General features: G+C 70.7%; 103 protein-coding genes and 2 tRNA genes (1 of these 105 running past the window's edge). 56 read left to right on the top strand and 49 right to left on the bottom strand.

The annotated features are described in order from the left end of the window. Positions 1 to 126, bottom strand: a 126-nt coding sequence (locus AC069R_RS08705; protein WP_478766135.1) for a transposase, incomplete at its 3' end; no start/stop codon positions are given. A 144-nt stretch (positions 127 to 270) separates the two neighbouring features. Between AC069R_RS08705 and AC069R_RS08710 the strand changes: the two genes are divergently transcribed. Beyond that, on the top strand, positions 271 to 1,665 hold the full coding sequence (locus tag AC069R_RS08710) for a tyrosine-type recombinase/integrase (RefSeq protein ID WP_478765733.1): 1,395 nt from the start codon (positions 271 to 273) through the stop codon (positions 1,663 to 1,665). A 243-nt stretch (positions 1,666 to 1,908) separates the two neighbouring features. Beyond that, on the top strand, positions 1,909 to 2,553 hold the full coding sequence (locus AC069R_RS08715) for an HNH endonuclease (protein WP_478765735.1): 645 nt from the start codon (positions 1,909 to 1,911) through the stop codon (positions 2,551 to 2,553). A 186-nt stretch (positions 2,554 to 2,739) separates the two neighbouring features. Here the strand turns inward: AC069R_RS08715 and AC069R_RS08720 are convergent. Next, a tRNA-Ser gene (locus AC069R_RS08720) sits at positions 2,740 to 2,828 on the bottom strand. A gap of 95 nt (positions 2,829 to 2,923) precedes the next feature. Beyond that, complete coding sequence (locus AC069R_RS08725; RefSeq protein ID WP_478765737.1) at positions 2,924 to 4,495, bottom strand: trypsin-like peptidase domain-containing protein; 1,572 nt, start codon at positions 4,493 to 4,495, stop codon at positions 2,924 to 2,926. Between the two features lie 323 nt (positions 4,496 to 4,818). Here AC069R_RS08725 and AC069R_RS08730 point away from each other — a divergent pair, with 323 nt between their 5' ends. From AC069R_RS08730 to AC069R_RS08740, 3 genes are all read left to right on the top strand, one after another. Beyond that, positions 4,819 to 5,649: a glycerophosphodiester phosphodiesterase family protein gene (locus AC069R_RS08730; protein WP_478765739.1), complete on the top strand. Its 831-nt coding sequence runs from the start codon at positions 4,819 to 4,821 to the stop codon at positions 5,647 to 5,649. Between the two features lie 96 nt (positions 5,650 to 5,745). Continuing rightward, positions 5,746 to 6,402, top strand: a complete 657-nt coding sequence (locus tag AC069R_RS08735) for an ATP-binding protein (RefSeq protein WP_478765741.1) — start codon at positions 5,746 to 5,748, stop codon at positions 6,400 to 6,402. Positions 6,403 to 7,099: 697 nt separating this feature from the next. Further along, positions 7,100 to 8,074 carry a DUF5926 family protein gene (locus AC069R_RS08740; RefSeq protein WP_478765743.1) on the top strand — a complete coding sequence of 325 codons (975 nt, stop codon included), beginning with the start codon at positions 7,100 to 7,102 and terminating at the stop codon, positions 8,072 to 8,074. A 253-nt stretch (positions 8,075 to 8,327) separates the two neighbouring features. On the opposite strand, the gene AC069R_RS08745 is transcribed toward AC069R_RS08740, so the two are convergent. Next, positions 8,328 to 8,858 carry a hypothetical protein gene (locus AC069R_RS08745; protein ID WP_478765745.1) on the bottom strand — a complete coding sequence of 177 codons (531 nt, stop codon included), beginning with the start codon at positions 8,856 to 8,858 and terminating at the stop codon, positions 8,328 to 8,330. Positions 8,859 to 9,408: 550 nt separating this feature from the next. Beyond that, positions 9,409 to 10,077 (bottom strand): bifunctional DNA primase/polymerase, encoded by a 669-nt coding sequence (locus tag AC069R_RS08750; RefSeq protein ID WP_478765747.1) that lies wholly within the window; start codon positions 10,075 to 10,077, stop codon positions 9,409 to 9,411. Positions 10,078 to 10,685: 608 nt separating this feature from the next. Here AC069R_RS08750 and AC069R_RS08755 point away from each other — a divergent pair. Beyond that, on the top strand, positions 10,686 to 12,098 hold the full coding sequence (locus AC069R_RS08755; RefSeq protein ID WP_478765749.1) for a PP2C family protein-serine/threonine phosphatase: 1,413 nt from the start codon (positions 10,686 to 10,688) through the stop codon (positions 12,096 to 12,098). 201 nt (positions 12,099 to 12,299) lie between these two features. Next, positions 12,300 to 13,760, top strand: a complete 1,461-nt coding sequence (locus AC069R_RS08760; protein WP_478765751.1) for an aminopeptidase P family protein — start codon at positions 12,300 to 12,302, stop codon at positions 13,758 to 13,760. A gap of 84 nt (positions 13,761 to 13,844) precedes the next feature. Here the strand turns inward: AC069R_RS08760 and AC069R_RS08765 are convergent, their stop codons facing one another. Then, on the bottom strand, positions 13,845 to 14,282 hold the full coding sequence (locus tag AC069R_RS08765) for an ATP-binding protein (protein ID WP_478765753.1): 438 nt from the start codon (positions 14,280 to 14,282) through the stop codon (positions 13,845 to 13,847). Positions 14,283 to 14,495: 213 nt separating this feature from the next. On the opposite strand from AC069R_RS08765, the gene AC069R_RS08770 reads away from it, so the two are divergent. The 9 genes from AC069R_RS08770 (at position 14,496) to AC069R_RS08810 (ending at position 24,575) form a co-directional block, all read left to right on the top strand. Further along, entirely contained in the window at positions 14,496 to 15,353 is an 858-nt protein-coding gene (locus AC069R_RS08770) for a hypothetical protein (RefSeq protein ID WP_478765755.1), read from the top strand. A 127-nt stretch (positions 15,354 to 15,480) separates the two neighbouring features. Next, entirely contained in the window at positions 15,481 to 16,251 is a 771-nt protein-coding gene (locus AC069R_RS08775; RefSeq protein ID WP_478765757.1) for a YcnI family copper-binding membrane protein, read from the top strand. A 96-nt stretch (positions 16,252 to 16,347) separates the two neighbouring features. Further along, positions 16,348 to 17,007, top strand: a complete 660-nt coding sequence (locus AC069R_RS08780; protein WP_478765758.1) for an SCO family protein — start codon at positions 16,348 to 16,350, stop codon at positions 17,005 to 17,007. Beyond that, positions 17,004 to 17,462: a copper chaperone PCu(A)C gene (locus tag AC069R_RS08785; protein ID WP_478765760.1), complete on the top strand. Its 459-nt coding sequence runs from the start codon at positions 17,004 to 17,006 to the stop codon at positions 17,460 to 17,462. Before AC069R_RS08780 ends, AC069R_RS08785 begins: the two co-directional genes overlap by 4 nt. Before the next feature lie 14 nt (positions 17,463 to 17,476). Continuing rightward, a complete protein-coding gene (locus tag AC069R_RS08790) occupies positions 17,477 to 19,597 on the top strand; it encodes a copper resistance CopC/CopD family protein (protein WP_478765762.1) in 2,121 nt (706 codons plus the stop codon). An 8-nt stretch (positions 19,598 to 19,605) separates the two neighbouring features. After that, positions 19,606 to 20,880 (top strand): iron uptake transporter deferrochelatase/peroxidase subunit, encoded by a 1,275-nt coding sequence (gene efeB / locus AC069R_RS08795; protein WP_478765764.1) that lies wholly within the window; start codon positions 19,606 to 19,608, stop codon positions 20,878 to 20,880. A gap of 132 nt (positions 20,881 to 21,012) precedes the next feature. Continuing rightward, positions 21,013 to 21,945 (top strand): prephenate dehydratase, encoded by a 933-nt coding sequence (gene pheA / locus AC069R_RS08800; protein ID WP_478765766.1) that lies wholly within the window; start codon positions 21,013 to 21,015, stop codon positions 21,943 to 21,945. Positions 21,946 to 22,452: 507 nt separating this feature from the next. Then, complete coding sequence (serS, locus tag AC069R_RS08805) at positions 22,453 to 23,781, top strand: serine--tRNA ligase (protein ID WP_478765768.1); 1,329 nt, start codon at positions 22,453 to 22,455, stop codon at positions 23,779 to 23,781. Further along, positions 23,778 to 24,575 carry an HAD family hydrolase gene (locus AC069R_RS08810; protein WP_478765770.1) on the top strand — a complete coding sequence of 266 codons (798 nt, stop codon included), beginning with the start codon at positions 23,778 to 23,780 and terminating at the stop codon, positions 24,573 to 24,575. The genes serS and AC069R_RS08810 overlap by 4 nt, the downstream gene beginning before the upstream one ends. A gap of 72 nt (positions 24,576 to 24,647) precedes the next feature. Here the strand turns inward: AC069R_RS08810 and AC069R_RS08815 are convergent, their stop codons facing one another. The 5 genes from AC069R_RS08815 to AC069R_RS08835 form a co-directional block, all read right to left on the bottom strand. Further along, positions 24,648 to 24,887 carry an SGM_3592 family protein gene (locus tag AC069R_RS08815; protein WP_478765772.1) on the bottom strand — a complete coding sequence of 80 codons (240 nt, stop codon included), beginning with the start codon at positions 24,885 to 24,887 and terminating at the stop codon, positions 24,648 to 24,650. 90 nt (positions 24,888 to 24,977) lie between these two features. Then, positions 24,978 to 25,697 carry an ABC transporter permease subunit gene (locus AC069R_RS08820; protein WP_478765774.1) on the bottom strand — a complete coding sequence of 240 codons (720 nt, stop codon included), beginning with the start codon at positions 25,695 to 25,697 and terminating at the stop codon, positions 24,978 to 24,980. Positions 25,698 to 25,707: 10 nt separating this feature from the next. Next, on the bottom strand, positions 25,708 to 26,619 hold the full coding sequence (locus tag AC069R_RS08825) for an ABC transporter ATP-binding protein (RefSeq protein ID WP_397985103.1): 912 nt from the start codon (positions 26,617 to 26,619) through the stop codon (positions 25,708 to 25,710). Then, positions 26,616 to 27,524: an ABC transporter permease gene (locus tag AC069R_RS08830; RefSeq protein WP_478765777.1), complete on the bottom strand. Its 909-nt coding sequence runs from the start codon at positions 27,522 to 27,524 to the stop codon at positions 26,616 to 26,618. Before AC069R_RS08830 ends, AC069R_RS08825 begins: the two co-directional genes overlap by 4 nt. Beyond that, positions 27,514 to 28,497: an ABC transporter ATP-binding protein gene (locus AC069R_RS08835; RefSeq protein WP_478766137.1), complete on the bottom strand. Its 984-nt coding sequence runs from the start codon at positions 28,495 to 28,497 to the stop codon at positions 27,514 to 27,516. Before AC069R_RS08835 ends, AC069R_RS08830 begins: the two co-directional genes overlap by 11 nt. Before the next feature lie 244 nt (positions 28,498 to 28,741). Between AC069R_RS08835 and AC069R_RS08840 the strand changes: the two genes are divergently transcribed. The 5 genes from AC069R_RS08840 to AC069R_RS08860 all read left to right on the top strand — a co-directional run bounded on the left by AC069R_RS08840 (position 28,742) and on the right by AC069R_RS08860 (position 34,030). Further along, positions 28,742 to 29,584, top strand: a complete 843-nt coding sequence (locus AC069R_RS08840; RefSeq protein WP_478765779.1) for a M24 family metallopeptidase — start codon at positions 28,742 to 28,744, stop codon at positions 29,582 to 29,584. 26 nt (positions 29,585 to 29,610) lie between these two features. Further along, complete coding sequence (locus AC069R_RS08845) at positions 29,611 to 31,338, top strand: SDR family oxidoreductase (protein WP_478766139.1); 1,728 nt, start codon at positions 29,611 to 29,613, stop codon at positions 31,336 to 31,338. Between the two features lie 221 nt (positions 31,339 to 31,559). Next, positions 31,560 to 32,108 carry an RNA 2'-phosphotransferase gene (locus AC069R_RS08850; protein WP_478765781.1) on the top strand — a complete coding sequence of 183 codons (549 nt, stop codon included), beginning with the start codon at positions 31,560 to 31,562 and terminating at the stop codon, positions 32,106 to 32,108. Positions 32,109 to 32,149: 41 nt separating this feature from the next. Next, entirely contained in the window at positions 32,150 to 33,052 is a 903-nt protein-coding gene (locus AC069R_RS08855; protein ID WP_478765783.1) for an LLM class flavin-dependent oxidoreductase, read from the top strand. A 90-nt stretch (positions 33,053 to 33,142) separates the two neighbouring features. Then, positions 33,143 to 34,030: an HAD family hydrolase gene (locus AC069R_RS08860; protein WP_397985097.1), complete on the top strand. Its 888-nt coding sequence runs from the start codon at positions 33,143 to 33,145 to the stop codon at positions 34,028 to 34,030. A gap of 79 nt (positions 34,031 to 34,109) precedes the next feature. On the opposite strand, the gene cydD is transcribed toward AC069R_RS08860, so the two are convergent. The 4 genes from cydD to hisC form a co-directional block, all read right to left on the bottom strand. Further along, positions 34,110 to 37,670 (bottom strand): thiol reductant ABC exporter subunit CydD, encoded by a 3,561-nt coding sequence (cydD, locus tag AC069R_RS08865; protein ID WP_478765785.1) that lies wholly within the window; start codon positions 37,668 to 37,670, stop codon positions 34,110 to 34,112. A 59-nt stretch (positions 37,671 to 37,729) separates the two neighbouring features. After that, on the bottom strand, positions 37,730 to 38,734 hold the full coding sequence (gene cydB / locus AC069R_RS08870) for a cytochrome d ubiquinol oxidase subunit II (RefSeq protein WP_478765787.1): 1,005 nt from the start codon (positions 38,732 to 38,734) through the stop codon (positions 37,730 to 37,732). A gap of 15 nt (positions 38,735 to 38,749) precedes the next feature. After that, complete coding sequence (locus tag AC069R_RS08875; protein WP_397985094.1) at positions 38,750 to 40,258, bottom strand: cytochrome ubiquinol oxidase subunit I; 1,509 nt, start codon at positions 40,256 to 40,258, stop codon at positions 38,750 to 38,752. Between the two features lie 387 nt (positions 40,259 to 40,645). Then, positions 40,646 to 41,725, bottom strand: a complete 1,080-nt coding sequence (gene hisC / locus AC069R_RS08880; RefSeq protein WP_397985093.1) for a histidinol-phosphate transaminase — start codon at positions 41,723 to 41,725, stop codon at positions 40,646 to 40,648. Between the two features lie 429 nt (positions 41,726 to 42,154). Between hisC and AC069R_RS08885 the strand changes: the two genes are divergently transcribed. From AC069R_RS08885 to AC069R_RS08895, 3 genes are all read left to right on the top strand, one after another. Next, on the top strand, positions 42,155 to 43,267 hold the full coding sequence (locus AC069R_RS08885) for a LacI family DNA-binding transcriptional regulator (protein WP_397985092.1): 1,113 nt from the start codon (positions 42,155 to 42,157) through the stop codon (positions 43,265 to 43,267). A gap of 262 nt (positions 43,268 to 43,529) precedes the next feature. Next, the gene (locus tag AC069R_RS08890) at positions 43,530 to 44,609 is read left to right on the top strand and encodes a metallophosphoesterase (RefSeq protein WP_478765790.1); all 1,080 of its coding nucleotides are present in this window, start codon (positions 43,530 to 43,532) and stop codon (positions 44,607 to 44,609) included. A 188-nt stretch (positions 44,610 to 44,797) separates the two neighbouring features. After that, positions 44,798 to 45,499, top strand: a complete 702-nt coding sequence (locus AC069R_RS08895) for a hypothetical protein (RefSeq protein ID WP_478765792.1) — start codon at positions 44,798 to 44,800, stop codon at positions 45,497 to 45,499. A gap of 81 nt (positions 45,500 to 45,580) precedes the next feature. On the opposite strand, the gene thiC is transcribed toward AC069R_RS08895, so the two are convergent. Then, on the bottom strand, positions 45,581 to 47,365 hold the full coding sequence (gene thiC / locus AC069R_RS08900; protein ID WP_478765794.1) for a phosphomethylpyrimidine synthase ThiC: 1,785 nt from the start codon (positions 47,363 to 47,365) through the stop codon (positions 45,581 to 45,583). Positions 47,366 to 47,605: 240 nt separating this feature from the next. On the opposite strand from thiC, the gene AC069R_RS08905 reads away from it, so the two are divergent. Next, entirely contained in the window at positions 47,606 to 49,126 is a 1,521-nt protein-coding gene (locus tag AC069R_RS08905; RefSeq protein ID WP_478765796.1) for a YibE/F family protein, read from the top strand. Between the two features lie 135 nt (positions 49,127 to 49,261). On the opposite strand, the gene AC069R_RS08910 is transcribed toward AC069R_RS08905, so the two are convergent. The 4 genes from AC069R_RS08910 to AC069R_RS08925 form a co-directional block, all read right to left on the bottom strand. Beyond that, positions 49,262 to 49,699: an SsgA family sporulation/cell division regulator gene (locus tag AC069R_RS08910; RefSeq protein WP_397985087.1), complete on the bottom strand. Its 438-nt coding sequence runs from the start codon at positions 49,697 to 49,699 to the stop codon at positions 49,262 to 49,264. A 98-nt stretch (positions 49,700 to 49,797) separates the two neighbouring features. Next, on the bottom strand, positions 49,798 to 50,661 hold the full coding sequence (locus AC069R_RS08915) for an IclR family transcriptional regulator (RefSeq protein WP_478765798.1): 864 nt from the start codon (positions 50,659 to 50,661) through the stop codon (positions 49,798 to 49,800). A 199-nt stretch (positions 50,662 to 50,860) separates the two neighbouring features. Then, positions 50,861 to 51,073, bottom strand: a complete 213-nt coding sequence (locus AC069R_RS08920; RefSeq protein WP_397985085.1) for a DUF5326 family protein — start codon at positions 51,071 to 51,073, stop codon at positions 50,861 to 50,863. Positions 51,074 to 51,225: 152 nt separating this feature from the next. After that, the gene (locus AC069R_RS08925) at positions 51,226 to 51,543 is read right to left on the bottom strand and encodes a cupin domain-containing protein (protein ID WP_159703016.1); all 318 of its coding nucleotides are present in this window, start codon (positions 51,541 to 51,543) and stop codon (positions 51,226 to 51,228) included. A gap of 59 nt (positions 51,544 to 51,602) precedes the next feature. Here AC069R_RS08925 and AC069R_RS08930 point away from each other — a divergent pair, with 59 nt between their 5' ends. From AC069R_RS08930 to AC069R_RS08955, 6 genes are all read left to right on the top strand, one after another. After that, the gene (locus tag AC069R_RS08930) at positions 51,603 to 51,980 is read left to right on the top strand and encodes a phage holin family protein (RefSeq protein WP_478765801.1); all 378 of its coding nucleotides are present in this window, start codon (positions 51,603 to 51,605) and stop codon (positions 51,978 to 51,980) included. 6 nt (positions 51,981 to 51,986) lie between these two features. Beyond that, positions 51,987 to 52,508, top strand: coding sequence for a low molecular weight protein-tyrosine-phosphatase (locus AC069R_RS08935; protein WP_478765803.1), 522 nt, complete (start codon positions 51,987 to 51,989; stop codon positions 52,506 to 52,508). Next, on the top strand, positions 52,505 to 53,671 hold the full coding sequence (locus tag AC069R_RS08940; RefSeq protein ID WP_478765805.1) for a cystathionine gamma-lyase: 1,167 nt from the start codon (positions 52,505 to 52,507) through the stop codon (positions 53,669 to 53,671). Before AC069R_RS08935 ends, AC069R_RS08940 begins: the two co-directional genes overlap by 4 nt. 230 nt (positions 53,672 to 53,901) lie before the next feature. Next, positions 53,902 to 54,807: a LysR family transcriptional regulator gene (locus AC069R_RS08945; RefSeq protein ID WP_478765807.1), complete on the top strand. Its 906-nt coding sequence runs from the start codon at positions 53,902 to 53,904 to the stop codon at positions 54,805 to 54,807. Between the two features lie 81 nt (positions 54,808 to 54,888). Then, positions 54,889 to 55,371, top strand: a complete 483-nt coding sequence (locus tag AC069R_RS08950) for an NUDIX domain-containing protein (RefSeq protein WP_397985079.1) — start codon at positions 54,889 to 54,891, stop codon at positions 55,369 to 55,371. A gap of 88 nt (positions 55,372 to 55,459) precedes the next feature. Further along, positions 55,460 to 56,326, top strand: a complete 867-nt coding sequence (locus AC069R_RS08955) for a GNAT family N-acetyltransferase (protein WP_478765809.1) — start codon at positions 55,460 to 55,462, stop codon at positions 56,324 to 56,326. Positions 56,327 to 56,394: 68 nt separating this feature from the next. Here the strand turns inward: AC069R_RS08955 and AC069R_RS08960 are convergent, their stop codons facing one another. Together AC069R_RS08960 and AC069R_RS08965 are read right to left on the bottom strand one after the other, a co-directional pair. Beyond that, positions 56,395 to 56,814 (bottom strand): GlcG/HbpS family heme-binding protein, encoded by a 420-nt coding sequence (locus AC069R_RS08960; RefSeq protein ID WP_478765811.1) that lies wholly within the window; start codon positions 56,812 to 56,814, stop codon positions 56,395 to 56,397. Positions 56,815 to 56,998: 184 nt separating this feature from the next. Then, positions 56,999 to 58,210, bottom strand: coding sequence for an MFS transporter (locus AC069R_RS08965; RefSeq protein WP_478765813.1), 1,212 nt, complete (start codon positions 58,208 to 58,210; stop codon positions 56,999 to 57,001). Positions 58,211 to 58,352: 142 nt separating this feature from the next. Here AC069R_RS08965 and AC069R_RS08970 point away from each other — a divergent pair, with 142 nt between their 5' ends. Both AC069R_RS08970 and AC069R_RS08975 read left to right on the top strand, forming a co-directional pair. Next, entirely contained in the window at positions 58,353 to 58,811 is a 459-nt protein-coding gene (locus AC069R_RS08970) for a MarR family winged helix-turn-helix transcriptional regulator (RefSeq protein ID WP_478765815.1), read from the top strand. Between the two features lie 9 nt (positions 58,812 to 58,820). After that, positions 58,821 to 59,273, top strand: coding sequence for a GNAT family N-acetyltransferase (locus AC069R_RS08975; RefSeq protein ID WP_478765817.1), 453 nt, complete (start codon positions 58,821 to 58,823; stop codon positions 59,271 to 59,273). A 101-nt stretch (positions 59,274 to 59,374) separates the two neighbouring features. Here AC069R_RS08975 and AC069R_RS08980 read toward each other — a convergent pair whose 3' ends face one another. The 3 genes from AC069R_RS08980 to dnaB all read right to left on the bottom strand — a co-directional run bounded on the left by AC069R_RS08980 (position 59,375) and on the right by dnaB (position 63,381). Further along, positions 59,375 to 60,760 (bottom strand): serine hydrolase domain-containing protein, encoded by a 1,386-nt coding sequence (locus tag AC069R_RS08980; protein ID WP_478765819.1) that lies wholly within the window; start codon positions 60,758 to 60,760, stop codon positions 59,375 to 59,377. Between the two features lie 390 nt (positions 60,761 to 61,150). Then, positions 61,151 to 61,540, bottom strand: coding sequence for a hypothetical protein (locus AC069R_RS08985; protein WP_478765821.1), 390 nt, complete (start codon positions 61,538 to 61,540; stop codon positions 61,151 to 61,153). Positions 61,541 to 61,902: 362 nt separating this feature from the next. Then, positions 61,903 to 63,381 carry a replicative DNA helicase gene (gene dnaB / locus AC069R_RS08990; RefSeq protein ID WP_397985071.1) on the bottom strand — a complete coding sequence of 493 codons (1,479 nt, stop codon included), beginning with the start codon at positions 63,379 to 63,381 and terminating at the stop codon, positions 61,903 to 61,905. A 482-nt stretch (positions 63,382 to 63,863) separates the two neighbouring features. On the opposite strand from dnaB, the gene AC069R_RS08995 reads away from it, so the two are divergent. Beyond that, positions 63,864 to 65,201, top strand: coding sequence for an MATE family efflux transporter (locus tag AC069R_RS08995; protein WP_478765824.1), 1,338 nt, complete (start codon positions 63,864 to 63,866; stop codon positions 65,199 to 65,201). A gap of 165 nt (positions 65,202 to 65,366) precedes the next feature. On the opposite strand, the gene rplI is transcribed toward AC069R_RS08995, so the two are convergent. The 4 genes from rplI to rpsF all read right to left on the bottom strand — a co-directional run bounded on the left by rplI (position 65,367) and on the right by rpsF (position 67,061). Continuing rightward, complete coding sequence (rplI, locus tag AC069R_RS09000; protein ID WP_397985069.1) at positions 65,367 to 65,813, bottom strand: 50S ribosomal protein L9; 447 nt, start codon at positions 65,811 to 65,813, stop codon at positions 65,367 to 65,369. Between the two features lie 18 nt (positions 65,814 to 65,831). Further along, on the bottom strand, positions 65,832 to 66,068 hold the full coding sequence (gene rpsR / locus AC069R_RS09005) for a 30S ribosomal protein S18 (protein ID WP_003949403.1): 237 nt from the start codon (positions 66,066 to 66,068) through the stop codon (positions 65,832 to 65,834). 41 nt (positions 66,069 to 66,109) lie between these two features. Beyond that, a complete protein-coding gene (locus AC069R_RS09010; protein WP_478765828.1) occupies positions 66,110 to 66,697 on the bottom strand; it encodes a single-stranded DNA-binding protein in 588 nt (195 codons plus the stop codon). Positions 66,698 to 66,770: 73 nt separating this feature from the next. Next, the gene (rpsF, locus tag AC069R_RS09015) at positions 66,771 to 67,061 is read right to left on the bottom strand and encodes a 30S ribosomal protein S6 (RefSeq protein WP_037650441.1); all 291 of its coding nucleotides are present in this window, start codon (positions 67,059 to 67,061) and stop codon (positions 66,771 to 66,773) included. A 282-nt stretch (positions 67,062 to 67,343) separates the two neighbouring features. Here rpsF and AC069R_RS09020 point away from each other — a divergent pair, with 282 nt between their 5' ends. The 3 genes from AC069R_RS09020 to AC069R_RS09030 all read left to right on the top strand — a co-directional run bounded on the left by AC069R_RS09020 (position 67,344) and on the right by AC069R_RS09030 (position 70,081). Continuing rightward, on the top strand, positions 67,344 to 67,655 hold the full coding sequence (locus tag AC069R_RS09020) for a hypothetical protein (RefSeq protein WP_397985067.1): 312 nt from the start codon (positions 67,344 to 67,346) through the stop codon (positions 67,653 to 67,655). A 189-nt stretch (positions 67,656 to 67,844) separates the two neighbouring features. Continuing rightward, positions 67,845 to 68,966, top strand: coding sequence for a peptidoglycan bridge formation glycyltransferase FemX (femX, locus tag AC069R_RS09025; protein WP_471062351.1), 1,122 nt, complete (start codon positions 67,845 to 67,847; stop codon positions 68,964 to 68,966). A gap of 83 nt (positions 68,967 to 69,049) precedes the next feature. After that, positions 69,050 to 70,081 (top strand): alanine racemase, encoded by a 1,032-nt coding sequence (locus AC069R_RS09030; protein ID WP_397985065.1) that lies wholly within the window; start codon positions 69,050 to 69,052, stop codon positions 70,079 to 70,081. Between the two features lie 143 nt (positions 70,082 to 70,224). Here AC069R_RS09030 and AC069R_RS09035 read toward each other — a convergent pair whose 3' ends face one another. Both AC069R_RS09035 and AC069R_RS09040 read right to left on the bottom strand, forming a co-directional pair. Continuing rightward, positions 70,225 to 71,769: a glycosyltransferase family 87 protein gene (locus AC069R_RS09035; RefSeq protein ID WP_478765832.1), complete on the bottom strand. Its 1,545-nt coding sequence runs from the start codon at positions 71,767 to 71,769 to the stop codon at positions 70,225 to 70,227. Positions 71,770 to 71,899: 130 nt separating this feature from the next. Continuing rightward, a complete protein-coding gene (locus AC069R_RS09040; protein WP_478765834.1) occupies positions 71,900 to 74,608 on the bottom strand; it encodes a transglycosylase domain-containing protein in 2,709 nt (902 codons plus the stop codon). Positions 74,609 to 75,004: 396 nt separating this feature from the next. Here AC069R_RS09040 and AC069R_RS09045 point away from each other — a divergent pair, with 396 nt between their 5' ends. From AC069R_RS09045 to AC069R_RS09055, 3 genes are all read left to right on the top strand, one after another. After that, positions 75,005 to 75,688, top strand: coding sequence for a PadR family transcriptional regulator (locus AC069R_RS09045; RefSeq protein WP_397987243.1), 684 nt, complete (start codon positions 75,005 to 75,007; stop codon positions 75,686 to 75,688). 43 nt (positions 75,689 to 75,731) lie between these two features. After that, complete coding sequence (locus AC069R_RS09050) at positions 75,732 to 76,814, top strand: inositol-3-phosphate synthase (RefSeq protein WP_397985062.1); 1,083 nt, start codon at positions 75,732 to 75,734, stop codon at positions 76,812 to 76,814. Positions 76,815 to 77,011: 197 nt separating this feature from the next. After that, on the top strand, positions 77,012 to 78,316 hold the full coding sequence (locus AC069R_RS09055; RefSeq protein ID WP_478765837.1) for an MFS transporter: 1,305 nt from the start codon (positions 77,012 to 77,014) through the stop codon (positions 78,314 to 78,316). 67 nt (positions 78,317 to 78,383) lie between these two features. Here AC069R_RS09055 and AC069R_RS09060 read toward each other — a convergent pair whose 3' ends face one another. After that, entirely contained in the window at positions 78,384 to 79,850 is a 1,467-nt protein-coding gene (locus tag AC069R_RS09060) for a CCA tRNA nucleotidyltransferase (RefSeq protein WP_478765838.1), read from the bottom strand. A 276-nt stretch (positions 79,851 to 80,126) separates the two neighbouring features. On the opposite strand from AC069R_RS09060, the gene AC069R_RS09065 reads away from it, so the two are divergent. From AC069R_RS09065 to trxA, 7 genes are all read left to right on the top strand, one after another. Further along, the gene (locus AC069R_RS09065) at positions 80,127 to 82,499 is read left to right on the top strand and encodes a DUF6049 family protein (RefSeq protein ID WP_478765839.1); all 2,373 of its coding nucleotides are present in this window, start codon (positions 80,127 to 80,129) and stop codon (positions 82,497 to 82,499) included. 46 nt (positions 82,500 to 82,545) lie between these two features. Then, on the top strand, positions 82,546 to 84,936 hold the full coding sequence (gene murJ / locus AC069R_RS09070; RefSeq protein ID WP_478765841.1) for a murein biosynthesis integral membrane protein MurJ: 2,391 nt from the start codon (positions 82,546 to 82,548) through the stop codon (positions 84,934 to 84,936). A gap of 118 nt (positions 84,937 to 85,054) precedes the next feature. Continuing rightward, entirely contained in the window at positions 85,055 to 86,770 is a 1,716-nt protein-coding gene (locus AC069R_RS09075) for a protein kinase family protein (protein ID WP_478765843.1), read from the top strand. Between the two features lie 25 nt (positions 86,771 to 86,795). Next, positions 86,796 to 87,488 carry an RNA polymerase sigma factor SigM gene (gene sigM, locus AC069R_RS09080; protein WP_478765844.1) on the top strand — a complete coding sequence of 231 codons (693 nt, stop codon included), beginning with the start codon at positions 86,796 to 86,798 and terminating at the stop codon, positions 87,486 to 87,488. Then, positions 87,485 to 88,432 carry an anti-sigma factor family protein gene (locus AC069R_RS09085; RefSeq protein WP_478765846.1) on the top strand — a complete coding sequence of 316 codons (948 nt, stop codon included), beginning with the start codon at positions 87,485 to 87,487 and terminating at the stop codon, positions 88,430 to 88,432. Before sigM ends, AC069R_RS09085 begins: the two co-directional genes overlap by 4 nt. Positions 88,433 to 88,578: 146 nt before the next feature. After that, the gene (trxB, locus tag AC069R_RS09090) at positions 88,579 to 89,550 is read left to right on the top strand and encodes a thioredoxin-disulfide reductase (protein WP_471062370.1); all 972 of its coding nucleotides are present in this window, start codon (positions 88,579 to 88,581) and stop codon (positions 89,548 to 89,550) included. 56 nt (positions 89,551 to 89,606) lie between these two features. Continuing rightward, positions 89,607 to 89,936: a thioredoxin gene (gene trxA, locus AC069R_RS09095; RefSeq protein ID WP_037650402.1), complete on the top strand. Its 330-nt coding sequence runs from the start codon at positions 89,607 to 89,609 to the stop codon at positions 89,934 to 89,936. A gap of 75 nt (positions 89,937 to 90,011) precedes the next feature. Here the strand turns inward: trxA and AC069R_RS09100 are convergent, their stop codons facing one another. The 9 genes from AC069R_RS09100 to rpmH all read right to left on the bottom strand — a co-directional run bounded on the left by AC069R_RS09100 (position 90,012) and on the right by rpmH (position 96,870). Further along, complete coding sequence (locus tag AC069R_RS09100) at positions 90,012 to 90,629, bottom strand: GNAT family N-acetyltransferase (RefSeq protein ID WP_478765848.1); 618 nt, start codon at positions 90,627 to 90,629, stop codon at positions 90,012 to 90,014. 197 nt (positions 90,630 to 90,826) lie between these two features. After that, the gene (locus AC069R_RS09105) at positions 90,827 to 91,927 is read right to left on the bottom strand and encodes a ParB/RepB/Spo0J family partition protein (RefSeq protein WP_478765850.1); all 1,101 of its coding nucleotides are present in this window, start codon (positions 91,925 to 91,927) and stop codon (positions 90,827 to 90,829) included. Continuing rightward, entirely contained in the window at positions 91,924 to 92,997 is a 1,074-nt protein-coding gene (locus tag AC069R_RS09110; RefSeq protein WP_478766141.1) for a ParA family protein, read from the bottom strand. The genes AC069R_RS09105 and AC069R_RS09110 overlap by 4 nt, the downstream gene beginning before the upstream one ends. 297 nt (positions 92,998 to 93,294) lie before the next feature. Continuing rightward, positions 93,295 to 94,011 carry a 16S rRNA (guanine(527)-N(7))-methyltransferase RsmG gene (rsmG, locus tag AC069R_RS09115; protein ID WP_397985051.1) on the bottom strand — a complete coding sequence of 239 codons (717 nt, stop codon included), beginning with the start codon at positions 94,009 to 94,011 and terminating at the stop codon, positions 93,295 to 93,297. 118 nt (positions 94,012 to 94,129) lie between these two features. Next, complete coding sequence (locus AC069R_RS09120; RefSeq protein ID WP_478765852.1) at positions 94,130 to 94,642, bottom strand: Jag family protein; 513 nt, start codon at positions 94,640 to 94,642, stop codon at positions 94,130 to 94,132. A gap of 15 nt (positions 94,643 to 94,657) precedes the next feature. Then, on the bottom strand, positions 94,658 to 95,965 hold the full coding sequence (yidC, locus tag AC069R_RS09125) for a membrane protein insertase YidC (protein WP_478765854.1): 1,308 nt from the start codon (positions 95,963 to 95,965) through the stop codon (positions 94,658 to 94,660). A gap of 3 nt (positions 95,966 to 95,968) precedes the next feature. Continuing rightward, entirely contained in the window at positions 95,969 to 96,343 is a 375-nt protein-coding gene (gene yidD / locus AC069R_RS09130) for a membrane protein insertion efficiency factor YidD (protein WP_145488813.1), read from the bottom strand. Then, positions 96,340 to 96,711: a ribonuclease P protein component gene (gene rnpA, locus AC069R_RS09135; protein ID WP_078967093.1), complete on the bottom strand. Its 372-nt coding sequence runs from the start codon at positions 96,709 to 96,711 to the stop codon at positions 96,340 to 96,342. The genes yidD and rnpA overlap by 4 nt, the downstream gene beginning before the upstream one ends. Positions 96,712 to 96,732: 21 nt before the next feature. Next, positions 96,733 to 96,870: a 50S ribosomal protein L34 gene (gene rpmH, locus AC069R_RS09140; RefSeq protein ID WP_003956500.1), complete on the bottom strand. Its 138-nt coding sequence runs from the start codon at positions 96,868 to 96,870 to the stop codon at positions 96,733 to 96,735. A 362-nt stretch (positions 96,871 to 97,232) separates the two neighbouring features. Here rpmH and dnaA point away from each other — a divergent pair, with 362 nt between their 5' ends. After that, positions 97,233 to 99,209 carry a chromosomal replication initiator protein DnaA gene (gene dnaA, locus AC069R_RS09145; protein WP_478765856.1) on the top strand — a complete coding sequence of 659 codons (1,977 nt, stop codon included), beginning with the start codon at positions 97,233 to 97,235 and terminating at the stop codon, positions 99,207 to 99,209. Positions 99,210 to 99,323: 114 nt separating this feature from the next. Here dnaA and AC069R_RS09150 read toward each other — a convergent pair whose 3' ends face one another. Further along, the gene (locus AC069R_RS09150) at positions 99,324 to 99,926 is read right to left on the bottom strand and encodes a hypothetical protein (RefSeq protein WP_478765858.1); all 603 of its coding nucleotides are present in this window, start codon (positions 99,924 to 99,926) and stop codon (positions 99,324 to 99,326) included. Between the two features lie 904 nt (positions 99,927 to 100,830). On the opposite strand from AC069R_RS09150, the gene dnaN reads away from it, so the two are divergent. From dnaN to AC069R_RS09190, 8 genes are all read left to right on the top strand, one after another. Continuing rightward, on the top strand, positions 100,831 to 101,961 hold the full coding sequence (dnaN, locus tag AC069R_RS09155) for a DNA polymerase III subunit beta (protein ID WP_397985045.1): 1,131 nt from the start codon (positions 100,831 to 100,833) through the stop codon (positions 101,959 to 101,961). A 183-nt stretch (positions 101,962 to 102,144) separates the two neighbouring features. Beyond that, complete coding sequence (gnd, locus tag AC069R_RS09160) at positions 102,145 to 103,020, top strand: phosphogluconate dehydrogenase (NAD(+)-dependent, decarboxylating) (protein ID WP_478765860.1); 876 nt, start codon at positions 102,145 to 102,147, stop codon at positions 103,018 to 103,020. Positions 103,021 to 103,125: 105 nt separating this feature from the next. After that, on the top strand, positions 103,126 to 104,283 hold the full coding sequence (gene recF / locus AC069R_RS09165) for a DNA replication/repair protein RecF (RefSeq protein WP_478765862.1): 1,158 nt from the start codon (positions 103,126 to 103,128) through the stop codon (positions 104,281 to 104,283). Further along, the gene (locus AC069R_RS09170; protein WP_478765864.1) at positions 104,280 to 104,816 is read left to right on the top strand and encodes a DciA family protein; all 537 of its coding nucleotides are present in this window, start codon (positions 104,280 to 104,282) and stop codon (positions 104,814 to 104,816) included. The genes recF and AC069R_RS09170 overlap by 4 nt, the downstream gene beginning before the upstream one ends. Before the next feature lie 421 nt (positions 104,817 to 105,237). Further along, positions 105,238 to 107,280 carry a DNA topoisomerase (ATP-hydrolyzing) subunit B gene (gene gyrB, locus AC069R_RS09175; RefSeq protein WP_471062386.1) on the top strand — a complete coding sequence of 681 codons (2,043 nt, stop codon included), beginning with the start codon at positions 105,238 to 105,240 and terminating at the stop codon, positions 107,278 to 107,280. A gap of 42 nt (positions 107,281 to 107,322) precedes the next feature. Further along, a complete protein-coding gene (gyrA, locus tag AC069R_RS09180) occupies positions 107,323 to 109,917 on the top strand; it encodes a DNA gyrase subunit A (RefSeq protein ID WP_397985040.1) in 2,595 nt (864 codons plus the stop codon). A gap of 18 nt (positions 109,918 to 109,935) precedes the next feature. Continuing rightward, on the top strand, positions 109,936 to 110,661 hold the full coding sequence (locus tag AC069R_RS09185; RefSeq protein WP_478765866.1) for a DUF3566 domain-containing protein: 726 nt from the start codon (positions 109,936 to 109,938) through the stop codon (positions 110,659 to 110,661). Between the two features lie 88 nt (positions 110,662 to 110,749). Further along, positions 110,750 to 110,826: transfer RNA gene (locus AC069R_RS09190), tRNA-Ile, on the top strand. 55 nt (positions 110,827 to 110,881) lie between these two features. Here the strand turns inward: AC069R_RS09190 and AC069R_RS09195 are convergent. The 7 genes from AC069R_RS09195 to AC069R_RS09225 all read right to left on the bottom strand — a co-directional run. Continuing rightward, entirely contained in the window at positions 110,882 to 112,039 is a 1,158-nt protein-coding gene (locus tag AC069R_RS09195; RefSeq protein ID WP_478765868.1) for a tyrosine-type recombinase/integrase, read from the bottom strand. After that, the gene (locus AC069R_RS09200; protein WP_070028864.1) at positions 112,039 to 112,227 is read right to left on the bottom strand and encodes a helix-turn-helix domain-containing protein; all 189 of its coding nucleotides are present in this window, start codon (positions 112,225 to 112,227) and stop codon (positions 112,039 to 112,041) included. The genes AC069R_RS09195 and AC069R_RS09200 overlap by 1 nt, the downstream gene beginning before the upstream one ends. Further along, positions 112,224 to 113,615, bottom strand: coding sequence for a replication initiator protein RepSA (repSA, locus tag AC069R_RS09205; protein WP_478765870.1), 1,392 nt, complete (start codon positions 113,613 to 113,615; stop codon positions 112,224 to 112,226). Before repSA ends, AC069R_RS09200 begins: the two co-directional genes overlap by 4 nt. Then, complete coding sequence (locus AC069R_RS09210; protein ID WP_478765872.1) at positions 113,612 to 114,814, bottom strand: DNA cytosine methyltransferase; 1,203 nt, start codon at positions 114,812 to 114,814, stop codon at positions 113,612 to 113,614. The genes repSA and AC069R_RS09210 overlap by 4 nt, the downstream gene beginning before the upstream one ends. Then, positions 114,811 to 114,981: a hypothetical protein gene (locus tag AC069R_RS09215; protein WP_478765873.1), complete on the bottom strand. Its 171-nt coding sequence runs from the start codon at positions 114,979 to 114,981 to the stop codon at positions 114,811 to 114,813. The genes AC069R_RS09210 and AC069R_RS09215 overlap by 4 nt, the downstream gene beginning before the upstream one ends. Positions 114,982 to 114,986: 5 nt before the next feature. After that, positions 114,987 to 115,169 (bottom strand): hypothetical protein, encoded by a 183-nt coding sequence (locus AC069R_RS09220; RefSeq protein WP_478765874.1) that lies wholly within the window; start codon positions 115,167 to 115,169, stop codon positions 114,987 to 114,989. Positions 115,170 to 115,260: 91 nt separating this feature from the next. Then, on the bottom strand, positions 115,261 to 115,343 hold the end of the coding sequence (locus tag AC069R_RS09225) for a hypothetical protein (RefSeq protein ID WP_388312525.1). It continues 151 nt past the right edge of the window; the window shows 83 of its 234 coding nt (coding positions 152–234); its start codon lies beyond the right edge, outside the window; its stop codon occupies positions 115,261 to 115,263.

Here is a 115,343-nt window from a genome sequence, read left to right on the forward strand (position 1 = left end):
GAACTTCCACACGATCCCGTTCAGGACCCTGCGGTCATCCAGCCGCTTGCGCCCCCGCAACGACTCGGGCAGCAGCGGCCGGACGAACTCCCACTCGGCATCCGACAGTTCATGGCGACGTATCACGACACCATGATCTACCAGCAATGATCATTTGAAGACACCGCCTAGGGGCCAGGCTCCGAGGCACCTGAAGCTCCCCAACGGGCAGATCCGCATACGCCGGACCGACCTCGACGCCTGGTTCGACTCGTGCGAGGTGCAGGAAGCGTGCTGACCTACGACGTGCAGATCTGGGGTATCCGCAAGCGGCCCAACCGCGTGGCGGCCTATCAGCTCCGTTGGCGGGTCGGCCCGCGCCCCTTCTCCAAGAGCTACAAGATCAAGGCTCAGGCCGACGGTCGGCGCTCGGAGCTGTTGGCCGCACTGCGCAACCGCGAGCAGTTCGACACGGAAACCGGCCTGCCCGCCTCGGAGGTCCAGGCGCTCAACTCCACCACGTGGTACGCCCACACACGCGCATATGCGGAGATGAAGTGGCCCGGTGCCTCGGCCAAGCACCGCGCAAGCATCGCTGACACGCTGGCCACCATCACGCCCAAGCTGGTCAAGGACAACGGAGGGGCCCCGGCTCCCAAGGTGCTCCGCATCGCCCTCTACTCGTGGGTGTACCGCTTCGTCCTCGGCGACGACGGGACGCTGAAGCCCCGTATCGACGTTGAGGCACCTCCCGCCGACATCGTGGCGGCGCTGGACTGGATCAGCCGAAAGTCCGTCGACATCATCGCGCTCAATACGCCCTCGGTGGTCCGTACGGCGCTCGATGCCCTGAAGCTGAAGCAGGACGGCACGGCCGCTGCCGAGAACACGGTGAATCGCAAGCGGACAGTCTTCAGCAACTGCCTCCGGTACGCAGTCGAACGGGAGCTGCTTGCGACCCTGCCCCTCGACAAGGTCGACTGGACTCCGCCCGAGACTGACGACGAGATCGACTTCCGATTCGTACCCGGCCCCAAGCTGGCGAAAGCACTGATCGACGCCGTAGGCGAGCAAGGGACACGCGGACGTCACCTGATGGCGTTCTTCGGCTGCCTCTACTACGCGGCCAACCGGCCTGGGGAGGCTGCCAATCTCCGGGAAGAAGACTTCACCCTGCCCGAAGAGGGCTGGGGAGAAGTGGTCCTGTCCACGAGTACGCCCCGCGTCGGCTCTGGCTGGACCGACACGGGCGAGTCGTTCGACACGCGCGGCCTGAAGAAGCGGGCTCGCAAGGCAACCCGGCCTGTGCCGATTCCCCCCGTCCTCGTGCGCCTGGTCCGCGAGCACATCAAGGAGTTCGGCACCGCTGAAGACGGCCGGCTGTTCCGTGCGGCTCAAGGCGGTGGCCTGCTGTCCAAGGAGTACGGGGAGGTTTGGAAGGCGGCTCGGCTCGCAGTGCTGACCGATGGGGAAGCGGCCTCGCCGCTGGCTGACGTGCCGTACTCCCTGCGCCATGCGGGCGTCTCGCTCTGGCTTGAGTCCGGCGTTTCCCCGGCAGAAGTCGCACGCCGCGCGGGCCACAGCATCGCCGTCCTCTTCCGCTTCTACGCCAAGGCAATTCACCGGAATCAGCAGCGCTCGAACGAACAGATTGAGCGCGCCCTTGACGCTGGCGACGAGCAGTAACCACGCTTCCTACCGAAGCAACGACGGCGCCGCTCTGCCCACTCCGGCAGGGCGGCGTCCGGGCATGCACACCACGGATGTCAGACCCTCGTGGCACAGTCACTGCGAGGTGATGATCCGGTGATCGACGATTTCCACCGTCCACAGGGCCTACCGGCATGGGCCAGAGGTAGCTCTCACCACCACGTTCGAGACGACCCGCTTCCGCCAAACGCCGGTCAGCCAGCACTCCCGAGTCGTGCAGTGATCCACATGGCCACGGGCGCCGGTAAGACACGTACCACTCTTGCGATGTACGACCGCTGGCTACGCGAAGAGCAGAGCACGTTTCTCGTTCTGGTGGATGAGGCCCACCGTCTGGTGATCCGAGACGGCAACACCAGATCAGCAGCAGCTTTTCGACAGCTGGTGCAGCCGCCGTCGACTCCGCAGCCAGTGGCTCCGCCCAAGTTAGTAACCTTGCCGTTCCAGCCGCGCCGGCTCCGTGTCCTGAGCGATGCCGAGCAGTACGCGAAGTGGATGACGCAGGCTGAGGAATGGGAGCGTACGGGACGCGATCAGAGGCGTGCCGAAAACACCACCGTTCACAGAGTCCGCAATCCTCTTGTACGCAAAGCTGTGCTGAGGCGGTCCAAAGGGCGCTGCGAGAACCCGCGATGCAGGAATCCTGAACCCGTCGGCTACACCGACAACGGTGATCCCATCCTGGAGGTTGATCACGTCGTCGAGCATGCGAAGGGCGGCCGGGATCACGGCAGCAACACAATCGCCCTGTGTCCCAATTGTCATGCGCTCAAGACCCGAGGCAGGGACCGACACGAACTTGCGGCATTCCTTCAAGAAGTCGCCCAACGGCTCCACCGAGCTGCTTCCCCACCCAGCCGATAGGGGCAGTGTCCTGCACATGGTCGAAACGCCTGGTGAGAGACCTGCGCGGGCAACAATCTGGTCCACGCCTGGTCCACACGCACTGATCCACAACGCGACAGAGCCGCATCAGGGTGAGACAGGCTCCAAGCACAAGGGGTCCCCTCATCGAGGGGCACCCCTTCTGACCAGCACGTCTCTGACCTGCGGAGGCGGTGGGATTCGAACCCACGGTGACGCTTTCACGTCACTACGGTTTTCAAGACCGTTCCCTTAGGCCGCTCGGGCACACCTCCCCGCGCCGCCCACCTGGGGCGGAGCGGGGTACAGCGTACCGGCACGGGGGCGGTCGCGGGGGCGTTGGGGACAACCCCCCGGTGGGAGGGGGTGGTCAGCTGTCGCCGACGCGGGCGCCGAGGGTCAGCTCGGCCGTGTGCTCCTGGCCGCCGCGCTTGTAGGTGATCGTCACCTTGTCGCCGGGCTTGTGGGTCCAGATCTCGCCGATCAGAGTGGGACCGCTGTCGATCACCGAGTCGTCGAGCTTGGTGATCACGTCGCCGGGCTTGAGGCCCGCCTTGGCCGCCGGGCCGTTCGCCTCGACCGCGGCGGCGCCGTCCGCGCCCTGGTCGGTGATCTTCGCGCCGTCCGAGGAGTCCTCCAGGGAGACGGACGCGCCGATCTTGGCGTACACCGGCTTGCCGGTCTTGATCAGCTGCTGGGCGACGTACTTGGCCTGGTTGATCGGGATGGCGAAGCCGAGGCCGATCGAACCGGACTGCCCCCCGGAGCCGAAGCCGCCGCTGCTGCCCGAGGACTGGATCGCCGAGTTGATGCCGATCACCGCGCCGGAGGCGTCCAGCAGCGGGCCGCCGGAGTTGCCCGGATTGATGGACGCGTCGGTCTGGAGCGCGTTCATGTACGACGCCTTGCTGGTGGCGCTGCCGTCACTGGAGGCCACCGGGCGGTTCTTGGCGCTGATGATGCCGGTCGTCACCGTGTTCGACAGGCCGAAGGGGGCGCCGATGGCGATCGTCTCGTCGCCGACGGCCACCTTGTCGGAGTCGCCGAGCGGCAGCGGGTTGAGGTCGGAGGGCGGGTTCTTGAGCTTGATGACCGCCACGTCGTAGCCCTGCGCGTGGCCGACGACCTCGGCGTCGTACTTCCGGCCGTCCGGGAACGTGGCGGTCAGCTTGCCGCCGTCGAGGGCGTCCGCCACCACGTGGTTGTTGGTGATGATGTGGCCCTGCTTGTCGAAGACGAAGCCGGTGCCGGTGCCGCCGTCGCCGTTGGAGCCCTCGGCCTCGATGGTGACGGTGCTGGGCAGCGCCTTGGCCGCCACGTTGGCGATGGTGCCGGGGGCGCGCTTGACCTGGGCCGCGCCGTTGTCGGAGGCGGAGACGGTGGTGGAGCCGCCGTTGTCGTTGTTCCTGGCCAGGGTGTAGCCGAGGCCGCCGCCCAGACCGCCCGCGACCAGCGCGGCCACCAGGACCGCGGCGAGCAGTCCGCCGCGTCCGCGCGGCTTGGGGGCGGGCTGCTGGTACGACGCTCCCCAGGCGGCACCGCCACCCGCGCCGCCCGCGCCGTCGGCGTAGGTCGGCGTGCCGGGCGGCGGCGGGGGCGGCCAGGCGCCCTCGGGACCGGCGGCAGGGGGCTGCGGGGCGGTGTCCGGAACCGGCGGCAGGGGGGTGGTCGGCTCGGGGCCGCCCGGCGCGGCGGGGTAGCCCTGGCCACCCTGGGGTGCGTGGTGCGGCTGCGGGGGCCGGCCCCCCTGGTGCGGCTGGGGGGACTGGGGAGCCTGGGGGGTCTGCCCCGGCTGCTGGTCCGCTTGGTGCTCCGGGCCCGCCGGCCCCTCGTTCCCCTCCGGCGCGGTGCCTGCCCGCGGGGACGCGTCGGGAGAGGCCACCGGCACGGGAGGTGCGGACGGGGCCGGGGGTACCGCGTTGCCCTCGTTCTCGGTGCTCACAGCTCTACTCCTCGATCCACGGCTGTTGGTCCTCGGTCGCACTCGGTCACGTTCGTGCACGCTCGGCGGCGCGTGCGCGCTGATCGTGGCCTGTCACGATGCGGCTGCGCATGGTCCTGCGTTCACTGTTCCAGTTTGTATGCAGTCAGCTTTTCCCACGGGCCGTCAGAGCACCATAAGCCGTGGCTGTGGGTCCCGGACCAGCCCTTACAAAGGGCATTCACGGAAAAAGTTACATAAACCGTCATGTCGTGTGCCACCGTTCGCCGGTCGGACGCACGAGCGCCGCCACGCTTACCCCGCGGTGGTGGCACCATGACGCGGTGACCACCCACGCACGACAGCTCTCCGTCCAGGTCGTCGCCCACCGGGGCGCCTCCGAAGACGCACCGGAACACACCCTGGCCGCCTACCGCAAGGCGATCGAGGACGGCGCGGACGCCCTCGAGTGCGATGTGCGGCTGACCGCCGACGGCCACCTGGTCTGCGTCCACGACCGGCGGGTGAACCGCACCTCCAACGGCCGCGGCGCCGTCTCCGCCCTGGAGCTGGCCGATCTCGCCGCGCTGGACTTCGGCTCGTGGAAGACCGGTGAGCCCTATCGCGGCCGGGTCGAGGAGCCCGACTGGGAGCACCGCCCGGAGGACCGCGGGGAGACCTCCGTCCTCACCCTGGAGCGGCTGCTCGAACTGGTCGCGGACGCCGGACGGCGCATCGAGCTGGCCATCGAGACCAAACACCCCACCCGCTGGGCGGGCCAGGTCGAGGAGAAGCTGCTCGGCCTGCTCGGGCGGTTCAACCTGGCCGCGCCCGCCGCGGCCGCCGAGTCGCCCGTGCGGATCATGAGCTTTTCGGCACGCTCGCTGCACCGGGTGCACGCGGCCGCGCCGACCCTGCCGACGGTCTACCTGGTGCAGTGGCTCTCGCCCCGGCTGCGCGACGGACGGCTGCCGGCGGGTGTGGGCATCGCCGGGCCCCCGGTGCGCATCGTGCGCAACCACCCCGGATACGTGGAGCGGCTGAAGCGGGCCGGGCACCAGGTGCACGTGTGGACCGTGAACGAGCCCGAGGACGTCGAGCTCTGCCTCGGGCTCGGCGTCGACGCCATCATCACCAACCGGCCGCGCGCGGTGCTGGACCAGCTCGGCCGCTGACCCTGCTTGTCGACGCCCTGGTTCGACCTCGGGCCGGCCGTCGGCGCCGTCACGGGGAGTGCTCCGGCGCGTTCGGATCGTGTGCGCGTCCGGTGAATGCGTCAGCGGAAGGGGATTGGCCGGTTTCCGGCACAGATCACTGGGGCATCCACACCGTGGCGTGGGGCGAAGGAGGTCTCGGGGGTGGCGTTGGTGGTGGCACAGGAGGTGCCCACGTCGTCGTGCATGGCCGTACCCCATGGCCCTGCGGGCGTGGGGGACGCGAGGCGCCGGATGCGCGCGCAGCTGCGCGGCGGAGGCGTGGCGGAATCGGTGGTCGACGATGCCGTACTGATCCTTTCCGAACTGCTGAGCAATGCGTGCAAGCACGGCCGGCCGCTGGGCGGCAGCGGCGCGGGCACCGGCGACGGATACGACGGCGGTGACGTGCGGGCCGCATGGCGGGTGGACACGCGCGGCCGGCTCATCGTGGAGGTCACGGACGGCGGGGGCCCGACCCGCCCGGCGCCGGCCACCCCCTCGGTGACCGCGCACGGCGGCCGGGGGCTGGCCATCATCACCGCGCTCGCCGACGACTGGGGGGTACGGGACGACGTCCGCGGCGAGGTGACGGTCTGGGTGGTGGTCCACGGGGACGTGCACGACCCTGATGCCCGCTGCCGCCGCGACCACGCCACCGCCGCGCTCACCGCATCGGCACCACCGGACCTGTCCGGCCTCGACCTCACGGAGGTGTTCGAGGACCTGGCCTGAGAGCGGTGGGCTGGGCAGGACGACGGCGAGCCGGGGCTGGGGTTCTGGGGAGCTGGGGTGGGTGCTGGGTTCCGGGAAGCGGGGCGCGGGGCGCGGGTGTTGGCGCTCCGGGGTACGGGGGCGAGTGCTGAGGTTCCGGGGCGGGTGCTGGTGTTCTGCGGCGGGCCGCTGGTGTCTGGGGCGGATCGCCGAGGTCCGGGGAGGGGGAACCGAGGCCCACGGCAGGCCACCGCTGGCCGGAGGTGGCGGATCACCGAGGCCCACGGTGGGCCGAGATCCGGAGGCGAGCCGCCGAGATCCGGGAGCGGCCCATCAATCGCCAAGGTGTGGGACGGGCTCCCAAGGCACGCGGCAGGCCCCCGAGATCCGGAGCGGGCCGCCACGAGATCCGAGCGCGGGCCACCGACGCATACGGCAGGCAGCAGGTCCGAGATCGCCCCCCGAAGGTGCAGGAAAGGGCCGCCACAAGAACCGCAGACGGGCCACCGGGCTCCAGAACAGGGTCCCCAGTCCAGGGCCAGCCCACGAGGTCCGACGGCGTACCCCGGTGCGCGGCCGCCAGCGGCAAGCACAACATCACACCATCGGCCTCCCCCCACACCCCCGCACCCCCGTTATCCACAGGTTCCCGTCGGGGATGGTGTGAGCGGCTAGGCTCCCGCCGTACGAGAAGCGCCGTAACCGGGAGACATCCACGATGGCCAAGAAGCGACCCCAGACGAAGGCCAAGAGCCCGCAGCCGACCGGCGGGGCGGACGGCGCCATTCCGGTGGTCGGCGGCCGCGAGCCCTGCCCCTGCGGCAGCGGCCGGCGCTACAAGGCGTGCCACGGCCGGGCCGCCGCGCACGCGGTGACCGAGCTGGTGCACCGGCCGTTCGAGGGGCTGCCCGGCGAGTGCGACTGGGTGGCGCTGCGCGAGCTGGTCCCCGCCGCCACGGCCGAGCTGACCCTCTCGGCCGGCCTGCCCGAGGGCGTCCCCTCGGTCACGCTCGCCACGGTGCTGCCGATGGCCTGGCCCGCCCTGCGCCGCGACGACGGCTCCATCCTGATCGGTCTTCAGAACGACACGTCCTCCGGCGACATCAGCCGCGACCTGGCCGACACCCTCCTGCGCGCGCTGGAGGCGGAGCCCGGCACCCCGGTGCAGGGCCGGCGCGCCCCCGCCGACGGCCCCCGGCTCCAGGACCTGCTGGCGGCGGACGCCCCGTTCGAGCCGGTCGTGCACAGCGGCTTCGAGTTCTGGGTGCCGGACGCGGAGAACGCCACCCCGGAGGTCGCCGCCTCCCTGGAGCGGGCCAACGCGGCGGCGATCCCGACCACGCGGCTGTCCGGCGTGGACGCGGCGTACTGGTGCGAGACCCCCGAGAAGAACCACCTGCGCTGGGTGATGCCCCACCCGGAGGAGCGGCTTCTGGACGCTCTCGCGCGCCTGCACGCGCAGGGCCGCTCCAGCCTCGGCGAGGGCACCCGGCTGGTCGGCTCCTTCCGTGCTCACGGCCTCACCGTGCCGGTCTGGGACCTGCCGGGCGAGGTCCGCGCGGAGGATGTGGAGAAGCCGGCCGCCGAGTTCGCCGAGCGCCTCGCCGCCGCCCTCGCCGTCGAGGAGCCGCTCACCCCGGAGGAGCGCCGGGCCCGCGGCGGACTGACCAACCGGCAGGTCACGCTCAGCTGACGGCACCCGCACCGGTGTCATGACTGACTGGTCGGTCAGTCATGACACCGGGTCGCCGACGGGTGAATCCGGTCACAACTCCCCGCTCCGACACGGGAATCGGTAGGAATTCGATGGCCGAATGCCTGAGTCGGAATTTGCGAACGGCGGATCTCTTGTTACCGTTCCAGTAGCCCGGTTGCTGGTGCATCCCCCGTCGCCAGCAACCGGGTCTTTTCATGCCCGCGTCCAGCCTCCGGCGCACCGCGCGACGTCAAGCGTCGTCCGGCCCACCGGAGTTGCTGCCCGAGCGCAGCAGCAGCGCCCCGCGCGGCCCGCCCTCGGCGAACTCCGCGGCGGCCGTGTACGCGTCCGCCCCGCCCCGGCTGTGCTCGCGGGGGGTCTCACAGGTGGCGGGCTCGTCGTCGGTCCCCGTGTCGCAGCGCGTACGCGTGGTACGGCCGCCGGGGCCCATGAGGCTCAGCTCGGCGTCCAGCGCCTTCCCGGTGGCGTTGCGGTAGTAGGTGCGCGCCCAGGTGTCGGCGCCCTGGATCAGCACGCAGGTCTGCGCCTCGATGCCCTCGGGGGAGCTGAGCTGGGGGCCGCAGCGGGCGGCGGTGGCGAGTCCCAGGCCCAGCAGTCCGGGCGAGCGGCCGGGCGCGGCCGAGGGGTCCTTGCCGTCACCGTGCCGCGGCGCGCCCGGCACCAGGACGTCGCTCACGTCCCGGACCTGCCCGGCGGACGCCACGGTCAGCGGCAGCACCACGGCGGCCGTCACCACACACGCCAGCCCGACGAGATGCACCCGCCGCGGATCGGCCTTTCCGTACCGCGCCCGCCGGAACCCGCCCTTCGGCCGCGGGTCGGCGCCGTCACCGGGCGCACCTCCGGACTCGGACGAACAACCGTTTACGCACGGAGAGTTGTCCTCGACCGCCGACCGGAGGCCGACCCCGGCCTCAGCCGGCATCCGGGAACCGGCCCCGGCGCCCGCGTCCGCCCCGGCGCCGACCGGCGTCCGGAGGCCATCGCCGACCGGCGTCCGGGGACCCGCCCCGCCGTCGGCCGGCACCTGAGGCCCGGCCCACCCGTCCACCGGTACCCGGCCCCGCGCACCGCCCTCCACCGGCACCCGGCCACACGCACCACCGCCCTCCACCGGCACCCGGTCACGGGCACCGCCGTCCCCCACCGGCACCCGATCCGCTCCGCCGTCGTACCGCGGCCCTGTGCCGTCCGGGCGCCGGTGTCCCCCGTCGCGCGGCCGGCGCGTTCCATGGCCCCCAAAAATTCGCAGCATGGGCGGAACATAACGAGCGGGGCACGCCCGCCCGCACCGTGCGCGCCGGAGAGCCCTACAACTCGGGCGTGCTCACACCCGTACGAGTGAGGGCCTCGACCACGGCGTCCACCACCGCCTCGACGTCCGGCACCCAGGGCGCGGCCGAACCCGGCAGCGGCGCCCGTTCCCAGCGCACCGCGCCCGCGCCGGTCTCGGACGGGGGCAGCGCGATATAGCCGCCCTCGCCGTGGAAGCGCAGCGAGCCGGGGACGTAGTCCTTGGCGTAGAGCAGCTCGCCCAACTGCGCCATGGAGTACGGCTCGACGAGCAGCGCCCAGCGGGTGGGCGAGGCGACGACCGGGCCGAGGCGCATGCCCCGCGCATCGAGCAGGGCGAGGGCGCGGGACGCGGCGAGCGCGGGCAGGCTGACCGCGCAGGGTGCCTTGCCGCCGGTCGCGAGGATGACGGGCGCGCTCGGCCGGTTGGTCCACCACCAGCGCACCATGCGCCCGTCGGTCGTGGCCGCGAGCAGGCCGGGGTCGAAGGGGTGGGCGCCGGGCACCGTGCACTCCGGGTCGGGGCAGCCGCAGCGGGCCCGGCCCTGCGGGTCCGGGGCCACGCCCGGTAGTACGGGCCACTGCCACTCCGTCGCGAAGGTCAGGGCCGCGCTGATCGGCTCAGGCGTCCCGTCGTTCCGTCGCTTGGACAGGAGCCTGCGTCGCCTTCCGAGGATCTCGCGCATGAGCGCTCGTTCCTTTCCGTTGCACCGCTGGCAACACCGTGGTCCACATCACAACATGAGTCGATCACTGCACTGTGCGTACCTGGTGGCGCATCACATCCCCGCGCACGGCGGGGGATCCCCAGGGGTTCGAGCGTCGGTCGCGGCCGCGTCCACGGCAGTCAAGGCAGGCACGGTCACGGCGCGGGGGTGGCGAAGCATGGCGTTTGCCGTCGCGCGTGGTTCTCTCCGCCTCCGCCACGGGAGGATGGGGCTCGGCCGTCGGTGGCTATGACGCCCGGGTCCGTCGCCAGGTTCCGGGTGGTCCCCAACCACCCCTGGCCTTCTCCGAGTACGTACCCATCACGACCGCTGTGACGCTCCGTGGAGCGAGCCCAGTCGACCGCAGCGGACCGTTCCCCCAGGCAGTTTTGAGCCAACTTGGCGGTAAGGCAAGGGGTTCCCGGAAATCACCCACCAGTCCCGCGGACACCAGGAAACCCCGCAGGACAATGCTGGACATCCCCTCACGAGTGCGTGTACATGTGGAGACACTGCTAGCGGCGCAGAATCACCTGGGGGTTTGCGATGCTTTTGAGCACTGTGCACCAGTCTGAAGGCCGCGCGCCATGAGCGCCCCACACCCCCCGAAAGTGGCCGGAATCGATCCCACTGTTCCCACGCCCGCCCACACTGTCGCGCCCGCCTCTCCCGTCCCGGAGGCCACCGCGGGCACCCTCGCGGACACCGTCCCCGCCGCCCCCGCCCCGCACCCCCCGGTCGCCGCCCCCGGCACGCTCCTCCAGGACCGTCTCGCCGGCTGGGTCTCCGACCTCACCACGCTGCACGAACTCACCGAACGGCTCGTCCGCACCAGCGCGTTGGAGCCCGCTCTCGACGAATTGCTGGGCGCCACGGCCGCCCTCGTCGGCGCCCGCCGCGGTCTCGTCGTGCTGGACCCCGGCGACGGCGGCCCCCGCACCACCCGCGGCCTCGGCCTCGGCCGCGCCGACCTCGGCCACCTGGAGACCGTGCCGCGCGGCGCGCTGCCGTACGACACCGCGGGCACCGCCGAGATCGTCCACCCCGACCTGTTCGCCGAGGACGATCTCGATCCCCGGCACCGCGAGGTCGCCGCCCGCCTCGGCTACGCCGCCAGCTACGCGCTGCCGCTCGCCACCGACAACGCCGGCCGCCTCGGCGCCGCCGTCTGGCTCTACGACGAACCCGCCGAACCCCGTGAACGGCAGCGCCACCTCGCGGGCCTGTACATCCGGCACGCCACCGAACACCTGGCCAGGCTGCGGGAAGTGGAGCGCACCCGCGCCTGCGTGGCCACCATCACCGAGGAACTGCTGCCCTCCCGGCTGCCCCGCGTGCCCGGCGTCCAGCTCGCCGCCCGGCATCGCACCGGACCGCGCGGCGGCGGCGACTGGTACGACGCGCTGCCGCTGCCGGACGCGGCGCTCGGCCTGTCGGTCGGCTCGGTCAGCGGTTCGGGACCGAGCGCGGTGGCCGCCATGGGCCGGCTGCGCGCCTCGCTGCGCGCGTACGCCGTGATGGAGGGCGAGGATCCGGTCGCCGTCCTGTCCGACCTGGAGCTGCTGCTGCGGCTGACCGAGCCCGCCCGCTCGGCCACCGCCCTGTTCGCCTACTGCGAGCCCGCGCTGCGCCGGGTCACCCTGGCAGGTGCCGGGCACAGCCCGCCGCTGCTGATCGGGGAGCGGCGCACCGAGTTCGCCGAGACCTCCGTCTCCGCGCCGCTCAACATGCTCTCCTGCTGGGAGGCGCCCAGCACGGAGATCGAGGCCGAGGCGGGCGAGACGGTGCTGCTCTACACCGACGGGCTGCTGCACCGTACCGGTGACCGCATGGACCGCGCCTTCGCCCGGCTGCACTCGGCCGCCGCGAGCGTCCCGCGGGCGCTGCGGCAGGACCCCGGAGCCATCGCCGACCATGTGCTGCGCATGGTGCTGCCGGACGGCCCGGAGGCCGCCGACAGCAGGGAGGACGTGGTGCTGCTGGCGGCCCGCTTCGACTGAGGCAGCCGGCGGCAGGAGGCCCGGCCCGGCATGACCGCTCGGTGCCCGGCCGGTGCCAGGCATGGCCGGACGACCGCCCCTGGCCCGTCCCGGTACGACCGTACGATGATGGAGGTCCCCGGCTCGGACACAGTGACCCCATCGTGGCGAGCCGCACGGACCGCTCCGGGGGAGATCACACGCCGTACCGAGGAGGAACACGTGGCCGACGAACTCATTCCGGCGACCCCGGAAGCCGAGTCCGAGGAGCCCATCAAGCAGCGGAAGAACGGCCTGTACCCAGGTGTCTCCGACGAGCTGGCCGAGAACATGCAGTCCGGCTGGGCCGACACCGAGCTGCGTGACCTGAAGCCCATCGAGCAGGCCGCCGAGACCGCGCGCCGCCGCGCCGCGCTCTCCGCGCGCTTCCCGGGCGAGCGCCTGGTGATCCCGGCGGGCAACCTGAAGACCCGCTCGAACGACACGGAGTACGCCTTCCGCTCCTCCGTCGAGTACGCGTACCTCACCGGCAACCAGACCGAGGACGGCGTCCTCGTGCTGGAGCCCGCGGACGAGGGCCACCAGGCGACGATCTACCTGCTGCCCCGCTCCAACCGCGCGAACGGCGAGTTCTGGCTCGACGGCCAGGGCGAGCTGTGGGTCGGCCGCCGCCACTCCCTCACCGAGTCCGAGGCGCTGTACGGCATCCCCGCCGCCGATGTGCGCGAGCTGGCCGGCAAACTGCGCGAGGCCACCGGCCCGGTGCGCGTGGTGCGCGGCTACGACGCCGGCATCGAGGCGGCCCTGACCGACAAGGTCACCGCCGAGCGCGACGAGGAGCTGCGCGTCTTCCTCTCCGAGATGCGGCTGGTCAAGGACGACTTCGAGATCCGCGAGCTGCAGAAGGCCGTCGACTCCACGGTGCGCGGCTTCGAGGACGTGGTGAAGGTCCTCGACAAGGCCGAGGCCACCAGCGAGCGCTACATCGAGGGCACCTTCTTCCTGCGCGCCCGCGTCGAGGGCAACGACATCGGCTACGGCTCGATCTGCGCCGCCGGACCGCACGCCTGCACCCTGCACTGGGTCCGCAACGACGGCCCGGTCCGCTCCGGCGACCTGCTGCTGCTCGACGCCGGTGTTGAGACGCACACCCTCTACACCGCCGACGTCACGCGCACGCTGCCCGTCAACGGCACGTACAGCGAACTCCAGAAGAAGGTGTACGACGCGGTGTACGAGGCCCAGGAGGCCGGCATCGCGGCGGTGAAGCCGGGCGCCAAGTACCGCGACTTCCACGACGCGGCCCAGCGGGTGCTGGCCGAGAAGCTGGTCGAGTGGGGCCTGGTCGAGGGCCCGGTCGAGCGCGTCCTGGAGCTGGGATTGCAGCGCCGCTGGACCCTGCACGGCACCGGTCACATGCTCGGCATGGACGTCCACGACTGCGCGGTGGCGCGCACCGAGACGTACGTGGACGGCGTGCTGGAGCCGGGCATGGTGCTCACCGTCGAGCCCGGCCTGTACTTCCAGGCCGACGACCTCACCGTGCCCGAGGAGTACCGGGGCATCGGCGTCCGGATCGAGGACGACATCCTGGTGACCGAGGACGGCAACCGGAACCTCTCGGCCGCCCTGCCGCGACGCTCCGCGGACGTCGAGGCGTGGATGGCCGCGCTGAAGGGCTGACCTTCGCCGTCGGACGGCCGGGCACCGCGGGGTGCCCGGCCGTCGCCGTCCGCGGGTCCGGCGTGCGCGCCGTGCCCCTTCGGGTCACACCGCCAGCAGCGGAGCGTCGTCGCGCCACTTGAGGATCTTGTCGAAGCTGACCACCGTGCCGCGGCGGCCGGGCTTGGGGCCGATGTGGACGTGGTCGGCGAGTTCCCGGATCAGACACAGGCCGCGGCCGTGCTCGGCGTCGGGGCGGGCGGGGCGCAGTTCGCGGGTGTGCTGGAAGCCGGGGCCGGAGTCGGCCACCTCGATCCGGCACTTCTCCCCGTCGAGGTACGCGGTCACCCGGTACACCGACGGGGTGCCGTCGCCGCCGCCGTGCTCGACGGCGTTCGCGCACGCCTCGCTGAGGGCGACGGAGAGGTCGTAGGAGATCTCCGGGTCCACCCCGGCCGTCTCCATGGTGCCGATCAGGAGCCGCCGCGCGAGCGGCACGCTCGCGGCCTCGCGCCGCAGATGGAGTGACCACCAGATGCTCATGCTCCAGCCTCCAGGCCGCGGCTCGACATACCGATACCTATTGCCGCCCATAGATGGCCGTAAGCACCCCGTTGACGTGACTGCGCCCATACAGCCGATGCGTCCTGGGAGATATCGGTGTATGTCGGGACGTACCCCTCGGGCCGGCCGGGGGAGGTGTTGACCGGACCTGGCGTAGGGCGGCGCGGAGCGCGGTGCGATGATGAGGCCGCCATGTCTGCCCTTCACGCGCGCACGGCGCGTCCCGGAGCCGGGCTCCGGATGCTGCGGGCCGCGGTCTTCGCCGCGGTCTGCGTCGTGCTGGCCGCGGCCGGGCACGCCCTGGCCTCCTGCGCGAGCGTGCCGCTGTGGACGCTCGGCGCGGGCTTCCTCGGCTCCCTGCTGCTCGTGGTCCCGCTCGCCGGGCGGGCCCGCTCGCTGCCGGGCATCGCCGCGTTCCTCGCCCTCGGCCAGACCGCGCTGCACACGCTGTTCGGACTGGGCCAGCACGGAACGGGCATGGCCATGGGCGGCATGCCGATGGGACAGAGCGCTCCGGGCGGGACCGCGCTCGGCGACGCCGCGCTGGTCGAACAGGCCTCCCGGCTGCTGTGCGGGGCGAACGCCGCCGCGCTCTCCCCCGGCCACGCCTTCCACCTGCTGCTCGCCGCCCGCCTCATCGACCCCTCGGGCCGCCCTGTGGCCGAGGCCCCCGTGCCCCTGCCGCACACGGCCGCTGCCACCGGCGCCTGGGCGGCGCTGCTGCCCTCGCTGCCGATGCTGCTCGGGCACCTGCTCGCGGCCGTCGCCGTCGGCTGGCTGCTGCGCCGCGGCGACCTGGCCGTGCTGCGGCTGCTCGAACTGTCGGCGCACTCGGCCCACGAAGTCGCCGAGGCGGCGCTCGTACGATCCCTGCGCGCGGCGCTCGCCCTGGTGGGCGCCCTGTGCGCCGGGCTGCTGACCGCGGCCGAGCCCGCGCCGCGCGCCCGGCGGGGCGACCGGGACGAGCGGCCCGCCCCCGCCACCCTCGCACTCCAGCACTCGGTGATCCGGCGCGGTCCGCCCGCCGCCGCACTGCGACTCGCCGCCTGACGCGACGCGCCCGCCCCATGCCCTGAGACAGCTCCGGGTTCCGAGGAGGCGGCCGCCGTCGCGCGGCCCGCGCGCGCCCGCGCGCCTTTCTTCCTCACCGGAACTCTCACCATGGAGTGCTCCTGCCATGCAGGTTTCCCAGCTCGTTCCCAGCGTCGCCGCCGGCCGTAACGCCACCCGCCGCACGGCCGCCCGCCTCGCCGCCGGTGCCGCCGTCGCCGGCACCGTGGTGCTCGCCCTGTCCGCCCCCGCCTTCGCGCATGTGACCGTGCAGCCCGAGGGCGCCGCGGCCAAGGGCGGCTACGCGGTCGTCGACTTCAAGGTCCCCAACGAGCGTGACAACGCCTCGACCACCAAGGTCGAGGTGAACCTCCCCGCCGACCATCCGCTGGCCTCCGTCATGGCCCAGCCCATTCCGGGCTGGCGCGTGCAGCTCACCAAGTCCAAGCTCGCCAAGCCGCTGAGCGTGCACGGCGAGAAGATCGACCAGGCCGTCACCAAGGTCACCTGGACCGCCGACGGCAAGGGCATCGAGCCCGGCTACTTCCAGAAGTTCCCGCTCTCCGTCGGCGCCCTGCCCGACGACACCGACCAGCTCGTGTTCAAGGCGCTCCAGACGTATTCCGACAACGAAGTGGTGCGCTGGATCGAGGTGCCGCAGGCGGGCCAGGACGAGCCGCAGAACCCGGCCCCGGTGCTCCAGCTGACCGCCGCGGCCGACGAGCACGGCACGGCGGCCGCCCAGAACGCCTCCGACGACACGAAGGAGAACACCGCCGCCCCGGACTCCGGCGGTGGCAGTGACACCACCGCACGGGTGCTCGGCGTCGCCGGGATCGTCGTCGGCGCCGCGGGCGTGGCCTACGGCGTCCTCGCCGGGCGCCGCCGCACCGCCTAGCCCCACCGTTCCGCAGCGCGCGCCGGGGCCGTGCCAGGCTTGGCCCCCGTACGACCCCGGCGCGCGCCGGAGTTCTCACATCTGGGACATTTCTCTATGCGCAAGAAGACGTTCGCCGCGGCCGCGCTGCTCGCCGCCGCCACCCTGACCCTCTCCGCCTGCGGCAGCCAGGACACCGCCGGCGGCCAGTCGCCCGTCTCCTCGGTCTCCCAGGAATCCGGGCAGAACGGCCCCGCCATCGTGTTCGACCAGCCCTGGGCCAAGCCCGACCTGGTCCTCACCGACACCCACGGCAAGAAGTACGACCTCCGCAAGGAGACCCAGGGCCACCCGACCCTGCTCTACTTCGGCTACACGCACTGTCCCGACATCTGCCCGACGACGATGAGCAACATCGCCGTCGCCGCCCAGAAGTCGCTGACGCCGGCCCAGCGCGACGACCTGCGGGTCGTGTTCGTGACCACCGACCCCGGCCGCGACACCCCGGCCGCGCTCCGCAGCTGGCTCAAGGGCATCGACCCGCGGTTCATCGGCCTCACCGGTGACTTCAAGTCCGTCCAGGCCGCCGCCCGCTCCCTCGGCATCTCCGTCGAGCCGACGACGAAGAAGGACGGCAAGCTCGTCTCCGTGCACGGCACCCAGGTGATGGCCTTCTCGCCGAAGACCGACGGCGGGTACGTCATGATCAACGACAGTGCCACGGTCGACGACTACATCAAGGACCTGCCCAAGCTCGTCAAGGGAGCCAAGCCGTGAACCGCCGACCCCTCGTCCTGGCCACGGCACTCGCGGGCGCGCTGGCCCTCGCGGGCTGCTCGGGCTCCTCGGACACCACCAAGGCCGAACTCTCGGTCAGCGGCAGCTACATGCCGCAGCCCGTCTCCGCCGACATGGCCGCAGGCTTCCTGACGATCACCAACAAGGGCGGCACGAAGGACGAGCTGACCAAGGTGACCAGCGACGCGGCCGGCCAGGTCACCATGCACAGCACCATGGGCGGCGAGATGCGCGAGCGGTCCTCCTTCGCCATACCCGCCCACGGCCGGCTCGTCTTCAAGAGCGGTGGCAACCACCTGATGTTCGAGCAGCTCCGGCACCGGCCGAAGCAGGGCCAGACGGTCACCCTGAAGCTCACCTTCGCCAAGAGCGGTCCCGTCACCGTCACGATGCCGGTGAAGTCCGCCACGTACCACCCGCCGACCGGCAACTGAGGGAAGGGACCACCGTGACCCGGACCATCACCCCCCGCCCGCGGACCCTGGTGCTGCTGTTCCTCGCCGCCCTGGCCGCACTGCTCGCGGGCGCCGCACCGGCCTCCGCGCACGCGGCGCTGACCGGCAGCGACCCCGCACAGGGGGTGGTGGTCCAGCAGCCGCCCGCCCGCGTCTCGCTCACCTTCTCCGAGAAGGTCGCGATGAACGGCGACTCGCTGCGCGTCCTCGACCCCCGAGGCAAGCCCGTCCAGACCGGCGCCCCCGCGAACGTGCGCGGGACCACGTACGCCGTGCGGCTCAAGGGCGGCCTCGGCAAGGGCACGTACACGGTCACCTACGAGGTCGTGTCCGCCGACAGCCATCCGGTGGCCGGCGCCTACACCTTCTCCATCGGGGCACCCTCGCGGACCGTGGTCTCCGGCACCGGTCCGGCCGTCGGCGGCGGGGTCGTCGGCGCCCTCTACCAGGTCGGGCGGTACGTGTCGTACGCCGGTTACATCGTGCTCGTGGGCGGCGCCGCCTTCGTGCTCCTGTGCTGGCGGCGCGGCGCGGGCGTACGGGCGCTGCAACGGCTGGTCGTCGGCGGCTGGCTGGCACTGACCGCGGCCACCCTGTGGCTGCTGCTCCTGCGCGGCTCGTACACCACCTCCGGGAAGGTCGCCGACGTCTTCGACCTCGGCCTGCTCGGTCAGGTGCTGGAGACCAAGCCGGGGGCCGCGCTGGTCTCCCGGCTGCTGCTGCTCGCCGCCGCCGCGCTGTTCATCGCTGTCCTGTTCGGTTCGTACCAGCGGCGCGAGGAAAGCGCGGAGAAGCGGGACCTGGCCTTCGGGCTGGGGATCGGGGGCGTGGTCGTCGCGGCCGGGCTCGCGACCAGCTGGGCGGTGTCGGAGCACGCCTCGGTCGGACTCCAGCCGGGTATCGCCATGCCGGTCGACGTCGTCCATCTGCTCGCCGTCGCCGCCTGGCTCGGCGGGCTCACCGCGCTGCTGGTCGCGCTGTACCGGGCGCCCGCCGAGACCCCGGTCGAGGCCGCCGCGGTACGCCGCTTCTCCCGGCTGGCCTTCGGCTCCGTGGTGGCCCTCGTCGCCACCGGCGTCTACCAGTCCTGGCGCCAGCTCGGCTCCTGGTCCGCCTTCACCGACACCCGGTACGGACAGCTGCTGCTGGCCAAGATCGCCCTGGTGGCGGTCATGGTGGGCATCGCGTCGGTTTCCCGTCGCTGGACCGGACGGCTCGCGGATCAGGGCGCTGAGGGTGAACGCGCTGTGGAGGAAGAGCGAGCAGCGGAAGGGGAGCAGGCTGCGGGCGAGGCGGGATCCGAGAAGGAGTCCGTGACCGCGGCGAAGGCGACCGCCGGCCAGGACACAGGGGCGGCGGACGCGGAAACGGCACGCACCGGAACGGCGGACGCGCACGCGAGGACGGCGGACACGGGGACGACGGACACGGGGACGACGGACACGGGGACGACGGACACGGGCGCGGCGGATCCGGCCGGGCAGGGCCCCGCCACTGCTGACGCGGCCGGACCCGACCGCGCTCCCGAAACCCCCGGCGACTCCCGTCGCGCCGCCCAGCTCGCCCGGCAGCGGGCCGCGGTGGAGGCCGCCCGGCGCAAGCGGCTGCGGGACGGTGACGCGGGGCGCTTCGGGCTGCGCCGCTCGGTGCTCGCCGAGGCCGCCGTCGCGGTCGTCCTGCTCGCCGTCACCACCGCGCTGACGCAGACCGAGCCGGGCCGCACCGAGCAGGAGGCCAGGGCCGCCACCGGCACCGTCACGGCGCCCACGAACGGCAGCCTGTCCCTGAGCCTGCCCTTCGACACGGGCGGTACGAACGGCAAGGGCGTGGTCGCCCTCGACATCGACCCCGCCCACGCGGGCGCCAACTCGCTGCACCTGTTCGTCCGCAAGCCCGGCGGCCAGCTTTTCGACGTCCCCGAGGTGACGATCGCCCTCACCCTGGAGGCGAAGAAGATCGGCCCGCTCTCCGTGACCCCCGAACACATCACCACCGGCCACTGGTCGGCGGACGGGGTGCAGATCCCGATGGCCGGCGACTGGAAGGTCGCCGTCACCGTCCGCACCTCCGACATCGACGAAGTGACCGTCTCCAAGAACGCGCAGATCGGCTGAACCAGACCATGACCGACCAGTCCACCCAGCAGGCCCGCAGCCCCGAGGCCCCGGCGCATGAGGCCCGTTCCGGGGGCGTCTCCCGGCGCGCCCTGCTCGGTACCGCGGGCGCCACCGGGCTGGTGCTCGGCGCGGCGGGCGGGGCCGTCGGCTATGCCGCCGCACCCGCCCCGGCCACCCCGCTCACCTCGGTGGGCACCGACCGCGCGATGTTTCACGTGAAACACCAGCCCGGCATCACCGAGGGCCTCCAGGCGTGTGGTCATCTCATCGCCTTCGACCTGGCGGCGGGCGCGGGCCGCAAGGAGGCGGCGGCCCTGCTGCGCCGCTGGTCGGCGACGGCCGAGCGGCTGATGGCGGGCGAGCCGGCCCCGCACGGCGACACCGATGTGGCGCGGGACGCGGGACCCTCCTCGCTGACGGTCACCTTCGGCTTCGGGCACAGCTTCTTCGCCCGCACCGGGCTGGAGAAGCAGCGGCCCACCGCCCTCGATCCGCTGCCCGCCTTCTCCTCCGACCACCTCGACAAGGCGCGCAGCGACGGCGATCTGTGGGTGCAGATCGGCGCGAACGACGCCCTGGTCGCCTTCCACGCCCTGCGCGCGATCCAGAAGGACGCCGGGGCGACCGCGCGGGTGCGCTGGCAGATGAACGGCTTCAACCGCACGCCCGGCGCCACCGCCCGCCCGATGACCGCCCGCAACCTCATGGGCCAGATCGACGGCACGGGCAACCCGAAGCCGACGGACGCCGCCTTCGACAAGCAGATCTTCGTGCCCGCCTCGGGCGAGCCCGCGTGGATGGCGAACGGCTCCTACGCCGTCGTACGCCGGATCCGCATGCTGCTGGACGACTGGGAGAAGCTGTCCGTCTCCGCCCAGGAGCAGGTCATCGGGCGCCGCAAGTCGGACGGGGCGCCGCTGACCGGGGGGCACGAGTCGTCCCCGATGGAGCTGGAGAAGACCGACGCCAAGGGCGACTACGTGATCGCACTCAACGCGCACGCGCGGATCACCCGGCCGGACCAGAACGGCGGGGCGGCGATGCTGCGGCGCCCGTTCTCGTACCACGACGGCATCGACGCGGACGGGGTGCCGGACGCCGGGCTGCTCTTCGTGTGCTGGCAGGCGGACCCGCTGCTCGGCTTCGTGCCGGTGCAGCGCAAGCTCGACCGGGGCGACGCCCTGTCGCGGTTCATCCGGCACGAGGCGAGCGCGCTGTTCGCGGTGCCGGGCGGGGCGGCCAGGGGCGAGTACGTGGGCCAGCGGCTGCTGGAGGGCTGAGCCGGGCCCTGGCCGATGCCCTTAGCCTGCATTCCACCGGCTCTGCCGATTTTCCGCTTCCAAACCACCCGGTCGAGTGGTCATCTTGAGACACCTGAGCTACGACGGCTCGCGGCCATTAGGGTGAGGACCATGCCAGCGAGCTATGCGTATCTCGGCCCCGAGGGCACCTTCACCGAGGTGGCCCTGCGGACCCTGCCGGAGGCGGCCACCCGTGAGCTGACCCCGTACGTGTCGGTGCAGTCCGCCCTCGACGCGGTGCGGGCCGGCGAGGCCGAGGCCGCGTTCGTGCCGATCGAGAACTCGGTCGAGGGCGGCATCACCGCCACCCTGGACGGGCTGGTCGCGGGCGAGCCGCTGACGATCTACCGCGAGGTGCTGCTCTCCATCACCTTCGCGCTGCTGGTCCGGCCGGGCACCCGGCTCGCCGACATCAAGACGGTCTCCGCCCACCCCGCGGCCCAGCCGCAGGTGCGCAACTGGCTGAAGGCCAACCTCCCCGACGCCGTCTGGGAGTCGGCCGCCTCGAACGCGGACGCGGCGAGGCTGGTCCAGGAGGGCCGCTACGACGCCGCCTTCGCGGGCGAGTTCGCCGCCGCCCGGTACGGCCTGGAGGCCCTGGAGACCGGGATCCACGACGCGGAGAACGCGCAGACCCGGTTCGTGCTGGTCGGCCGCCCGGCCCGGCCCGCCGCGAAGACCGGCGCCGACAAGACCTCGGTGGTGCTCTGGCAGCGCACCGACCACCCCGGCGGACTGCGCGACCTGCTCGGCGAGTTCGCCTCGCGCGGCATCAACCTGATGCTGCTCCAGTCCCGGCCGACCGGCGAGGGCATCGGCAACTACTGCTTCTGCGTGGACGCCGAGGGCCATATCTCCGACCGGCGGATGGCGGAGGCGCTGATGGGCCTGAAGCGGCTCTGCCTGGAAGTGCGCTTCCTCGGCTCGTACCCGCGCGCCGACATCACGCCGGACGAGGCACGCGCCGTACGGCCGGGGACCTCGGACGAGGAGTTCATGCGGGCCGCGGACTGGGTGGCACGCTGCCAGGACGGCCGCTTCTAGTTATCCACAGGAGTTATCCACAGGCACTCTTCTCGACCTGGGGACAAGTCGACAGCGAAGCGCGACCCGGTCGACAAATCGCCCCACAGCGCGCGGACGGGGTGGCCGTCGGCCGACTCACCCTTCGTCCACCCGTTTCCTTTGGTTCATCTTTTGGGGCGACCGTTTTCCACCCGAAAGTGGGTGTCGATCCACTTTGGCCGGGGAATTCTGCAAGCCGGCCAACGGATCCGGAATGATCAATTCCCGCATCCACAGAGCTTCCCCACACCCTGTGGATAACTCTTCGGCGGGTGTGGATTTCTGTGGACAACCGGGCCGTCAAGTCCCGCTCCCCACAAGGAAATCGAGTCAACCAGGCGCCCGGCGCATGCCCCGTCCCAGGGAGTGAGACACTTTCCCTTGACACGCGCGGCAATTAGCACATAACGCGCGGTAAGCCGCAAATCGAAGCGCGCCGTAATAGTGATTCGTGAGCGGCATCCCCGCACCGGTAGCCTTGGGCCTGTGATTGACCTTCGCCTGCTCCGTGAGGACCCCGACCGTGTGCGCGCGTCGCAGCGCGCCCGTGGAGAGGACGTCGCGCTCGTCGACTCCCTCCTGTCTGCCGACGAGCGGCGCAGGTCGTCCGGCGTCCGCTTCGACGAACTGCGTGCCGAGCAGAAGCAGCTCGGCAAGCTGATCCCCAAGGCCGGCGCCGACGAGAAGGCCGAACTGCTCAAGCGCGCCGAGCAGCTCAAGGCCGACGTCAAGGCCGCCGAAGCCGAGCGCGACGCGGCCGACGCCGAGACCCAGGAGCTGCTGCTCCGGCTCGGCAACCTCGTCCACCCCGACGTGCCCGTCGGCGGCGAGGAGGACTTCGTCACCCTGGAGACGCACGGCACCATCCGCGACTTCGGTGCCGAGGGCTTCGAGCCCAGGGACCACCTGGAGCTGGGCCAGCTGCTCGGCGCGATCGACGTCGAGCGCGGCGCCAAGGTCTCCGGCTCCCGCTTCTACTTCCTCACCGGTGTCGGCGCCCTGCTGGAGCTGGCCCTGGTCAACGCGGCGATGGCCCAGGCCACCGCGGCCGGCTTCACCCCGATGCTGACCCCGGCACTGGTCCGCCCGCAGTCCATGGCCGGCACCGGCTTCCTCGGCCAGGCCGCGCAGGACGTCTACCACCTCGACAAGGACGACCTCTACCTGGTCGGCACCTCCGAGGTGGCCCTCGCGGCGTACCACATGGACGAGATCCTCGACGCCGACAAACTGCCGCTGCGCTACGCGGGCTTCTCGCCCTGCTTCCGCCGCGAGGCCGGTTCGCACGGCAAGGACACCCGCGGCATCTTCCGCGTGCACCAGTTCGACAAGGTCGAGATGTTCTCGTACGTCGACCCGGCCGACTCCCAGGCCGAGCACCAGCGCCTGCTCGCGTGGGAGAAGCAGTGGCTGTCCTCGCTGGAGCTGCCGTTCCGCGTGATCGACGTCGCCTCCGGCGACCTCGGCTCCTCGGCCGCCCGCAAGTTCGACTGCGAGGCGTGGATTCCCACGCAGGGCAAGTACCGCGAGCTGACCTCGACCTCGGACTGCACCGAGTTCCAGTCCCGCCGCCTGTCCATCCGCGTCCGCGAGAAGGCCGGCGGGAGCGAAGCGACCTCCGGCAGGGGTGGTGGTCGGGCGACGGGCGGGCAGGTCAAGCCGCTCGCCACGCTCAACGGCACGCTGTGCGCCGTACCGCGCACCATCGTCGCCATCCTGGAGAACCACCAGCTGGCCGACGGCTCCGTCCGGGTCCCCGAAGTGCTGCGCCCCTACCTGGGCGGCCGGGAGGTCCTGGAGCCGGTGGCCCGGTGAGCTTCCCCTACGGGCTGGTCGCGACCGACCTGGACGGGACGCTGCTGCGCGCGGACCAGTCGGTCTCCCAGCGCACCCGCGACGCACTCACCGCGGCCACCGCGGCGGGCGCGGCGCACGTCGTCGTCACCGGCCGGGCCGTCCCCTGGACTCGCCATGTCCTCGACGACCTCGGCTACGACGGCCTCGCCGTCTGCGGCCAGGGCGGGCAGGTCTACGACGCCGGGGCGCACCGCCTGCTGACATCCGTCACCCTGGACCGTCAGCTGGCGGGGGTGGCGCTGGCCAAGATCGAGGCGGAGGTCGGCCCGCTGCATCTCGCGGCGAGCCGGGACGGGCTGGACGGCGAGGTGCTCGTCGGACCGGGGTACGCCGTCGCGGGGCCGCTGCCCGCGGTCCCCTTCACCGACGCGTCCGACCTCTGGGCCGCACCGCTGAACAAGATCTACATACAGCATCCGACGCTGGGCGACGACGAGCTGGCGGAGGCCGCCCGGCAGGCGGCCGGCGGCTTCGTCTCGGTCGCGATGGCCGGCGCGGGCATCGTGGAGCTGCTGCCACTCGGCCTCTCCAAGGCGACGGGGCTCTCCCTGGCCGCGCGCCGCCTCGGCCTCAGGGCCGCGGACACGATCGCCTTCGGCGACATGCCGAACGACATCCCGATGTTCGGGTGGGCCGCGCGGGGCGTGGCGATGGCCAACGCGCACGAGGAACTCAAGGCGGTGGCCGACGAGGTGACGTCCTCGAACGAGGAGGACGGCATCGCCGAGGTGCTGGAAGGTCTGCTGGCGTAGCGCCTCCGGGGGTACCCGCCGTGGCCGGCTGGTCACGCGGTTCCCCGCACCCCGCTGCCGGGCGCGGGAGGATCACCGCCGCCGGCGCCGTCCCCGGCGCCGGGCCCGGCTGAAGAACCACCCCGCCGGCGGCTCGTCGGAGCGCCAGGGCTGGGGTTCCGGGGCCTCGGCGCGCCAGCGGGCGGCCAGCATCCGGGCACGGGCGGAGGGCTCGGCGGCCTCGGCGGACCGCACGAAGTCCTCGTCCAGGACCAGCCCCTCGAAGGCGTCCCCCTCGGGCGCCCCGCCACCCCCCGCTATCTCCTCCGTCATCCCCGGCCTCCTATCCCTACGTCCCGGTTTGCCCAGTGTGCCCGGCCGGAGATGAAGTCCCCGTCAAGGATCGGGGCCCCCGGAAACCCCTTACTCCTCCCCCGCCAGCTTCAGCGAGCGCAGCTTCTGGCCCGCGTACCAGGTGGCCAGCACGGTCACCACGACCAGCAGCACCACCGCCGTCGTGAGCCCGACGTCGGACGTGACCAGATCGCCTCCGGTCACCTTGTGCGCGACCGCGAGCGCCCACTGCTGCACGCTGAGCGTGCGCGCCCCCGGCACCAGGGACCCGAACAGCGCCTCCCAGACCAGGGCGTACACCAGGCCGAAGACGACCGCGTGCCGGGACACCGTGCCGAGCAGCAGGAACAGCGCGGAGTAGGCGATGGAGGCCACCAGCGCGGCCACCGTGTAGGCGACGGCGATCTGCTGGCCGTTGCCGTTGAGGATCAGCCCGGCGATCATCGTGGGCACCGCGGAGAACACCATGGTCACCGCGATGGCCACGATCAGCTTGGTGAAGATGATCGTCGGCCGCTTCAGGGGTTTGGCCAGCAGATAGACGACAGAGCCGTCATCGATCTCCGGGCCGATCGCGCCCGTGCCCGCGATGACACCGATGATCGGCACCATGGTGGCGAGCGCGAACCCGCCGAGCACGTTGGCGGCCGTCTGGTCGTCGGCACCGCTGAGGGCGCGGACGGCCACGGCGATCACGATGAGCAGCAGCGGCAGCGCGCCGAGGATGAGGGCCCGGCGACGGCCGAGCAGGGCCCGGTAGGTGAGTCGGGCGACTGTGGGGTCGTACATCTTCGGCCTCCTACGCCGCGACCAGGTACGAGAACACGGATTCCAGGGACTCGTCCGACGGCGAGACCGTGAGCAGCCGGATGCCGTGGTCCCTGGCGACCTTCGGCAGCAGAGCGGTGAAGCGGCCGAAGTCGACGGCCTGGATGCGCAGCGCGCCCTCGGTGTGGTCGACCTCGATGCCGGCGGTGGACGGGTCGGCGATCAGCGCCGCCGCCAGGGCCCGGTCGTCGCTGGAGCGCACCAGGTAACGGTGCGGGCGGTCGGTCATCAGGCGGCGGATCCTGCGGTAGTCGCCGCTGGCCGCGTGCCGTCCGGCGACGACGACCTCGATGTGCCGGGCGAGCTGCTCGACCTCCTCCAGGATGTGCGAGGAGAACAGCACGGTGCGGCCCTCGTCGCCCATCTTCCGCAGCAGGTCCATCAGCTGCATGCGCTGGCGCGGGTCCATGCCGTTGAACGGCTCGTCCAGCAGGAGCAGCGACGGGTCGTGCACCAGGGCGCTCGCCATCTTCACGCGCTGGCGCATGCCCTTGGAGTACGTGGCGATCCTGCGGTCCTGCGCGTACTCCATCTCGACGGTGGCGAGGGCCCGCTGGGCGGCCTTGTCGCCGAGGCCGTGCAGTTCCGCGTTGGCGACCACGAACTCGCGCCCGGTGAGGAAGTCGTACATCGCCTCCCGCTCGGGGACGATGCCGATGTGCCGGTAGATCCCCTCGTTGCGCCACACCGGCTGCCCGTCGAGGGTGACCGTGCCGGTGGAGGGGGCGAGGAAGCCGCCCATCATGTTGATCAGGGTGGACTTGCCGGCGCCGTTGGGGCCGAGCAGTCCGGTCACGCCGGGTCCGATGGTCATGGTGATGTCGTTGACGGCGACCACGTTGCCGAACCAGCGGGAGACATGGTCGATGCTGAGGGTCGTCACAGTCCCACCTTCTTGTAGCGGCGCACCAGGAGGCCGTAGCCGCCGGCGATCAGTGCGAGGGTGACGAGGACGTAGACGATGCCCTCTCCACTCGAAGGAGCGATGCCTCCGGGGTTTGCGGCGGTGGCGCCCAGGAAGGCGGACTGCACCCCGTCGATCAGGGTGACCGGCGAGAACAGGCCGATCCACGGGATCGCCCCGGAGTGCCCCTGGACCTCCGCGATGCCCTGGAGGGTGGAGACCGCCCCGTAGGTGATGACCAGGACGGCGATCACGGCGGCGATGCCGAAGCCGCGGCGCGGGGTGACGGCGGCGATGACCAGGCCGATGCCGGCGAACAGCAGGGAGAGCAGGGCCACGGAGACCAGTCCCTCGGCGAATTCCTTCGTCTGGTGGGCGAAGCCCAGCTTGGACAGCAGCGCCCCCACGTACATCACCAGCAGGGGAGCGGCGGTGAGGATGAAGATCGCCGAGGCCAGCGCGGCGAACTTGGCGCGCACGTAGTCGGCGGTCTCGATCGGCCGCGAGAAGTACAGCGGCACCGTCTTGAAGCGCAGGTCGCGGGAGACGGCCTGGGGCGCCTGGGAGGCGACGTACAGGCTGATGACGGCCTGGAGCATGATCGCGTACCGGGTGTAGGCGACCGGCAGTTCGTGCGCCTTGGTGGCGACCGCGACGGCGACCATGATGGCGGCGGGCACGCACATGACCGCGAACAGCAGCATGGGCAGCACCTTGGACTTCGCCGAGCGGCCGAGGCCGTAGGCGCCGCGCAGGGACTGCGAGTACAGGGAGCGGCGGGCGTAGGCGCGGCCGAGGCGCGGTCCGTCGTAGCCGCGGTAGCCGATGTCGTGGATCCGGGTCGTCTCGCCCGGAGGCGAGGTCAGGGGCTGCTCAACCGCCATGGCCGACGGCCTCCTTCCGCTGCTCGTCACCGCTGCCTTCGGCGGCGTCGGTCGTGAAAACCTCGGAGATGTGGTGCCGGCGCTGCTCCATGCGGACCAGGCCGAGTCCGAGGTCGGCGACCACGTCGCGCACCAGGTCGTACGTCTCCTCGCCCGCGGCGGTCAGCAGCAGGATGTGGCCGGCGCCGGGCAGGCCCGCGCCCTCGTGCCGGGTCTCCACCCCGCGCTCGCGCAGCGCCTCGCGGACCGCGGCGGTGCCGTCGGGGTGCGTGTCGCTGTCGGTGACCTCGATCGCGAGGGTGGTCGTGGTCTGTGTGAAGTCGGTGGTGGAGCTGGAGCGCAGCAGCTTGCCGCCGTCGATGACGACCACGTGGTCGCAGGTCCGCTCCAGCTCGCCCAGCAGGTGCGAGGTGACCAGGACGGAGATGCCGAAGTCGGAGTGGACGCGGCGGATCAGGCCGAGCATCTCGTCGCGGCCGACCGGGTCGAGACCGTTGGTCGGCTCGTCCAGGAAGACCAGTTTGGGGTCGTGCACCAGGGCCTGCGCGAGTTTCACGCGCTGCTTCATGCCGGTGGAGTAGCCGCCGATGGGGCGGTAGCGCTCCTCGTAGAGGCCGACATGGCGCAGGGTGTCCGCGGTGCGCTCGCGCGCTGCCGTGGGCGGCAGCCCCGACATGCGGGCCATGTGCACGACGAACTCGGTCGCCGAGACGTCCGGCGGCAGGCAGTCGTGCTCCGGCATGTAGCCGACCTGTTCGCGGATGGCGGCACCCTCGGTGGCGATGTCCAGGCCGAGCACGCGGGCGCTGCCCTCGGTGGCGGGGGACAGCCCCAGCAGGATTTTGATCAGGGTGGACTTGCCGGCGCCGTTGGCTCCGACGAGTCCGGTCACCCCGGAGCCGATGTCCACGGACAGCCGGTCGAGCGCGGTCACCCGTGGGAACCGCTTGCTCAGGCTTTCGGTCGCGATCACAGTCACCCGGTGAACGGTAGTGATCCCGGCCACGCGGGTCATCAGACCACAGAGCCGTCTTCGCGTCCGACCCAGGTATTACAGGGCCCTAGGGGCCGCCCATCCCTAGGGGTCACCCGGAGTTGTCCCCGGCCTCCGCCCCCGGCTATTGACGCCACCTCTAACAACTGCGAGATTCTGCCTGTCAAGTTACGAACGCGTACCGCAGCCGACGTAAATCGGCCGGACCACGGGACGAGGCGGCATGACGACGGCAGTGAGCAGTGAACTCCCCACCGAGCTGCGGGGATTCAGAAGGGTGCAGCGCCTCGCCTACGAGTGCGCGGAGGCGGTCGCGGCGCGCCTGGAGCCGGGGGTGACCGAGCGTGCGGCGGCGCGGATGCAGCGGGAGTGGCTGCGCGAACGCGGGGTGCGGGACTGGTTCCATCTGCCCTTCGCCTGGTTCGGGGACCGTACGGCGTTCGTGAACTTCCGGGTCCCGCTCCAGTTCTTCCCGACCGACCGCGAGCTGGCGCCCGGCATGCCGTTCATCCTGGACATGGCCCCGGTGTTCGAGGGATACACGGCGGACATCGGCTACTCGGGGTCCCTCGGGGTGAACCCCGTACAGGACCGGCTGATGGCCGACCTGGAGGCGCACCGGGAGCTGATCCTGCGCGAGGTGCGCGAGCGGCGCTCCCTGCGCGAGATCTACGAGGACGTGGAGCGGCTGATGGTCCGGCAGGGCTACGCCAACCGGCACCGCGCCTATCCCTTCGGGGTGATCGCCCACAAGGTGGACCGGGTGCGGGAGCGCCGCTGGTCGCCGCATCTCTTCGGATTCGGCACCCAGTCCCTGAAGGGCCTGGCCGCGGACGCGCTGCACGGCCACCGCGAGGGCTGGTCGCCGCTGTGGTCGCCGTACCGCTTCTCGGACCATCCGCCGCGGCCGGGCCTGTGGGCGGTGGAACCGCACCTGGGTTTCAGGGGCACGGGGGCGAAGTTCGAGGAGATCCTCGTGGTCACCGACTCGAAGGACCCCGAGGAGAGCGCGTTCTGGCTGGATGACGACCTGCCGCACGTGCGGCGCTGGGCGGAGGAGAAGTGACGACGCTGAAGGGTGCGCGCGAGCGCATGGTACGGACCGGCGGAATCGAACTGTGCGTGGCCGAACTGGGCGACCCGCGGCAGCCGACGGTGGTCCTGGTGCACGGCTATCCGGACAGCAAGGAGGTGTGGTCCGAGATCGCCCCGCGCCTCGCCGAGCGCTTCCATGTGGTCCTGTACGACGTCCGGGGCCATGGCCGTTCCACCGCGCCGCGGCCGTTGCGCGGCGGGTTCACGCTGGCCAAGCTCACGGACGACTTCCTGGCCGTGGTGGACGCGGTGAGCCCGGAAAAGCCGGTGCACCTCGTCGGCCACGACTGGGGCTCGGTGCAGTCCTGGGAGTTCGTCACGGTCGGCCGCACCGAGGGCCGTATCGCCTCCTTCACCACCATCTCCGGGCCGTCCCTGGACCACTTCGGGCACTGGATCAACGACCGCCTGAAGCGCCCGACGCCCCGCCGCCTGGCCCAGCTCCTCGGCCAGGGCGCCAAGTCCTGGTACGTGGGCATGCTGCACACCCCGGCCCTGCCGGAGCTGGCCTGGCGCGGCCCGCTCGGCAAGAGGTGGCCGAGGCTCCTGGAGCGGACCGAGGGCGTCCCCGCCGGCGACTACCCGACCGCCTCCCTGCCCACCGACGCGGCCCACGGCGCCTGGCTGTACCGGGACAACGTACGCCCGCGGCTGCGCCACCCCCGCCCGGACGCGTTCGCGCACGCGCCGGTGCAGCTGATCACGCCCCAGGCCGACGCGTTCCTGTCCGAGCGGCTCTACGACGACCTGGACCGCTGGGTGCCCCAGCTGACCCGGCGCACGCTCCCGGCCAAGCACTGGGCGCCGCGGACCCGGCCCGACCAGCTGACCGCCTGGATCGAGGAGTTCATCGTGTCGGTGGAGGGCGGCCGACCCGAGCCGGGGGCGACCGGGCCCCATGCGGCGCGGTTCGGCGGGCAACTGGTGCTGATCACCGGCGCGGGCAGCGGGATCGGCCGGGCGACGGCGTTCGCGTTCGCGGAGGCGGGCGCGCGGCTGGTGGCCGTCGACCGCGACGCGGAGGCGGCGGCCCGCACGGCGGAGCTCGCCCGGCTGATCGGCGCGCCCGAGGCCTGGGCCGAGACTGCGGACGTCTCCGACGAGCAGGCCATGGAGAAGCTGGCCGAGCGGGTCCACCGTGCCTACGGCGTGCTGGACGTGCTGGTCAACAACGCGGGCATCGGCCTGTCGGGGTCCTTCTTCGCCACGACCACCGAGGACTGGCGCAAGGTCCTCGACGTCAACCTCTGGGGCGTGATCCACGGCTGCCGGCTGTTCGGGGCGCGGATGGCCAAGCGGGGCCAGGGCGGCCACATCGTCAACATCGCCTCCGCCGCCGCCTTCCAGCCCTCCCGCGTCCTGCCCGCCTACAGCACCTCCAAGGCGGCGGTCCTCATGCTCTCCGAGTGCCTGCGCGCCGAGCTGGCCGCGCAGTCCATCGGTGTGACGGCGATCTGCCCCGGCATCGTCAACACGAATATCACGTCCACGGCGCGCTTCGCCGGTGCCGACGCGTCCGAGGAGCGCCGCCTCCAGAAGAACTCCGCCCGCCTGTACAGCCTGCGGAACTACCCCCCGGAGAAGGTGGCTTCGGCGATCCTGGACGCGGTGGTCCACAACCGCCCGGTGGTCCCGGTGACGCCGGAGGCGCGGGGCGCGCACTTCCTGTCGCGGGTGATGCCGGGGGCGCTGCGCCGGCTGGCGCGGGTGGAGCCGAAGGTGTGAGCCGGGTGGGGGTGCTGGGGGGCGCGGGCCGGGCGTGCGTGCATGCGTGCGTGCGTGCCGGGGTGCGTGCCCGGCGGTCGTGGTCCCCAACACCCCCATTGCGGAGGCCAGTTGTCCACAACCTCGCCAATCCCCCTGTGGATAACCGGGATTGTCTGTGGATCAAACCTGTCCGCGGAAAACAACCTGCGTGATCCGCGTCTCTCGCCCACCCTGAACCCATGGACGAAAGACGCACGATCAAGGTCTCCAAGTACCTCTCCCGACACCTCCGCCACCAGCCGGCCCGCATCGGCCTCACCCCCGACCCCGCGGGCTGGGTGGACATCGACGCCCTGATCACCGCGGCGACCGAGCACGGCTTCCCCCTCACCCGCGAGGAACTCGACCAGGTCGTCGCCACCAACGACAAACAGCGCTTCACGATCGACGGCACCCGGATCCGCGCCAACCAGGGCCACACCATCACCGTGGACCTGGGCCTGCCCCCGGCCGTCCCACCGCCGCACCTCTACCACGGCACCCACCCCCGCGCCCTGGAGTCCATCCAGGGCGCGGGTCTGAAACCCATGGACCGGCACGCCGTGCACCTCTCCCCCGACCGCGACACCGCCACCCGCGTCGGCGCCCGCCGGGGCCGCCCCGTCGTCCTCGTCGTCGACGCCGGCGCCATGCACCGCGACGGCCATGTCTTCCACGTCAGCGCCAACGGCGTCTGGCTGACCGCCGCCGTTTCCCCGCGCTACCTGCGCCTCCCCGGCCCCCGCTGACCGCGCCCGCGCCCCTCACCCCACCGCTTACCCTCGAACGCATGAGTCTGCGTCTGAGCACCGTGATCCTGCCGTACCGCCGCTGGCACGAGGGCGGCCGCGCCACCTGGGTGCGCGCCGAGCAGCTCGGCTTCCACACGGCGTACACCTACGACCACCTGTCCTGGCGCAGCTTCCGCGACGGCCCCTGGTTCGGTGCCGTCCCCACCCTGACCGCCGCCGCGGCCGCCACCGAGCGGCTCCGCCTCGGCACCCTGGTCACCTCCCCGAACTTCCGCCACCCGGTCACCCTCGCCAAGGAACTGATCTCCCTGGACGATGTCTCCGGCGGCCGGATCACCCTGGGCATCGGCGCCGGCGGCACCGGTTTCGACGCCACCGCCCTCGGCCAGGACCCGTGGACCCCGCGCGAGCGCGCCGACCGGTTCGCCGAGTTCGTGCCGCTGCTCGACCGGCTGCTGAGCGAGGACGCGGTGACGTACGAGGGCCGCTTCTACTCGGCGGACGAGGCGCGCAACATTCCGGGCTGCGTCCACCGCCCCCGGCTGCCGTTCGCCGTCGCCGCCACCGGCCCGCGCGGGCTGCGGCTCGCCGCGCGCCACGGCCAGGCATGGGTGACCACGGGCGACCCGAAGCTGTACGAGACGGGCACCCCGGAGCAGTCGGTCGAGGCGCTGCGCGGACAGCTCGACCGGCTGTCCGCGGCCTGCGCGGAGGCCGGCCGGGACGCCGCCGGCATGGAGAAGATCCTGCTCACCGGCTTCACCCCGGACCGCGGCCGCCCGCTCGCGTCGCTCGACGCGTTCGTGGACTTCGCCGGCCGCCACCGGGACCTCGGCTTCACCGAGATCGTCCTGCACTGGCCCATCCCGGACTCCGACTTCGCCGCGGACGAGAAGGTCTTCGAACGGATCGCCATGGAGGGCCTCGCCCAGCTGGGCTGAGATGTCCGGGACGACTCGTGGGGCGGCAGGGGCACCCGCAGCGTCATCTGTGTCTCATCTGTGCACAGTCCCGCACGCCCGTGCGGGCATATGCGCGAGAATGACCGGATGACCTCAGCGACCAGGCAACCAGGGACCCCCGCCGCCGCGATCCGCCCGCGGCTGATCGCCACCGACCTCGACGGCACCCTGCTGGGCGACGACAAGTCGGTCTCCCCGCGGACCGTCGCCGCCCTGGCCGCCGCCGAGCAGGCGGGCATCGAGGTCTTCTTCGTCACCGGCCGCCCGGCCCGCTGGATGGACGTCGTCAGCGACCATGTCCACGGCCACGGGCTGGCCATCTGCGGCAACGGCGCCGCCGTGGTCGACCTGCACGGCGGTCCCGGCGCCCACCGGTTCACCAAGGTGCGCGAGCTGGCCCGCGCCAACGCCCTGGACGCCGTCCGGCTGCTGCGCCAGGCCGCGCCCGGCACGGTGTTCGCGGTCGAGCAGACCTACGGCTTCCACCAGGAGCCCGCCTATCCCCGGCTGCACATGGAGGTGCCGGGCCACCGGCTGCCCGCCGAGGAACTGCTCGCACCGGACGGGCCGACCGCTGCACAGCCCGTGCTCAAGATCCTCGCCCACCACCCCACCCTGGACCCCGACGCCTTCCTCACCCTGGCCCGCCTGGCCGTCGGCGAGCGCGCCACGGTCACCCGCTCCAGCCCCAGCGCCCTGCTGGAACTCAGCGGCCCCGGCGTCTCCAAGGCCAGCACGCTCGCCCTGTGCTGCGCCGAGCGCGGCATCTCGCACGAGGAGGTCGTCGCCTTCGGGGACATGCCCAACGACATCGAGATGCTGACCTGGGCCGGGCAGTCGTACGCCATGGGCAACGCCCACCCCGACGCGGTCGCCGCCGCCTCCGGCCGCACCGCCGCCAACACGGAGGACGGCGTGGCGATCGTGATCGAGCGCCTGCTCGCCCAGTACGGCTAGACCGGCGCGACGGCGGGTGGGTACGGCCGCTATGGCACCGTCCGCCGCGTCGCCCCGTCCCCTGGCGGCGCCTCGGGCGTCACCGGGCTCCGACCAGTGACTCCGTCTCCGCCTCGCGGCGCAGCATCGCGCGCAGCGGACCGTCCACCGCGGCCAGTTCCGCGTAGGGGCCCCGCTGGACGACGCGGCCCGCGTCCAGCACCAGCACCTCGTCCACCTCGTCGAGACCGGCGAGCCGGTGGGTGATCAACAAGGTCGTACGGCCCTCGGTGGCGGCCAGCAGATCGGCGGTGAGGGCGTCGGCCGTCGGCAGGTCCAGGTGTTCGGCCGGCTCGTCCAGGACCAGCACGGGGAAGTCGGCGAGGAGCGCGCGGGCCAGCGCGAGGCGCTGCCGCTGGCCGCCGGACAGCCGCGCCCCGTGCTCGCCGACCAGCGTGTCCAGGCCGTCGGGCAGTCCGTCCACCCAGTCGAGCAGCCGGGCCCGCGCCAGCGCCCCGCGCAGTTCGGCCTCGGTCGCGCCCTTCCTGGCCAGCAGCAGGTTCTCCCGCACCGAGCTGTCGAAGAGGTGCGCGTCCTGGGCGCACAGCCCGACCAGCCGCCGCACGTCGTCGCCGGACAGCTCGCGGGCGTCCACCCCGGCGAGGGTGTACGAGCCGGAGCACGGATCGAGGAAGCGCAGCAACACCTGGGCGAGGCTCGTCTTGCCGGCTCCCGACGCCCCCACCACGGCGATCCGGCGGCCCCGCTCCAGCGTCAGGTCGAGCCCGGCCAGCGCCTCCCCGCGCTGGCCCTCGTGCCGCGCGGCCAGCCCCTTGAGGACCACCGGGAACGGCGTCGCGGGCGCCGGCCGGGGCCGCTCGGGCTCGCGCACCGGCTCCGGCGCGTCCAGCACCTCGCGCACCCGCTCCGCGCTGCGCCGCACCCGCTGCCGGTGACGGACGGCGAGCGGCATCCCGAGTACGGCCTCGAACGCGGCCAGCGGGGTGAGGACGACGACGGCCAGCGCGACGCCGCCGAGCCGCCCCGCCGCCACCGCCTGGACGCCGAACAGCGCCATGGCCGTCACGGTCAGGCCCGAGACCAGCGCGGTGAGCCCGTCGCCGAGCGCGGTGACGGCGGCGGCGCGGGAGGCGATCCGGGTCAGCGCCCCGTCCGCCCGCCGGGCCGCGCCGGTACGGGCGGGCAGTGCGCCGGCCACGGTCAGCTCGGCGGTGCCGGTGAGCAGGTCGGTGACGCGGGTCGCGAGTTCACCGCGGGCGGGTGCCAGCCGGCGTTCGGTGTGCCGGGCCGCGGCCGCGGTGACCAGGGGCACACCGGCCCCGGCCGCGAGCAGGCCCACCGCGAGGGCGGCGCCCGCCTCGGGGAGCAGCCAGGCCGTGAAGCCGACGGTCGCGCCGGAGACGAGCAGGGCGACGGAGGCGGGCAGCAGCCAGCGCAGCCAGTAGTCCTGGAGCTCGTCCACGTCCGCGACCAGGCGGGTCAGCAGATCACCGCGGCGGGCGTTGCGCAGCCCGGCGGGCGCCAGGCGCTCCAGACGCCGGTAGACCGCGACACGGGTGTCGGCGAGCATCCGCAGCACGGCATCGTGCGAGACCAGCCGCTCGGCGTAGCGGAACACGGCCCGCCCGATCCCGAACGCCCGCGTCGCCGTCACCGCCACCATCAGGTACAGCACCGGCGGCTGCTGCGACGCCCGCGAGATCAGCCAGCCCGAAGTCGCCATCAGCCCCACGGCACTCCCGAGCGCGAGACTCCCCAGCACCAACGCCAGCACCAACCGCCCCCGCCGGGCCCCGGCAAGGCCCCGGACCCAGCCGAGGGGGCTGCGGGTGCGGTCTGCCTCCTCGGGCGAGCCGGACACCGGCGACGGCTCAAGAGACGCGGCGGCCAGTGCCTCGGGGCCACCTTCCAGTGCCGGGTTTCGGGTGGCGAGTGGGCGAGGGCGGGGGTCCAGGGGGCGGAGCCCTCTGGTGGGCCCGGTGTCCCCACCCGAGCCCGCCGGCTCCGGCCGGGCGGGCTCCAGTCGTACGACCCTGTCGGCCACCTCCAGCAGCGCGGGCCGGTGCACGACCACCAGCACCGTGCGGCCCACCGCGAGCCGCCGTACCGCCGAGACGACCTCCGCCTCGGTCACCCCGTCCAACGCCGCCGTCGGCTCGTCCAGCACCAGCAGCGGCCGATCCGACAGAAACGCCCGCGCCAACGCCAGCCGCTGCCGCTGCCCCGCCGAGAGCCCCGCGCCGTCCTCCCCGAGCACCGTGCCGGCCCCCTCCGGCAGCGCGTCCACGAAGTCCAGCGCCCCCGCGTCCCGCAACGCCGCCCGCACCGCGCCGTCGTCCGCGTCCGGGCGCGCCAGCCGCACGTTCTCCGCGATCGTCCCGGCGTACAGATGCGGTCGCTGCGGCACCCAGGCGATCCGCGACCGCCACTGAGCGAGGTCCAGCTCGGCGAGGTCCACGCCGCCGACCCGCACCCGTCCCGCGGCGGGCCGTACGAAACCCAGCAGGACGTTCAGGAGCGTGGTCTTGCCCACCCCGCTCGGCCCGACCAGCGCCACGGTCTCGCCGGGCTCGACGGTGAACGACACCTCGCTCACCGCGTCCGCGGACCGTCCGGGATACCGCACCGTGACCGACTCGAAGGCCACCGCCCCCGACGGCACCGCACCGGCCCCGGACGCTGGCACCGGTGTCTCCAGCACCTCGAAGATCTCCTCCGCGGCGGCCAGCCCCTCCGCCGCCGCGTGGTACTGCGCCCCCACCTGACGCAGTGGCAGATACGCCTCCGGCGCCAGCACCAGGATCACCAGCCCGATGTACAGATCCATGTCGCCGTGGACCAGCCGCATGCCGATCGTCACGGCCACCAGCGCCACCGACAGCGTGGCCAGCAGCTCCAGTGCGAAGGAGGAGATGAAGGCGATCCGCAGGGTCCGCATGGTCGCCTGGCGGTACTCGCCGGTGATCCGCCGGATGGACTCGGCCTGCGCCTTGGCCCGGCCGAACACCTTCAGCGTGGGCAGCCCCGCGACCACGTCCAGGAAGTGGCCGGACAGCCGGGACAGCAGCCGCCACTGCCGGTCCGTCCGTGCCTGCGTGGCCCAGCCGATCAGCATCATGAACAGCGGGATGAGGGGCAGGGTGCCGACGATGATCGCCGCCGACACCCAGTCCTCGGTGACGATCCGCGCCAGCACCGCCACCGGCACCACCACCGCGAGCCCCAGCTGCGGCAGATAGCGCGAGAAGTAGTCGTCGAGGGCGTCGACCCCGCGCGTGGTCAGGTTGACCAGCGAACCGGTACGCCGGTCGCCGAGCCATCCGGGACCGAGCGCAGCCGCCCGCTCCAACAGCCGGCCCCGCAGCTCCGACTTCACCGCCGCGCTCGCCCGGTGGGCGGCGCGTTCGGTGAGCCATGCGACCAGGGCCCTTCCCGCGGCCACCGCCACCAACAGCAGCAGGGGAGTGGCCAGTTCGGCGAGGGAGTGCCCGTGCTGGAAGGCACCGACGACCACCTCGGCGATGAGCATCGCCTGGGCGATGACGAGTCCGGCACCGACGGCGCCCAGGGCGACGACCGCCACCAGGAAGAGGCGGGTGGCGCGGGTGTACCGCAGCAGACGGGGATCGACTGGTTTCACGTGAAACAGGCCCTTCGGTCCAGAGGGTGTGTTTCACGTGAAACACACCCCCGGCGGACTCAGTGTGCGGGTTCGGCGATGTGCTGCGTGCCGATCCGCTTGCGGAACACCCAGTAGGTCCAGCCCTGATAGAGCACGACGAACGGGGTGGCGATCGCCGCCAGCCAGGTCATGATCTTCAGGGTGTACGGGCTGGACGAGGCGTTGCTGACCGTCAGGCTCCACTCCGGGTTGAGGGTGGACGGCATGACGTTCGGAAAGAGCGACAGAAAGAGCATCGCCACGGCCGCCACGATGGTGAGGCCGGACAGGGTGAACGCCCATCCCTCGCGCCCGAGTTGATTGGCGACCAGCGCGCCCACCAGGGCGACAACCGCCGCGACCAGGGCGACGAGGCTCTTGCCGTCCCCGCTGTCGGCCTGCGTCCACAGCAGGAAGCCCACCGCCAGCACGGCCGCGACGAGACCGGCCCACAGGGCCAGCTGCCGTGCCCGCCCCCGGATGTCGCCGATCGTCTTGAGTGCGGTGAACACCGCCCCGTGGAAGGTGAACAGGGTGAGCGTCACCAGCCCACCGAGCAGGGCGTAGGGGTTGAGCAGGTCCCAGACGCTGCCGACGTACTCGAAGTGCCGGTCGATCTTGACGCCCCGCACGATGTTCCCGAAGGCCACGCCCCACAGGAATGCCGGGAGCACGGAGGTCCAGAAGATCGCCGTCTCCCAGTTGCGCTGCCAGTTCTCCTCGGGCCGCTTCGCCCGGTACTCGAAGGCCACGCCCCGCACGATCAGGCAGACCAGGATGGCCAGCAGGGGCAGATAGAAGCCGGAGAAGAGGGTGGCGTACCACTCGGGGAAGGCGGCGAAGGTCCCGGCGCCCGCCGTGAGCAGCCACACCTCGTTGCCGTCCCAGACGGGCCCGATGGTGTTGATGAGCACCCGGCGCTCGGACCGGTCGCGGGCCAGCAGCTTGGTGAGGATGCCGACCCCGAAGTCGAAGCCCTCCAGGAAGAAGTAGCCGGTCCACAGGACGGCGATCAGGACGAACCAGACGTCGTGAAGTTCCATGACTGTTCCCTCGGCCTAGTACGAGAAGGCCATCGGCTTGTCGGCGCCACGGGTGTCGCCGCCGATCTTCGTGGGCGGGTTGAGGTCGTCCTCGGTCAGCTCGGGCGGGCCGGCCTTGATGTACTTCGCGAGCAGCTTGACCTCGACCACCGCGAGGACCGCGTACAGCGAGGTGAAGACGATCATCGAGGTGAGGACCTCGCCCTGGGAGACGCCGGGGGAGACCGCGTCCCTGGTTTGCAGCACGCCGTAGACGACCCACGGCTGGCGGCCCGTCTCGGTGAAGATCCAGCCCCAGGAGTTGGCGATCAGCGGGAAGGCCATGGTCCAGGTCGCGATGCGCCAGTACCAGGGCGTCAGCCGGGAACCGAGCGCCTTCTTGCGGAACAGCACCAGGTGCGGCACCTCGTCCTCACCGACGCGCAGGTGCTCCGGCAGCATGAACTTCTTGCGGGTCAGCCAGAGCCCGGCCAGGCCGATGGCGAAGGACGCCATGCCGAAGCCGATCATCCAGCGGAAGCCCCAGAAGGCCACGGGGATGTTGGGCCGGTAGTCGCCGGGCCCGAACTTCTGCTGCTCGGCCTTGTTGACGTCGTTGATCCCGGGGACCTCCGACGAGAAGTTGTCGTTGGCGAGGAAGGAGAGCAGGCCGGGTATCTCGATCGCGACCGTGTTGTGGCCCTTCTCCACATCGCCGTAGGCGAAGATCGAGAATGGCGCCGGCTTCTGGCCGTCCCACAGCGCCTCGGCGGCGGCCATCTTCATCGGCTGCTGCTTGAACATGACCTTGCCGAGGGTGTCGCCGCTGACTGCGGTGAGCATGCCGGCGATGACCACGGTGATCAGACCGAGCCGAAGCGAGGTCTTCATCTCGCGGATGTGCTTCTTGCGGGCCAGGTGGTAGGCGGAGATGCCGACCATGAAGGCGCCACCGGTGAGGAACGCGGCGGTCAGCGTGTGGAAGGCCTGGCTCAGCGCGGTGTTCTGGGTGAGCACCGCCAGGAAGTCGGTGAGCTCGGCGCGCCCCTTGGCCTTGTCGATCTTGTAGCCGACCGGGTGCTGCATCCAGGAGTTGGCCGCGAGGATGAAGTACGCCGACAGGATCGTGCCGATCGAGACCATCCAGATGCAGGCCAGGTGGATCCTCTTCGGGAGCTTGTCCCAGCCGAAGATCCACAGCCCGATGAACGTGGACTCGAAGAAGAACGCGATCAGCGCCTCGAAGGCAAGCGGGGCGCCGAAGATGTCACCGACGAAGCGCGAGTAGTCGGACCAGTTCATGCCGAACTGGAACTCCTGCACGATGCCGGTGACCACGCCCATCGCGATGTTGATCAGAAAGAGCTTGCCCCAGAACTTCGTCGCCCTGAGGTACTTCTCCTTCTCCGTGCGCACCCAGGCCGTCTGCAACCCGGCCGTGAGGGCGGCCAGGGAGATCGTCAGCGGGACGAACAGGAAGTGGTAGACGGTCGTGATGCCGAACTGCCAGCGCGCCAGCGTCTCCGGCGCCAAAGCCAGGTCCACGTCGTCACTCTCCTTACTACGCCGTGGTACTGCGGCGATTCGCCCCGTCTGTCACCTGCAAACGGGGCAAACGGGACGCGCTTGTGAACGCGTTCACATTCACAAGCCATTATGGCGCACCGGTTTTCGGCCAGGAAGTCCGGGGTCGTTCCCTTGCCCCGCAGTCAAGATCCCGGACGTCCCCAAGAGGCCCCTCCGCAGGGGCCGTCCCGCGGGCATGGATCCTCGGACCGCGGGTAACCCCCGCCATGAGCAGCGAAGATGTCGCCGATGTCCCGTTTCACGTGAAACGGGCGCCCGGCAGAGCCGGGCGCCCGTGGTCTTCTCCGGTGTGAGCCGGATTACAGCTGCTTCATGAGGCGGACGACAGGTGCCTCGTGAGCAGGATTACAGCTCCTTGCGGAAAGCCTCCGCCACCTTCAGGAAGATGTCGTTCGCCTCGGCCTCGCCGATCGTGACCCTGGCACCCTCGCCCGCGAACGGCCGGACCACGACACCGTGCTCCTCGCAGACCTGCGCGAACGCCGTCGTACGGTCCCCGAGCCGCATCCACACGAAGTTGGCCTGGGTCTCCGGCACCGTCCAGCCCTGCGCGCGCAGCGCGTCGACCACGCGGTTGCGCTCGCAGACCAGCGAGCCGACCCGGCCCAGCAGCTCGTCCTCGGCGCGCAGCGAGGCGATCGCCGCTTCCTGAGCCAGCTGGCTCACGCCGAACGGCACCGCCGTCTTGCGCAGCGCGGCGGCCACCGGCTCATGGGCGATCGCGAAACCGACGCGCAGCCCGGCGAGGCCGTACGCCTTGGAGAAGGTCCGCAGGACGCAGACGTTGGGCCGCTCCCGGTACAGCTCGACGCCGTCGGGCACCTCGGGGTCGCGGATGAACTCCCGGTAGGCCTCGTCCAGCACCACCAGGACGTCCTTCGGTACCCGGTCCAGGAAGCGCTCCAGCTCGGCCCGCCGCACCACGGTGCCGGTCGGATTGTTCGGATTGCAGACGAAGATCAGCCGCGTCCGGTCGGTGATCGCCTCCGCCATCGCGTCCAGGTCGTGCACATCGCCGGGCGTGAGCGGCACCTGGACCGAGCGGGCCCCACTGATCTGGGTGATGATCGGGTACGCCTCGAAGGACCGCCAGGCGTAGATCACCTCGTCGCCGGGGCCGCTGGTGGCCTGGATCAGCTGCTGGGCGACACCCACCGAGCCCGTGCCGGTGGCCACATGGGCGGCCGGCACCCCGAAGCGCTCCGCCAGCTCCTCCGTCAGAGCGGTACAGGCCATGTCGGGGTAGCGGTTGAAGGAGGCGGCGGCCGCGGTCACGCTCTCCAGCACACCGGGCAGCGGCGGGTACGGGTTCTCGTTCGAGGACAGCTTGTACGCGACCGGTCCCCCGGACGCGGCCGGCTTGCCCGGCTTGTAGGTGGGGATACCCGCCAGCTCCGCGCGCAGCTTGGGGCTCGTCTCGCTCACCGCAGTCCTCCTCGCGACCCCCGGCGGACCGTCGACGCCGCCGGCTTCCAATACTGCTCACCATATGAGGATTCGGCTGCCCTGAGTACTGGCCATGGGCAAAGCTCTCGGGCCCTCGTCGCAACAAGGGCATCACCGGGCATCGGCCCCCGAAGGCGGAACTTTCGGGGGGCGCGTCGTACATATATCTATGCGCCGGTAGCTTGCGCCGTAGCGCGCATCACCCGTGCAGGTGAGTTGAGACCTCTTCGAAACATCGGACCATTGGCAGGCTCATACGTGCCGTTACGCTATCTCTTGCAAAGAAAGCGCCCAACTTCCTTGGATTCAGAGCCAGTTAGCGCATCTAAGCCATGCAGAAACGTGCCTGTCAACGAGTGCATATGCGTCCGCACTACCCCACCGCATGAGCCCTACTATCGGCTCGCCATGACAGCAGCAGGGAAGCACCAGGTGAGCCGCGCGGAAACCTCACGTCGAGGCAGCCGGCCGGGCCGGGCGGGCATCAGGGACGTGGCCGCCGCCGCCGGGGTCTCCATCACGACCGTCTCCGACGCCCTCAACGGCAAGGGCCGGCTCCCGGACGCCACCCGCCGCCATGTCCGCGAGGTCGCCGACCGGCTGGGGTACCGTCCCTCGGCCGCCGCCCGCACCCTCCGTACCGGCAAGTCGGGGCTGATCGGCCTGACCGTGACCACGTACGGGGATGAACCTTTCACCTTCACGGAGTTCGCGTACTTCGCCGAGATGGCGCGGGCCGCCACCTCGGCCGCGCTGGCACGGGGCTACGCCCTGGTCATCCTCCCCGCGACCTCCCGCCACGACGTGTGGTCCAACGTCGCCCTCGACGGCACCGTCGTCATCGACCCCTCCGACCAGGACCCGGTGGTGAGCGAGCTCGTCCGCCAGGGCCTGCCCGTCGTCTCCGACGGCCGCCCGGCCGGCGCGCTTCCGGTCACCGCCTGGGTGGACAACGACCACGAGGCCGCCGTCCTCGGCATCCTCGACCACCTCGCCGCCGCCGGCGCCCGCCGCATCGGCCTGCTCACGGGCACCTCGACCGACACGTACACCCATCTGTCGACCACGGCCTACCTGCACTGGTGCGAACGGGTCGGCCAGGACCCGGTCTACGAGTCCTACCCCGCCCACGACCCGTGCGCGGGCGCCGTCGCCGCCGACCGGCTGCTCGCCCGCCCCGACCGGCCCGACGCGGTCTACGGACTGTTCGACCCCAACGGCACCGATCTGCTCGCCGCCGCCCGCCGCTACGGGCTGCGCGTCCCGGACGACCTGCTGCTGGTGTGCTGCAGCGAGTCCACCGTGTACGCCAGCACCGAGCCGCCCGTCACCACGCTCTCCCTCAAGCCGCGCCGCATCGGCACGGCCGTCGTCCAGCTGCTCATCGACGCCATCGAGGGCGTGGAGTCGGAGCAGCCGGTCGAGCAGGTGATACCGACCGAACTGATCGTGCGCACCTCCTCCCAGCGGCGGCCCCCGCGCACGACGGTCAGCCCGCCCCGGACCCCGGACGACACGTAGGGCGCGGGCCGGGCGGTGGCGGCGGAGCCCGTCCGGCGGTGACGCCGCGCGGGCCGCACCGGGCCGGCGGCCCCCGGCCGTCGGCGAACACCTGCACAAACGGGACGAAAAACACGGCGAAGCGGAGTCTTGTTCCGATTCACCACCCCTGGGTCATCACATGGCGCGACGCGCATTCCTATGATGGGCCCACGACACCGCGGACCGCTGCGACCAGGCAGTCCGAAGCGGTGCAGCTGCGGCGCGATGGTGGAGGGGTCTGATGACTCAGGGGGCCGGTCAGGGACCCGAGGTGGAGCGGACGGCGACGCTGCGCGACTTCCGGGTGCCCGCGTACGTCCACGAGACCGGTCCGTACGTCCCCCACACCCAGCAGGACGAGACCGCGCCGCCCGCCGAGGAGTCGTACCCCGACGGGTACACACCCACCCAGCGCGATCTGCCCGTCGTCCACCGCGGCGACACGCTCCAGGTCCCCGTCGGCACGGCGCCCGCCGCGCCGGCCGCGGGCCCCGCGGCCGGCCCCGGACCGCTCTACGTCGTCGGCGATGTGCACGGCTACCTCGACGAACTGATGGCCGCCCTGCGGGAGCAGGGGCTGATCGACGAGGCGGGCCAGTGGTGCGCCGGCACCACCCGGCTGTGGTTCCTCGGCGACTTCACCGACCGCGGCCCGGACGGCATCGGCGTCATCGACCTGGTGATGCGGCTGTCCGCCGAGGCGGCCGCGGCCGGCGGCTACTGCAAGGCCCTCATGGGCAACCACGAACTGCTGCTGCTCGGTGCCAAGCGGTTCGGCGACACGCCCGTCAACTCCGGTGCGGGCACCGCCACCTTCCAGGCGGCCTGGCTGCTCAACGGCGGCCAGAAGACCGACATGGACCGCCTCCAGGACCACCATCTCCAGTGGATGGCCCGCCTCGACGCGCTGGAGGAGGTCGACGGCTATCTGCTGGTGCACTCCGACACCACCGCCTACCTCGACTACGGCGACTCGATCGAGGCCGTCAACGACACCGTCCGCGAACGGCTCACCCGCAACGACGCGGACGAGTGCTGGGACCTGTTCCGCAAGTTCACCAAGCGCTTCTCCTTCCGCGACGAGGGCGGTGCCGACGCCGTGCGCTCCCTGCTGGACACCTACGGCGGCACCCGGATCGTGCACGGCCACAGCCCCATCCCCTACCTGCTGGGCGAAGTGGGCTCCGAGGACGGCGGGGAGAGCGACGACCCGGTGGTCGAGGGTCCGCATGTCTACGCCGACGGGCTCGCCATCGCCATGGACGGCGGGGTGACCATGGCCGGAAAGCTGCTGGTGAGGCAACTCCCGCTGGAACACTGACCGTTCCTCCGGACGGCCCCGCCATACCGGAGTACGCGCAGGCCGGGACGCAATTTCCGGCAATCCCCTGTCACCACGCGCCGTCACGGCTCTACCATCGGCTTATCCGTAGCAGGCTCCCCTCCGTCTCTGCCCGACGGCTCGCCGCTGCGCGAGCCCCAAGCCCTACGGAGCATCGGGGGATGCACATGAACAGCCTTCCGCAGCACCTGCGGAGCGAGGACCGCCGGGAGTTCGAGCGGCTCCTCGACGAGGTTCTGCGCTCCGCACCACACCGACCGGAACTGGCCGCCGTGGGACAGCGGCTCAACCCCGCGCAACTGCGCACCATGGCCATCGCCGCCTCCGCACTCATCACGGCGGCCGCGGCCGCCGAGTACCAGCGCTATGTACGGATACGCGACGAACTGCGCCACCCCGAGCAGGCCCCGAGTGCGGCCGGTGCCGCGCCCGCCGAGCCGGACCCGGCCGCGGCGGACCTCGCCGCCGCGCACGGCGCGGGCGCGGTCGCGGTCGTCGCCGTCCTGGCGCCGCTCCTGTCCGCGACCGCGGCGGTGATATTCCTGCTCATCGGCTACATCCTGAGAACTCTGGACCCCGGACAGTCCTTCGCCGGCACCATGCTCACCGCCGGCTGGGTGTTCGGGGCCCTGACCGTGGCCGCGATCCTCGTCGCCGCCGCAGGGCTCCTCCTCACCGCCCTGCGCAACGGCTCCTCCCCCGAATCACGGGCCCGCGACGCCGCCGCCGAGGAGGTCGCCAGAGCCAGAACCGCCTGGGAAACCGCCCTCCTGGAACGCGGCATCATCCCCTTCCTCCAGGAGGCACTCGCCGACCACCCCCACTACTCCGGCTCCGACCACGCCGACCCGGAACGCCAGCCGGACTGATCCGACCAGGCGGGGGCCTGTGGCCCGACGAGGCACCGCTCCGGGACCGGTGGCCCGGCCGGAGCGGCGCCCACGCCCTCGTCAGTCCGCGATCGGCAGGTACACCCGGTTCCCCGCCTCGGCGAACTCCTTCGACTTCTGGGCCATGCCCTCCTCGATCTCGGCCCGGTTGCCGCCGTGTTCGCGGCGGATGTCCTGCGAGATCTTCATGCTGCAGAACTTCGGGCCGCACATGGAGCAGAAGTGGGCCGTCTTGGCGGGTTCGGCCGGAAGGGTCTCGTCGTGGAAGTCGCGGGCCGTGTCCGGGTCGAGGGCCAGGTTGAACTGGTCCTCCCAGCGGAACTCGAAGCGCGCGTCCGACAGCGCGTCGTCCCAGTCCTGCGCCCCCGGATGCCCCTTGGCGAGGTCGGCCGCGTGGGCGGCGATCTTGTAGGTGATGACGCCGGTCTTGACGTCGTCCCGGTTGGGCAGGCCCAGGTGTTCCTTCGGCGTGACGTAGCAGAGCATCGCCGTGCCCCACCAGGCGATCATCGCGGCGCCGATGCCGGAGGTGATGTGGTCGTACGCCGGTGCGATGTCCGTGGTCAGCGGGCCGAGCGTGTAGAACGGGGCCTCGTCGCAGATCTCCTGCTGGAGGTCGATGTTCTCCTTGATCTTGTGCATCGGGACATGACCGGGGCCCTCGATCATCGTCTGCACGTTCAACCGCCGGGCGATCCGGCCGAGTTCCCCGAGCGTGCGCAGCTCCGCGAACTGGGCCTCGTCGTTGGCGTCCGCGATGGAGCCGGGCCGCAGTCCGTCGCCCAGCGAGTACGTGACGTCGTAGGCGGCGAGGATCTCGCACAGCTCCTCGAAGTTCTCGTACAGGAACGACTCCTTGTGGTGCGCCAGGCACCACGCGGCCATGATGGAGCCGCCCCGCGAGACGATGCCGGTCTTGCGGTTGGCCGTGAGCGGCACGAACGGCAGCCGCACGCCCGCGTGGACGGTCATGTAGTCCACGCCCTGCTCGGCCTGCTCGATGACGGTGTCCTTGTAGATCTCCCAGGTCAGCTCCTCGGCCCTGCCGTCAACCTTCTCCAGCGCCTGGTACAGCGGCACCGTGCCGATGGGGACGGGGGAGTTGCGCAGCACCCACTCGCGGGTGGTGTGGATGTTGCGGCCGGTGGAGAGGTCCATGACCGTGTCGGCACCCCAGCGGGTCGCCCAGGTCATCTTCTCCACCTCCTCCTCGATGGACGAGGTCACCGCGGAGTTGCCGATGTTGGCGTTCACCTTCACCAGGAACCGCTTGCCGATGATCATCGGCTCGATCTCCGGGTGGTTGACGTTGGCCGGCAGCACCGCCCGGCCCGCCGCGATCTCCTCGCGCACCACCTCGGGGGAGACGTTCTCCCGAAGGGCCACGAACTCCATCTCCGGCGTGATCTCGCCCTGGCGTGCGTACGCGAGCTGCGTCACCGCCTGTCCGCCACGGCCCCGGCGCGGCTGGCGCGGACGGCCCGGAAAGACCGCGTCCAGGTTCCGCAGCCCGCCGCGCGGCGAGGTGTGCTTGATCCCGTCGTCCTCGGGACGGACGGGACGGCCCGCGTACTCCTCGGTGTCGCCACGGGCGATGATCCAGTTCTCCCGCAGCGGCGCCAGCCCCCGGCGGACGTCGGTGTCGACGAGCTGATCGGTGTACGGGCCCGACGTGTCGTACAGCGTGACCGACTGCCCGTTGGTGAGGTGCACCTGACGGACCGGCACGCGCAGGTCGGGGCGTGAGCCCTCGACGTACGCCTTGTGCCAGCCGATGGACTTCCCGGCCTCCGAGGACATGTCGTCCTGGGCGGAGGCAGGCGTGCGTGCGTCCTTGTTGGTCATGAGACCTACTCCCTACGCCGGCATTACCCGGTAACAGGTTCGGCGGTCGACGCAGCGGTTTCCGTCGTCCGAGGTCTCTCGGGGAACTCGCATGTTCCACGTGAAACATCGCTCTACGGAGGTCAGCGCCCTCTCAGCCCGGTGCTCCGAGCTCCCGCGTGTGCAAAGGTGTCTCCACGCTAGCGTCATCCGTGACGCGATGAACAGTGGGCCCTCCCCGCTTCTTGCGATGATCTGGCGATGACCCGGATGGACGAGCACCCGTACCAGCCGCCCGGCCCGCGCCGGCCCGACGGCTCTCAGCCCATGAGCCAGGCCCACCGCCACGACCACGGCCACGCGCGCGCCCCGGCCCAGAGCCCGGCTCCGGCCCACGAACAGGGCCACGGACAGGGACAGGGACAGGGGCACGGGCACGGTCGGGGGCACGGACAGGAGCAGAGGCAGGGGCACAGCGCCGGTCACGGGCACGGGCACGGTCACAGCCATGGGCCCGCCGCGCCCGTCTCCCGGCATCTGCGCAAGGTGATCGCGGCGATCCTCGTCCCGTTCACCGCGGCGGTCGTGGTCGGTCTGGTGGTGCTCTGGCCCGGTGGCGCCCCCTCGCACAAGCACAGCGGCGTCGGCTTCGACCGGCAGACCCAACAGGCCACCGTCACCCGTGTGGTCGAGGTGAGCTGCGCCTCGGTGAGCGCGGGCGGCGGGGCACCGAGCGGTGATGCCTCCGGTGGCGCCCCGGCGGGTCAGCGGTCCGGCGGCACCTGCAAGAAGGCGACGGTCCGGGTCGACACCGGCAAGGACAAGGGCCGTACGTTCACCGAGATCGTGCAGCCCGACCAGCCCCGGCAGCTGCGCCAGGGCGAGCAGGTCATCGCCGCCTACGAGCCCACCGCGCCCAAGGACCTCCAGTACTCGGTCGCCGATGTGAACCGCAAGTTCCCCATGGCGCTGCTCGCGGGCGTCTTCGCACTCGCCGTCGTGGTGGTGGGCCGGCTGCGCGGTGTCATGGCCCTCGTGGCGCTGGCGGTGAGCTTCCTGGTGCTGAACCAGTTCATCCTGCCCGCGATCCTCCAGGGCTCCAACCCCCTGCTGGTGGCGGTGATCGGGTCGAGCGCCATCATGCTGATCGCCCTGTACATGTGCCACGGCCTGTCGGCGCGTACGTCGGTGGCGGTGCTCGGCACGCTGATCTCGCTGACCCTGATCGGTCTGCTCGGCTCGGTGTTCATCGGCTGGGCCGCCCTGACCGGCAACACCGACGACAGCACCGGTCTGATCCACGGGCTGTACCCGAAGATCGATATGAGCGGTCTGCTGCTGGCCGGTGTCATCATCGGATCGCTCGGCGTCCTGGACGATGTGACGGTCACCCAGACCTCCGCCGTATGGGAGCTGCACGAGGCCAACCCCACGATGGGCCCGCGCGGTCTGTACCGGGCCGTCATCCGCATCGGCCGCGACCACATCGCGTCCGTCGTCAACACCCTCGTGCTCGCCTATGCGGGTGCCGCGCTGCCGTTGCTGCTGCTGTTCTCCATCGCGCAGAGCAGCGTGGGGACGGTGGCCAACAGCGAGCTGGTGGCCGAGGAGATCGTGCGCACCCTGGTGGGCTCCATCGGTCTGGTCGCCTCGGTCCCGGTCACCACCGCGCTCGCCGCCCTGGTGGTGGCGGCCGATCGCAGCACCCCGGACCCGGAGACCTCCGCCGGTACCCGGCCCCTGCCGGCTCGCGGCGGCCGGGGGCGGCGCCGGAAGCGGTGAGGCGGGGCGGGCTGCCCGGCCTGCCCTGGCCAGCCTGTCCGGCCCCGTCCAGCAGGGTGCGGAAACTTTTGAAGAAGCGTTCCTGCAAAGCCCCGTACCACCGAGCGGAGCGTCCGCGCTCCGTCCCGCGGTGTCTCAGCCCGCGCTCTGCTCCTCGGCCAGAATGCGGTCCAGTGCCTCGTCCAGATGCGTGTCGAAGTCGGCGAGCGCGCCCTCCTGCCCGAGCGGCACCAGCTTGTCCGTGCGATCGAGGAAGGCCACGAGCGGCGACGCCGACGAGCGGAACAGGGCCTGGTCGCCGCCGACCTGAAGCCGGATCAGTACCTCGCCCAGCACCTCGGTCTCGACCGGGGAGATCCGCACATCCCCTTCCCCGCACGGACGTCCGACGCCGTCGATCAGCAGTTCCCGGCCGAAGACCCAGGTGACCGGGGCATCGCCGGGCAGATGGAAGGTGAGCCGCACGGCGTAGGGATCGCCGGTCTCGTAGCGCAACTCCACCGGAATGCGGAAGGAGAGCTCCTCCGAGACGAGAAAGCTCATCATGACCTCTGCCTGTACGGACTCGCGCATCGCCTACCCCGTCATATGACATCGACTGGCCGGGTTTGATCCCTCTGACCGTGGTAAATCTTGCTGAAAGTACACGGTGGATCACAAGGAGTAAGTTTTCAGATGCTGATAGAGAGGGTCAGGGATCCCAGATGCCGTCCGATCTCCGTCTGCAGCCGCTGGGCCGCGGGCAGCAGCCGGTCGGCCTGATGGGCCGGGAGGGAGATGGCCACGGTGGCCGCGGTCGTGCCGACCGTGATGGGTACCGCCGCGCAGACCGTGCCCAGCGCGTACTCCTGGCGCTCCGTCACCGTCTCCATGCGCCCCACCCGCGCCAGCCGGCGCAGCAGGGCGTCGCTGTCCCGCACGGTGTAGGGCGTGAGGCCCTGGACCGGATAGCGGGCGAGATGGTCCTGCCGGGCGCCCTCGTCCAGCTGGGAGAGCAGGCACTGCCCGATGGCGTGCGCGTGCCCGGTCTCGCGGAAGTCGGCCCACTCCTCGGCCGCGGGTGACTCACGGGAGTCGGCGACGCACAGAACCTCGATCTCTCCGTCCCGGTACATCGCGTAGTACATCGGGGCGCCGATGGAATCGCGCCAGTGCGCGAGCGTCTCCGCGACCCTGCCGCGACGTTTCTCCCGTGCCCCGCTGCTGCTCAGCAGTTCGGCCGCGTCACCGAGGTAGAAGAGGCCCTTGTCGCGGCGCAGATAGCCCTCGTGCACCAGGGTGCGCAGCAGGTGGTAGGTGGTGGGCAGGGCCAGGCCGGTGGCGCGGGCGAGTTGCTTGGCGGGGGCACCGTACGGATGGGCCGCGACGGTCTCCAGCAGCCGCATGGCGCGCTGTACGGAGCCGATGAGGGTGGTCGTGGGGGCCGGCTGCGGCGGGACGGCCATCCCGGACGGCCGCCGGGCGGGAGGGGTGCGGGGGCGGGGCTGGGCGGGGAGTGGGGGGGTTTTCGCCGGTGCGGTGTCGACCGTGGCCAAGGGTTACTCCGGAAGCGCGAGGGGGCAGCCCGTGCGTGGGCGGGGAGCACGGAGGGGGTTCTGCGCCACCCACGGGGCCGCACCCCGCGGGAGTTCCGGACTCTAACCGCCCGCCACCGCGTGCGGCCGGGCTCATGGGGAAACTTCCCTCCCCCGAGGGAACCGGCACCCCCTTACCGGTCACCGGCTCCCGCGTGCCTCACCAGTCGCCGTGGGAGGAGGAGTTGGACATGAACTTGCGCACGATGTAGATCAGGCCGCCGACCAGGGCCACGAAGACCAGCGCCTTGAACAGCAGGCCGATCACGAATCCGACGATGCTCGCTATCAGGCCGCCGAACACGACCAGGGCGATGACCGGCACCGCGACCCACTTCACCCACCACGGCAGTCCCGCGAAGATCCCTCGCATGGCCCTCGTCCTTCTCGTCTCGTGCGTACGTGTACGTCGCGTACGGTCTCGATGTCCTGCACTCGATGCTAGAGCCGCGGGAGGGGCCCACGGGGGCCGCGCAGCCCTTGTCCTCCCCTGAACCGTCCCCTAGGGAACCCGGAGAGCGACCCTCACGCCTCGGGTGGAGAGAAGACGACGAGAACCCTCAGATCCTCGCTGATGTGGTGGAACTTGTGGGCGACACCCGCGGGCACGTACACCACGCTGCCCCGCGCCACCTCGGTCGTCTCCAGGCCGACGGTGATCGACGCCCGGCCGCTGACGACGAAGTACACCTCGTCCTGCTTGTGCGGCTGCTGCGGGTCGTGCGCGCCCGCGTCGAGGGCGTAGAGGCCGACCGACATGTTCCGCTCCCGCAGGAACTGAAGATAGGCACCCTCGTTGGCGGCGCGCTCCGCCTCCAGGTCGTCCAGCCGGAATGCCTTCATCCGCTTCGTCGCCCTCGCCTCACTGCTCGCTGCCGATCCGGTCTGCCACGATCAGACACATGAAGAATTTCGTAGTCAAGACGATCGTGAACGCGGGCGCCCTCGCGGTGGCGGTCTGGCTCCTCGACAAGATCACGCTGACCGGAGCGAGCACCGCCAAGAAGGCCGGCACGCTGATCGTCGTGGCGCTGATCTTCGGCCTGGTGAACTCGCTGGTCAAGCCGGTCCTGAAGGTGCTCACCTTCCCGTTGTTCATTCTGACCCTGGGCTTGATCACCCTGGTCGTCAACGCGCTGATGCTGCTGCTGACATCCTGGGTGTGCGGCAAGCTCCAGTTGAGCTTCCACGTGCAGGGCTTCTGGACGGCCGTGCTCGGCGGTCTGATCATCTCGGTGGTCTCCTGGGCCCTGCACATGATCCTGCCGGACGAGGACTGAGCCTTCATGACCTACCGCGTCTGCTTCGTGTGCACCGGCAACATCTGCCGTTCCCCGATGGCCGAGCACGTCTTCCGCGCGCGGGTCGCGGAGGCCGGGCTGGCGGATCTGGTGGAGATCGACAGCGCGGGCACCGGCGGCTGGCACGAGGGCGAGGCCGCCGACCCGCGCACCGTCGCCGTCCTCCAGGACCGCGGCTACGACTGCGACCACATCGCACGCCGGTTCCAGCCGTCCTGGTTCGCCCGCCGGGACCTCGTGATCGCCCTCGACGCCGGTCATCTGCGGGCCCTGCGCCGCCTTGCGCCCACCGCGGACGACGCGCGCAAGGTCCGCCTGCTGCGCGCGTACGCCCACTGGTCGCCCGGCGCCCTCGCACCGGACGAGCCGCCGGGCGGCGACCTCGACGTGCCGGACCCGTACTACGGCGGGCCGGAGGGCTTCGAGGAATGCCTTGAGATGGTGGAGGAGGCGAGCGCCGGTCTGCTCGCCGCCGTACGGGAGCACCTCAAGGGACGGGCCGCATGAGCGACGCAACCATGGACGGGGGTCCCGGCGGGGAGGCGCCGGTGGGCGACGGCACGCGTGCGGTGCGGGCCGGGCTGCCCGAGCCGGTCAAGCACGAGCCGACGCTGCCCGGCCCCGTGTTCGCCGCGCACTTCCATCTGCCGGGCGAGGTGACCGGGCCGTATTCCTACGGCCGTGACGACAACCCCACCTGGACGCTGCTGGAGAACGCCATCGGCGAGCTGGAGGCGCCCGGACGGGAGGATGTCGAGACGCTGGTGTTCGCCTCCGGCATGGCCGCGATCTCCGCCGTGCTGTTCTCCCAGCTGCGCGCCGGGGACGCGGTGGTGCTGCCGTCCGACGGCTACCAGGCGCTGCCGCTGGTCCGCGCCCAGCTGGAGGCGTACGGCGTCGAGGTGCGCACCGCGCCCACCGGCCGGGACGCCCAGCTGGAGGTCCTGGAGGGGGCCAGGCTGCTGTGGATCGAGTCCCCGTCGAATCCGGGGCTCGATGTCTGCGACATCCGGCGGCTGGCGGTCGCGGCGCACGCCCAGGGCACCCTGGTGGCCGTCGACAACACCCTCGCCACCCCGCTCGGCCAGCGCCCGCTTGCCCTGGGCGCCGATTTCACCGTGGCCAGCGGCACCAAGCAGCTCACCGGGCACGGCGACGTCCTCCTCGGGTACGTGGCCGGCCGCGATGCCGGGGCGATGGCCGCCGTACGCCGCTGGCGCAAGATCGTCGGAGCGATCTCCGGGCCGATGGAGGCATGGCTCGCGCACCGTTCCATCGCCACGCTCCAGCTGCGCGTCGACCGGCAGAACGCCACCGCGCTCGCCGTCGCCGAGGCCCTGCGGCAGCGGCCGGAGGTCACCGGTCTGCGCTATCCGGGGCTGCCGGATGACCCCGCGCACCAGACCGCCTCGCGGCAGATGCGCCGCTACGGCTGCGTCGTGTCGTTCACGCTGCCCACCCGTGCGCGCGCCGAGCGCTTCCTCGCCGCGCTGCGCCTGGTGGAGGACGCGACGAGCTTCGGCGGGGTGCGCTCCACGGCCGAGCGGCGCGGCCGCTGGGGCGGAGACGCCGTCCCGGAGGGCTTCATACGGATGTCCGTCGGCGCGGAGGACCCCGAGGACCTGGTGGCGGACGTCCTGCGCGCCCTGGACAAGTCGGCGGAGGAGTAACCGGCCGGGGCGGCTCCGGGCAGTGCCGTACGGCCCGATGTCGTACGACGGTCCGAGCCTCCCCCCTCGTGGCTCGGACCGTCTCCGGTTCCGTTTGCGAAGAACCGTGCCATCCAGGCTAGTTGACTCTCTGTCAGTGTCCAATCACGCTAGCGACAGGGGCCTATCGACATATTTATAGTTGACGCCTGCCGGGGCCGGCCGAAGGCGGGGGCAGGGGAGGGCATGCCATGGATCTGGCCTTGCTGCGCACCTTTGTCACCGTGCACCGGGCCGGCTCCTTCACCCGCGCCGCGGCCCTGCTCGGCCTCTCCCAGCCCGCCGTCACCTCGCAGATCCGCACCCTGGAACGCCAGCTGGGCAAGCCCCTCTTCCTGCGCCAGGCGCGCGGGGTCACCCCGACCACCATCGGCGACGAACTCGCGCACAAGGCCGCGCCCCACCTCGACGCGCTGGTGGAGATAGCCGAGGGCCCACTCGACGACGAGTCCTCGCCGACGACGCTGCACCTGGCAGGGCCCCCGGAGTTCACCGCCGAACGGGCCCTGCCCGCCCTCGCCGAACTGGCCGGAGAGGGCCACCGGAGCTTCGCGCTGCGCGCCTCTTTCGGGACCCCGGACGAGGTTCTGGAGGGGCTCGCGGCCGGCCACCACGACCTGGCCATCAGCGCCGCCCGGCCGCGCGGCGCCCTGTTCACCGCGACACCGCTCTGCGACGAGGAGCATGTACTGGTCGCCGCTCCCCGCTGGGCGGAGCACCTCGACCCGGACGCGTTACGGCTGAAGGGAGCGCCCGCTCTTCAGGATGTGCCCGTGGTCGACGTCCACGAGTCGCTGCCGTTCGTCTCCCGGTACTGGGCCTCCGTCTTCGATGCCCGCCCCGCCGCCCCCGGCACGGTCGTCGCCCCCGATCTGCGGGCCGTGCTCGCCTGTGCGAGCGCGGGCGCGGGTCTGGCCGTACTGCCCCGCTATCTCTGCGCACCGGCCCTCGACCGGCGCGCGGTCGTGGCCCTGCACGACCCGGCGGTGCCGCCGCTGCGCACCTATTTCCTGGTGGTCCGCACGGGCACGCTCGCCCTGCCGCCCGTGGCCCGCGCCCATGAAGGGCTGCTGCGTGCGGCCGCGGGGTGGGGCTGACGCGCTCGCGGCCACGGAGCGCGGACAACCAGTTCCGCTTTGCGATGTTTCACGTGGAACCAACCGGGCCACATTTCTCCCATGACCGTCCGACCCGTGGTCAAGCGCACCGCCCGCGCCGTTCTGCTGGACGGTGACGACCTGATCCTGATCAAGCGCACCAAGCCCGGTGTCGATCCCTACTGGGTGACTCCCGGAGGCGGGGTCGAACCCGGAGACTCGACCGTCGTGGACGCCCTCCACCGGGAGGTGTACGAGGAACTGGGCGCCAAGATCAGCGACGTGGTGCCGTGTTTCGTGGACACCGTGGAGCACATCGGTGAGGACGGCGGCGCGACCGGCGTGAAGGTGCAGCACTTCTTCGTCTGCCGGCTGGAGTCCATGGACCCGTCCCTGCGCCATGGCCCCGAGGTGGAGGAACCGGCCGGTGAGTACGAGATCGTCCGCGTCCCGTTCACCCGCGTCGGCATCGCGTCCGTCCATCTCGTCCCGCTGTCGCTGCGGCACTATCTGGACGGCAACATCGAGGGCGTGCGGGCCATGCACGCTCCCGATCTGGGATAGGGGTCGCCTCCCGCCGGGTGGCCGACGGGGCGATGTTTCACGTGAAACCGATGGACGCCGGGGGGTTGCTTCGGACAGCCTGACGTGCGTGCCAACTCCTTCCCTCGACGCACTGCCCATCCGTCGTCTGACGCTGCGCGATCTCACTGCCTGCGCCGACCTGTCCGAGGACCGGGGGTGGCCACGCGAAGAACACAAGTGGGGCTTCCTCCTCACCGCTGGCCGGGGCTTCGGTATCGACGACCCGCAGGGCGGTCTCGTCGCCGCGTGCGTCATCACCGAGTACGGCTCCTGGGGGCGGCCCGAGCTCGGCGCCGTCGGCATGGTCCTGGTCGCCGAGCGCCACGCCCGCCGGGGTGTCGGACGCCGCTTGATGCGGCATGTGGTGTCCGTCATGGACGGCACCCCGCTGACCCTGTACGCCACGGAGAGCGGCCGTCCCCTGTACGAGGAGCTGGGCTTCAAGGTGACGGGACGGGCGGAGATGCTCAGGGGTCGTTTCACCCCCGGCGGCCCGGACCTCGGGATGAAGACGCGGGCCGCCACCGCGGAGGATCTCCCCGCGATGCTGCGGCTGGACGAGGAGGTGTTCGGCGCCGACCGGACACCGCTCATCGCGCGGCTGCCCGCCTTCGCGGACCAGCTGCGGGTGGCCGAGGAGGACGGCCGGATCACCGGATACGCGGCCGCGTGGCCCACCATGGACACCCATGTCGTCGGCCCGCTGATCGCCCGCGACACGGAGACCGCACAGGCGCTCATCGCCTCGCTGGCGGCCGGCACGGACCGCCCCCTGCGCACCGACATCGACGTACGCCACGAGGACCTGCGGGCCTGGGCCAAGGCTCGGGGCCTGGCCTCGGTGACGTACAACTCCGTGATGACCTACGGCATCCCCGAGCTTCCGGGCGACTGGACGCGCCGGTTCGCCCCGCTGACGGTCGCCGCCGGCTGAGACGTCGTACGACACCGGCAGGCCCCGTCGCTCGAAGCGGCGGGGCCTGCCGGTTGCGGACGGTGTGATCAGGCGAGGGCCCCTACGGCCGCGGCGGCGAAGCCATGGTCCTGCTGCGGGGTGCCGCCGCCGACACCGACCGCGCCGATCAGCCGGCCGTCGCGGTGGACGGGGACTCCGCCCGCGATGAACAGCAGCGGCCGGTCGAGGGCCGTGGGCAGGGTGTGGAAGAGGCCGCCGGGCTGGACGGCGTCGACCAGGTCGGCCGTGGGGGCGTTCAGCTGGAGCGCGGTGTAGGCCTTGCGGGTGCTGGTCTCGCCGGAGATCAGCACTGCCTGGTCGTCCCGGCGGAAGGCGAGCAGATGGCCGCCGGCGTCCAGGACGGTGACGCTGACGGTGACTCCCGCCTCCTCGGCCGCCCGGCGGGCCGTGGCGACGAGCAGTTCGGCGTCCTCGGTGGTGAGCGGGGCGACGGCGGTGGTGGTCATGGAAGGTTCTCCTCGGTGGTGCTGTGGGGGTGTCGCTGTGCGGGGGGCCGCACAGCGGTTCGGTGCGGTGGCCGCGAGCCGTGGTTTGGTGACCGCGAGCAGTGGTTCGGTGGCTGCGGGCACGGTGGTGCGGTTGCTGCGGGCCGTGGTGCGGTGCGGGTGGGCGGGCCCTGGTCCGGGTGGCTCAGTGGTGGACGGCGGTGTGCCGCTCGGCGGGCGCGCCGGAGGCGGCCACGGTGCTGCCGTGCGGAGCGTCGCGGCGCTCCAGGGCGGCCGAGAGGACGGCCAGGACCAGGGCGGCCGCGGCGAGCGCGGCGCCGACCCAGTTGGGGGCCGTGTAGCCGAGGCCGGCCGAGATCACCAGACCGCCGAGCCAGGCGGAGAGGGCGTTGCCCAGGTTGAAGGCGCCGATGTTCACGGCCGAAGCGAGCGTCGGGGCGCCGTGGGCGTGGTCGAGGACGCGCTTCTGCAGCGGCGGGACGGTGGCGAAGCCGAGGGCGCCGATCAGGGCGATGGTCACGGCGGCCGCGATCTTGTTGTGGGCGGTCAGGGTGAAGAGGGCGAGGACGACGGCCAGGGCGCCGAGCGAGATGTAGAGCATGGGCATCAGGGCGCGGTCCGCGAACCTGCCGCCGACGAGGTTGCCGCCGACCATGCCGAGTCCGAACAGGACCAGCAGCCAGGTGACCGAGCTGTCGGCGAAGCCGGTGACATGGGTCATCATCGGCGCGATGTAGGTGACGGCCGCGAAGACGCCGCCGAAGCCGAGGACGGTCATCGCCATGGCGAGCAGGACCTGGGCATTCTTGAAGGCGGCCAGCTCGTGGCGCAGGTGGACGCCCTCGGGCCGGGGCAGGTCGGGCACGAGTTTGGCGACGCCGGCGAGGCCGACGACACCGAGCGCGGCCACCACCGCGAAGGTCACACGCCAGCCGGCGTGCTGGCCGATCAGCGTGCCCATCGGGACGCCGACGACATTGGCGACCGTCAGACCGGTGAACATCATGGCGATGGCGCCGGCCTTCTTCTGGGGCGCGACCAGCTCGGCCGCGACGACCGAACCGATGCCGAAGAAGGCGCCGTGGGAGAACGAGGCGACCACCCGTCCAATCACCACGACCGCGAACGCGGGGGCGAGGGCGGACAGCAGGTTTCCGGCGATGAAAAGGCCCATCAGCAGCATCAGCATCCGCTTGCGCGGGATCTTGGTGCCGAGCACGGTCATCAGCGGGGCCCCGATGGCCACGCCGAGCGCGTAGCCGGTCACGAGCAGGCCGGCCGTGGGGATGGAGACGCCGAAGTCGCCTGCGACCTCGGGCAGCAAGCCCATGATCACGAACTCGGTGGTGCCGATTCCGAAGGCCCCGATCGCGAGGGCCAGAAGCGCGAGAGGCATGTGGGGTACACCTTCCCAGACGATTGCGTGAGCGCTTTACGAGCAATGACAATACTTGCAGACGCGGTTTAAATGCAAGCGCTGGATATTGCGGAGAGTGGACTACGCTAGGAGCAACCGCTCCGAGACGGAGGAGAACACCATGACAGCGACGGACCCCGCGCTCACCGCCCTCGCCCAGGGCTGGTGCGCCCTCTCTGCGCTGCACGGAAAGATCGAGGCGCACATCGAGCGCGCCCTCCAGGCGAAGCACGACCTCAGCGTGCGCGAGTACTCGCTGCTCGACGTGCTGAGCCGGCAGCACGACGGCGAGGGAGGGCACCTCCAGATGAAGCAGGTCGCCGAGGCGGTCGTACTCAGCCAGAGCGCCACCACGCGCCTGGTGACCCGCCTGGAGGACCGCGGTCTGCTGGAGCGCTATCTGTGCCCCACCGACCGGCGCGGCATCTACACCAACGTCACCGAGGCCGGACTGCGGCTCCTTGAGGAGGCGCGCCCCACCAATGACGGCGCCCTGCGCGAGGCCCTGGACGACGCCTCCGAGAACCCCGAACTGGCGCCGCTGGTACAGGCCGTGGAGTCGTTGAGCGTCCCCGCGTAGGGTGCGGGCATGGCTGATCTCGAGATACGGGCCGCGTCCGCCGGCGACCTCCCGGCGATCGTCGCGATGCTCACCGACGATCCACTGGGTGCGCAGCGGGAGTCTCCCGACGATCTGACCCCGTACCGGGCGGCGCTGAAGCGGCTGAAGGCGGATCCGAACCAGCACCTCGTCGTCGCTGTGCGCGACGGCCGGGTGATCGGTACCCTCCAGCTCACGATCATCCCCGGACTGTCCCACCGGGGCGCGACCCGTGCGCTCATCGAGGCGGTTCGCATCCACGCCGACGAACGCGGCAGCGGACTGGGCACCGAGCTGATCCAGTGGGCCATCGACACGGCCCGGCGACTCGACTGCGTGCTGGTGCAGCTGACGTCCGACAAGAAGCGTCCCGACGCCCACCGCTTCTACGAGCGGCTCGGGTTCACCGCCTCACACGAGGGCTTCAAGCTGCGCCTTTGACGTTCGCTCCGATGACGGAGAGCGGGACAGCACAGAGGGGTTGCACCGCATGTTTCACGTGAAACATGCGACCCTGCGGCGCAACCCCTCCTGCTGTCGTCCTACTTGACGCCTCGCCACCCCTGCGGGTCCACGCCGCCAGGAACCGGAACCTCGGGGTCGTACGGCTGCCGGGTGAACACGAACGAGCCGAGGTCGAGGTGGCTCAGGGACCCGTCCGATCGCCGCACGGGCCGCAGCAGCTCCCCGGCGTAGTAACCCTCCAGTCCCGTCCAGGTGCCGTCGCCGTTCGACCGGAAGCGGGACCGGCGACCGCCGCCGGTCAGCGGGCCGAGCGAGATGAGGCCGTCGGCCGTCACCCGCAGGCCGAAGGCGCCGGTCCCCCAGTACCACTGCCCGGCCAGCTCCAGCACCGCCGGGTCGACCTCACGCAGCGGACGCCAGGGCTCGGGGATGCGGGGCTCCGCCTCGGCGACGATCCGTACGAGGTCGTCGCCCACCGCGCCCAGGGACGGCCCACTAGTGCAGTTGGCGAGCACCACCGCGGCCACGTCGTCCTCCACGCTGATGGTGAGGTTCGCCAGGAAGCCGGGCAGCGAGCCGGAGTGGCCGACCAGCAGCCGCCCGTCACGGGAATGGAGCTGCATGCCGAGGCCGTAGGTGACCCCGTCCACCACATCGGCGGCCTCGGCCGGCGCCGCCGGGGTCCGCATCTCGCGCACCGACTCCGCGCCGAGGACCCGGTCGTCCCCGCGGGTCAGGAACACCGCGAACTTCGCCAGGTCGCCCGTGGTGGACCACAGCTGGCCCGCGGACGCCATCCGGCCGAGGTCCTCCACCGGCTCCGGCAGCAGGGCGTCGGCCCACGGGTGCACCGCCCAGCCACCCGCGTACGGGGCCTGTGGCTGAGTAGTGGTCCGGTGCAGGCCGAGCGGTTCGAGGATCTCCCGGTGCAGCACCTCTTCCCAGGGGGCGCCGCGCAGTTCCTCCACCAGCGCGCCGAGCAGTGTGTAGCCGGGGTTGGAGTAGTGGTGCCGGCGGCCGACGGGGTGCAGCAGGGGCTGTTCGCCGAGCACATCGCGGAGCTCGGGCCGCAGTGAGCCCGGCGTCCGCTCCCACCAGGGACCGGGCGACTCGGCCGCCACTCCGGACGTGTGCGCGAGCAGTTCGGCGATCGTGGCTTCCCCCACGCCGGTGCCCGGCAGATGCTTGTCCAGCGGATCGCCGAGGTCGAGCAGGCCCTCGTCGCGCAACCGCAGCACCAGTACGGCCGTGAAGGTCTTGGTGATCGACCCGATCCGGTACTGCACGTTCTCGTCCGGCGCCTGCCCGTCCACCGAACTCCGCGCCCCGTGCCACACGGCCCGCCCGTCCCGCACCACCGCGGCGACCAACGACGGCGCCCGCCCCTCGCTCTGCGCGACGGCGATCCTGTGCAGCAACGCGCGCCGCGTACCCGGAAGCAGCGCATCCTGTGAAGTCGTCATCCCCCCAGTCCACCTGCTGGAACGCCGGGCGTCGAATCCATTTCCGCCGCATGTGCCGTGTCCGGGGACGGACCATGAGCCGCGCCCCCGACCAGGGTCAGGCGGCCGCGGGTCCAGATCGGGACGCTCGGCATGTTCTCCGTCGGACCGGTGATCAGCAACCGTTCGGGGTCGGTGGCACCGATCATTTCCAGGGCCTCCGCGGAGCCGAGAGGTCAGCTGGACTTGGAGTTCGACTTGCCTGGTGACCCAGCCATCCATGTCGACCGCGAAGTAAAACCAGACGCCTTCCCCCCACCCCCAGCGGCCCCTTCCGTATGAACCATCGAAACCACGCACGGGCTGGGGGGCAATTCCAAGTGGTGCTTGCGGAGGGTTTGGGTTGGAGGGTCAGGCGTCGGGGACGACTTCGGGGTGCGTGAACCGCACGGGCTTGCCCAGCGCGCGGGCGTAGGCGATTTCGGCTCGGGTGCTGTCTCCGATGTAGTCGCCGACTACGAGTACCTCATCAGCGAGCCGGATCTTCGCCCGGTGCAGATCGTCGAGTCGAACCTTCAGCGCCTTGGCCTCGACGGGATCGGACCAAAGTTCATGCGGCGACTTCATGTCGCAACCCGGCTTGACGACAATCTTTCCGGCTTCGGTCTCCCGCAGATCGGCCTCGGTCATCTCCGTCATGAAACGGGTGGAGCCGCAGATCACGACGATACGCGGGAGGCTCAGCTGCTTCTTCGCGTGGGCGAGTTGCTCCTCGGGGGTGAGCGGTTGCGGGTATGACACTGCTCCTCCTGATGGTGTGGCCCAAGGGGTGCCTGCGCAGACGAGAACGAGGCTGCCCAAGATCGTCTTATGTAGAACGACGTGGACACTCTCGGGACAGCACTCATCTAGACAGAGCAGCCCATCAACGCTGTCCCTCGAAGAAGTCCATGCGACCCGTCCCGAACGGGCCGTTCGCGTCCTCGTACGGAAAAGCGATCAGTGAGGGAAAGCTGCCAGCTCCACCGGCAGCCTTCGGGAAGCGGGTCACCTGGTTCGAGCTCTTCCGGCGGCTCCCCCGAAAAGCCGTACATGTACGCCGCGCTCTCCCCGACCGGAACTTGAGACCAAGCGACATCGGAGAGGGAACCTACATACGCCGGTCAGGTCTGTGCCATGTCCACGAAGCGCGAGTAGTGGCCCTGGAAGGCGACCGTGATGGTGGCGGTGGGGCCGTTACGGTGCTTGGCGACGATCAGGTCGGCCTCGCCGGCGCGGGGGGACTCCTTCTCGTAGGCGTCCTCGCGGTGCAGCAGGATGACCATGTCGGCGTCCTGCTCGATCGAGCCGGACTCACGCAGGTCGGAGACCATCGGCTTCTTGTCGGTGCGCTGTTCGGGGCCACGGTTCAGCTGGGACAGCGCGATGACCGGGATCTCCAGCTCCTTGGCGAGGAGCTTGAGGTTACGGGACATGTCCGAGACCTCCTGCTGACGGCTCTCGGCGCGCTTGGAGCCGCCGGACTGCATCAGCTGGAGGTAGTCGATGACGACGAGCTTCAGATCGTTGCGCTGCTTCAGGCGGCGGCACTTGGCCCGGATCTCCATCATCGACAGGTTCGGGGAGTCGTCGATGTAGAGCGGGGCGGCGGAGACGTCCGGCATCCGGCGGGCGAGCCGGGTCCAGTCCTCGTCGGTCATCGTGCCGGAGCGCATGTGGTGCAGCGCGACGCGGGCCTCGGCGGACAGCAGGCGCATCGCGATCTCGTTGCGCCCCATTTCGAGGGAGAAGATGACGCTCGGCAGGTTGTGCTTGATCGACGCGGCCCGCGCGAAGTCCAGCGCGAGCGTCGACTTACCCATCGCGGGGCGGGCCGCAATGACGATCATCTGACCGGGGTGCAGCCCGTTGGTGAGCGAGTCGAAGTCGGTGAACCCGGTGGGCACCCCGGTCATCTCGCCGCTGCGCGAGCCGATCGCCTCGATCTCGTCGAGCGCGCCCTCCATGATGTCGCCCAGCGGCAGATAGTCCTCGCTGGTGCGCTGCTCGGTGACGGCGTAGATCTCGGCCTGGGCGCTGTTGACGATCTCGTCGACGTCGCCGTCGGCCGCGTATCCCATCTGCGTGATCCGCGTGCCGGCCTCGACCAGGCGGCGCAGTACGGCGCGCTCGTGGACGATCTCCGCGTAGTACTCGGCGTTGGCCGCCGTCGGCACGGTCTGGACGAGACTGTGCAGATACGCGGCGCCGCCGACCTTGTTGATCTCGCCGCGCTTGGTGAGTTCCGCGGCGATGGTGATCGGGTCGGCCGGCTCGCCCTTGGCGTAGACGTCCAGGATCGCCTGGTAGATCGTCTCGTGCGCGGGCTTGTAGAAGTCGTGGCCCTTGAGGATCTCGACGACGTCGGCGATGGCGTCCTTGGAGAGCAGCATGCCGCCGAGCACCGACTGCTCGGCGTCGAGGTCCTGCGGGGGCACCCGCTCGAAGGAGGAACCGCCGCCGTCCCAGCCGGAGTTGTCCCGGCCCCGGTCGTGCTGTTCGTCACGACCCCGGCCGCCCTCGGGTCGCCGACGGGAGGCCGGCAGACGATCACTGGGTCCGCTGTCGGCCCACGGATCGTCCAAGGGCTCGGAAATGCTCACCGAGCCACCTCCTCCCGTCACACGGCGGACCTCGCCGTGTCCTCTTTTGTACGGCACGACACTGACAAATCGAGAGGCCCAACTCCGCTCAAGGCACGTCGGTTTTGTGCCGTTTCCGAAGCTCCGGAGGCATGGCCTGCCGGGGCCCGGAGAAGGAGCGGGCGCCGGACAACGGTAGGCCCCGCGGCACCGTCAGCCAATCTGGTTATCCACAGGCCATGTGGACGACGGCCCCGATGCTGTGGAGAACTCGCCGAAACCTGTGCACGACCCGGTGGACAGCCCTGTGAACAAGCCCTCGATCTCCACAATGCCACGCCCCTGACCTGCGGTTTCGGCGTCCACCGGCTGTGCAGAAGAAAAACTTTCCCGGTCGGACCAAGATCGGTTCGAACGGTGCGCGAGCGGACGGCGGCCAGGATCACAAGTAAGGGTCACAGTGCAATTGCATCTCTTACCTGTGGACGATTACATTAGCGCCCATGACCCAGGCTCCCGAGATCCCCGAGGCCACCCGCCGGCGGCACGACCGAGAGATCGTCGCGCTGGCCGTCCCGGCCTTCGGCGCGCTCGTCGCCGAGCCTCTCTTCGTCATGGCGGACAGTGCCATTGTCGGCCACCTCGGTACCGCCCAGCTCGCCGGTCTCGGCGTCGCCTCCGCCCTCCTCACCACCGCCGTGAGCGTCTTCGTCTTCCTCGCCTACGCCACCACGGCCGCCGTGGCCCGCCGGGTGGGCGCGGGCGATCGCCAGGGCGCCATCCGCCAGGGCATGGACGGCATCTGGCTCGCGCTCCTGCTCGGGGTCGCCGTCATCGCCGTCGTCCTCCCCCTGGCGCCCCGCATCGTGGACCTCTTCGGCGCCTCCACCACGGCGGCCCCCTATGCCACGACCTATCTGCGCATCTCTTCCCTGGGCATCCCGGCCATGCTCATGGTGCTCGCCGCCACCGGAGTGCTCCGCGGTCTCCAGGACACCAAGACGCCGCTCTATGTCGCCGTCGCCGGATTCATCGCCAACGCCGCCCTCAATGTGAGCCTGGTCTACGGCGCCGGTCTGGGCATCGCCGGTTCCGCGTGGGGCACGGTCATCGCGCAGTGCGCCATGGTGGCCGTCTATCTGACCGTGGTGGTACGCGGCGCCCGCCGGCACGGAGCGTCCCTGCGCCCGGACGCGGCCGGGATCCGGGCCTCGGCACAGGCCGGTGTCCCGCTTCTGGTCCGCACCCTGTCGCTGCGCGCGATCCTCATGATCGCCACCACGGTCGCGGCCCGTCTCGGGGACGCGGACATCGCCGCCCACCAGATCATCCTGTCCTTGTGGAACCTGCTGGCCTTCGCGCTCGACGCCATCGCGATCGCGGGGCAGGCCATCATCGGCCGCTACCTCGGCGCGGACGACGCCGAGGGCGCCCGCGCGGCCTGCCGGCGGATGGTCCAATGGGGCATCGCCACCGGGGTCGTACTCGGACTGCTGGTCGTCGCCACCCGGCCGCTCCTCCTGCCGCTGTTCACCAGCGACCCGGCAGTCACGGCCACGGCGCTACCCGCACTGCTGGTCGTGGCGTTGTCGCAGCCCGTCTGCGGGATCGTCTTCGTCCTGGACGGGGTGCTGATGGGTGCGGGCGACGGAGCGTACCTGGCCGGGGCGATGCTGGTGACCCTGGCGGTGTTCGTACCGGCGGCCCTGCTCGTTCCGGCGCTCGGCGGTGGGCTGACCGCGGTCTGGGCCGCGATGACACTGATGATGACCGTCCGCATGGCCACCCTCTGGTGGCGCAGCCGCTCGGGCCGCTGGCTCGTGACCGGCGCGACCCGCTGACCGGCACGACCCGATGGCCGACAGGGTCCGATGGCCGGCACGGTCCGCTGACTGTTTCACGTGAAACATGCGCCGGGCGCCCCGCGGGACGCGCCGGGCATGGAAGAGGGGCCGTACCCCCGAAGGGTACGGCCCCTCTCTCAGCTGCTCAGATCGAGCGCTGGGTCACGCCGAGACGACCTCAATGGCGACCTTGGCGGCCACCTCGGGGTGCAGACGCACGGACGTCTCGTGGGAGCCCAGGGTCTTGATCGGGGCGCCCAGCTCGATGCGGCGCTTGTCGACCTCGGGGCCACCGGAAGCCTTGATCGCGGACGCGATGTCGGCCGGGGTGACGGAACCGAAGAGACGACCGGCGTCGCCGGAGCGAACGGCCAGACGGACCTTCACGCCCTCGAGCTGGGCCTTGACCTGGTTGGCCTGCTCGATGGTCTGGATCTCGTGGATCTTGCGCGCACGACGGATCTGCGCGACGTCCTTCTCGCCACCCTTGGTCCAGCGGATAGCGAACTTCCGCGGGATCAGGTAGTTGCGAGCGTAGCCGTCCTTGACGTCGACAACGTCGCCGGCGGCACCGAGGCCGGAGACCTCGTGGGTGAGGATGATCTTCATGAGTCGGTCACCCTTCCCTTATCGCGCGGTGGACGTGTAGGGCAGCAGCGCCATCTCACGGCTGTTCTTCACGGCCGTGGCGACGTCACGCTGGTGCTGCGTGCAGTTGCCGGTCACGCGGCGGGCACGGATCTTGCCGCGGTCGGAAATGAACTTCCGCAGCATGTTCGTGTCCTTGTAGTCCACGTACGTGACCTTGTCCTTGCAGAAAGCGCAGACCTTCTTCTTAGGCTTGCGCACAGGCGGCTTCGCCATGGTGTCTCTCCTGTGTGATCAAGAAGTTTGGGATACGAGCCCTAGAAAGGAGGCTCGTCCGAGTAGCCGCCGCCACCGCTGCCGCCGGAGCCACCGCCCCAGCCGCCGCCACCCTGGTTGCCACCGGCGGGAGCGCCGGTCGCCCAGGGGTCGTCGGCGGGAGCGCCGCCCTGCTGGCCGCCACCGGAGCCACCGCCCCAGCCGCCGCCCTGCTGGCCGCCACCGCCGCCGTAACCACCCTGGCCACCGCGGCCGCCGGCACCGCCGGAGGTCTTGGTGACCTTGGCCGTGGCGTTGCGCAGGCTGGGGCCGACCTCGTCGACATCCAGCTCGTAGACCGTGCGCTTGACGCCCTCACGGTCCTCGTAGGACCGCTGCTTCAGCCGGCCCTGCACGATCACGCGCATGCCTCGCTGGAGCGACTCGGCGACGTTCTCCGCCGCCTGGCGCCAGACCGAGCAGGTCAGGAACAGGCTCTCGCCGTCCTTCCACTCGTTGGTCTGGCGGTCGAAGGTGCGGGGAGTGGACGCGACGCGGAACTTCGCGACCGCCGCACCGGACGGGGTGAAGCGCAGCTCGGGGTCGTCGACAAGATTGCCGATGACCGTGATGACGGTCTCGCCTGCCATGGGGGAACCTCTCGGCGGGTTTGCTGCTGGCTGCTTGCTGCTACTCGAATCCCGGGATCAGCTGAGCCGGAGCTCAGTGCATCTCGGGACGGAGCACCTTGGTCCGGAGGACCGACTCGTTCAGGTTCATCTGACGGTCGAGTTCCTTGACGACCGCAGGCTCGGCCTGCAGGTCGATGACCGAGTAGATGCCCTCGGGCTTCTTCTTGATCTCGTAGGCGAGACGACGACGGCCCCAGGTGTCGACCTTCTCCACCTTGCCGCCGCCATCACGGACGACGGACATGAAGTTCTCGATCAGCGGGGAGACAGCACGCTCCTCGAGATCGGGGTCGAGGATGACCATCACCTCGTAGTGACGCATGTGGAACCCACCTCCTTTGGACTCAGCGGCCACGGTCGTTCCGTGGCAGGAGGGTCGAATGCGTTCGCAACGGTATCGGCCGACACTGACAATCAGGGGTTTGCGCTGACGATCAGGGCTCCGCGAGGATTCCCCGCCGCGGATCCGGGCAGACACCGGTGCAGACGGTACAGACTACCCGCACACCCGCTTCCGGTTGAAATCCGGCCGTGAGGGCCGACAATCTGTACACGTCGGGTGTGTACGGCGCTACGATGCGCCGCCTTCCGCAGGAGGTGTCCCATGGCACAGGCTTTGCAGCCCAACACCGCCGGATCCCTGTTCGCCAGCGACGGCAAGACCCATCCGCTCCCGGACATCCTGATGGCCGTGACGCTGGTCCTGGGCCTGCTGTCCTTCATCACCTCGTTCTTCCCCGGCCTGCACCTGCTCACGTCCTGGGCCGGCCTGGTCGGCATCTTCACCGGCGCGTACGGGCAGTGGGTCTCGGTGACCACACGCGAGCGCTTCGGACTGATCCTGGGCCTCGGCGCCTCGGGCGTCGGCCTGCTGATCGGCATGGCGCACGGCGGGCTGTTCGGCGGCCTCTTCTGACGACTCTGACGACCCGGACCCTCCCGGAGCGGCCTTCGCGAAGACGATCTCCGTGCGGGCCGTCCCGCGCGGGCGGCCCCTTCTAAGCCGTCCGCCCCATCGGGGCGCTCAGCGGGCGCAGTAGGCTTCGGCGCGAGAGCCGGAGCCCCTGTACCCATGGGGACACACCAGCCCGAGGAGCGCCCCGACATGAGCCTGACCCTGAGGACCATCAGCCGAGAGCAGCATCTGGCATTCATCCAGAGCCTGCCGTCGGCGAGCCACATGCAGGTCCCGGCCTGGGCCGACGTGAAGGCGGAGTGGCGCTCGGAGAGCCTCGGCTGGTTCGACGAGCGCACCGGTCACCTGGTCGGCGTGGGCCTGGTGCTCTACCGCCAGCTGCCCAAGATCAAGCGCTACCTCGCCTATCTGCCCGAGGGTCCGGTCATCAACTGGTTCGCGCCGAACCTGGACGACTGGATCCAGCCGATGCTCGCGCACCTGAAGCAGCAGGGCGCCTTCTCCGTGAAGATGGGCCCGCCGGTGATCATCCGGCGCTGGAACGCCGAGACGATCAAGAAGGGCATCCAGGACCCGGACGTCAAGCGCCTGCGCGACCTGGAGGCCGACTACATCGAGCCGCGTGCCTTCGAGGTCGCCGACAAGCTGCGCCGCATGGGCTGGCAGCAGGGCGAGGACGGCGGCGCGGGCTTCGGCGACGTCCAGCCGCGCTACGTCTACCAGGTGCCGTTGGCGAACCGCTCCCTGGAAGAGGTCCACAAGAACTTCAACCAGCTGTGGCGGCGCAACATCAAGAAGGCCGAGAAGGCCGGCGTCGAGGTCGTCCAGGGCGGCTACCAGGACCTCGCCGAGTGGCAGCGGCTGTACGAGATCACGGCCGTGCGCGACCACTTCCGGCCGCGCCCGCTGTCGTACTTCCAGCGCATGTGGACGGCCCTCAACACCGAGGACCCCAACCGCATGCGGCTGTACTTCGCCCGGCACAACGGCGTGAACCTGTCCGCGGCCACCATGCTGATCGTCGGCGGGCACGTCTGGTACTCCTACGGCGCCTCCGACAACATCGGCCGCGAGGTCCGGCCGTCGAACGCGATGCAGTGGCGCATGCTGCGCGACGCCTACGCGCTCGGGGCCACCGTCTACGACCTGCGCGGCATCTCCGACTCGCTGGACGAGTCGGACCACCTGTTCGGCCTGATCCAGTTCAAGGTCGGCACGGGCGGACAGGCCGCCGAGTACCTCGGCGAATGGGACTTCCCGCTGAACAAGCTGCTCCACAAGGCGCTCGACATCTACATGTCGCGCCGCTGAGCCGCCGGCGTTTGATTCCATAGGGTGCACAGCACTCACACCCCCGATACACCTCAGCCACGAGAAAGGGTCCGGGTCCGGCCATGGCGCTCACGCTCTACGTCGACACCGCGCGCTGGCGGGCGCACCACAAGCACGTGCAGGAGCAGTTCCCGGGCCTGGTCCCGGTCTGCAAGGGCAACGGCTACGGCTTCGGGCACGAACGGCTCTCGGAGGAGGCCACCCGGCTCGGCTCGGACCTGCTCGCCGTCGGCACCACGTACGAGGCCGCGCGCATCAAGGACTACTTCGGCGGCGACCTGCTGGTGCTGACGCCCTACCGGCGCGGCGAGGAGCCGGTGCCGCTGCCCGACCGGGTCGTGCGTTCGGTCTCCTCGATCGACGGCGTGTACGGCCTGGTGGGCGCCCGTGTCGTCATCGAGGTGATGTCCTCGATGAAGCGGCACGGCATCAGCGAGCAGGACCTGCCGCAGCTGCACCAGGCCATAGAGAACGTGCGTCTGGAGGGCTTCGCCATCCATCTGCCGCTGGACCGCACCGACGGCTCGGACGCCGTCGAGGAGGTCATCGGCTGGATGGACCGGCTGCGCGCGGCCCGGCTGCCGCTGCACACGATGTTCGTCAGCCACCTCAAGGCCGACGAACTCGTCCGGCTCCAGCAGCAGTTCCCGCAGACCCGGTTCCGCGCCCGCATCGGCACGCGGCTGTGGCTGGGGGACCACGAGGCGACCCAGTACCGCGGTGCCGTCCTGGACGTCACACGGGTGACCAAGGGCGACCGGTTCGGCTACCGGCAGCAGAAGGCGGCCTCCGACGGCTTCCTGGTGGTCGTGGCGGGCGGTACGTCGCACGGGGTGGGCCTGGAGGCCCCGAAGGCGCTGCACGGCGTCATGCCGCGTGCCAAGGGCGTCGCCCGCGCCGGTCTCGCCACGGTCAACCGGAACCTCTCCCCGTTCGTCTGGGGCGGCAAGCAGCGCTGGTTCGCCGAGCCCCCGCACATGCAGGTGTCGATCCTGTTCGTCCCCTCGGACGCCCCGGAGCCCAAGGTCGGCGACGAGCTGGTGGCCCATCTGCGGCACACCACCACGCAGTTCGACCGCATCGTGGACTGCTGACACCGGCCTCCGGCCCGCCGGTCCACAGCGCCGGCCGACAACAGCGGGAAGGCCGTACACGGAGCTCCGTGTACGGCCTTCTTCATGCCCTCGGTCCCCGCCTCGGGGCGAAGCCGCGTGGGCGGTTCAGCCGAGGCGTTCGCTCACAGCGAACGGCCCGGCGGGGACGCCGATTCCGGCCTGCCCCACTCCACCTGAGGCGCCTCGGGCCGGCCGGCGTGCCGGGGCGGCGGGGCCACCGCGGCGAACGCGAAGACGTCCTCCGCCCCGTCGAGCACCCCGCCCGAGGGGTCGTCGTCCCCGGACCGGCGCACCACGTCCCGCTCCGGCATGAGGATGTCGCGGACGACGAGAGCGCACAGGTACAGCGTGCCGAGCAGGTGCACCGCGATCGCCCACTGGTAGCCGTGCGTCGGCAGCCCCTTGTGGGCGTCTCCGCTGGTCGTGTAGGCGAGGTACATCCAGATACCGAGGAAGTACGCCACCTCGCAGGCCTGCCAGATCAGGAAGTCCCGCCACTTGGGCCGGGCGAGGGCCGCCAACGGCACCAGCCAGAGCACGTACTGCGGCGAGTAGACCTTGTTGGTGAGGACGAAGACCGCCACGATCAGGAAGGCCAGCTGGGCGAAGCGCGGCCGGCGCGGGGCGGTGAACGTGAGCACGGCGATACCGAGGGAGCACAGCACCATCAGCACGGTGGCGGCGGTGTTCACGAAGTCGGTGCTCGGCGGGTGGTCCGAGTTCTGGGACCAGATCAGCCAGATCGAGCCGAAGTCGACGCCCCGGTCATGGCTGAACGAGTAGAACTTCGACCAGCCCGGATAGGCGAACAGCATCACCGGCAGGTTCACCACCAGCCAGGCGACCGCCGTTCCCGCCACGGCCTGTCCGAACTCCCGCCATCGGCCGGCCCGCCAGCACAGCACGAGCAGCGGGCCGAGCAGGAGTACCGGGTAGAGCTTGGCGGCCGTGGCGAGCCCCAGGAGGACGCCGAAGGCGACCGGGCGGCTGCGGGACCACATCAGCATCGCGGTGGCCGTCAGCGCCACCGCCAGCAGGTCCCAGTTGACGGTGGCGGTCAGCGCCGCGGCGGGCGCCAGGGCGACCAGCAGGCCGTCCCAGGGGCGCCGCCGGTGGGTGCGGGCCACGCAGACGGCGAGCACGGCCGTGCAGACCATCAGCAGCGCGGCGTTGACGAACCAGTACCACTGCTCCTGGTGCTGGATGCCGCCGCTGTGCGGGGTCAGCCACGAGGCCACCTGCATGAACACTCCGGTCAGCACGGGGTATTCGAGATACCCCATGCCGCCGGAGAGGTCGTCCGGGAGCCGGTCGAAGTAGGGCACGAGGTGATCGGCGAAGCCGCGGCCCTGGTAGAGGTGCGGGATGTCGGAGTAGCAGGCCTTGGTGTACTGGGAGCTGGCGCCGAAGAACCAGGCGCTGTGGTAGCACGGCGCCTTCTGAACCAGCCCCAGGGCGAACATGCCGATCGCCACGAGTGCGACGACCCGCACGGGCGTCCACCAGGAGGTTCCGAGCAGGGCGTACCGCCCGATGGGGCCTCCGACCAGCTCACTGCCGGCCGCGGCGACCTCGTCCTCCCTGGTCGGCCGCACCGGTTCCGGTGGGGCGGGCCGCTCCGGCTCGGGCTCGTACACGCCCGGAGGTGTCGTCTCTGCGCTGGGCATGTCCCACATCCTGCCGTACCTGTCCATGAAAACGCGGAGGGCCGCCGCACCTGGTGAGTGCGGCGGCCCATGTTTCACGTGAAACAGGCATGGCGGGCGATACGGCCGCCAATCGGTCGGAGTGATCGGGCTAGCCCGTCGCGCCTCCCCAGAGGGTGCCTCCGTTCCCGTTGCCGTTGCCGTTCCCGTTGCCTCGGGTGCCTCCGTCGGCGCCGGGGTCGGTGGACGTCGAGGACGACGGCCCGCCGTCCACGCCTCCGGTGCCGTCCCCGCCGGGACCGTTGCCGTCGGCGCCACCGTTTCCGTTGCCGCCGTCCGTGCAGCCGAAGAAGCCACAGCTCTGGCTGTTCGACGGACTCGGGGAGATGCTGGGGCTCGGTGACGGGCTCGTCGACGGGCTGGGGGACGGGCTCGGCTCGGTCGACAGGGACGGCGACGGGCTCGGGTCGGCGTTCACGACCTGGCCGATGGGCTGGGGGGTCGGGAACGTCAGTGCCGGCTGCCCCTGAAGCGCCTGGGTCATGTAGTCGTGGAAGATCTCCGACGGGAACGAGGCGCCGTGGATCTGCTTCTGGCCACCCGTTCCGTACATCTCCAGGAACGTGCGCTGCTTGTTATTCGCGTTGTCGTCCAGGCGGAACATGCTGATCGCGGTGGACAGCTGCGGGGTGTAGCCGACGAACCAGGCCGACTTGTTGCCGTCGGTGGTACCGGTCTTGCCGGCCACCTCACGGCCGGGCAGCTGGGCGTTGGTACCCGTGCCCTTGTCGACCACGGTCCGCAGGACGTCGGTGACGTTGTTCGCCACGTTCGCCGGGTAGGCCTCCTTCGGCTTCACCTCGTGCGTGTAGACGACCCCGTCCTTGCTCTCGACCTTCTCGACCGAGTACGGATCGTTCTGCTTGCCGCTGTTGGCGAAGGTGCCATAGGCGCCGGCCATGCGGATGGCGCTCGGGTCGGAGGTGCCGATCGAGAAGGACGGGTAGCTGGAGCTGGCCAGACTGCCCTTGAGCAGGCCCGCGGCCAGCGCGGACTGTTCGACCTTGTCCAGGCCCACGTCCATGCCGAGCTGCACATAGGCGGAGTTCACCGAGAACTGCATCGCCTCGCGGAGGTCGATCTTGTAGTCCGGCGGGCTGCCGACGGACTCGTCGCCGTCGTTGGTCTGCAACCACTCCTTGCCGTCCTTGTCCGTCCAGACGGTGTGGTCGTATTTCTCGATCTTGAGCTTGTTCTTGCCGCTGTACAGGCTGTTGGGAGAGGCGATCGTGCGCTGGTCCAGGCCCTGGTCCGGCGGTCCGTGCGGGTCGCGCACGCCCCACTTCATCGCGGCGGCCAGCACGAACGGCTTGAAGGTCGAACCCACCTGGGCACCGGTCGAGTCGGCGTTGTCGGTGAAGTGCTTGGTCGCGTCCTCACCGCCGTAGATGGCCTTGATGGCACCCGAGGACGGGTCGACCGAGGCGCCGCCGAACTGGACGTAGGTGTCGTACTTCGGACGTTCCTTGGGCTTGATGTTCGCCTTCTGGACCTTCTTGATGGCGGCTTCCAGCGCGTTGACCTTCTTCTTGTCGAAGGTCGTGTGGATCCGGTAGCCGCCCTTCTGGAGATCGTCCGCGGTGATGTGCGTCTTGTCGCTGTTGTTGATCAGGTACGACTTGGCGAGGTCGACCAGGTAACCGATCTGACCGCTGAGCCGGCTGTTGGACCGCGGGTTCTGCCAGTGCGGCAGCGTTCGGTACTTGTCCCGCTCGGCGGCGCTGAGATGGCCGTACTTGACCATCTTGTCGAGGGTGTCCTGCATCTGCCCGAGAGCGCGCTTCTGATTCGCCTGGGCCGTGGCGGCGGGGTCGAGCGAGGTCGCGCCGGCCGGGTCGTAGTAGGTGGCGCCCTTCAGCATCGCCGCGAGGAAGGCGCACTGGCCCGGATTGAGGTTCTTGGCGTCGATGTTGAAGTACGCGCGTGAGGCCGCCTGGATGCCGTAGGCGCCGCGGCCGAAGTACGCCGAGTTCAGATAACCGGCCATGATCTTCGGCTTGGGCACCGTGGCACCCACCTTGATCGCGACGAAGATCTCCTTGAACTTGCGGGAGAGCGTCTGCGACTGGTCGTCGAGCATGGCGTTCTTGACGTACTGCTGGGTGATCGTCGAACCACCCTGGGTCTGACCGCCGCGCGCCATGTTGAAGACCGCGCGGGCGATGCCGGTCGGGTCCACACCGCTGTCGGTCTCGAAGGTCTTGTTCTCCTGGGAGATGACGGCGTAGCGCATCTCCTTGGGAATGTCCTCGTAGTTGATGATCTGACGGTTGATCTCACCGCCGGTCGCGACCATCACCGATCCGTCGGACCAGTAGTAGACGTTGTTCTGCGCCTGCGCGGTCTTGGCCACGTCGGGGACGCTCACCATCGCGTACCCGATGCCGGCGACGGCCACCAGACAGCCGATGAAGCCGATGAACATGCCCGACACGAGCTTCCAGGACGGCACCCACCGGCGCCACCCGTACTTGTCCGCGCGGGGATAGTCGATGATCCGCTTCTTGCCGGGCGGAGCTGTGCGCCCCCGGCCGCGTCCGGGTCCGGACGGGCCGCCCGGACCACCGCGGCGGCCTCCGGGTTCGGATCTGCGGCGTCCGCCACCGCTTCTCTGGGCCGCGCGCCGGGCCTCGGCACGGCCGCCGTACGACCGCCCCTCGTCTCCCGGAGAGTCGGCAGGCGATCCGCTGGCGCCTCGCGGTGCCGCGCGGCGGCCGGGGGACGAACCGGGCTGGCCGCGTCGGGCCGCGGCACGTCCGCCTCCCTGCGGCTGCGGCGGTTTGCGACGGTGCTCGCTCATCGAACGATTACTCCTCGGGCAGGCGCACCCTTGCGCGCCTGGACTGGCGGCTGGTTTCCGGTCCCCCCGACGTACGGATGTGGTCGGTCGCGCATTTCACCCGTACTGCACCGGGGACGACGACGCTCCCCAGGCGTCGCATGGTTCCCGGTGGTCTGCATGCCGCACAGACTACGCACCGCCAAAACCCGCCGAGCCCCGAAGTTCACCGCAAACCAGGCAAGTTGCCTCCTACGAATCGGTTATGTGATCCCGTTCACCACCGTCCCTCTTGTCGCATGCGGGACACCGTTCTATCGTCGTGATGTATCGAGTCGATACATCAGCGCGAGATAAAGACGCTGAGACGGCACTGGGAGACCTGCGGTGGGAGCCGCGGGCCGGGAGGAGGCGATGATGAGCCGGCGCTCCGGCATCCTCGAGTTCGCCGTGCTCGGCCTGCTGCGCGAGTCCCCTATGCACGGTTACGAGCTGCGTAAACGACTCAACACGTCCCTGGGTGTGTTCCGCGCTTTCAGCTACGGGACCCTGTATCCCTGCCTCAAGACGCTGGTCATGAACGGCTGGTTGACGGAGGAACCGGGCAACACCCACGAGGACGCCCTCGCCGCTCCCCTCGCCGGACGCCGCGCCAAGATCGTCTACCGGTTGACGGCGGAAGGTAAGGAGCACTTCGAGGAACTGCTCTCGCAGACCGGTCCCGACGCGTACGAGGACGAGCACTTCGCCGCACGGTTCGCCTTCTTCGGGCAGACCTCCCGCGATGTGCGCATGCGCGTGCTGGAGGGCCGGCGCAGCCGGCTGGAGGAGCGCCTGGAGAAGATGCGCGCCTCCCTGACCCGGACGCGGGAGCGCCTGGACGACTACACACTCGAGCTCCAGCGCCACGGGATGGAGTCCGTGGAGCGCGAAGTGCGCTGGCTGAACGAGCTCATCGAGAGCGAGCGAGCCGGACGCGACCTGAGAAGTTCCGCGTCCGGGGGGCCCGCTCAACAGGACAACACCACTGGATCGACGGGCGGCCTGCCCCGTCGCGGGAGCACTTCCCGGACGGATACGCCCGGCGACACCGCCACGTGAGTCCCAGTCAGGGCCTCACTCGTACACACAGGGAGCAACCGGAATGGGTTCGGTTCGCGTAGCCATCGTCGGCGTGGGCAACTGCGCCGCGTCGCTGGTGCAGGGAGTCGAGTACTACAAGGACGCCGACCCGGCGGCCAAGGTGCCCGGCCTGATGCACGTGCAGTTCGGTGACTACCACGTGCGCGACATCGAGTTCGTGGCCGCGTTCGACGTGGACGCCAAGAAGGTCGGTCTCGACCTCGCGGACGCGATCGGCGCCTCCGAGAACAACACCATCAAGATCTGCGACGTGCCGAACAGCGGCGTCACCGTGCAGCGCGGCCACACCCTCGACGGTCTGGGCAAGTACTACCGCCAGACCATCGAGGAGTCGGAGGCCGAGCCGGTCGACGTCGTCCAGGTCCTGAAGGACAAGCAGGTCGACGTTCTGGTCTGCTACCTGCCGGTCGGCTCCGAGGACGCGGCGAAGTTCTACGCCCAGTGCGCCATCGACGCCAAGGTCGCCTTCGTCAACGCCCTTCCGGTCTTCATCGCCGGTACCAAGGAGTGGGCGGACAAGTTCACCGAGGCCGGTGTGCCGATCGTCGGTGACGACATCAAGTCCCAGGTCGGCGCCACCATCACGCACCGCGTCATGGCGAAGCTGTTCGAGGACCGCGGTGTCATCCTGGACCGCACGATGCAGCTGAACGTCGGCGGCAACATGGACTTCAAGAACATGCTCGAGCGCGAGCGCCTGGAGTCCAAGAAGATCTCCAAGACGCAGGCCGTCACCTCCCAGATCCCCGACCGGGACCTCGGTGAGAAGAACGTCCACATCGGTCCGTCCGACTACGTGGCCTGGCTGGACGACCGCAAGTGGGCCTACGTCCGCCTCGAGGGCCGCGCCTTCGGTGACGTACCGCTGAACCTGGAGTACAAGCTCGAGGTCTGGGACTCCCCGAACTCCGCGGGTGTCATCATCGACGCCCTGCGCGCAGCGAAGATCGCCAAGGACCGCGGCATCGGCGGCCCGATCCTCTCCGCGTCCTCGTACTTCATGAAGTCCCCGCCGGTGCAGTACTTCGACGACGAGGCCCGCGAGAACGTCGAGAAGTTCATCCGCGGCGACGTCGAGCGCTAGTCCGGCACGGCGCAGGGCGCTCAAGCCCTGCACGGCGCAGGGCGCTGAAGCTCGGCACCGCCTGACGGCGTGGCGCGCGGGCTCCTCGGAGCAGGGCGCGCCACGGGGAACGGCTCGTACAAAATCGCTCCTGCCAGGGCTGTGAAGGTCCCCGGGTCCCGGCCCGGGGACCTTCCGCATGTGTGAGGCTGTGCCCCATGCCCGTCGTCCGTGATCTGCGCGTCCTGCTGCGCCTGCGGTACTTCCGGCGCCTGCTGTACGTCCGGCTGCTGTCCCAGGGCGCCGACGGCGTCTACCAGGTCGCGCTCGCCGCCTACGTCGTCTTCTCCCCGGAGAAGCAGACCTCGGCGGCCGCGATCGCCTCGGCGATGGCGGTGCTGCTGCTCCCCTACTCACTCGTCGGCCCCTTCGCGGGTGTCCTGCTGGACCGCTGGCGGCGCCGCCAGGTGTTCGTCCACGGCAATCTGCTCCGCGCCCTGCTGGCCGTCGGCACCGCCGCGCTGATGGCGGGCGATGTCCCCGCCTGGTTCTTCTACGCCTCTGCGCTGTGCGTCACGGCCGTCAACCGCTTTGTCCTCGCCGGGCTGTCCGCGGCCCTGCCCCGCGTGGTCGACGCCGAGCGGCTGGTGATCGCCAACTCCCTGTCCCCGACGGCCGGCACCCTCGCCGCGACCGCCGGGGGCGGCCTCGCCTTCGGGGTACGGCTGCTGTCCTCGGGCTCCGACGCCGCGGTGGTGCTGCTGGGCGCCCTGCTGTATCTCTGCGCGGGCCTGGTCTCCCTGAGCATGGCGCCCGCCCTGCTCGGCCCCGACCGGCAACAGCTGCAACCGCACCTCCTGACCGCGCTCGCCGACACGGCACGCGATCTGCTCGCCGCCATCCGGCATCTGGCCGCCCCGCGGCGCAGGGAGGCGGCCTGGGCGCTGGCCTCGATGACGCTGATGCGCTTCTGCTACGGCGCGCTGCTCGTCCTGCTGCTCATGCTGTGCCGCTACACCCTCGCGTCCGGCCCCGAGGAAGGGCTGCGGCTGCTCGGTCTGGCGCTGGCCCTGTCCGGTGCCGGGTTCTTCGTGGCGGCCGCGGTCACCCCCTGGACGGCGGGACGACTGGGACCGCTCCGTTGGATCATGGTGTGCTCGGCGGCGGCCGCGGTGCTGGAGCCCGCGCTCGGGCTGCCGTTCGCCACCGCACCGCTGCTCGTCGCCGCCTTCGTGCTGGGGCTGATCACCCAGGGCGCCAAGATCGCCACCGACACCATCGTCCAGTCCTGCGTGGACGACGGCTTTCGCGGGCGGATCTTCTCCGTCTACGACGTCCTCTTCAACGTGGCCTTCGTCGGCGCGGCCGGTGTGGCGGCCCTCATGCTTCCACCGGACGGCAGATCGCCGATGCTGGTCGTGCTGGTCGCCGTGATCTATGCGTTCGTCGCCGCGCTGCTGGCGTACTTCGAGCGGCTGCTCCGGGGAGCGGAGAGACGAAAAGAGGGTCGATGTTTCACGTGAAACATCGACCCTCGGCGCGGTCGGCCCGGTGCATGTTTCACGTGAAACATCGGCCAGGCCGATCCCCTCACTCCTGTCCGGCCCACCACTCCTTGAGCGCGGCCACCGCAGCGTCATGCTCCATCGGGCCGTTCTCCAGCCGCAGCTCCAGCAGGTGCTTGTACGCCTTGCCGATCACCGGGCCGGGAGCGACGCCCAGAATCTCCATGATCTGGTTGCCGTCGAGGTCCGGCCGGATCGAGTCCAGCTCCTCCTGCTCCTGGAGCTGGGCGATGCGCTGCTCCAGGCCGTCGTAGGCCCGCGACAGCGCGGCCGCCTTCCGCTTGTTGCGGGTGGTGCAGTCGGAGCGGGTCAGCTTGTGCAGGCGGTCCAGCAGCGGGCCCGCGTCACGGACGTAGCGGCGGACCGCCGAATCCGTCCACTCCCCGGTGCCGTAGCCGTGGAAGCGCAGATGCAGTTCGACCAGCCGGGAGACGTCCTTCACCAGTTCGTTGGAGTACTTCAGGGCGGTCATGCGCTTCTTGGTCATCTTGGCGCCGACCACCTCGTGATGGTGGAAGGAGACCCGGCCGTCCTTCTCGAAGCGGCGCGTGCGCGGCTTGCCGATGTCGTGCAGCAGCGCGGCCAGCCGCAGCGTGAGGTCGGGGCCGTTCTCCTCCAGCGCGATCGCCTGTTCCAGAACGATCAGCGTGTGCTCGTAGACGTCCTTGTGCCGGTGGTGCTCATCGCTCTCCAGACGCAGCGCCGGCAGCTCGGGCAGCACCCGGGCGGCGAGCCCGGTGTCGACGAGCAGGGTCAGCCCCTTGCGCGGGTGGTCGGAGAGGATCAGCTTGTTCAGCTCGTCCCGGACCCGCTCCGCCGAGACGATCTCGATGCGCCCGGCCATGTCCGTCATGGCGGCGACGACCTCGGGGGCGACCTCGAAGTCCAGCTGGGCGGCGAACCGGGCGGCCCGCATCATCCGCAGCGGGTCGTCCGAGAAGGACTCCTCCGGCGTGCCCGGCGTCCGCAGCACACGGGCCGCGAGGTCCGCCAGGCCGCCGTGCGGATCGATGAACTCCTTCTCCGGCAGGGCCACGGCCATCGCGTTGACCGTGAAGTCCCGGCGGACCAGATCCTGCTCGATGGAGTCGCCGTAGGACACCTCGGGCTTGCGCGAGGTGCGGTCGTACGCCTCCGACCGGTAGGTCGTGATCTCGATCTGGAAGGTCATGTCGGTGTCCCCGACCCGTGCGCTCTTGTGCGCGCCGACGGTGCCGAAGGCGATCCCCACCTCCCAGACCGCGTCGGCCCAGGGCCGGACGATCTTCAGCACGTCCTCGGGACGGGCATCGGTGGTGAAGTCCAGATCATTGCCGAGCCGGCCGAGCAGTGCGTCGCGCACCGACCCGCCGACCAGGGCGAGGGAGAACCCCGCCTCCCGGAATCGGCGGGCGAGATCGTCGGCGACCGGCGCCACCCGCAGCAGCTCGGTGACCGCGCGCTGCTGCGCCTGGCTCAGGGCGGAGGGAGTGTCTTCGTTGGGATTCGGCACAACAGAAGAGGGTACGTGCCCCGGACGCTCCGGGGCGCCCCCATCCGGGCCGGGGCCCGGCCGCGGCTGTCCCAGGACGGCTTCCGGCATACCCGCCGCAAGCGCAGCTCTTGCGGCGTACGGACACTCTCCCCTCGATACTGGATATAGGGGACGGGTCGTCGTCACCCGGCGATCTTGTGACCTGGACCGCGGCACTTCCGCTCAGCGCGTCTCGTTACCATGCGGGGACGCACATTCCGACGACCACTGAGACGACGAGGGACGGGCGAGCGCGTGGCCGAGGCGGCTGACTTCCAGGGGACCAGTGCCTCACCCGCGCGCCGGTGGCTGCGGCGCACCGGAGCGCTGCTCGCCGGGGCGCCCCTGCTGGCCGGGCTGCTCCAGCTGCCCGCCGCCGCGCCCGCCGCGGCCGCGTCCGGTGACCAGGTGTCCGTCGCCCTGGACTCGCTGACCCCCAACGCCCCCACGGACGGCGACACCCTGACCGTCGCGGGCACGGTGACCAACAACGGCAAGCAGACCGTCACCGGCGCCCATGTGGGCCTGCGGGTCGGCCCGATGCTGAACACCCGCTCGGGGATCGACGACGTGGCCCGGCACCCCGACGACATCCAGGGAGTCAACGGCTCCGAGGTCGGCGGCAAGTACGAGCAGAAGTTCGCCAGGCTGGCGCCGGGAGTCGCCCAGCACTTCAGCATCTCCGTGCCGGTGGACAAGCTCGACCTCGGCGCGAACGGTGTCTACGAGTTCGGGGTCGCCCTGTCCGGGCAGACCTCCGCCCAGCCCTGGCAGCAGGTGCTCGGCGGCCAGCGGACGTTCCTGCCGTGGCAGCCGTCCGACGCCGACCCGCGGACCAGGACGACGGTCCTGTGGCCGCTGCTGTCCACCGTCCACATGACGGCCAAGACGGGCGCCGGCGAGCTTCAGACGCCGGTGTTCCTCGACGACGAGCTGGCCAAGGAACTCGCGCCGGGCGGTCGGCTGGACCAGTTGGTCAGCCTGGGCAAGGACCTGGACGTCACCTGGGTGATCGACCCGGATCTGCTGGCCTCCGTGGACGCCATGGCATCGGGCAACTACCGGCTGCAAGGCGCCGGCGACACCACCGTCGCGGGCCCCAAGGAGCACCAGGCGCTCGCCAAGCAGTGGCTGGCGAACCTCCAGAAGGCGGTGGTCGGCAAGGAGGTCGTCGCCCTGCCCTTCGCCGACCCCGACCTGGCCTCCCTCGCCCACCGCGGCACCAGCGTCACCGGCTCCCTCAGCCATCTCAAGGACGCCACCGACGTCGCCGCCACCACCGTGAAGACCGTGCTCCACGTCACCCCGAGCACCGACTACGCGTGGCCGGTGGACGGCGCCGTGGACCCGTCGATCATGCGGGTCGCGACCTCCGCCGGGGCGGACCGGGTGATCGCCCGCAGCGACAGCCTCCAGGAGACGGCCGGGCTGTCGTACACGCCCTCCGCCGCCCGCCCGGTCGGCGGCGGCACCACGGCGGTCGTCGCCGACGCCAAGCTGTCCACGGCCTTCGAGGGCGATCTGACGAAGGCGGACTCCGCCACGCTCGCCGTACAGGAGTTCCTGGCCCAGAGTCTCGAGATCAACGCGCAGACGGACCAGCAGCGCAGCATCGTCGTCGCCCCGCAGCGCCTGCCCACGGCGGCCCAGGCGAAGGCGATGGCCACGGCCGTGCGGGCGCTCCAGGGCGGCACCTGGTCCCAGGCCCAGGATCTGACGGCGGCGGCCAAGGCCAAGCCCGACCCGAACGCCACCACACGCATTCCGTCGACCTCCGCCTATCCCTCGTCCCTGCGCCGGCAGGAGCTGCCGGCCTCGGCCTTCCAGCAGATCGCCCGGACCCAGGACAAGCTCGACGACTTCCAGGTGATCCTGTCCGACCAGTCCCGCGTGGTCACCCCCTTCGGGCGGGCCATAAACCGCGGGATGTCCACCTCGTGGCGCGGCCAGTCCGAGGCCGGGGACAGCTTCCGCAGCGGTGTCGAGTCCTGGCTGGACGACCTGGCCGGACAGGTCCGGCTGATCGACAAGTCCGAGACCAAGCTCTCCGGACGCAGCGCGACCATCCCGGTGACCGTCCAGAACAACCTCGTCCAGCCGGTCGGCCACCTGGTGCTGCGCCTCACCTCGACCCAGCCGACCCGACTGAAGATCGGCGGCAAGGCGTACTACGAGCAGCCCGTCGACATCGCCGGCGGCCACGCCCAGTCCGTGAAGTTCACCACCTCGGCCAACGCCAACGGCCGCGCCACGGTGATCGCCCAGCTGTACACCGAGGACGGCCAGGAGTACGGCGCCCCCGTCAGCTTCGATGTGAAGGTCACCGAGGTCACCCCCACGGTGATGCTGGTCATCGGCGGCGGTGTGCTGCTCCTCGTCCTCGCCGGCTTCCGCATGTACACCCAGCGCAAGCGCGCCGCCGCCCGCCAGAGCGGGGAGGGCGGCGACGGCACGGCCGGAGAGCCCTCCGACGGGCCGGGGAACCCCGGCGCACCCGGAGATCGTCTCCCGGAAGAGTCCGACTCCGCCGCCGGGGCAGACGACCCGGAGCAGCCGAGTGACCCTGCGCCGGACACCGCACCGGAAAGCACCGACCCGTCCGGGACGGGTGAGAGAGTGGACCGTTGAGCGATGTCGTGGCCGGTGGGCCCGGGACGATGAGGTGGGGTAAGGCATGAACGCGCCGTACGACGGTGACCGCGGCCAGGGCGCGGCCGGCTCGGGCTACCCCGAGACGCCGCCCGAGCCCGGCCAGGTACCGCCGCAGCAAGCGGCGGACATGTACCTCCAGGACGCCTACGACCAGGACCCCTACCGGGCACACGACCTGACCGCCCAGGACCCGGTCGCCGAGGCGCTCTACGACCGCGCCGCGCACCCCCCGCCCCCTCCGGGCGCCCACGAGCAGCCACTGTACGGACAGCCCGCCCAGTCGCCGTACGCGCCCGACCCGCGGGTGTGGGCGCAGACCCCACCGCCCGAGCCGGAGGGCGCGGCACCCCACCTGCCCTACGGCGACGACCCGCGCACCACCCAGTTCGTGGGCGTGGACGACCTGGTGTCGAACTCCGGCGAGGAGTACCACGAGCCGGACGCCTTCGCGCACCTCTTCAAGGACCAGCAGCACAGCGGCGGACACGCGCCGATGGACCCGCCGGGCGTTCCGGGCCCGGCCGCCGCGCCGGGTATGGGAGCAGCGCCCGGCGGCCAGTACCCGCCCGCCTACGGCCGGCACCCGCAGCAGAATCCGTACGCCGGGCAGGGATACCCGGCCGCGCCCGCCGCGCCCTACGCCTCCGCCCAGAACCCGGTGCAGCCCCCGGCACCCGCACCGGCCGGGGCCCCGGCGCCCGGTGTCCCGGCCGGGTCCGGGCCGGCCGAGACGGTCATGGCACCCGCTGTCTCCGTGGCGACCGCCGCGCCCGCCAAGAAGGGCGGCAAGGTCGGCGGGCTGATGAAGTCCAGCGCCGTGATGGCGGCGGGCACCCTGGTCTCCCGGCTCACCGGCTTCGTCCGCTCCGCGCTGATCGTCTCCGCGCTCGGCCTCGGCTTCCTCGGCGACTCCTTCCAGGTCGCCTACCAGCTGCCGACCATGATCTACATCCTCACCGTCGGCGGCGGCCTCAACTCGGTCTTCGTGCCGCAGCTGGTCCGCTCGATGAAGGAGGACGAGGACGGCGGCGAGGCCTTCGCCAACCGGCTGCTGACCCTGGTGATGGTGGCACTGGCCGCGCTGACCGTCCTCGCGATGTTCGCGGCCCCCCTGCTGGTCCGCCTGATCTCCAACCCGGTCGCCAGCAACCCGGCAGCCAACGAGGTCGCGGTCACCTTCACCCGCTACTTCCTGCCCTCGATCTTCTTCATGGGCATCCATGTGGTGATGGGTCAGGTCCTCAACGCGCGCGGCAAGTTCGGCGCGATGATGTGGACCCCGGTCCTGAACAACATCGTCATCATCGTGACGCTGGGCATGTTCATCTGGGTCTACGGCACCGCCGCCCACTCCCACATGACGGTCACGAACATCCCGCCGCAGGGTCAGCGCCTGCTCGGCGTCGGTGTGCTGCTCGGCCTGGTCGTGCAGGCGCTGGCGATGATCCCCTATCTGCGCGAGACCGGGTTCCGGATCCGGCCCCGGTTCGACTGGCGCGGCCACGGACTGGGCAAGGCGGCGGCGCTCGCCAAGTGGACGTTCCTGTTCGTCCTCGCCAACCAGGCCGGCGCCATGATCGTCACCCAGCTGTCCACCGCGGCCGGCAAGGACTCCGGCGTCTCGGGCACCGGCTTCGCCGCCTACGCCAACGCCCAGCTGATCTGGGGCCTGCCGCAGGCCATCATCACGGTCTCCCTGATGGCCGCGCTGCTGCCGCGCATCGCCCGCTCGGCCGCCGAGGGCGACGGCGGCGCCGTACGCGACGACATCTCCCAGGGCCTGCGGACCACCGCGGTCGCCATCGTCCCGGTCGCCTTCGGCTTCGTGTCGCTGGGCATCCCGATGTGCACCCTGATCTTCGGCAGCTCGGGCGTCGGCTCGGCCACCAACATGGGCTACATGCTGATGGCCTTCGGCCTCGGCCTGATCCCGTTCTCGGTGCAGTACGTCGTCCTGCGCGCCTTCTACGCCTACGAAGACACCCGCACCCCCTTCTACAACACCGTCATCGTGGCCGCGGTCAACGCGGGCGCCTCGGCGCTGTGCTTCTTCCTGCTGCCGGCCCGCTGGGCGGTCGCCGGCATGGCGGCCGCGTACGGCATCGCCTACGCGATCGGCGTCATCGTCGCCTGGCGGCGGCTGCGCAAGCGCCTCGGCGGCGACCTGGACGGCGCGCGGGTGCTGCGGACGTACGCCCGGCTGTGCATCGCCTCGGTACCGGCGGCCCTGCTCAGCGGCGCGGCCTGCTACGGCATCGGGCATACCCTCGGCCAGGGCGTCATCGGCTCCTTCGCGGCCCTGGTCGCCGGCGGGGCCGTACTGCTCGGTGTCTTCTTCGTCGCCGCCCGCCGGATGCGGATCGACGAACTGAACTCGCTCGTGGGCATGGTGCGCGGGCGGCTGGGCCGCTGAGGCGGGGGTAAGCGCACAACCATCGTCCGCCGCCGTGTGTCGTGCATAGCGGCGGACTGTGGGCACAATTGGTTTCGGCGTCGGACAGCGTGCAACGGATGGGGAGGCAGGGACGACGGTGGCGGAACGGAGCACGGCTGCCGTCGACGTGGCAGACAACAGCGGCGAGCAGCCGCTGACCGCGAAGGCGGACCAGTCCACGGCCGACGGGGTGGCCAAGAACCCGCAGCGGGACACGGACGGCGACGGGGGGCGGGGGAGCGACGCGAAGGGTTCTCTCCAGCAGACCTCGCCGCCCGAACTGCACAGCGGTCACAAGCTCGCCAGACGCTACCGGCTGGAGGAGTGCGTCACCCGACTGGACGGATTCAGCAGCTGGCGTGCGGTCGACGAGAAACTGCGCCGCGCCGTCGGCGTCCACGTCCTGCCGGCGGACCACGCGCGGGCCCGTTCGGTCCTCGCCGCGGCCCGCGCCTCCGCACTGCTCGGCGACCCGCGTTTCGTCCAGGTCCTCGACGCGGTCGAGGAGAACGACCTCGTCTACGTCGTCCACGAATGGCTGCCCGACGCCACCGAGCTGACCACGCTGCTCACGGCCGGTCCGCTGGAGCCGCACGACGCGTACCAGATGGTCAGTCAGGTCGCCTCCGCCATGGCCGCCGCACACCGCGAGGGCCTCGCCCATCTGCGGCTGAACCCCAACGCCGTGCTGCGCGCCTCGACCGGCCAGTGGCGCATCCGCGGCCTCGCGGTGAACGCCGCGCTGCGCGGCATCAGCTCCGACACCCCGCAGCGCACCGACACCGAGGCGCTCGGCGCCCTGCTGTACGCGGCGCTGACCCAGCGCTGGCCCTACGAGGACGACGCCTACGGTCTGTCGGGCCTCCCCAAGGACATCGGTCTCATCGCGCCGGACCAGGTGCGGGCCGGAGTCCACCGCGGTCTGTCGGAACTGGCCATGCGGGCGCTCGCCAACGACGGGGCCACCGCGTCCCGGCACGAGGCGCCGTGCACCACGCCGGAGGAGCTGGTGAAGGCGATCGGCGAGATGCCGCGCATCCGCCCGCCGGAGCCGGCGTTCACCGCACCGCCGGAGTACCAGCGCACCACCTACCAGCAGGGCACCTACGGCCGTCAAGCGCCGCACCCCGGCGCTCCCCAGCCGATCGCCGCTCCGCCGCCCCCGCTCCAGAGCCGTACCGGCAAGGCCCTGAAGTGGGCGGTCTCCGCCCTGCTCATCGCCGCTCTCGGCCTGGGCAGCTGGCAGTTGGCGGACGCGCTGATGGACCAGGGCGGCAAGTCCAACGAGACCAACAAGAGCCGCACCACGGACGGCGGCGACAAGACCGCCAATCAGCCGCCGGCACCGATAAAGATCCAGGGCAGCCAGGAGTTCGTCGCCGAGGGCGATGCCCAGAGCCCCGCCAACGTCGCCAAGACATACGACGGCAATCCCTCGACCTACTGGAAGACCAAGTCCTTCAACGACGGTCCGCCCATCGCGCCGCTGAAGCCGGGCGTCGGCATCGTCTACGACCTCGGCTCGGCCACCCAGCTCGACACGGCCACGCTCAGCCTGCGCTACGGCGGCGACCACACCACGGTCGAGCTGTACGCCGCGGATTCGCTGACCCCGTCGTCGCTGGACTCGATGACCAAGATCGGCAGTGTCACCACCACCGGCACCACCGCCAATGTGAAGGTCACCAAGCAGCTGAAGACGCGGTACGTCCTCGTCTGGCTGACTGCCCTGCCGAAGTCCGGCTACGACTCCGAGCTGTACTCCAGAGCGGGTTACAAGCAGGCCATCGGCGAAGTGAAGTTCACGGGCTGACGTCTCACCCGGACCGGAGGGGCAGATGGCGGAGGGCGCCGGATACGACGGGGTGAGCGACCAGGAGCTGCTCGCCCGCCATGTGCGGGGAGAACCCGACGCCTTCGGAGAGATCGTCCGGCGGCACCGGGACCGGCTCTGGGCGGTCGCGCTGCGCACGCTGGGGGACCGCGAGGAGGCCGCCGACGCGGTGCAGGACGCCCTGGTGTCGGCCTACCGGGCCGCGGGCTCCTTCCGGGGCCAGTCGGCGGTGACCACCTGGCTGCACCGGATCACGGTCAACGCCTGCCTGGACCGTGCCCGCAAGGCGGCCTCGCGCAAGACCGCCCCGGTGGACGACACCGAGCGGCTGGAGCAGCTACTGGAGCCGCACGAGTCCGCGTCCGCGCCGGCCGAGCGCAATGATCTGCACCGCCAGCTCATCGAGGCGATGGGCACCCTGGCGCCGGAGCAGCGGGCCGCGCTGGTCCTGGTGGACATGCAGGGCTACCCGGTCGCCGAGGCGGCCCGGATCCTGGATGTGCCGACGGGCACGGTGAAGAGTCGGTGCGCCCGCGGCAGAGCCCGGCTGCTGCCCCTGCTCGCCCATCTGCGTCCCGGCCGGAACCAGGTGCAAGGGACATCCGTCCCATCCGCGACGGGGGCTTGCGACGCGAGTCTCCCGGAGACGGGACCGACCGATTCAGCTGTAGCGAAGGGCGGAGGTGGGCGAGCGTGACATCGACGACGGACACGGCCGGGCACCCGGACGTCACCGAGATCTCCGACCTCGCCGAGGGCCTTCTCCCGCCCGACCGCAGCACGGACGTGCGGCGCCATCTGGACGCCTGCGAGCCCTGCGCGGACGTCTACGCCTCCCTGGAGGAGATCCGGGGGCTGCTGGACTCCGCGCAGGCGACGGAGCCCATGCCGGTCGACGTGGCCCAGCGCATCGATGCCGCCCTGGCCGCCGAGGCACCGCTCAACGTTTCCCGGCCGGACACCGCGGCCGATGTTTCACGTGAAACATCGACCACTGCCGCATACGGAACGACCGCTCCGGCCGACCAACCCACTGACCGGCCGCCCGCCGACCGCTCCACCGACCGCCCCGTCGGCCGTCCGCAAGCCGCGACCGGGCCGGGCCGGAAGAAGAACGGGCCCGGACGCCGCCGCAGGACCGCCGTGTTGGGCGGTGTGCTGGCCGCCGCCGTCCTGGGCGCCGGTGCGCTGGTGCTCCAGTCGTTCGGCGGCGGTACATCCTCCCCGACGGCCCACGGCAGGCCGAGCGCATCCACCGACGTGTTCTCGGGCAGCAGCGTCCAGAACCAGGTACGGGAGCTGCTGACCGCGAAGAAGAGCCCTCAGCGGGAAGGAGGCCGGCGGCCGGGATCTGGCCACAGCTCCGGGCAGAGCACCCCGCAGACGGGCGAGAGCGCGAACACCCTCCTCCAGCCACAGGTCGCCGTCCCCGACTGCGTCCGGCTCGCGGTACCGCGAGGCGAACAGGCCCTGGCCGCGAAGGCCGGTACGTACGGCGGGAAGAGTGCCTATCTCGTCGTGCTCCCCGACCCTCAGGACAGCGCGCACGTCACGGCCTACGTGGTCGACGCCGCCTGCGTCGGACAACGGTCCGTCTCCGCCGGCAAGGTTCTGCTGAAGCAACCCGTCGCCCGTCCCTGACCCGCGTCCCGGCCAGTCGTCTCACGCACGCGTGTGCCCGGACACAGCGGGAATGCGCGCCCCGTAGGATCCGTTGGGTGGGGTGAGAGCCCCGAAAGGGACTTCCACCGGTCGACTGACGCAGACCAGAGACGAGGAATAAAGCCGTGAGCGATGTCCGTAATGTGATCATCATCGGCTCCGGGCCCGCAGGCTACACGTCGGCGCTCTACACCGCCCGTGCGTCGCTGAAGCCCCTGGTGTTCGAGGGCGCCGTCACCGCCGGTGGCGCGCTGATGAACACCACCGAGGTGGAGAACTTCCCGGGCTTCCGTGACGGCATCATGGGCCCCGACCTCATGGACAACATGCGGGCGCAGGCCGAACGCTTCGGCGCCGAGCTGATCCCGGACGACATCGTCTCGGTCGACCTCACCGGGGAGATCAAGACCGTCACCGACACCGCGGGCACGGTCCACAAGGCCAAGGCGGTCATCGTCACCACCGGCTCCCAGCACCGCAAGCTCGGCCTCCCGAACGAGGACGCGCTGTCCGGCCGCGGTGTCTCCTGGTGCGCCACCTGCGACGGGTTCTTCTTCAAGGATCAGGACATCGCCGTGATCGGCGGCGGCGACACCGCGATGGAGGAGGCCACCTTCCTCTCGCGCTTCGCCAAGTCCGTGACGATCGTCCACCGCCGGGACACCCTGCGCGCCTCCAAGGCGATGCAGGAGCGCGCCTTCGGCGACCCGAAGATCAAGTTCGTCTGGGACAGCGAGGTCGCCGAGATCCAGGGCGAGCAGAAGCTCTCCGGCCTGAAGCTGCGCAACCTGAAGACCGGCGAGCTGTCCGAGCTGCCCGTGACGGGTCTGTTCATCGCGATCGGCCACGACCCGCGCACCGAGCTGTTCAAGGGCCAGCTGGACCTCGACGAGGAGGGCTACCTGAAGGTCGCCTCCCCGTCCACCCGCACCAATGTGACCGGTGTCTTCGCCGCCGGTGACGTGGTCGACCACACCTACCGCCAGGCGATCACCGCGGCCGGCACCGGCTGCTCCGCCGCCCTGGACGCCGAGCGCTACCTCGCCGCCCTCGCGGACGAGGACCAGGCCGAGCCCGAGAAGACCGCCGCGGTCTGACCCTCCTCTCAGCTTCCTCCCCTCTCCCACCCCACGATCAAGTTAAGGAGCCCAGCGTGGCCGCCCTGAAGAACGTGACCGACGCCTCCTTCGACGAGGACGTCCTCAAGAACGACAAGCCCGTCCTGGTGGACTTCTGGGCCGCCTGGTGCGGTCCCTGCCGCCAGATCGCCCCCTCCCTGGAGGCGATCGCGGCCGAGCACGGCGACAAGATCGAGATCGTCAAGCTCAACATCGACGAGAACCCGGCCACGGCCGCCAAGTACGGGGTCATGTCCATCCCGACCCTGAACGTCTACCAGGGTGGCGAGGTCGCCAAGACCATCGTCGGCGCCAAGCCCAAGGCCGCGATCGTCCGCGACCTCGAGGACTTCATCGCCGAGTGATGTTTCACGTGAAACACGAAGGGGCCGACCTCCACGGGTCGGCCCCTTCGTTCGTATCCGTCCAGGGACGTGCCACTACAACGGCCGCAGCGCCGGCTCCTTCTGGACTGCGCCCAGCAACCGGTCGATCGCCATCTCGACGTCTTCCTTCCAGGAGAGCGTCGACCGCAGCTCCAGCCGCAGCCGGGGATGCGCCGGATGCTGCCGTACCGTCTTGAAGCCCACGGCCAGCAGATGGTCCGCCGGCAGCAGACAGGCGGGCTCCTTCCAGCGGGCGTCGCCGAATGCCTCTATGGCCTTGAAGCCCCGGCGCAGCAGATCCTTGGCCACCGTCTGCACCAGCACCCGGCCGAGCCCCTGGCCCTGATAGCCGGGCTTGATGAAGGCCGTGATCAGCTGCACGGCGTCCGGGGAGACCGGGCTCGTGGGAAAGGCAGAGGAACGCGGGACATAGGCGGGAGGGGCGTAGAGCACATAGCCCACCGGTGCGTCATCGACGTAGACCACGCGGCCGCAGGAGCCCCAGTCGAGCAGGACGGCGGAGATCCAGGATTCCTTCTCCTCGGCGGCCGTACCGGCCTTGACCGCCGCCTCTCCGCTGACGGGGTCCAGCTCCCAGAAGACACAGGAGCGGCAGCGCTGCGGAAGATCCTGAAGGTTGTCCAGTGTGAGCGGCACCAGCCGACGCCCCATGAAGGCCCTTCCTCGCTTCCCTCACCGGCCGCTGCGGTGCGAACGGCCGTCCGAGCACTGCGCTCCCTGAACACTCGCATCGTATCCAGGATGCGATTCACTCGATACTGCCGCAAAGCAAAGAGCGGGCCGTGTTCCGGTACACACCGGACACGCCCGCTCGTCGCATGATCCCAGGGGATCGAAGCGTCCAGGGATCAGTCGTCCTGGTCGTCCTCGGCGCTCTCCTGAAGATCGTTCGGCAGGACCCGGCCCTCGCCGGGGGCGAGGGTGCCCAGGATCCGCTGAAGGTCCTCCATGGAGGCGAACTCCACGGTGATCTTGCCCTTCTTCTGCCCGAGGTCGACCTTCACACGGGTCTCGAAGCGATCCGACAGCCGGGTCGCCAGCTCGTTCAGCGCCGGGGAGAGCCGGGAGCCGGCCCGCGGTCCCTTGGGGCGCTGCGGCTTCTGCGGCCGGGAGCCCATGAGGGTGACGATCTCCTCGACGGCCCGCACCGACAGCCCCTCGGCCACGATGCGATGGGCCAGCCGGTCCTGCTCCTCCGAGTCCGCCACGGACAGCAGCGCCCGTGCGTGCCCGGCGGAGAGCACCCCTGCGGCGACCCTCTTCTGCACCGTCGGCGAGAGCTTCAGCAGCCTCAGGGTGTTGGAGACCTGGGGGCGGGAGCGACCGATCCGGTCGGCCAGCTGGTCATGCGTGCAGTTGAAGTCCTTCAGCAGCTGGTCATAGGCGGCGGCCTCTTCCAGCGGGTTCAGCTGCGCGCGGTGCAGGTTCTCCAGCAGCGCGTCCAGGAGAAGCTTCTCGTCCTCCGTGGCCCGGACGATCGCCGGGATGGCCTCAAGGCCGGCCTCACGGCAGGCGCGCCAGCGGCGCTCGCCCATGATCAGCTCATAGCGGCCGGGGCCCAGCTGCCGTACGACGACCGGCTGGAGCAGACCGACCTCCCGGATGGAGGTGATCAGCTCGTGCAGGGCGTCCTCGTCGAAGACCTCGCGCGGCTGGCGCGGGTTCGGCGTGATCGCGTCCAGGGGGATCTCGGCGAAGTGGGCGCCCAGCGGAGGCGCGAGCGTCTCCGCATCCGGGTCGGCCGGCCGCTCCTCGTCTTCCTGGGCGGGCGACGGCAGCGTGGCCACCTTCGCCGCGGCAACTCCGCGCTCGGCCGTCAGGACCGGGACGCCCGCGGGAGAGGCGGACGCACCGCCGCTCAACGCGCTCGGCACCGGGTTCTTCTCGACCGGGGCAGCAGGGATCAACGCGCCCAGACCTCGGCCCAACCCCCTCCGTCGCTCACTCACTGGATCCCCTCCACCATGCTCGGGTCGCTCTGGGCGCCGACATGGGCCTGGCTCGCGTCATAGCTGATGCCAACGCCCCTCAGCGCGATTTCTCGGGCCGCCTCAAGATACGAGAGGGCGCCGCTCGATCCAGGATCGTAAGTCAGCACCGTCTGCCCGTAGCTCGGCGCCTCGGAGATACGGACCGAGCGGGGAATGCTCGTCCGCAGCACCTCTTCGCCGAAGTGGCTGCGCACCTCTTCCGCGACCTGGGAGGCGAGACGCGTCCGGCCGTCGTACATGGTGAGCAGGATGGTCGATACATGCAGGGCGGGGTTGAGGTGCCCCCGCACCAGATCGACATTGCGCAGCAGCTGCCCCAGGCCCTCCAGCGCGTAGTACTCGCACTGGATCGGGATGAGGACCTCTTGGCCCGCGACCAGCGCATTGACCGTCAACAGGCCGAGCGAGGGCGGGCAGTCGATGAGGATGTAGTCCAACGGCTGCTCGTACGCCTGGATCGCGCGGTCCAGGCGGCTTTCGCGGGCCACCAGGGACACCAGCTCGATCTCCGCACCGGCGAGATCGATGGTGGCCGGGGCACAGAAGAGTCCTTCGACGTCCGGTACCGGCTGGACGACCTCGGCGAGCGGCTTGCTCTCCACCAACACGTCGTAGATCGACGGAACTTCGGCGTGGTGGTCGATCCCGAGGGCCGTGGATGCGTTGCCCTGCGGGTCTAGGTCGATCACCAGCACACGGGCACCGTGCAGAGCCAGCGAGGCGGCAAGGTTGACGGTCGTCGTCGTCTTGCCCACGCCACCCTTCTGGTTGGCGACCACCATGACGCGCGTCTGCTCCGGTCGCGGCAGATTTTCGCCGGCGCGACCGAGAGCCTCCACGGCCAGTTGGGCCGCACGACCGATGGGGGTGTCGTCCATCGGGGGCGGTGTTTCACGTGAAACATCCGTCCCCATCGACTCGGTTCGGGGACCGGGGACCGGATCGGTCATCGGTCCCGCGATGTTGGCGTCGGACCGCAAGGATTCACTCTCCTCGACTTCAGGCTCGCAATGAACAGAGCCTCCCATGCCTTCGGGGTCATGAACCAGTGAGGCCGGGTCTTCTGTGGAGAAATCCACCTCTGTGGACAACTCCGTGCCCTCTGCGGGGGACGGAGCCGGCGTGGCGGAGGGGTCCGAGCCTCCTCGGAGAGAACCGAGGGGCTTCCGGTCGCGGGGTTCGGCCGCGCGGCCGCGACTGATGATGCCGTGCAACAGTGAGCGACGTTTCACGTGAAACAACGATGCACAGCACCGGCGACCGGGGCCCTGCGACACTCCGTCGTGCGTAGGCGGGCAGCTTGTGTGGAGTACGTCCGGGGCGGCTCAGCGACGCCGGCGGGCGCGGCCGGTGCGCGCGGCCTTCGCCCGCTTGGCGGCGAAGCGCACACCGCCGGGGCTCTCCCCGACCTCGACCCGGACCACCGTGGAGAGGGGGTCCACGATGCCCTCGCCCACATGGAGGATCGAGGTCTCCACCGCACCGAGCTTGCTCAGCGCGGTGGCCGAGGCCTTCAGCTCCTCCTCGGCGGTGTCGCCCTTGAGGGCCAGCATCTCGCCGTACGGGCGCAGCAGCGGAATCCCCCAGGTGGCCAGGCGGTCCAGCGGGGCCACGGCGCGGGCGGTCACCACATGGACCGGCGCCAGCTTGCCCAGGACCTCCTCGGCACGTCCCCGCACGACGGTGACATGGTCCAGGCCGAGCAGCTCGACGACCTCGGTGAGGAAGTTGGTGCGCCGCAGCAGGGGCTCCAGCAGGGTGATGTTGAGGTCCTCGCGGACCAGGGCCAGCGGGATGCCCGGCAGCCCGGCGCCGGAGCCTACGTCGCAGACCGTCACTCCCTCGGGGACGGCCTCGGAGAGCACCGCGCAGTTCAGGATGTGCCGCTCCCACAGGCGGGGCACTTCCCGCGGGCCGATCAGACCTCGCTGCACGCCCGCCTCCGCGAGCAGCTCCGCGTAGCGCACCGCATCGGCGAAGCGATCACCGAATACTTCGCGCGCCTGCTCGGGCGCGGGGGGAAGCTCCGCTGCCTCCGTCACGGGGACCGTCCTTCCGTACAGCGCCGGTGCTTCGCGCACCGGCCACCAGAACTACCAGGCTGACAAAGTTCGGCCCCGCCTGCTCAACAGACGGGGCCGGTGTAACAAGGGGGACCGATCAGGCGGGCAGCACGACGACGAACCGCTGCGGTTCCTCGCCCTCGGACTCGCTGCGCAGCCCGGCGGCCTTGACCGCGTCGTGCACGACCTTGCGCTCGAAGGGGGTCATGGGCCGGAGCTTCACGGGCTCGCCGGAACTCTTCGCATCGGCGGCGGCCTGGGCGCCCAGCTCGGACAGCTCGGCCCGCTTGGTGGCCCGGTACTCGGCGATGTCCAGCATCAGCCGGCTGCGGTCACCGGTCTCCCGGTGCACGGCCAGCCGCGTCAGCTCCTGAAGGGCCTCCAGCACCTCGCCGTCCCGGCCGACCAGCTTCTGCAGATCCCGGCTGCCGCTGTCGCTGATGATCGACACGGAGGCCCGGTCGGCCTCGACATCCATGTCGATGTCGCCGTCGAGGTCGGCGATGTCCAGCAGACCCTCCAGGTAGTCCGCCGCGATCTCACCCTCCTGCTCCAGGCGGGAGAGGGTGTCTGCACCCTCGGCAGCGGCGGAGGTGGTGCCTTCCGTCACGGGCTGGGCTCCTTCTTACTTCTTGGACGGGGACTTGGGCCGCTGCGGACCGCCCTTGCGCTGGCCGCTCTGGGCCTTGCTGCGGGCGCCCGTGCCGGGCTTCGATGCCTGCTGGGCAGCGGCGGGCTTGCTGTCCTGCGGCTGGTCGGTCTTCTCCGACGAGTCGGGCTGACCGGCGGGGTCGGACTTCTCCAGGGACGGGGAGTCGCCCGCCTGCTTGGTCCCGCCGGACTGGCGCTGGGACTTGCTCTGGCGCTTGGGCTGCTGGCGCCGCGGGGCCGTACCGGCGGTGGTGATCGCGCCGTCCTCGGTCCCCGCCTCGGTCTCGGCCGCCACGCTCTTGACCACGGTGCCGTCCGCCTGGGCGGCGAGGCCGGCCTTGTTCAGGGCGTTGATGAACTTGCGCTCGAACTCGTTGCGCTCGCGGCCCTTGGCGACGATCGCCTTGATGATCGCCTTCTCGCTGCGGCGGCCGACCTTGCCGTGGTGCGTGACGTGCTTGGTCAGGCGCTCCAGGTACGCGGCCTGGGCCTTGGAGCCCGGAGTCGGGTTGTTGCGGATGACGTACATCTGCTGGCCCATGGTCCACACGTTGGTGGTCAGCCAGTAGACGAGGACACCTACGGGGAAGCGGATGCCGAAGAAGGCGAACATGATCGGGAAGACGTACATCAGCATCTTCTGCTGCTGCATGAACGGCGTCTTCACCGTGGTGTCGACGTTCTTCGTCATCAGCTGGCGCTGCGTGTAGAACTGCGACGCCGACATCAGGACGATCATGATCGCGGTGACGACGCGGACGTCGGTCAGCGAGGCGCCGAGCTTCTGCACCGTGTCGGCGCCGTCCAGGAACTTCGCGGCCAGCGGGGCCCCGAAGATGTGCGCCTGGCGGGCGCTGGCGAGCAGGTCGGAGTTGATGTAACCGATCTTGGTGCCCGACGCGATGCCGTTGAGCACGTGGTACAGGGCGAAGAAGAACGGCGACTGCGCCAGGATGGGAAGGCACGAGGAGAGCGGGTTGGTACCCGCCTCCTTGTACAGCTTCATCATCTCTTCGGACTGACGCTGCTTGTCGTTCTTGTAGCGCTCCTGGATCTTCTTCATCTCCGGCTGGAGCGTCTGCATCGCGCGAGTCGCCTTGATCTGCTTCACGAAGAGCGGGATCAGGCAGATGCGGATCAGGATCACCAGGGACACGATGGACAGGCCCCAGGCCCACCCGGTGTCAGGTCCGAAGATCGCCCCGTACACCGTGTGGAACTGGACGATGACCCAGGAGACGGGCCAGGTGATGAAACTGAAGAGGCTGGCAATCGTGTCCACTAATCATGCTCCTTGGGCATGGGACGAGGTCTCTGCGGCCGGGCTCGGAGGAAGCTCGGAGACAAAGTCCTCGGGCTTCGCTTCGGTGGCCGGTTCGGCGGCGGAGGGCCCGCCCCGGCGTGCGCGCCAGGCGTCGCGCAGCATTTCGTGCCACCGCGGACGCTTGCGCGGCGGGACATGGTCCACACCGCCCAGCGACCACGGATTGCACCGGAGGATGCGCCAGGCGGTGAGTGCCGTGCCCTTGATCGCACCATGCCGGTCGATGGCCGTGTAGCCGTAATGGGAGCACGACGGGTAGTACTTGCACACCGGCCCGAGCAGTGGACTGATCGTCCACTGGTACAGCTTGATCAGAGCCAGCAGCGGGTACTTCATCGCGTGCCCCCTCCCAGCAGCCGCCGTAGGGCGGCATCCAGGTCTTGGGCCAGCTGTGCATGGTCGGCGTCGCCCGCCCCGGGCAGCGCTCGTACCACTACCAGGCTACCGGGGGGGAAAAGTGCGACTCGGTCACGCATCAGATGACGCAGTCTGCGCTTCACTTTGTTGCGCACGACCGCGCCACCCACGGCCTTGCTGACGACGAAACCCGCACGCGTCGGAGGAGCGCTCTCCCCAGGCGCGTGCGGGTCCGTGGCACCGCTACGAAGGTGGACGACGAGGGTCGGGCGACCGGCCCGGCGACCTCGTCGTACAGCGGTCGCGAAGTCCTCGCGCCGCCTCAGCCGGTTCTCGGTGGGCAGCACGATGTCATGACCTGACCGGGATCAGGCGGACAGACGGGCGCGACCCTTGCTACGGCGGGACGCGAGAATCGCGCGGCCGGCACGGGTGCGCATACGCAGCCGGAAGCCGTGGGTCTTCGCGCGACGACGGTTGTTCGGCTGGAAGGTGCGCTTGCTCACTCGGGGGCTCCAGAAAGAATCGGTAGTGGCGGGGTGCCGTCCTGGCTGTCACCGTGCGCCCACGAGTAGCTCGCGTCACGCCCGAGTGCACCGCTTCCCGATCACCTGACGCGATCTGTGCCCATCGGAGGCAGGCGGCAGCAGCCATCGACAACTCGACCTGGTTACGGTACGCGGGGCTACGCCATCCGGTCAAACCGAGTGTCGCTGGGAGACACTGTCCACAGGCTGGGGACAACAACTTGAATGCTACCGGCCGCGCTGACTACCGTGGCTGGACTCCGATTCGTTCTTTTGTCCCCCGCCCCGGCGGGTTTGCCCCGCCGACCACCCGAAATTCACCCCGTGAGAGAGCGTGCCCTGTGGCTGACGTACCTGCCGATCTTGCCGCAGTGTGGCCACGTGTACTGGAGCAGCTCCTCGGGGAGGGCCGCGGACAGGGTGTCGAGGTCAAGGACGAACACTGGATCCGCCGCTGCCAGCCGCTCGCGCTGGTCGCGGACACCGCCCTGCTCGCCGTACCGAACGAATTCGCGAAGGGCGTACTGGAGGGCCGTCTCGCGCCGGTCGTCAGCGAGACGCTGAGCCGCGAGTGCGGCCGCCCCATCCGCATCGCGATCACCGTCGACGACTCCGCGGGCGAGCCCCCGGCGCCGAGCACGCCGCAGCCGGCCCCCGCGCGCTACGAGGAGCCGGAGCTGCCCTCCGGTCCGTCGTACGAGGGCTACGGCCGCCACCGCGCGGAGCAGCATCAAGGCGGCGAACCGTCCTCGCGCGGCGACCAGTTGCCCACGGCGCGCCCGGCCTACCCCGCCGAGTACCAGCGTCCGGAGCCCGGCGCCTGGCCACGTGGCGGACAGGACGACTACGGCTGGCAGCAGCAGCGGCTCGGCTTCCCCGAGCGCGACCCGTACGCCTCGCCGTCCTCCCGCTCCCACCTCCAGGACCCCTACGGCCCGCCGGTCCACGACTACCGGGACCGGCCCTCCTACGAGCAGCAGCGCGGCGAGTACGACGGCCCGCGCGAGCGCGGGGAGCGGGGCGAGCGCCAGGAGTACGAGCCGTCGCGCCCGGACTACGACAAGCCGCGCTCCGAGTACGAGCGGTCGGACTACGACCGTTCCGACTACGAGTCCTCGCGTGCCGAGTACGACCAGCGCGACCCGGTCCGCCGTGAGCTGCCCGAGCAGCCGATGGGCGGCGGGCCCGCGCACCGGGGCGGGACCGGGCGGCCGGACGGCTCCTCCGCGGGGGCGGCCGGGCCGATGGCCGCCAAGCCGTCGCCCGCGGGCGGTCCCGGTGAGCCGACGGCGCGGCTGAACCCGAAGTACCTCTTCGACACGTTCGTCATCGGCGCGTCCAACCGGTTCGCGCACGCGGCCGCGGTGGCGGTCGCGGAGGCGCCGGCGAAGGCGTACAACCCCCTGTTCATCTACGGGGAGTCGGGGCTCGGCAAGACCCATCTGCTGCACGCCATCGGGCACTACGCGCGCAGCCTCTATCCGGGCACGCGGGTGCGGTACGTCAGCTCCGAGGAGTTCACCAACGAGTTCATCAACTCCATCCGCGACGGCAAGGGCGACAGTTTCCGCAAGCGGTACCGCGAGATGGACATCCTGCTCGTGGACGACATCCAGTTCCTCGCGGACAAGGAGTCGACGCAGGAGGAGTTCTTCCACACCTTCAACACGCTCCACAACGCCAACAAGCAGATCGTGCTCTCCAGCGACCGGCCGCCCAAGCAGCTGGTCACGCTGGAGGACCGGCTGCGCAACCGCTTCGAGTGGGGCCTGATCACCGACGTCCAGCCGCCCGAGCTGGAGACGCGGATCGCGATCCTGCGCAAGAAGGCGGTGCAGGAGCAGCTCAACGCGCCGCCTGAGGTGCTGGAGTTCATCGCGTCCCGGATCTCGCGGAACATCCGTGAGCTGGAGGGCGCGCTGATCCGGGTGACGGCGTTCGCCTCGCTCAACCGGCAGCCGGTGGACCTGGGGCTCACCGAGATCGTGCTCAAGGACCTGATTCCGGGCGGGGAGGACTCCGCGCCGGAGATCACGGCCACGGCGATCATGGCGGCGACCGCGGACTACTTCGGGCTGACCGTCGAGGATCTGTGCGGGACCTCGCGGGGACGGGCGCTGGTGACGGCCCGCCAGATCGCGATGTATCTGTGCCGGGAGCTCACGGACCTGTCGCTGCCGAAGATCGGAGCGCAGTTCGGGGGGCGGGACCATACGACGGTCATGCACGCCGACCGGAAGATCCGGGCGCTGATGGCGGAGCGGCGGTCGATCTACAACCAGGTGACGGAGCTGACGAACCGGATCAAGAACGGGTAGCTCGCGGCTGGCTTCTTAGGGGGTACCTGGGGCTGGCCGGGGGTGGGTCACGCTTACCGGCGTTGGCCGGATGCCTCCCCCAGGGTGCCCCCAGCGCCCACCCCTCAGCAGCCGTCAGTAGAGATCCCGGTCGTCCGTCTCCCAGACGCCTTCGTGGCGGACGCAGCCGCCGTCGGCGACGAGGCGGCCCTCGCCGGGGCGTCGGCCGGGGCTCAGCGACAGCGTGACGCCGTGGTCGTCGGTGGTGTGGATCTCGCGCAGGCCGGTCGCCTCGCCGGTGACCGGGTCGGTCACCGGGTCCGTCGTCACCTTCCACCCCCGCTCGGACCACCGCCCGCGGAGCCCGGCGACCGCCGCGCGGTACCCGGCGTCGCCGTCCGGGAAGTCCGGGGCCCAGGAGACGGCCGGCTGGTCCCGGCTGATGCCGTCTCCGTCGACTCCGAGGTCGTCCACGCAGGACGTGCTGCTCCTGGACTCGTCCAGGATGACGGAGTCCGGATCCGAGCCGAGGAAGCGCACCGTGTCCTCGCCTGCGGCCCGCGTCTCGCGTACGTGCTCCAGGAACTCCGCCTCGGAACGGACCGGTCCGCCCGCCATGGCGCCGCAGCCCGCGGCGATCCCCAGGACCAGGAGCACCCCGGCGGCCCCGGCGGCGGACAGTCCCACGGCCCGGAACGAGCGGCGGGAGGCGGGAGCGGCGGAAGGAGTGGGCGTCATGGAGCCATCCCAACGCCGCCACCGGGGCCGCCGACACCGTCGCCCTACTCAGTTCCGGTACTCACAACGGCCGGAGAACGGCCCCCGCACAGCCCGGTACGGCGGTCCGCTCGCCGCCGCGGGCGTCCACAGGCGTCGCCGGCTGTTCGATTTCTCGTCGGGTTACGGCCTCCCTCCACAGATTCGGGGACTTTCTTTCTTCCACACGGTGGGGATGGTGAAGTTGTCCCGAGGTGTGTCCACAGGGAAGCCGGGGAGATCGCGTCGGTGCAGCTCAGGTGGCTGTGGAATCGTGGACGACGATGATCCACAGGCTGTGGACGAAGAGATCGTCCACAGGGTGTGCATGAAGTTGTCCACCGGCAACCCACAGGCTGGGGGCGGTTGTCCCCAGTGTGGCGCGGCTTCTCCACATGGCTGTCCACTGTTCGGCAACGCGACGCACCCTCTCACCGCGTCGAGTGAAAGGCGTCACACAAAGGTGCCGGGTTGGGGTGTGGGAAACCCGGGTATTCCTGGGGACACAGCTGGGGAGAACTGCCCTCGTCCTGTGGGCGAGGTGTGCAGAACTTTCCGTTCTCCACAGACACCCGCAGTTGTCCACCGCCTCCACCCACAGGCCCGGTGGACAAAAAACATGCGCTGAGCTGGGCAAACGTGGTTATCCACGGTATCCACAGGCCCTACTACTACTCCCGACTAGAGAGAGCTCGGCAATCGCTTTGAAGCGGGGGCTGTGCACAACTCGCTGTTTCGAGCCCGACTGCCGCTCGGACCGACTTGACCCCGACGGGCACCTACTGTCAGTGCGGTGCGTCAGACTGGTCCCCGGTGTCCTTCCCTTCGCAGTGGGCGGTGACACCGAGTCGGAGGACTCAGAAGCAACAGCAGGAGGCGGCTTACGGTGAAGATCCGGGTGGAACGCGACGTACTGGCGGAGGCAGTGGCCTGGGCGGCACGCAGCCTGCCTGCCCGTCCGCCGGCGCCTGTGCTCGCCGGCCTGCTGCTGAAGGCCGAGGACGGCCAGCTGAGCCTGTCGAGCTTCGACTACGAGGTCTCGGCGCGGGTGAGCGTCGACGCCGAGGTCGAGGAGGAGGGCACCGTCCTGGTCTCCGGCCGGCTGCTGGCCGACATCTCCCGCGCGCTGCCCAACCGCCCGGTGGAGATTTCCACAGACGGTGTACGGGCGACCGTGGTCTGTGGATCGTCCCGGTTCACGCTGCACACCCTCCCGGTGGAGGAGTACCCGGCGCTGCCGCAGATGCCGAACGCGACCGGCACCGTGCCCGGCGAGGTCTTCGCCGCCGCCGTCTCCCAGGTGGCCATCGCCGCCGGCCGTGACGACACGCTGCCCGTGCTCACCGGTGTCCGCATCGAGATCGAGGGCGACACGGTGACCCTGGCGTCCACCGACCGCTACCGGTTCGCGGTCCGCGAGTTCCTGTGGAAGCCGGAGAACCCGGAGGCCTCCGCGGTCGCCCTGGTGCCCGCCAAGACGCTGCTGGACACCGCGAAGTCGCTCGGCGCCGGGGACAGCGTGACGCTGGCCCTGTCGGGCTCGGGCGCGGGCGAGGGCCTCATCGGCTTCGAGGGCGCGGGCCGGCGTACGACCACCCGCCTGCTGGAGGGCGACCTGCCCAAGTACCGGACGCTGTTCCCGACGGAGTTCAACTCGATCGCGGTGATCGAGACGGCGCCGTTCGTGGAGGCCGTCAAGCGTGTGGCGCTGGTGGCCGAGCGGAACACCCCGGTGCGGCTGAGCTTCGAGCAGGGCGTGCTGATCCTGGAGGCCGGTTCCAGCGACGACGCACAGGCTGTGGAGCGGGTCGACGCGCAGCTGGAGGGCGACGACATCTCGATCGCCTTCAACCCGACGTTCCTGCTGGACGGCCTGAGCGCGATCGACTCGCCGGTCGCGCAGCTGTCGTTCACCACGTCCACCAAGCCCGCGCTGCTCAGCGGCAAGCCGGCGCTGGACGCGGAGGCCGACGAGGCCTACAAGTACCTGATCATGCCGGTGCGGCTCAGCGGCTGACCGCAGCCGGCCGTCGTCCACAGGTGTGCACGGAGCCGGGCGTCCCCGAGGGCGCCCGGCACCCCCGCCGGGTGGCGCCGGATGAGCGCCGGAGCCCACAACTGTGCGTGAACGGGGCCGTTTAGGCTCGGGGCGGCACTCTCGTGCCCCAGACGCCAGCAGCGACCCTAAGGAACACAACTGATGGAGCTCGGTCTCGTCGGCCTCGGCAAGATGGGCGGCAACATGCGCGAGCGGATCCGCCGCGCGGGCCACACCGTCGTCGGATACGACCGCAACCCCGACGTCGCGGATGTCCACAGCCTGGAAGAACTCGTGGACAAGCTCAGCGCTCCGCGCGTGGTGTGGGTGATGGTCCCGGCCGGTGAGCCCACCCAGTCGACCGTCGATCAGCTCGCCGAGCTGCTGGAGCCCGGCGACGTGGTCGTGGACGGCGGCAACTCCCGCTGGACGGACGACGAGAAGCACGCCGGGGAGCTGGCCGCCAAGGGCATAGGCTTCGTGGACTGCGGCGTCTCCGGCGGCGTCTGGGGCCTGGAGAACGGATACGCGCTGATGTACGGCGGCGACGCCGAGCACGTCGCGCGGGTGCAGCCCGTCTTCGACGCGCTCAAGCCGGAGGGCGACTTCGGCGCGGTGCACGCCGGCAAGGTCGGCGCGGGCCATTTCGCGAAGATGGTCCACAACGGCATCGAGTACGCCATGATGCAGGCCTACGCCGAGGGCTGGGAGCTGCTGGAGAAGGTCGACTCCGTCACGGACGTCCGTGAGGTCTTCCGCTCCTGGCAGGAGGGCACCGTCATCCGCTCCTGGCTGCTCGACCTCGCGGTCAACGCGCTGGACGAGGACGAGCACCTGGACGGCCTGCGCGGTTACGCACAGGACTCCGGCGAGGGACGCTGGACGGTGGAGGCCGCGATCGACAACGCGGTGCCGCTGCCCGCGATCACCGCGTCGCTGTTCGCCCGGTTCGCCTCCCGCCAGGAGGACTCGCCGCAGATGAAGATGATCGCCGCGCTGCGCAACCAGTTCGGCGGCCACGCCGTAGAGAAGAAGTAATCCACAGGGTCGCCCGGCGATCCACAACCCGTTCGTCAGCTCGTACGTCAGCCCGCACGTCTCATCGGCCCGTACGCCGCGCGGAAGGAGGTCGGCGCACCGACCATGCACGTCACGCATCTCTCGCTGGCCGACTTCCGCTCGTACGCGCGGGCCGAGGTGCCGCTCGACCAGGGCGTCACGGCCTTCGTCGGGCCCAACGGCCAGGGCAAGACCAACCTGGTGGAGGCGGTCGGTTACCTGGCGACCCTGGGCAGCCACCGGGTCGCCACCGACGCGCCGCTGGTGCGCATGGGCGCCGAGCGCGCCGTCATCCGGGCGCAGGTCCGCCAGGGCGACCGGCAGCAGCTGATCGAGCTGGAGCTGAACCCCGGCCGCGCCAACCGCGCCCGCGTCAACCGGTCCCCGCAGGGCAGACCCCGCGACGTGCTGGGCATCGTACGGACCGTGCTGTTCGCGCCCGAGGACCTCGCCCTGGTGAAGGGGGACCCCGGAGAGCGGCGCCGGTTCCTGGACGAGCTGATCACCGCGCGGTCCCCGCGGATGGCCGGGGTGCGCTCCGACTACGAGCGGGTGCTCAAGCAGCGCAACACGCTCCTGAAGACCGCGGCGCTGGCGCGCAGGCACGGTGGGCGGAGGGGGGCACCTGCCGGGCGGGCGGATTCGAGTCCGGGGGCGGACTTGTCCACCCTCGACATCTGGGACCAGCACCTCGCGCGCGCCGGTGCCGAGCTGCTCGCCCAGCGGCTCGATCTGATCGCCGCGCTGCGGCCGCTGGCCGACAAGGCGTACGAGCAGCTGGCCCCCGGCGGCGGACCGCTCGCGCTGGAGTACAGGCCGTCCGCGCCCGGCGAGGCCCACGGCCGCGAGGATCTGTACGCGCAGCTGCTGGCCGCCCTGGCGGAGGCGCGCAAGCAGGAGATCGAGCGGGGCGTCACCCTCGTCGGCCCGCACCGCGACGATCTGATCCTGAAACTGGGCCGGCTGCCCGCCAAGGGGTACGCCTCGCACGGCGAGTCCTGGTCGTACGCCCTCGCCCTGCGCCTCGCCTCGTACGAGCTGCTGCGCGCCGAGGGCAACGAGCCCGTCCTCGTCCTGGACGACGTCTTCGCCGAGCTGGACGCGCGCCGCCGCGAGCGGCTGGCCGAGCTGGTGGCGCCCGGCGAGCAGGTGCTGGTCACCGCCGCCGTGGCCGACGACGTCCCCAAGGTGCTGGCCGGGGCGCGGTACGCGGTCTCCGATGGGACGGTGGAACCCGTATGAGCGGCGAGAAGGACATCCCCGCGAAGAACGCCGGGCCCTCCGGTGTGGACCTCGCGCGCGTGGCGTTGCGCGCGGCGAAGGAGCAGGCCCGCGCGCGCGGCGACGCGGCCCGGCAGAAGAAGCAGGCCCGGCGGGGCGGCGGGCTGCGCTCCGGGGCGCGGGCCGACGGCCGCGACCCGATGGCGCTCGGTTCGGCGATCAACCGGCTGATCACCGAGCGCGGCTGGGAGACCCCGGCGGCGGTGGGCGGGGTGATGGGCCGCTGGCCGCAGATCGTCGGCGAGGACCTGGCCAAGCACTGTGTGCCGCAGCGCTACGACGAGGGCGAGCGGGTGCTCGTGGTGGCCTGCGACTCCACGGCCTGGGCGACCCAGCTGCGGCTGCTCGCGCCGGCCCTGGTCGCGCGGCTCAACGAGGATCTCGGCCATGGCACGGTCCGGCTGATCAAGGTGCTCGGTCCCGGCGGCCCGGCCCGCCGCTACGGCCCGCTGCGGGCGCCGGGAAGCACGGGTCCGGGCGACACCTACGGGTGACGTACCTCACGTCCCGGTGCCTCGCCGCCCCCCTCTGTCCTGCGGTTTCGCCCTCCGCGCGCCCTGGTGCGCACCGGTGCGGGAGGCGTACCGACCCCGGAGTAGCCAAGGGTTGACGGCCCGAAGCGCTGAGTGCCGCTGTGAGGCTCTTGGAGCCCCCTTCCGCATATCGGTACCCGCCCGAGACCGGTTCAGGGCGGCACATGGGGACTCAGGTACCGGCAAACCCCCATCGATGTCAGCGCTACCGGTAGACTGGAAGACAATCCCGCCCCAACGTGGGGACCGCCCGGGAAAAGCTGAGCAACGCTGATCAAGGCTTACCAACGCAACATGCCGCAGCCGCTCCGGCAGCCGTCCCCCACAGGGGGTGCCCCCAGGAGCCCGGCTCGTGCTGTGCCAGTGCCAGAAAGGGCGCTTCGTGGCCGATTCCGGCAACCCCAACGAGAACATCCCGTCCACCGACGCCGGCGTGCACGCCGAGGCCCCGGCGGCCTCGTACGACGCCAGCGCCATCACCGTGCTCGAAGGGCTGGACGCGGTCCGCAAGCGGCCCGGCATGTACATCGGCTCCACGGGCGAGCGCGGACTGCACCACCTGGTGTACGAGGTCGTCGACAACTCGGTCGACGAGGCGCTGGCGGGTTACGCGACCTTCATCGACGTGACGATCCTCGCCGACGGCGGCGTCCGCGTCGTCGACAACGGCCGCGGCATCCCGGTCGGCATCGTGCCCTCCGAGGGCAAGCCGGCCCTGGAGGTCGTCCTGACCGTGCTGCACGCGGGCGGCAAGTTCGGCGGCGGCGGCTACGCCGTCTCCGGCGGTCTGCACGGCGTCGGCGTGTCCGTCGTGAACGCCCTGTCCGGCAAGGTCTCCGTCGAGGTCAAGACCGACGGGTACCGGTGGACGCAGGACTACAAGATGGGCGTGCCCACCGCGCCGCTGGCCCGGCACGAGGCCACCGAGGAGACCGGCACGTCGGTCACCTTCTGGGCCGACCCGGAGATCTTCGAGACCACCGAGTACTCCTTCGAGACGCTGTCTCGGCGCTTCCAGGAGATGGCCTTCCTCAACAAGGGCCTGAACATCAGGCTCACCGACGAGCGCGAGTCGGCGAAGGCCACCAGCGGCGCGGACGAAGCGGGCGCGGACGAGAAGGCCGAGGTCAAGTCGGTCACGTACCACTACGAGGGCGGCATCGTCGACTTCGTGAAGTACCTCAACTCCCGCAAGGGAGAGGTGGTGCACCCCACCATCATCGACCTGGAGGCGGAGGACAAGGACAAGAGCCTGTCCCTCGAGGTCGCGATGCAGTGGAACAGCGGCTACAGCGAGGGCGTGTACTCCTTCGCCAACATCATCCACACGCATGAGGGCGGCACCCACGAGGAGGGCTTCCGCGCCGCGCTGACGTCGCTGATCAACAAGTACGCGCGCGACAAGAAGCTGCTGCGGGAGAAGGACGACAATCTCACCGGCGACGACATCCGCGAGGGCCTGACCGCGATCATCTCGGTCAAGCTCAGCGAGCCGCAGTTCGAGGGCCAGACCAAGACCAAGCTGGGCAACACGGAGGCCAAGACCTTCGTCCAGAAGGCGGTCTACGAGCACCTGAACGACTGGCTGGACCGCAACCCGAACGAGGCCGCGGACATCATCCGCAAGGGCATCCAGGCCGCCACCGCACGGGTCGCCGCCCGCAAGGCCCGTGACCTCACCCGCCGCAAGGGCCTGCTGGAGTCGGCGTCCCTGCCGGGCAAGCTGTCCGACTGCCAGTCGAACGACCCCACCAAGTGCGAGATCTTCATCGTCGAGGGCGACTCCGCCGGCGGCTCGGCCAAGTCCGGCCGCAACCCGCAGTACCAGGCGATCCTCCCGATCCGCGGCAAGATCCTCAACGTCGAGAAGGCCCGGATCGACAAGATCCTGCAGAACCAGGAGATCCAGGCGCTGATCTCCGCCTTCGGCACCGGTGTGCACGAGGACTTCGACATCGAGAAGCTCCGCTATCACAAGATCATCCTGATGGCGGACGCCGACGTCGACGGCCAGCACATCAGCACCCTGCTGCTGACCTTCCTGTTCCGCTTCATGCGGCCGCTGGTCGAGGCCGGGCACGTGTACCTCTCCCGCCCGCCGCTCTACAAGATCAAGTGGGGCCGGGACGACGTCGAGTACGCGTACTCGGACCGCGAGCGCGACGCGCTGATCGAGATGGGCCGCCAGCGCGGCAAGCGCGTCCGCGAGGACTCCATCCAGCGCTTCAAGGGTCTCGGCGAGATGAACGCCGAGGAGCTGCGCGTGACCACCATGGACCAGGAGCACCGCGTGCTCGGCCAGGTCACCCTGGACGACGCCGCCCAGGCCGACGACCTGTTCTCGGTGCTGATGGGCGAGGACGTCGAGGCACGCCGCCAGTTCATCCAGCGCAACGCCAAGGACGTCCGCTTCCTCGACATCTGAGTCGGTCTCAGCTGACCGCACAGGGAAGGATCTTCACCAGCAATGGCCGACGAGAACACTCCAGTCACCCCCGAAGAGGGCGGCGAACTCGCCATGCGCGTCGAGCCCGTCGGGCTCGAGACCGAGATGCAGCGCTCGTATCTGGACTACGCGATGTCCGTCATCGTGTCCCGCGCGCTGCCCGACGTCCGGGACGGCCTCAAGCCCGTCCACCGGCGCGTGCTCTACGCGATGTACGACGGCGGCTACCGCCCCGAGCGCGGCTTCTACAAGTGCGCCCGTGTCGTCGGCGACGTCATGGGCAACTACCACCCGCACGGCGACTCCTCCATCTACGACGCCCTGGTGCGCCTCGCCCAGCCGTGGTCGATGCGGATGCCGCTGGTGGACTCCAACGGCAACTTCGGCTCGCCGGGCAACGACCCGGCGGCGGCCATGCGGTACACCGAGTGCAAGCTCGCGCCGCTGTCGATGGAGATGGTCCGCGACATCGACGAGGAGACCGTCGACTTCACGGACAACTACGACGGCCGCTCCCAGGAGCCGACCGTCCTGCCCGCCCGCTTCCCGAACCTGCTGATCAACGGCTCGGCCGGCATCGCGGTCGGCATGGCGACCAACATCCCGCCGCACAACCTGCGCGAGGTCGCGGCCGGCGCCCAGTGGTACCTGGAGAACCCCGAGGCCTCGCACGAGGAGCTGCTGGACGCGCTCATGGAGCGCATCAAGGGCCCCGACTTCCCGACCGGCGCCCTGGTGGTGGGCCGCAAGGGCATCGAGGAGGCGTACCGCACCGGGCGCGGCTCGATCACGATGCGCGCGGTGGTCGAGGTCGAGGAGATCCAGGGCCGGCAGTGCCTGGTGGTGACCGAGCTGCCGTACCAGGTGAACCCGGACAACCTGGCGCAGAAGATCGCCGACCTGGTGAAGGACGGCAAGATCGGCGGCATCGCGGACGTCCGCGACGAGACGTCGTCCCGTACCGGCCAGCGGCTGGTGATCGTCCTGAAGCGGGACGCGGTCGCCAAGGTCGTGCTGAACAACCTGTACAAGCACACCGACCTGCAGACGAACTTCGGCGCCAACATGCTGGCGCTGGTAGACGGCGTGCCGCGCACGCTGTCCCTGGACGCGTTCATCCGGCACTGGGTGACGCACCAGATCGAGGTCATCGTGCGCCGGACCCGGTTCCGGCTGCGCAAGGCCGAGGAGCGCGCGCACATCCTGCGCGGTCTGCTGAAGGCGCTGGACGCGATCGACGAGGTCATCGCGCTGATCCGGCGCAGCGAGACCGTCGACGTCGCGCGCACCGGCCTGATGGGCCTGCTGGAGATCGACGAGATCCAGGCGAACGCGATCCTGGAGATGCAGCTGCGGCGCCTGGCGGCCCTGGAGCGGCAGAAGATCGTCCAGGAGCACGACGAGCTCCAGGCGAAGATCAACGAGTACAACCAGATCCTGGCCTCCCCGGTGCGCCAGCGCGGCATCGTCAGCGAGGAGCTGGCCGCGATCGTCGAGAAGTACGGCGACGACCGCAAGACCAAGCTGATCCCGTACGAGGGCGACATGTCCATCGAGGACCTGATCGCCGAGGAGGACATCGTCGTCACCGTCACGCGCGGCGGTTACGTCAAGCGGACGAAGACGGACGACTACCGGGCGCAGAAGCGCGGCGGCAAGGGCGTGCGGGGCACGAAGCTGAAGGAAGACGACATCGTCGACCACTTCTTCGTCTCCACCACGCACCACTGGCTGCTGTTCTTCACCAACAAGGGCCGGGTGTACCGGGCGAAGGCGTACGAGCTGCCCGAGGCGGGCCGGGAGGCGCGCGGCCAGCACGTGGCGAACCTGCTGGCCTTCCAGCCGGACGAGGCGATCGCCGAGATCCTCGCCATCCGGGACTACGAGGCGGCGCCGTACCTGGTGCTGGCCACCAAGTCCGGCCTGGTCAAGAAGACGCCTCTGAAGGATTACGATTCGCCCCGCTCCGGCGGTGTGATCGCGATCAATCTGCGGGAGCGGGAGGACGGCAGCGACGACGAGCTGATCGGCGCCGAGCTGGTCTCGGCCGACGACGACCTGCTGCTGATCAGCAAGAAGGCGCAGTCGATCCGGTTCACCGCCACGGACGAGTCCCTTCGCCCGATGGGCCGCGCCACCTCCGGCGTCAAGGGGATGAGTTTCCGCGAGGGCGACGAGCTTCTCTCGATGAATGTGGTGCGACCCGGTACGTTCGTGTTCACTGCCACCGACGGCGGGTACGCGAAGCGGACCCTCGTCGACGAGTACCGCGTCCAGGGCCGCGGCGGCCTCGGCATCAAGGCCGCCAAGATCGTGGAGGACCGCGGTTCGCTCGTCGGGGCGCTGGTCGTGGAGGAGACCGACGAGATCCTCGCGATCACTTTGTCCGGTGGTGTGATTCGCACGCGAGTCAACGAGGTCAGGGAGACGGGCCGTGACACCATGGGCGTCCAACTGATCAACCTGGGCAAGCGCGATGCCGTGGTGGGTATCGCACGTAACGCCGAGGCGGGGCGCGAGGCGGAGGAGGTCGACGGCGAGGACGCCGACGACATCGCCGCCGAGGCCGCCCAGGCCACCGGCACGGACGAGGGTGAGGCGCCCTCGGCCGAGTAGCACGAGGAGTGAGTCATCGTGAGCGGAGCCACGGGCGCCGGATCGGCCGGTACCTCCACGGGTACGGAGACGGACGGCGGCGGCCGTGGCTCCGCCGCGCATGCGGGGTCGGCCGGCGACCCGCAGACGACCAACCTGAAGCCGGTGCGGGCGTCCGCGGCGGACGCCTCCGGCACGTCTGCACCCCGGGGGGGAACTGTGACGGACACCCGAGGTTCGGCCGCGGCCGGCGAGGCGCAGTCGTCGTCTCCGCTCCCCGGCGAGCGGCGCCCGGAGCAGCCGGCCGGGCCGTACCACCCGCCGCAGGCCTACCCGGCGCAGCAGGCGGCCGGCGGGGTACGGCGCCCGCGCACCGGGGTGCGCACGGCGCCGCGTACCCGCAAGGCGCGGCTGCGGGTGGCCAAGGCCGACCCGTGGTCGGTGATGAAGGTCAGCTTCCTGCTCTCCATCGCGCTCGGCATCTGCACGATCGTCGCCTCGGCGGTGCTGTGGATGGTCATGGACGCGATGGGCGTGTTCTCCACGGTCGGCGGGACGATCTCGGAGGCGACGGGCGCGAACGAGGCGAACGGATTCGACCTCCAGTCCTTCCTCTCGCTTCCGCACGTCCTGATGTTCACGACGGTCATCGCGGCCATCGACGTCGTCCTGGCCACCGCGCTCGCCACGCTCGGGGCCTTCATCTACAACCTCTCCGCGGGCTTCGTGGGGGGCGTCGAACTGACCCTGGCCGAGGACGAGTGACGCCCGCCGGGAACCGATTTTGGGACTGACGTGGTCGTGCGCTAATCTTCAGGAGTCAGCGCGCGGGACACACACCGCAAAGCGCGGCGGGGCTATAGCTCAGTTGGTTAGAGCGCATCCCTGATAAGGATGAGGCCACAGGTTCAAATCCTGTTAGCCCCACCAGCGAGAAGACCCCCAGTCGATACCGGCTGGGGGTCTTTGACATCCATGGCTGACATCAGCCGATGAGCGGGTCTTCCAGAAGTTCCGCGAGGAGCGCGACCGCTTCCCGCTCGTCGTCGCCCACCACGTGGGTGTAGACGTCCATGGTCATGCTGATCTGGCTGTGGCGCAGGATGGCTTGGGCGACCTTGGGGTGCACCTTCAGGAAGGCGAGCAGGGTGCCGCAGGTGTGCCGGGCAAGCCGGACCGTGATGCGGCGGACGCCGGCGCGCTTCACGAGGCGGTCGAAGGTCCGCGAGAAGCCCACCGGGTCGATCATGCCGCCGTGCTCCGAGGAGAAGATCAGGTCGTGGTCAGGCTCCTGCGACCAGTGTTCACCGGCGATCTTCCGTTCCAGCTCTTGCAGCTCCCGCCGCTCCTCCAGGGCGCGGGCGCAGAACTCGGGGAGAGGCAGCACCGCCTGTGAGGATTCGGTCTTGAGGTCCTTGAGGACCAGGCCGACTCCCTTGACGCGCTGTACCTGCTTGACCGGGGTGAAGTGGCGAGCCTCGAAGTCGATGTCCTGCCAGCGCAGGCCCAGCACCTCACTACGGCGGAGCCCCAGCACGAGGACCAGGACACAGGCCGCGTAGAGGCGGTGGGCGCGGGACGCCCGCAGGAAGGCGACAGCCTCACGCGCGCTCCAGGCCTTGCCCTTGTCCTTGCTCACCTTGGGCATGTCCACCAGGAGGGCGACGTTGCGCGTAAGGATTTCCTCACGGATGGCCCGGTTGAGGGCGTTGCGCAGCACCCGCAGCACCTCGAAGCGAGTGGCGGCCCCGACCTCCTCACGCTTCAGCGTGGCCATGAACGCACGGATCTGCGCCGGCGTGAGCTTGGTCAACGGCTTCTTGGCCAGGTGCGGCAGCAGGTACAGCCTGATCTTGGACTCGTACTTGACGTAGGTGTTGTGCTCCCGTTCCGGCTTGACGATGTGCTCCAGCCAGTAGGTCAGCCACTCACCGAGCGTCCAGGCCCGCGAGGGCACCGGGATGCCGTTCCGCTCCTGCTCCTGGAGCTTGCCGAGCTTCTCGTTCGCCTCGTCCCAGGTCGCGCCGTAGACGTACTTCCGGACACGGTTGCCGTCCGTGTCGGTGACGTACGCGGCGCCCTGATAGCGGCCGTCCTTGCGCTTGGTGATGGTGCCCCCACCGTTGGGGCGACGCTTGGCCATCAGGCAGCCTCACCGATCTGACCAGTGATGAAGGCGCGCACCGCATCGGTGGGGATACGGCGGCAGCCGTCGACCTTGATGGACACCAGCCGGCGCGTGCGGATCAGGTCATAGACCTTGGTCCGGCCGACGTTGAGCCGTTCCATGACCTCGGGCACGGTCAGCAGTTCGGGCGTGGCGGTGGTCACTCGGTGACTCCTTCCAAGACGAGCAGGGTGGGTAGTTCCTCGCGGGCGATCTCGCGGTTGTGTTGGATGTCGCGGCGGATGTTGGCGGCGAGCCAGGATTCTCCGGGGGTGTGGCCGTGGCCGGCGTAGGTCCAGTGGGCGAGGGTGAGGGTGGTTGCTTCCTCGTCGTCGGGGTCGGGCAGGCCAAGGGCGGCTCGTTGCTGGGCGGCGCGGTAGTCGGCGCGGGTCTGGCGCAGGGCGCCGAGGGTGGTGGAGTAGCGGCGGGACTTGGTGGAGAAGTGGCCGCGGAAGCCGAGCATGTGGGCCCAGTCGCGGAGCTTGCGGTCCGGGTAGAGCGGGTGCAGGTCGAGGCACGCGGCGATGAGCCGGGCCGGGTGGTCGGGGACGCCGAGCAGGGCCAGGGCCTCTTTGTTGCCGATGCGGCGGTCGACGGTGCCGGTGGTCTCGGCTGCCTTGGTGGCGTACTTGGCGACGTAGGAGGCGACGGCCTGTTCGGTGATCTCCTGGCCGTCGCCGAAGGCGCGGATCGGCCGGACGTCGAGCTGGTCACCCCAGCGCAGCGTCCGGGCCGGTTGGTCCCCGGACGGGGGCACGTCGACGGCGACGCGGGCGGCGGCGGCGCGGATGGCGTCGGTGAGCAGGTCGAGGGTGGCCCAGGCCGGCGGTGGGGTGTCGGGGCCGTCGGGGCCGTCGAAGCGGATCACGGCGTGGAAGTGGACGGCACCGCGTTTCTGGTACTCGGCGACCTTGCCGAAGGACACGCGGGAGGCTTCGCGGGCGGCTTTCTGGGTGAGCCCGGCGCGCTTGGCGATCTCGCGGCGCAGGTAGATCGTGAAGTAGCGCCACAGGTCGGAGGCGTGGTTGTTCCACAGCACGGCGCCCGCGTAGTCGTAGGTGTCCGGGTCAAGGGGGGTGCCCAGTTCGGGGGCGTCTTCGGGGTGGTGGGTGCCGCAGCGGCAGGGACGGTTGCCGGGCCGGTTGTGGACTGGGCCGAACGAGGGCGCGGTGAGGGTGGCGAAGACCCGCGGGTGGTCGCGGATCGTGTCGGGTGTGCCTTTGGCGGGGTCGCCGACGAGGCCGGCGCGGATGAGGTGGTAGGTGTCCCCGGCGTAGGTCCAGGCGCAGGAGGGGCAGCGGGAGGCCCGCCGGTTGCCGCAGGCGACGCGGAGGACGCCGCCGGGTTCGGTGTCGGTGGAGTAGGAGTGCAGGACGTGCCCGGTGGCGCGGTCGCGGGTGACGGTGGTGCCCTGGAGGCGGATCGGGTCGGTGCAGCCGCCGGTGCGGCGGATCTGGTCCTGGATGCGGTCGAAGCCGGTGGACCCGGCCAGCCTCAGCAGATCGTTGAGGGTGGCCGGGTCCAGGCCCGCCATGGTGGCGGTGTCGGTCACGCGGCGGCCTCCAGCGCGGCGGGGACCAGGCTGCGCAGGGCGGCGGAGGCGAGCAGCGGCGGGACAGCGTTGCCGATCTGCTCGAACTGGCGGGTCTTGGTGCCCTGGAAGGGGTAGTCGGCGGGGAAGGTCTGGAGGGCGGCGGCTTCCTGGACGGTGATGCGGACGGATTCCGGACCGGCGGAGCCGTCCCTTTCCCACGACACGTCGTTGCTGGCCTTGGCGAACAGCAGGGTTGCGGCGGGCTCGTCGACGCGGCGGACGGTGGCGTTGCGGCGGTTGCTGTGCCGCAGGACCCACTGGCCGCCTGCCTTTGCCGTGAACGTGGGAGCGGGCGCACCGTGCGGATCGGTGGTCTGCCGGCTGCCGTCGGGCATCTGGTTGCGGTTGGTATGCAGGATCCAGGAGCCGCGCCGTTGGGCGTCCATCAGTGCCTTGCGGGCCGAGGTAGGGAAGGGTTCCGGTCCTCCGCTCTTGCCGCCGCCGGCGGTGACGGTGGGGACGGGGCGGTCAGTGGCGCCCCAGCCGAGGGCGTCGGCCATGGTGACCCACGGCGCCAGGGCGGGGCCGAAGAGGGTGTCGGGTCCGGGGTCCTTGGCGTGTGTGGGCTCGGGCGGTGTTGCGGTGCGGGTGCGGGAGGCGAGCAGGAAGGCCCGGCGGCGGGTCTGCGGGACGCCGTAGTCGGCCGCGTTGAGCACGCCGGTCCACACCGAGTAGCCGACGCGGCGCAGGATGACCGCGATGTGGGCGAACAGGGGCGCGACGGCGGGGACTTCCTCCAGGGCGATCCAGTCGGGGCGCAGTTCGAGGGCGTAGCGCAGCGGCTCGACGACGAGGAGGGAGCGGGGGTCGGCGCAGGCGGTGCGCAGTGCGGCGCGGGTGTCACTCCCGCGGGCGAGGTCGGCAAGGCCCTGGTGGCACAGGTCCATGTCGTCGTTCCCGGCGCGCAGTCCGGCGGCGCTGAAGGTCTGGCAGGGCGGGGAGGCAATCAGCCCGGAGACCTGCCCGCAAAGCGGTGCGGTGGGGTAGGCGGCGACATCGGCACGGATCGTGGTGTGCCCGGCGGCGGTGCGGGTGGCGCAGGCCGCCGGGTCGATCTCGATACCGACATCCCGAAGGCCCAGGGCGCGCAAACCCTCCGACCAGCCGCCAGGACCGGCGAACAGGTCAAGAACGCGGGACCGATGCACGGCGGTCACTTCTCGGCCTCCTTCGGGGTGTGGGCGTCGATCCACTCCTCGGCGCACACCTTGTGGACGGGCTTGCCGTTGTCGGAGCGCAGCGGGGTGGGCTTGGTGCAGAGCACGCACGGCTTGTCGCCGGACGAGTCGAAGTGGTCGGCGGAGCGCCAGTTGAGGAGCGCCACGGCGGTCACCTCCCGGCGCGGGCGAGGCCGGCGGCGGGGGCGGTGTGGCCGGTGCCCTTGCAGGCGGGGCAGGTGACGGTGAGGGTGGCGCGGGTGCCGTCGGTGTGGCGGGTGCCGGTGGTGATGGCGGCGGTGGCGAAGCCGTCGCAGTCGCGGCAGACGGGCGTGTTCTGGGCGTGCTGGGGCATGATGAGGGTTCCCTTTCGGGTCCGTTGGATCTGGATGGGATGCAGGCGCCGGGGCGGCGGTTCTTTGGCGAGAGAGCCGCCCCGGGGCCGTTCAGCGGCGGCGGTTGCGACCGCGCGGGATGGGCGGGATGGAGTCGTAGGACTCCTGGCCGGCGCGGAAGTCGCTCAGGTCCT

Source organism: Streptomyces sp. NPDC043952 (genome assembly GCF_056435325.1).

Bases quoted from the DNA above. Each gene is read 5' to 3' on its own strand.
- AC069R_RS08735 (WP_478765741.1), top strand. From the start codon at position 5,746: ATGCGTCAGCGGAAGGGGATTGGCCGGTTTCCGGCACAGATCACTGGG.
- AC069R_RS08740 (WP_478765743.1), top strand. From the start codon at position 7,100: ATGGCCAAGAAGCGACCCCAGACGAAGGCCAAGAGCCCGCAGCCGACC.
- AC069R_RS08750 (WP_478765747.1), bottom strand. From the start codon at position 10,077: ATGCGCGAGATCCTCGGAAGGCGACGCAGGCTCCTGTCCAAGCGACGG.
- AC069R_RS08755 (WP_478765749.1), top strand. From the start codon at position 10,686: ATGAGCGCCCCACACCCCCCGAAAGTGGCCGGAATCGATCCCACTGTT.
- AC069R_RS08765 (WP_478765753.1), bottom strand. From the start codon at position 14,282: ATGAGCATCTGGTGGTCACTCCATCTGCGGCGCGAGGCCGCGAGCGTG.
- AC069R_RS08770 (WP_478765755.1), top strand. From the start codon at position 14,496: ATGTCTGCCCTTCACGCGCGCACGGCGCGTCCCGGAGCCGGGCTCCGG.
- AC069R_RS08775 (WP_478765757.1), top strand. From the start codon at position 15,481: ATGCAGGTTTCCCAGCTCGTTCCCAGCGTCGCCGCCGGCCGTAACGCC.
- AC069R_RS08780 (WP_478765758.1), top strand. From the start codon at position 16,348: ATGCGCAAGAAGACGTTCGCCGCGGCCGCGCTGCTCGCCGCCGCCACC.
- efeB (WP_478765764.1), top strand. From the start codon at position 19,606: ATGACCGACCAGTCCACCCAGCAGGCCCGCAGCCCCGAGGCCCCGGCG.
- pheA (WP_478765766.1), top strand. From the start codon at position 21,013: ATGCCAGCGAGCTATGCGTATCTCGGCCCCGAGGGCACCTTCACCGAG.
- AC069R_RS08815 (WP_478765772.1), bottom strand. From the start codon at position 24,887: ATGACGGAGGAGATAGCGGGGGGTGGCGGGGCGCCCGAGGGGGACGCC.
- AC069R_RS08820 (WP_478765774.1), bottom strand. From the start codon at position 25,697: ATGTACGACCCCACAGTCGCCCGACTCACCTACCGGGCCCTGCTCGGC.
- AC069R_RS08830 (WP_478765777.1), bottom strand. From the start codon at position 27,524: ATGGCGGTTGAGCAGCCCCTGACCTCGCCTCCGGGCGAGACGACCCGG.
- AC069R_RS08840 (WP_478765779.1), top strand. From the start codon at position 28,742: ATGACGACGGCAGTGAGCAGTGAACTCCCCACCGAGCTGCGGGGATTC.
- AC069R_RS08845 (WP_478766139.1), top strand. From the start codon at position 29,611: ATGGTACGGACCGGCGGAATCGAACTGTGCGTGGCCGAACTGGGCGAC.
- AC069R_RS08850 (WP_478765781.1), top strand. From the start codon at position 31,560: ATGGACGAAAGACGCACGATCAAGGTCTCCAAGTACCTCTCCCGACAC.
- AC069R_RS08855 (WP_478765783.1), top strand. From the start codon at position 32,150: ATGAGTCTGCGTCTGAGCACCGTGATCCTGCCGTACCGCCGCTGGCAC.
- AC069R_RS08860 (WP_397985097.1), top strand. From the start codon at position 33,143: ATGCGCGAGAATGACCGGATGACCTCAGCGACCAGGCAACCAGGGACC.
- cydB (WP_478765787.1), bottom strand. From the start codon at position 38,734: ATGGAACTTCACGACGTCTGGTTCGTCCTGATCGCCGTCCTGTGGACC.
- AC069R_RS08885 (WP_397985092.1), top strand. From the start codon at position 42,155: ATGACAGCAGCAGGGAAGCACCAGGTGAGCCGCGCGGAAACCTCACGT.
- AC069R_RS08890 (WP_478765790.1), top strand. From the start codon at position 43,530: ATGACTCAGGGGGCCGGTCAGGGACCCGAGGTGGAGCGGACGGCGACG.
- AC069R_RS08895 (WP_478765792.1), top strand. From the start codon at position 44,798: ATGAACAGCCTTCCGCAGCACCTGCGGAGCGAGGACCGCCGGGAGTTC.
- thiC (WP_478765794.1), bottom strand. From the start codon at position 47,365: ATGACCAACAAGGACGCACGCACGCCTGCCTCCGCCCAGGACGACATG.
- AC069R_RS08905 (WP_478765796.1), top strand. From the start codon at position 47,606: ATGACCCGGATGGACGAGCACCCGTACCAGCCGCCCGGCCCGCGCCGG.
- AC069R_RS08910 (WP_397985087.1), bottom strand. From the start codon at position 49,699: ATGCGCGAGTCCGTACAGGCAGAGGTCATGATGAGCTTTCTCGTCTCG.
- AC069R_RS08920 (WP_397985085.1), bottom strand. From the start codon at position 51,073: ATGCGAGGGATCTTCGCGGGACTGCCGTGGTGGGTGAAGTGGGTCGCG.
- AC069R_RS08925 (WP_159703016.1), bottom strand. From the start codon at position 51,543: ATGAAGGCATTCCGGCTGGACGACCTGGAGGCGGAGCGCGCCGCCAAC.
- AC069R_RS08930 (WP_478765801.1), top strand. From the start codon at position 51,603: ATGAAGAATTTCGTAGTCAAGACGATCGTGAACGCGGGCGCCCTCGCG.
- AC069R_RS08935 (WP_478765803.1), top strand. From the start codon at position 51,987: ATGACCTACCGCGTCTGCTTCGTGTGCACCGGCAACATCTGCCGTTCC.
- AC069R_RS08940 (WP_478765805.1), top strand. From the start codon at position 52,505: ATGAGCGACGCAACCATGGACGGGGGTCCCGGCGGGGAGGCGCCGGTG.
- AC069R_RS08945 (WP_478765807.1), top strand. From the start codon at position 53,902: ATGGATCTGGCCTTGCTGCGCACCTTTGTCACCGTGCACCGGGCCGGC.
- AC069R_RS08950 (WP_397985079.1), top strand. From the start codon at position 54,889: ATGACCGTCCGACCCGTGGTCAAGCGCACCGCCCGCGCCGTTCTGCTG.
- AC069R_RS08960 (WP_478765811.1), bottom strand. From the start codon at position 56,814: ATGACCACCACCGCCGTCGCCCCGCTCACCACCGAGGACGCCGAACTG.
- AC069R_RS08965 (WP_478765813.1), bottom strand. From the start codon at position 58,210: ATGCCTCTCGCGCTTCTGGCCCTCGCGATCGGGGCCTTCGGAATCGGC.
- AC069R_RS08970 (WP_478765815.1), top strand. From the start codon at position 58,353: ATGACAGCGACGGACCCCGCGCTCACCGCCCTCGCCCAGGGCTGGTGC.
- AC069R_RS08975 (WP_478765817.1), top strand. From the start codon at position 58,821: ATGGCTGATCTCGAGATACGGGCCGCGTCCGCCGGCGACCTCCCGGCG.
- AC069R_RS08980 (WP_478765819.1), bottom strand. From the start codon at position 60,760: ATGACGACTTCACAGGATGCGCTGCTTCCGGGTACGCGGCGCGCGTTG.
- AC069R_RS08995 (WP_478765824.1), top strand. From the start codon at position 63,864: ATGACCCAGGCTCCCGAGATCCCCGAGGCCACCCGCCGGCGGCACGAC.
- rplI (WP_397985069.1), bottom strand. From the start codon at position 65,813: ATGAAGATCATCCTCACCCACGAGGTCTCCGGCCTCGGTGCCGCCGGC.
- rpsR (WP_003949403.1), bottom strand. From the start codon at position 66,068: ATGGCGAAGCCGCCTGTGCGCAAGCCTAAGAAGAAGGTCTGCGCTTTC.
- AC069R_RS09010 (WP_478765828.1), bottom strand. From the start codon at position 66,697: ATGGCAGGCGAGACCGTCATCACGGTCATCGGCAATCTTGTCGACGAC.
- rpsF (WP_037650441.1), bottom strand. From the start codon at position 67,061: ATGCGTCACTACGAGGTGATGGTCATCCTCGACCCCGATCTCGAGGAG.
- AC069R_RS09020 (WP_397985067.1), top strand. From the start codon at position 67,344: ATGGCACAGGCTTTGCAGCCCAACACCGCCGGATCCCTGTTCGCCAGC.
- femX (WP_471062351.1), top strand. From the start codon at position 67,845: ATGAGCCTGACCCTGAGGACCATCAGCCGAGAGCAGCATCTGGCATTC.
- AC069R_RS09030 (WP_397985065.1), top strand. From the start codon at position 69,050: ATGGCGCTCACGCTCTACGTCGACACCGCGCGCTGGCGGGCGCACCAC.
- AC069R_RS09035 (WP_478765832.1), bottom strand. From the start codon at position 71,769: ATGCCCAGCGCAGAGACGACACCTCCGGGCGTGTACGAGCCCGAGCCG.
- AC069R_RS09040 (WP_478765834.1), bottom strand. From the start codon at position 74,608: ATGAGCGAGCACCGTCGCAAACCGCCGCAGCCGCAGGGAGGCGGACGT.
- AC069R_RS09045 (WP_397987243.1), top strand. From the start codon at position 75,005: ATGAGCCGGCGCTCCGGCATCCTCGAGTTCGCCGTGCTCGGCCTGCTG.
- AC069R_RS09050 (WP_397985062.1), top strand. From the start codon at position 75,732: ATGGGTTCGGTTCGCGTAGCCATCGTCGGCGTGGGCAACTGCGCCGCG.
- AC069R_RS09055 (WP_478765837.1), top strand. From the start codon at position 77,012: ATGCCCGTCGTCCGTGATCTGCGCGTCCTGCTGCGCCTGCGGTACTTC.
- murJ (WP_478765841.1), top strand. From the start codon at position 82,546: ATGAACGCGCCGTACGACGGTGACCGCGGCCAGGGCGCGGCCGGCTCG.
- sigM (WP_478765844.1), top strand. From the start codon at position 86,796: ATGGCGGAGGGCGCCGGATACGACGGGGTGAGCGACCAGGAGCTGCTC.
- AC069R_RS09100 (WP_478765848.1), bottom strand. From the start codon at position 90,629: ATGGGGCGTCGGCTGGTGCCGCTCACACTGGACAACCTTCAGGATCTT.
- AC069R_RS09110 (WP_478766141.1), bottom strand. From the start codon at position 92,997: ATGGGAGGCTCTGTTCATTGCGAGCCTGAAGTCGAGGAGAGTGAATCC.
- yidD (WP_145488813.1), bottom strand. From the start codon at position 96,343: ATGAAGTACCCGCTGCTGGCTCTGATCAAGCTGTACCAGTGGACGATC.
- AC069R_RS09150 (WP_478765858.1), bottom strand. From the start codon at position 99,926: ATGACGCCCACTCCTTCCGCCGCTCCCGCCTCCCGCCGCTCGTTCCGG.
- gnd (WP_478765860.1), top strand. From the start codon at position 102,145: ATGGAGCTCGGTCTCGTCGGCCTCGGCAAGATGGGCGGCAACATGCGC.
- recF (WP_478765862.1), top strand. From the start codon at position 103,126: ATGCACGTCACGCATCTCTCGCTGGCCGACTTCCGCTCGTACGCGCGG.
- AC069R_RS09170 (WP_478765864.1), top strand. From the start codon at position 104,280: ATGAGCGGCGAGAAGGACATCCCCGCGAAGAACGCCGGGCCCTCCGGT.
- gyrA (WP_397985040.1), top strand. From the start codon at position 107,323: ATGGCCGACGAGAACACTCCAGTCACCCCCGAAGAGGGCGGCGAACTC.
- AC069R_RS09195 (WP_478765868.1), bottom strand. From the start codon at position 112,039: ATGGCCAAGCGTCGCCCCAACGGTGGGGGCACCATCACCAAGCGCAAG.
- AC069R_RS09220 (WP_478765874.1), bottom strand. From the start codon at position 115,169: ATGCCCCAGCACGCCCAGAACACGCCCGTCTGCCGCGACTGCGACGGC.